65 protein-coding genes and 1 pseudogene (1 of these 66 only partly in view) are annotated in these 84245 nt (G+C 73.1%); 27 read left to right on the top strand and 39 right to left on the bottom strand.

All coding sequences use genetic code 11. From position 1 onward, the window contains the following. Window positions 1–35: 35 nt before the first annotated feature. The 4 genes and pseudogenes from ACFVGS_RS21350 to ACFVGS_RS21335 form a co-directional block, all read right to left on the bottom strand. The gene (locus ACFVGS_RS21350) at window positions 36–1322 is read right to left on the bottom strand and encodes a glutamate synthase-related protein (protein WP_385693352.1); all 1287 of its coding nucleotides are present in this window, start codon (window positions 1320–1322) and stop codon (window positions 36–38) included. After that, entirely contained in the window at window positions 1319–3799 is a 2481-nt protein-coding gene (locus ACFVGS_RS21345; RefSeq protein ID WP_385693351.1) for an amino acid--tRNA ligase-related protein, read from the bottom strand. Before ACFVGS_RS21345 ends, ACFVGS_RS21350 begins: the two co-directional genes overlap by 4 nt. 191 nt (window positions 3800–3990) lie before the next feature. Beyond that, a pseudogene (locus tag ACFVGS_RS21340) lies at window positions 3991–4452 on the bottom strand (cobalamin B12-binding domain-containing protein); the annotation flags it as partial. A 197-nt stretch (window positions 4453–4649) separates the two neighbouring features. Continuing rightward, window positions 4650–5945: a helix-turn-helix domain-containing protein gene (locus ACFVGS_RS21335; protein ID WP_385693350.1), complete on the bottom strand. Its 1296-nt coding sequence runs from the start codon at window positions 5943–5945 to the stop codon at window positions 4650–4652. Window positions 5946–6227: 282 nt separating this feature from the next. On the opposite strand from ACFVGS_RS21335, the gene ACFVGS_RS21330 reads away from it, so the two are divergent. Then, window positions 6228–6605, top strand: a complete 378-nt coding sequence (locus ACFVGS_RS21330) for a hypothetical protein (RefSeq protein WP_385693349.1) — start codon at window positions 6228–6230, stop codon at window positions 6603–6605. A gap of 96 nt (window positions 6606–6701) precedes the next feature. Here ACFVGS_RS21330 and ACFVGS_RS21325 read toward each other — a convergent pair whose 3' ends face one another. Next, window positions 6702–8264: a right-handed parallel beta-helix repeat-containing protein gene (locus ACFVGS_RS21325; RefSeq protein ID WP_385693348.1), complete on the bottom strand. Its 1563-nt coding sequence runs from the start codon at window positions 8262–8264 to the stop codon at window positions 6702–6704. Between the two features lie 338 nt (window positions 8265–8602). On the opposite strand from ACFVGS_RS21325, the gene ACFVGS_RS21320 reads away from it, so the two are divergent. Continuing rightward, window positions 8603–10072 (top strand): hypothetical protein, encoded by a 1470-nt coding sequence (locus tag ACFVGS_RS21320; RefSeq protein WP_385693347.1) that lies wholly within the window; start codon window positions 8603–8605, stop codon window positions 10070–10072. 149 nt (window positions 10073–10221) lie between these two features. Then, a complete protein-coding gene (locus ACFVGS_RS21315; protein ID WP_385693359.1) occupies window positions 10222–12024 on the top strand; it encodes a SpoIIE family protein phosphatase in 1803 nt (600 codons plus the stop codon). A 128-nt stretch (window positions 12025–12152) separates the two neighbouring features. On the opposite strand, the gene ACFVGS_RS21310 is transcribed toward ACFVGS_RS21315, so the two are convergent. After that, complete coding sequence (locus ACFVGS_RS21310) at window positions 12153–14066, bottom strand: ricin-type beta-trefoil lectin domain protein (protein ID WP_385693346.1); 1914 nt, start codon at window positions 14064–14066, stop codon at window positions 12153–12155. Between the two features lie 421 nt (window positions 14067–14487). Here ACFVGS_RS21310 and ACFVGS_RS21305 point away from each other — a divergent pair, with 421 nt between their 5' ends. Beyond that, a complete protein-coding gene (locus ACFVGS_RS21305) occupies window positions 14488–15351 on the top strand; it encodes a hypothetical protein (RefSeq protein WP_384423654.1) in 864 nt (287 codons plus the stop codon). Between the two features lie 55 nt (window positions 15352–15406). Here ACFVGS_RS21305 and ACFVGS_RS21300 read toward each other — a convergent pair whose 3' ends face one another. The 10 genes from ACFVGS_RS21300 to ACFVGS_RS21255 form a co-directional block, all read right to left on the bottom strand. After that, window positions 15407–15949, bottom strand: coding sequence for an NADPH-dependent FMN reductase (locus ACFVGS_RS21300; RefSeq protein WP_384413024.1), 543 nt, complete (start codon window positions 15947–15949; stop codon window positions 15407–15409). Further along, window positions 15946–16680: a 4'-phosphopantetheinyl transferase family protein gene (locus tag ACFVGS_RS21295; RefSeq protein WP_385693345.1), complete on the bottom strand. Its 735-nt coding sequence runs from the start codon at window positions 16678–16680 to the stop codon at window positions 15946–15948. The genes ACFVGS_RS21300 and ACFVGS_RS21295 overlap by 4 nt, the downstream gene beginning before the upstream one ends. Beyond that, entirely contained in the window at window positions 16677–17492 is an 816-nt protein-coding gene (locus ACFVGS_RS21290) for a thioesterase II family protein (protein WP_385693344.1), read from the bottom strand. Before ACFVGS_RS21290 ends, ACFVGS_RS21295 begins: the two co-directional genes overlap by 4 nt. 11 nt (window positions 17493–17503) lie before the next feature. Continuing rightward, window positions 17504–18124, bottom strand: a complete 621-nt coding sequence (locus ACFVGS_RS21285) for an NADPH-dependent FMN reductase (RefSeq protein ID WP_384413016.1) — start codon at window positions 18122–18124, stop codon at window positions 17504–17506. A 58-nt stretch (window positions 18125–18182) separates the two neighbouring features. Then, a complete protein-coding gene (locus ACFVGS_RS21280; RefSeq protein WP_384413013.1) occupies window positions 18183–19784 on the bottom strand; it encodes an MFS transporter in 1602 nt (533 codons plus the stop codon). A 68-nt stretch (window positions 19785–19852) separates the two neighbouring features. Then, window positions 19853–25222, bottom strand: coding sequence for an SDR family oxidoreductase (locus ACFVGS_RS21275; RefSeq protein WP_385693343.1), 5370 nt, complete (start codon window positions 25220–25222; stop codon window positions 19853–19855). A 21-nt stretch (window positions 25223–25243) separates the two neighbouring features. Then, window positions 25244–26821 carry an acyltransferase domain-containing protein gene (locus ACFVGS_RS21270; RefSeq protein WP_385693342.1) on the bottom strand — a complete coding sequence of 526 codons (1578 nt, stop codon included), beginning with the start codon at window positions 26819–26821 and terminating at the stop codon, window positions 25244–25246. 53 nt (window positions 26822–26874) lie between these two features. Continuing rightward, window positions 26875–28068, bottom strand: coding sequence for a cytochrome P450 (locus tag ACFVGS_RS21265; RefSeq protein WP_384413005.1), 1194 nt, complete (start codon window positions 28066–28068; stop codon window positions 26875–26877). After that, the gene (locus ACFVGS_RS21260) at window positions 28068–29783 is read right to left on the bottom strand and encodes a thioester reductase domain-containing protein (protein WP_385693341.1); all 1716 of its coding nucleotides are present in this window, start codon (window positions 29781–29783) and stop codon (window positions 28068–28070) included. The genes ACFVGS_RS21265 and ACFVGS_RS21260 overlap by 1 nt, the downstream gene beginning before the upstream one ends. Beyond that, window positions 29780–37933: an amino acid adenylation domain-containing protein gene (locus ACFVGS_RS21255; RefSeq protein ID WP_385693340.1), complete on the bottom strand. Its 8154-nt coding sequence runs from the start codon at window positions 37931–37933 to the stop codon at window positions 29780–29782. The genes ACFVGS_RS21260 and ACFVGS_RS21255 overlap by 4 nt, the downstream gene beginning before the upstream one ends. A gap of 668 nt (window positions 37934–38601) precedes the next feature. Here ACFVGS_RS21255 and rpmF point away from each other — a divergent pair. The 4 genes from rpmF to ACFVGS_RS21235 all read left to right on the top strand — a co-directional run bounded on the left by rpmF (window position 38602) and on the right by ACFVGS_RS21235 (window position 42539). Continuing rightward, window positions 38602–38772: a 50S ribosomal protein L32 gene (gene rpmF / locus ACFVGS_RS21250; protein WP_384412996.1), complete on the top strand. Its 171-nt coding sequence runs from the start codon at window positions 38602–38604 to the stop codon at window positions 38770–38772. A 6-nt stretch (window positions 38773–38778) separates the two neighbouring features. After that, window positions 38779–39939, top strand: a complete 1161-nt coding sequence (locus tag ACFVGS_RS21245; protein WP_384412993.1) for a GTP-binding protein — start codon at window positions 38779–38781, stop codon at window positions 39937–39939. Between the two features lie 317 nt (window positions 39940–40256). Beyond that, entirely contained in the window at window positions 40257–41891 is a 1635-nt protein-coding gene (locus ACFVGS_RS21240; protein WP_385693339.1) for an ABC-F family ATP-binding cassette domain-containing protein, read from the top strand. A gap of 84 nt (window positions 41892–41975) precedes the next feature. Next, window positions 41976–42539, top strand: a complete 564-nt coding sequence (locus ACFVGS_RS21235; protein WP_384412987.1) for a CGNR zinc finger domain-containing protein — start codon at window positions 41976–41978, stop codon at window positions 42537–42539. Window positions 42540–42594: 55 nt separating this feature from the next. Here the strand turns inward: ACFVGS_RS21235 and ACFVGS_RS21230 are convergent, their stop codons facing one another. Together ACFVGS_RS21230 and ACFVGS_RS21225 are read right to left on the bottom strand one after the other, a co-directional pair. Next, complete coding sequence (locus tag ACFVGS_RS21230) at window positions 42595–42786, bottom strand: hypothetical protein (RefSeq protein WP_385693338.1); 192 nt, start codon at window positions 42784–42786, stop codon at window positions 42595–42597. A gap of 69 nt (window positions 42787–42855) precedes the next feature. Further along, a complete protein-coding gene (locus ACFVGS_RS21225) occupies window positions 42856–43953 on the bottom strand; it encodes an alpha/beta fold hydrolase (protein WP_385693337.1) in 1098 nt (365 codons plus the stop codon). Window positions 43954–44140: 187 nt separating this feature from the next. On the opposite strand from ACFVGS_RS21225, the gene ACFVGS_RS21220 reads away from it, so the two are divergent. Both ACFVGS_RS21220 and ACFVGS_RS21215 read left to right on the top strand, forming a co-directional pair. Next, a complete protein-coding gene (locus tag ACFVGS_RS21220) occupies window positions 44141–45016 on the top strand; it encodes an alpha/beta fold hydrolase (RefSeq protein WP_384412978.1) in 876 nt (291 codons plus the stop codon). Window positions 45017–45067: 51 nt separating this feature from the next. Then, the gene (locus ACFVGS_RS21215; protein WP_385693336.1) at window positions 45068–46327 is read left to right on the top strand and encodes an MFS transporter; all 1260 of its coding nucleotides are present in this window, start codon (window positions 45068–45070) and stop codon (window positions 46325–46327) included. Between the two features lie 35 nt (window positions 46328–46362). On the opposite strand, the gene ACFVGS_RS21210 is transcribed toward ACFVGS_RS21215, so the two are convergent. The 4 genes from ACFVGS_RS21210 to ACFVGS_RS21195 all read right to left on the bottom strand — a co-directional run bounded on the left by ACFVGS_RS21210 (window position 46363) and on the right by ACFVGS_RS21195 (window position 52233). Beyond that, on the bottom strand, window positions 46363–47028 hold the full coding sequence (locus ACFVGS_RS21210) for an MSMEG_1061 family FMN-dependent PPOX-type flavoprotein (protein ID WP_384412973.1): 666 nt from the start codon (window positions 47026–47028) through the stop codon (window positions 46363–46365). Window positions 47029–47129: 101 nt separating this feature from the next. Beyond that, window positions 47130–48296 carry an esterase-like activity of phytase family protein gene (locus ACFVGS_RS21205; RefSeq protein ID WP_385693335.1) on the bottom strand — a complete coding sequence of 389 codons (1167 nt, stop codon included), beginning with the start codon at window positions 48294–48296 and terminating at the stop codon, window positions 47130–47132. Between the two features lie 190 nt (window positions 48297–48486). After that, complete coding sequence (gene katG, locus ACFVGS_RS21200; protein WP_385693334.1) at window positions 48487–50676, bottom strand: catalase/peroxidase HPI; 2190 nt, start codon at window positions 50674–50676, stop codon at window positions 48487–48489. 132 nt (window positions 50677–50808) lie between these two features. Then, a complete protein-coding gene (locus tag ACFVGS_RS21195) occupies window positions 50809–52233 on the bottom strand; it encodes a tetratricopeptide repeat protein (RefSeq protein WP_385693333.1) in 1425 nt (474 codons plus the stop codon). Window positions 52234–52502: 269 nt separating this feature from the next. On the opposite strand from ACFVGS_RS21195, the gene ACFVGS_RS21190 reads away from it, so the two are divergent. Continuing rightward, entirely contained in the window at window positions 52503–53030 is a 528-nt protein-coding gene (locus ACFVGS_RS21190) for an NUDIX hydrolase family protein (RefSeq protein WP_385693358.1), read from the top strand. Window positions 53031–53103: 73 nt separating this feature from the next. Here ACFVGS_RS21190 and ACFVGS_RS21185 read toward each other — a convergent pair whose 3' ends face one another. Both ACFVGS_RS21185 and ACFVGS_RS21180 read right to left on the bottom strand, forming a co-directional pair. Beyond that, window positions 53104–54729: an ADP-ribosyltransferase domain-containing protein gene (locus ACFVGS_RS21185; protein WP_385693332.1), complete on the bottom strand. Its 1626-nt coding sequence runs from the start codon at window positions 54727–54729 to the stop codon at window positions 53104–53106. 76 nt (window positions 54730–54805) lie between these two features. Further along, the gene (locus ACFVGS_RS21180) at window positions 54806–55483 is read right to left on the bottom strand and encodes a macro domain-containing protein (protein WP_384412959.1); all 678 of its coding nucleotides are present in this window, start codon (window positions 55481–55483) and stop codon (window positions 54806–54808) included. Between the two features lie 651 nt (window positions 55484–56134). Here ACFVGS_RS21180 and ACFVGS_RS21175 point away from each other — a divergent pair. From ACFVGS_RS21175 to ACFVGS_RS21165, 3 genes are all read left to right on the top strand, one after another. Further along, window positions 56135–56461, top strand: a complete 327-nt coding sequence (locus ACFVGS_RS21175) for a hypothetical protein (RefSeq protein ID WP_384412957.1) — start codon at window positions 56135–56137, stop codon at window positions 56459–56461. Further along, window positions 56458–56742: a hypothetical protein gene (locus tag ACFVGS_RS21170; protein WP_385693331.1), complete on the top strand. Its 285-nt coding sequence runs from the start codon at window positions 56458–56460 to the stop codon at window positions 56740–56742. The genes ACFVGS_RS21175 and ACFVGS_RS21170 overlap by 4 nt, the downstream gene beginning before the upstream one ends. Window positions 56743–56891: 149 nt before the next feature. Next, window positions 56892–57791 carry an oxidoreductase gene (locus tag ACFVGS_RS21165; RefSeq protein WP_385693330.1) on the top strand — a complete coding sequence of 300 codons (900 nt, stop codon included), beginning with the start codon at window positions 56892–56894 and terminating at the stop codon, window positions 57789–57791. 26 nt (window positions 57792–57817) lie between these two features. On the opposite strand, the gene ACFVGS_RS21160 is transcribed toward ACFVGS_RS21165, so the two are convergent. Beyond that, complete coding sequence (locus ACFVGS_RS21160) at window positions 57818–58153, bottom strand: DUF6223 family protein (RefSeq protein WP_385693329.1); 336 nt, start codon at window positions 58151–58153, stop codon at window positions 57818–57820. A 434-nt stretch (window positions 58154–58587) separates the two neighbouring features. Between ACFVGS_RS21160 and ACFVGS_RS21155 the strand changes: the two genes are divergently transcribed. Further along, entirely contained in the window at window positions 58588–59106 is a 519-nt protein-coding gene (locus tag ACFVGS_RS21155) for a hypothetical protein (RefSeq protein WP_385693328.1), read from the top strand. A gap of 5 nt (window positions 59107–59111) precedes the next feature. Here the strand turns inward: ACFVGS_RS21155 and ACFVGS_RS21150 are convergent, their stop codons facing one another. Further along, on the bottom strand, window positions 59112–60257 hold the full coding sequence (locus tag ACFVGS_RS21150; protein WP_385693357.1) for an RNA polymerase sigma factor: 1146 nt from the start codon (window positions 60255–60257) through the stop codon (window positions 59112–59114). An 8-nt stretch (window positions 60258–60265) separates the two neighbouring features. Then, a complete protein-coding gene (locus ACFVGS_RS21145) occupies window positions 60266–60673 on the bottom strand; it encodes a YciI family protein (RefSeq protein ID WP_385693327.1) in 408 nt (135 codons plus the stop codon). Between the two features lie 199 nt (window positions 60674–60872). Between ACFVGS_RS21145 and ACFVGS_RS21140 the strand changes: the two genes are divergently transcribed. Together ACFVGS_RS21140 and ACFVGS_RS21135 are read left to right on the top strand one after the other, a co-directional pair. Next, window positions 60873–63050 carry a DUF4139 domain-containing protein gene (locus ACFVGS_RS21140; protein WP_385693326.1) on the top strand — a complete coding sequence of 726 codons (2178 nt, stop codon included), beginning with the start codon at window positions 60873–60875 and terminating at the stop codon, window positions 63048–63050. 7 nt (window positions 63051–63057) lie between these two features. Next, window positions 63058–64665, top strand: coding sequence for a mucoidy inhibitor MuiA family protein (locus tag ACFVGS_RS21135; protein ID WP_385693325.1), 1608 nt, complete (start codon window positions 63058–63060; stop codon window positions 64663–64665). A 47-nt stretch (window positions 64666–64712) separates the two neighbouring features. On the opposite strand, the gene ACFVGS_RS21130 is transcribed toward ACFVGS_RS21135, so the two are convergent. Together ACFVGS_RS21130 and ACFVGS_RS21125 are read right to left on the bottom strand one after the other, a co-directional pair. Continuing rightward, window positions 64713–65795, bottom strand: coding sequence for a chitinase (locus tag ACFVGS_RS21130; RefSeq protein WP_385693324.1), 1083 nt, complete (start codon window positions 65793–65795; stop codon window positions 64713–64715). A 181-nt stretch (window positions 65796–65976) separates the two neighbouring features. Then, complete coding sequence (locus ACFVGS_RS21125; protein WP_385693323.1) at window positions 65977–66468, bottom strand: HIT family protein; 492 nt, start codon at window positions 66466–66468, stop codon at window positions 65977–65979. A gap of 72 nt (window positions 66469–66540) precedes the next feature. On the opposite strand from ACFVGS_RS21125, the gene ACFVGS_RS21120 reads away from it, so the two are divergent. Both ACFVGS_RS21120 and ACFVGS_RS21115 read left to right on the top strand, forming a co-directional pair. After that, on the top strand, window positions 66541–67209 hold the full coding sequence (locus ACFVGS_RS21120; protein ID WP_385693322.1) for a class I SAM-dependent methyltransferase: 669 nt from the start codon (window positions 66541–66543) through the stop codon (window positions 67207–67209). Between the two features lie 153 nt (window positions 67210–67362). Then, on the top strand, window positions 67363–67839 hold the full coding sequence (locus ACFVGS_RS21115) for an iron chaperone (RefSeq protein ID WP_385693321.1): 477 nt from the start codon (window positions 67363–67365) through the stop codon (window positions 67837–67839). A gap of 40 nt (window positions 67840–67879) precedes the next feature. Here ACFVGS_RS21115 and ACFVGS_RS21110 read toward each other — a convergent pair whose 3' ends face one another. Further along, on the bottom strand, window positions 67880–68860 hold the full coding sequence (locus ACFVGS_RS21110; protein ID WP_385693356.1) for an ATP-grasp domain-containing protein: 981 nt from the start codon (window positions 68858–68860) through the stop codon (window positions 67880–67882). A gap of 373 nt (window positions 68861–69233) precedes the next feature. Here ACFVGS_RS21110 and ACFVGS_RS21105 point away from each other — a divergent pair, with 373 nt between their 5' ends. Together ACFVGS_RS21105 and ACFVGS_RS21100 are read left to right on the top strand one after the other, a co-directional pair. After that, window positions 69234–70424: a cytochrome P450 gene (locus ACFVGS_RS21105; RefSeq protein WP_385693320.1), complete on the top strand. Its 1191-nt coding sequence runs from the start codon at window positions 69234–69236 to the stop codon at window positions 70422–70424. Between the two features lie 10 nt (window positions 70425–70434). Next, the gene (locus ACFVGS_RS21100; protein WP_384413036.1) at window positions 70435–70635 is read left to right on the top strand and encodes a ferredoxin; all 201 of its coding nucleotides are present in this window, start codon (window positions 70435–70437) and stop codon (window positions 70633–70635) included. A 14-nt stretch (window positions 70636–70649) separates the two neighbouring features. Here ACFVGS_RS21100 and ACFVGS_RS21095 read toward each other — a convergent pair whose 3' ends face one another. Continuing rightward, window positions 70650–72128: a M48 family metalloprotease gene (locus tag ACFVGS_RS21095; protein ID WP_385693319.1), complete on the bottom strand. Its 1479-nt coding sequence runs from the start codon at window positions 72126–72128 to the stop codon at window positions 70650–70652. Between the two features lie 128 nt (window positions 72129–72256). On the opposite strand from ACFVGS_RS21095, the gene ACFVGS_RS21090 reads away from it, so the two are divergent. Further along, the gene (locus ACFVGS_RS21090) at window positions 72257–72694 is read left to right on the top strand and encodes a PadR family transcriptional regulator (RefSeq protein WP_384412919.1); all 438 of its coding nucleotides are present in this window, start codon (window positions 72257–72259) and stop codon (window positions 72692–72694) included. Beyond that, window positions 72691–73281 carry an HAAS signaling domain-containing protein gene (locus tag ACFVGS_RS21085; RefSeq protein ID WP_385693318.1) on the top strand — a complete coding sequence of 197 codons (591 nt, stop codon included), beginning with the start codon at window positions 72691–72693 and terminating at the stop codon, window positions 73279–73281. Before ACFVGS_RS21090 ends, ACFVGS_RS21085 begins: the two co-directional genes overlap by 4 nt. A 93-nt stretch (window positions 73282–73374) precedes the next feature. Here ACFVGS_RS21085 and ACFVGS_RS21080 read toward each other — a convergent pair whose 3' ends face one another. Further along, window positions 73375–75258: a S8 family serine peptidase gene (locus ACFVGS_RS21080; protein ID WP_385693317.1), complete on the bottom strand. Its 1884-nt coding sequence runs from the start codon at window positions 75256–75258 to the stop codon at window positions 73375–73377. A 270-nt stretch (window positions 75259–75528) separates the two neighbouring features. Beyond that, window positions 75529–75930, bottom strand: a complete 402-nt coding sequence (locus tag ACFVGS_RS21075; protein ID WP_384412910.1) for a RidA family protein — start codon at window positions 75928–75930, stop codon at window positions 75529–75531. Between the two features lie 72 nt (window positions 75931–76002). Between ACFVGS_RS21075 and ACFVGS_RS21070 the strand changes: the two genes are divergently transcribed. Continuing rightward, window positions 76003–76911 carry a LysR family transcriptional regulator gene (locus tag ACFVGS_RS21070; protein ID WP_385693316.1) on the top strand — a complete coding sequence of 303 codons (909 nt, stop codon included), beginning with the start codon at window positions 76003–76005 and terminating at the stop codon, window positions 76909–76911. A gap of 32 nt (window positions 76912–76943) precedes the next feature. On the opposite strand, the gene ACFVGS_RS21065 is transcribed toward ACFVGS_RS21070, so the two are convergent. Together ACFVGS_RS21065 and ACFVGS_RS21060 are read right to left on the bottom strand one after the other, a co-directional pair. Continuing rightward, entirely contained in the window at window positions 76944–77597 is a 654-nt protein-coding gene (locus tag ACFVGS_RS21065) for a hypothetical protein (protein WP_385693315.1), read from the bottom strand. A 171-nt stretch (window positions 77598–77768) separates the two neighbouring features. Continuing rightward, window positions 77769–78683 (bottom strand): 4-hydroxy-tetrahydrodipicolinate synthase family protein, encoded by a 915-nt coding sequence (locus ACFVGS_RS21060; protein ID WP_384412902.1) that lies wholly within the window; start codon window positions 78681–78683, stop codon window positions 77769–77771. A gap of 71 nt (window positions 78684–78754) precedes the next feature. Between ACFVGS_RS21060 and ACFVGS_RS21055 the strand changes: the two genes are divergently transcribed. Continuing rightward, on the top strand, window positions 78755–79735 hold the full coding sequence (locus ACFVGS_RS21055) for a LysR family transcriptional regulator (RefSeq protein ID WP_385693314.1): 981 nt from the start codon (window positions 78755–78757) through the stop codon (window positions 79733–79735). Between the two features lie 5 nt (window positions 79736–79740). After that, a complete protein-coding gene (locus tag ACFVGS_RS21050) occupies window positions 79741–80076 on the top strand; it encodes a hypothetical protein (protein ID WP_384412897.1) in 336 nt (111 codons plus the stop codon). Between the two features lie 31 nt (window positions 80077–80107). Here ACFVGS_RS21050 and ACFVGS_RS21045 read toward each other — a convergent pair whose 3' ends face one another. The 3 genes from ACFVGS_RS21045 to ACFVGS_RS21035 all read right to left on the bottom strand — a co-directional run bounded on the left by ACFVGS_RS21045 (window position 80108) and on the right by ACFVGS_RS21035 (window position 82351). Next, window positions 80108–80686 (bottom strand): DinB family protein, encoded by a 579-nt coding sequence (locus tag ACFVGS_RS21045; protein WP_385693313.1) that lies wholly within the window; start codon window positions 80684–80686, stop codon window positions 80108–80110. A gap of 85 nt (window positions 80687–80771) precedes the next feature. After that, on the bottom strand, window positions 80772–81863 hold the full coding sequence (locus ACFVGS_RS21040) for an aminoglycoside phosphotransferase family protein (RefSeq protein ID WP_385693312.1): 1092 nt from the start codon (window positions 81861–81863) through the stop codon (window positions 80772–80774). 80 nt (window positions 81864–81943) lie between these two features. Then, the gene (locus ACFVGS_RS21035; RefSeq protein WP_384412888.1) at window positions 81944–82351 is read right to left on the bottom strand and encodes a DUF5997 family protein; all 408 of its coding nucleotides are present in this window, start codon (window positions 82349–82351) and stop codon (window positions 81944–81946) included. Window positions 82352–82499: 148 nt separating this feature from the next. Between ACFVGS_RS21035 and ACFVGS_RS21030 the strand changes: the two genes are divergently transcribed. Further along, a complete protein-coding gene (locus ACFVGS_RS21030; protein WP_385693355.1) occupies window positions 82500–83330 on the top strand; it encodes a LysR family substrate-binding domain-containing protein in 831 nt (276 codons plus the stop codon). Window positions 83331–83596: 266 nt separating this feature from the next. On the opposite strand, the gene ACFVGS_RS21025 is transcribed toward ACFVGS_RS21030, so the two are convergent. Then, window positions 83597–84245 carry the 3' portion of a LacI family DNA-binding transcriptional regulator gene (locus ACFVGS_RS21025; RefSeq protein WP_384412885.1) on the bottom strand. 377 nt of this gene lie beyond the right edge of the window, so the window shows 649 of its 1026 coding nt (coding positions 378–1026); its start codon lies off the right edge, out of view — the gene reads right to left on this strand; its stop codon occupies window positions 83597–83599.

The raw sequence follows: 84245 nt of genomic DNA, 5'->3' as shown, positions 1-84245 counted from the left end.
AGGGCGCCCGGGCGGGCTACGGCGAACGAAATTCGTCAGAAATTCAGAGACGATCCCCGGACGGAAATTCCGGAGAATTCAGGGGACCAGACGTCGTCCCGGTCGAGCGCGGCCGGCGTGTATTTCCCGAGCGCGCTGATCAGCATCCGGAGTTCGAGCGCAAGGCATTCCGTGAACCGGACGAGTCCGGCCTCCGGGTCCTCGGCGGTGGCGAGGAGCGCCGCCCGGCCCAGGCCCACCGCGCGGGCACCGAGCGCCAGGCTCTTCACCGCCCGGCCGCCCTCCCAGATGCGCCCGGAGACCAGCAGGCAGGGCGGCGGCCCCGCCGCGGCGAGGCGCCGCAGGCATTCCGCCAGCGGCAGGCCGACCTGGGCCGGGAACGCTCCCGGGGCCCATCCGGTGCCGCCTTCGGCGCCGTCGACCGTGACGGCGTCCGCGCCCGCCTCGGCGGCGACCCGGGCGGCCTCGGCGACGTCCCGGCCGGGGTGCAGCTTCACCCACACCCGGGCGCGGGGGAAGTTGTTGCGCATCAGCCGGATCTGCTGGCGCAGGATCTCCGCCGTGAACGTGCCGGGAGTGCTGGAGCGCAGCACCCGGCCGTCGCCGAAGACGTCGTCGATGCCGTAGCGGTCGCCGAGCCGGCCGGCGACCTCGCCGTCCAGGACGGTCATCCCGCCGAGGCCCGGCTTGGCGCCCTGCCCGGTCTTCAACTCGAAGGCGAGCCTTCCGGATTCGAGCAGCGGCAGCGCCGCCGGGTCGCTGTAGACGAGGTTCCAGACCTCGGCGTCGGCGTCCTCCGTGGACTGCTGGACGGCGACGCCGCCCCGTCCCTCGGGGAGCTCCTCCGCGTACGCGCGGAGGCGGCCGAGGAGCGCCCGGTCGGCGGCCTCGCCGAGCCGGCCGTAGCCGTTCACCGGGACGACGTTCTCCCCGATCACCATGGGCAGGCCGAGTGCTCCCGCCTGACGGCTGAGGGCGAGGCCGAGGTCGCCGCCGGCGGCCCGGGTGGAGCCGAGCGCGGACACGTACACCGGCAGCGCGGAGGTGAAACCGCCGACGCCGGTGGTCAGTTCGACGTCGCGGTAGTCGGGCTCGCGGCCGAGGTCGATCAGCCGAGCGAGCCGCTGCGGCATGAAGACGGGCGGGGTGATCCGCATCGCGTCGAGCGGGTCCCGCCCGCCGTCCGGGTACCGGTCGGCCCGGTCGGCGCCGAACAGGACACGGCCGTACTCGCCGGGCGGCGGGAAGGCCGCCGCCGCTCCGGCGCGGGCCCGCTGCCGGACCTCCTCCTCCGGGAATCCGGGCGCCGAGAGGTCGCTCACGGCGACACCACCCCGGCCAGCTTCGGGAAGGCGCTGGCCTGCCAGACGGCGTCGAGACCGGCGACGTAGCGGGTCAGCCGCTCCACGCCGATGCCGAAGCCGGCGCTGCCGGGCACGCCCTCGCGGACGAGGTCCAGGTACCAGCGGTACTTCTGCGGGTTCTCGCCGGTCTCCCGCATCCGGGTGACGATCTCCGCGTAGTCGTTGGTGCGCTGGCTCCCGCTGCACAGCTCGCCGTATCCCTCGGCGGCGATCAGGTCGAAGTTCCGCAGCAGTCCGGGCTGTTCGGGGTGCTCCCTGTCGTAGAAGCCGCGTGATCCCTTCGGGTAGTCGGTGACGAAGAACGGCCGGTCCCGCTGTGCGGAGAGCAGGGCCTCACCGGTCCAGTCGAGTTCGGCGTCCGGGCTCTGCGGGTGGCCGAGCTCCTGGAGTTCGGCCACCGCCTCGGCGTGCCGCATCCGGCCGAAGGAACCCTTGAGGAGCTCGGTGAACGCGCCGACGTCGCGGCCGAGTTCGGCGAAGTCCTTCGGAAGCTCTCGGACCACGCTCTCCACCATGTGCACGACCAGCTCCTCGACCAGCCGGACGGCGTCGTCCCGGCTCGCACCCGCCATCTCCACGTCGAGCTGGTGGAACTCGGCCAGGTGGCGACTGGTGCCCGCGGTCTCCAGCGGCTCCAGGCGGACGTTGGGAGCGACGCAGAAGATCTTGTCGAAGGCGAGCAGCGAGGCCTGCTTGTAGAGGATGGCGCTCGTCATCAGCTTGTAGCGGTGGCCGTAGAAGTCGACGTCGACCTGCTTGGAACCGCGCGAGCCGGGGTCGGTGACGGGGCCGATCACCGGCGGAAGCAGCTCGGTGAAGCCCTGCTCGCACAGGAACCCGCGGGCGGCGGCCAGGAGTCGGTGCTGGATCCGGAGCGCGCTGCGGGTGGCCGGGGCGGTCAGATGGCGGCCGGGGTCCGGGATCGGTGCGGGGGCGCTGGGCCCGTCGGTGGTCATGGCGTGGTGAGTCCCAACTCTCGTCGTGGCGTGGACGTCGTACGGGGCAGGGGTACGGGGTGCGGCGGAAGCGCCGGAGAGGGGCGGGGCGGCGGGGACCGGGAGCCGCGGGGCGATCCGCGGCGGGCTCTCCCGTGCGGCGGCGGGCAGCGGATTCCCGCGCCCGGCGGTGGGCAGCCGTTCGGTGGCGCGGGCGTCGTACGTCCGCTGGACGTGGGAGAGCGCGGAGAGCAGTCCCGCCGAGCCGAGGATCGCCGGACGCGGACCGCCGTCCGCCAGGCCGGCGATCGGCATCGATCCGACGCCGGACCAGTGCAGCCGGCCGTCGGGCCCGAGCGAGCTGCGGGCCCGGCCGGCGTTGTCGGGGTGCAGGCAGTAGGGGACGTCGAGGTAGCCGGCGGCGAAGGCGCGTACCAGCGCCCGGCCGATGTCGGCGTCGAGGTCGAGCACGGCGCCGATGAGCGCGCGGGCCTCGGCCTCGATGCCGGTGTCCCCGGCGTTCGGACCGGCGAGGCCGTGCGGGGAACGCGGCAGGCGGGCGCGCTCCGCGGCGGCGGCCGCGGCGGCCGTCTCCAGGGCCCGGACGTTCTCCTCCACGGTCGGGATCCGGTGTGCCTCGGCGGTGGTCTTGACGATCAGCCGGGCCGCGCCGGCCCGCACCGCCAGCCGGGCGGCGTCCTCGAGGAGCAGCCGGGCCCCGCCGGGCGTGCGCGGGAAGACGCCCATGTAGGCGTAGAGGACGACGTGGTGGTCGACGTCCGGCAACAGTTCGCCGGCCAGTCGCCCGAGCACCGAGAGCGCCTCCTCGTCCTGGCGCGCGTCGGCCTGCTGGGCGTAACTGAGCGAGATGCCGCGCAGCCCGTGCTGCCGGAAGAACAGCGCCTCCAGCACGCTCACCGCGATCAGCAGGCTCGGCGGGCACAGCTGGCCCATGAGGCAGCCGCCGAAGGTCTCCAGGTGCGGCCGTGCGCCGAACTCCACTGCGGAGGCGAGGAGTTCGCAGCTGCGCCGCCAGTGGGCGACCGCCTCGCGCAGCGGCGTGCGGCTGTAGGGCAGGCAGTACGAGACGGGGCCGCCCTCGGTGGCGTCCAGGCCGGCCGCGAGGAGGGCGCGGACGATGTGCTCCGGCATCGCCGAGCCGTGCCGGACCTGCACCGGGAAGCGGGCGTCCGCGACGCCTTGCAGCACGGCGCGGGTGGTGTCCGCGCAGTGGGTGGCGATCGGGTAGCCGTTGAGGCCCACGCCCTCGGCGAGCGCGCGACGGGCGGCCGCGAGGTCGCCGGTGCGGGTGTAGCTGTCGAGCGTGAGGGTGCCGACGGTGACGGCGTCCGCGTACCGGGTGGCGACGAGGCCGTCGCGCATCCGCAGCGGGTCGGCCATGCCCATCCTGGGCTGGACCACCAGGTCACCGGCCGCCCGGGCGCGGGCGACGAAGTCGCCGAAGCCAGGGCGGGCGACGCCGGCTTCGGGGCCGGTCACAGGAGTGCCCCGGCACCGGCGGACACGGCGCGTACCTCGGCGGGCGGCAGGCCGGAACCGGGGGCCGGGGAACCGGTCCCGGCGGGCGGCAGGCACGATCCGGCGGCCAGGGAGTCGGTCCTGGCAGGCGGCAGGCACGATTCGCTGGGCAGCGAGTCGGTCCCGGCGGGCAGGGAGTCGGTCCTCGCGGCCAGCGAGTCGGTCCCGCCGGGCAGGGCGTCGACGAAGGACCGGAACTCGACGACCGAGCCGCCTTCCTCGAAGACGCCGTCGAAGCCCGCCGCCAGCAGCTCCCGCTGCCGGGCGGGGTCGCCGGGGCCCGCGATCCCGAGCTTCCCGCCGATCACGGTCGCCGTACCGGCCAGCTCGGGACAGGCGCGCAGTGCGGCGATCAGTCGCAGCCCGTCGTGGAAACCGTGTCCGTTGACGCTGCTCAGCACGATCAGGTCGGGCTCGATCCGGCGGCACTCGGCGACCAGCAGCTCGTCCGGTACGCACGCGCCCAGGTTGGTGACCCGGTGCCCCAGCTCCTCGAGCAGCAGCTGGAGGAAGACCAGGTTCCAGGTGTGCGAGTCCGAGGCCATGGTCGTCACGACGACGTCCAGAACGGCCGGCTCGGCCTTTCCGTGCTGCTCCACGGCATGCTGCTCCACGGCGCAAACCTCTGTGTCGGTAGGTGGTGGGAGTCCCGGGGAGTGGCGGGCCCTCCGGGTGTCCGGCGGTCCGGCCGTCCCTCCCGTGGACAGAACGCTAGGGAGGTCACGGGCGGCGGACCGGCAGCTCGCCCGGCAGGATGCGGGCAGTATCGACCGGCGAGGGCGCAGCCCGGTCCCGGTCGCCGGCCGGGGGCTCAGCTCGCCGTCGCCAGTTCGAGGCGCGCGTGCGGCACGTGTGCGCCGGTCCCGGCGCAGAACCGCCGGAAGAGGTTGAGCACGGTGAAGCGGACCCCGTCGCGGGCCGGGACGCTGCGGATCAGCCCGTTGGCGAGGAGTTCGTGCATCGCGGCCAGGCACTCGTGCGGCGGTCGGCCGCTCAGTTCGGCGGCGTCCTCGCCCGACCAGTCCCCCGGTTCGGCCGCGAGCCGCTCCAGCAGGTCACGCTGGCCCAGCGTCAGCCGGTCCAGGGCGGCCCCGAGTGCCGCGCCGACGTCCGCCCTGCCGCCGTACCCGGCCGGCGGCGGCGCCAGATGGAACGGGCCGTCCGCGAGTCGTGCGACGAGCTGGCGCGGGGAGAGCACCGTCGACCAGCCGGCCACCAGCTCCAAGGCCCCTGGCAGTCCGTCGAGCTGACGGCAGAGCGCGGCGACGGCGGGGGCCTCGTCGACCTCCAGGCGGTAGCCGGGGCGCAGCCGGCGCAGGTGGGAGAGCAGCAGCCGGACGGCTCCCACCTCGGCGAGGGCCACCGGGTCGTGGTCGAGTTCCGGCCCGGGCGTGGGCAGCGGTGCGAGCGGGATCACCTGGCCGCCGGGCAGCGGCTGCGCGACCCTGGCCGTGATGAGGACGCGCAGGCCGGGGCAGCGCAGGAACAGTTCGTCGAGGAGGGCCGCGTCCACACCGGCGTCGGCGCCGTCCAGGACCAGCAGGGTGGGCCGCTCGCCGATCACTCCGGGGAGGTCCGCGATCGCGCGTGCGAGGTCCGCGCGGCGGACGAGTCCGGCGACGGGGAGCCGGTCGCAGTCGATCCAGCGCACGGACCAGCGGGACGCGAGGTGGAGGCGTCTCGCGACCTCCAGGACCAGCCGGGTCTTGCCGGCCCCGCCGAGGCCGGCCACCGTGATCAGCCGGTCGCCGTGGACGGCGAGGGCGTCGGCGAGCACCTCGACCTCCAGCTCCCGGCCGACGATCGCGCCACGGGCGACCGGCGGCGCGGTCGGCTCGTCGCGCGGCTCCTCGGCGAGCGCGTGCCGGCGCGCCGCCGCCTCGAAGACGGACCTGTTGGAGCCTTCCAGCCGCAGGGCGTCGGCGAGCAGACGGACCGTCTCCTGCCGGGGGCGCTGCACCCGTCCGCTCTCCATGTCCCGGATCGCCCGGACGCTCAGGGTGGCGAGATCGGCGAGGACCTGCTGGGTCAGGCCGATCCGCTCGCGCCAGATCCTGAGCAGCTCTCCGAAGCCCGCCGTCGACTGCTGCGGCCGCACACCGTCCATGCCTCGTCCACCTTTCGTGGGTTGGCCAACTACCGGGGACGGGGGCCCGGGCGCCGTACGGCACGCCGGGGGCGGCACGACCGGTGGTGACCGTCGGGCCGTTTTCCCCCTGACGCCGATGGAACACGGGAGGGCTCTACGGCCGATCAACGCCCGATCACCGCGCGTTCACGGATCCTCCACGCGTTCCCCCACAGTGTGGACGCGCGCCCTGGCGACGGGTTCGAAGGATTCCGCCGCCACCTCTGGCCGGCGGTGCGCGCGATCGGCGAATCTGGCGGCATGCTCCTGCCCCTCACCTCTGCGAGACCCGAGCTGATCGAGGTCGTCCGCATCACCGATCCTGTCCGGCACCTGACGTCCGGGGACCTGAGCGGTGACACCGTCGCGATCTGGGCCGGGGACGAGATCCGGGAGGCGCTGGACCTGATCACCGACCTGCCGGGCGACGAGCTGTACCGCTGCTTCCTGCCGGGCTGGGGAATCCGGGCTCACAGCGCCACCGACCAGCTCTTCGAGATCGCCTTCTGCTTCCGCTGTCACGGCGCGCGCGTCTGGGGACCGGACGTCACCGCCGAGCAGAGGCGACAGACCTTCGACGCCCAGAGCCCGGCCGCCCGCGAACTCCTGCGCAGGTTCCGGGCCTGCCTGCCGGACTGACCGTCGTGTCCGGCGCGGTCGAGGGCATGCGTCGGCAAGGAACGGCTCGCCGGGCGGGTAGGCCAGGCCGCAGCGGGACCCAGGACCGGACAGGCCTCAGAGCCCCGGGCCGTTGTATGCGCCGCGGTGGGGTTTCGTCGTCGTGGAGACCGGGTTCGCCCAGTAGTCCCGGCCGCCGTTGCCGCTGATCACGGAGCCGTTGTTCAGGGCCGGTGACGTGGCGCGCAGCTTGTAGCCGTCGACCGAGTGGATGGTGTCGCCGCCGGTGCCGGGGCTCACGAACCGCGGGTCGCCGACGATGCCGTTGGCCGTCGGACGCGGTACGCCCTGGAAGACGTTCCACAGCCACCGGATGCCGGCGCCGGTGGGCAGCCGGGAATCGGCGGTGCCCACCCAGATGTTGTTCTCCACGACGCTCTCCTCGGGGAGCGTGATGTCGAGTCTCCGGTCCGTGCAGTAGAAGACGTTGTTGTACATGTGCAGTGCCGAACGGCCCGCGGTGACGCTGCTCATGCGGCAGTCGTTCTCGGAGATGTTGTAGCGGATGACCTGCCTGGCGCCGCCGATCGTTCCGCAGCCGTCGCAGTCGAGGAAGAAGCCGCCGATGTTGTCGCGGCTGAAGTTGTACTGGATCGTGCAGGTGCCGGTGTTGCCCCAGTCGCAGTCGAAGGCCTGGCTGTCTGCGACCGACATCCGCGTGATGCCGTACACGGCGTTCTTCTGGATGGTCGGATCGCGGTCGCCGAGCACCCAGATGCCGGCGAAGTTGCCGCCGGAGAACGGGTAGACGCCGTTGCCGACCCCCGAGGCGTTGTTGTACTGGATCATCGGCGCGTCGGCGTAGCTGACGATGATGCCGTCACCGCCGACGTCCTTGACGACGTTGTGCTCGACCAGCACTCCCGAACCCTTGACCGCCATGGCTCCGACGCGGATCTTGAGGCCGCCGCCGCCCGTGTTGCTGATCTGGTTGTGGTGGACGTGCACGTCGTTGAGCGTGGAGTTGGTGCCGCTCGCCCCGGTGACGATGCCGGCGGACTGCACGAAGTCCTCCGTGGTCGGGCTCGTCTTGTTCGTCTGTCCGGCCACCCGGTCGACGACGAGGTGTCCGACGTCGAACCCGCGGTGCGCCGTGCCGTCGGTGGCGGAGATCCGCAGTCCGGTACGGCGGGCGAGGGAGGAGGCCGGGTTGGTCAGCCTGAGGTCGCTGATCCGCCAGTGGTCCTGGTTGGTCAGGGAGACGACGTCGGCCGCGCCGTTGCCGTCGAGCACGGGCAGCGCGCCGGTCCCGTACGCGGTGAGGGTGATGGGTGCGGTGGCGGTGCCGCTGCCGCGCGGGGCGAGCGAGCCGGTGCACGTGGTGCCGGACGCGAAGGCGAGGGTGTCGCCCGGGGCGTACGTCCTGCCGTTGGCCTGGGCGATGCTGTGGAACGGCGATGCCTGGCTGCCGTCACCCGCCACCGGGCGGGAGCAGTCCACGTAGGTCGTGCCGCCCACGGACTCGGCCGAGGGCGAGGCCGAGGCGGCGGCCGAAGCGGAGACGGAGGCCGCAGCGGAGGCGGAGGTCTCCGCGAGAGCGACGGTGCCGGTGAGGGCGAGGGCCAGGGCGAGGAGCCCCCGGCCCGTCGCCCGCCGGCCTGCGAATGGCCCGATGGTCATGACGCGACACCCTTCTGGCGGTCTGGTGTCGCCAGAAGTTAGGGCTGGCAGATGATCGAGTCAATGCACCTTTGTCGAATGATCGAGTTTCGATCAGACAGCGGGCGATCGCTCCGTACGGGAGGCCGGGGTGGCGGCGCCCCCGCGGACCTGCCCGGGTCACGCAACGTAGTCAGTTCCGGGGGTCTTTTCGCTCCGACGGCTCAGCGAGGCCGTTCCCGGATGGCGCAGCCTCGGCCGCTGCCTCCTAGTGGTGTTCAGAACGCGCTTGTCGGCGCGTTCTTGATCCAGCCACGGTGGACGCCTCACCAGGTGTCCGCGATCGGAGCACCCCTGTCATGACCCCCGAACCCTTTGACATCACAACGGCGGACGACGACGGCACGGGGGCCCGGGACACCTCTCCGGAGCCCGACGCCGTGGAGCCCCTCGCTCCGGAACCCGAGGCCGCGAAGTCCGAACCCGCGCAGCTCGAGGCGGCGGCACCCGACGCCGTGAAGTCCGACGCCGCGCAGCCCTTCGCCGCGCAGCCCGAGGTGGCGAGGCTCGAGGCCGCGCATCCCCAGCCTGCGGAGATCGTGACCCCGCAGGCCGAGCCTGCGGAGTCTGTGGCCGCGCACGGCGAAGCACCGCAGCGGGAAGCGGCGCATGCCGAAGCCGCGCACCCGGCCGCTCCTGCGGAGCCCGTGGCCGCCCAGGGCGAGCCTGCCGGGGCCGTGGCCGCGCACGGCGAAGCGCCCCAGCCCGAGGCGGCGCTGCCCGAAGCGCCGCTGCCCGAGGCGGCGCAGGCCGAAGCCGCGCAGGCCGAAGCCGCGCAGGCCGAAGCCGCGCAGACCGAAGCCGCGCACCCGGCCGCTCCTGCTCCCGCTCCGGAGTCCGACGCCCCGGAACCGGACCAGGAGCAGGACCAGGCCCAGGACCCGGACGAGGACGGCGAGGAGGCGATCCGCACGCTCCTGTGGACGGCGGCGACCGAGCGGCCGGTGCCCGAGGTCGCCGCGCTCGTCGCCCGGCTCAACGAGTCCGGCGAGCTGTCGCGACCCGCCGACCTGGCCCTGCGGGCCGCCGCCGTGTCCCGTCCGCTCGAAGAGGTGCGGCAGCTGGTCGTCCTGCTCAACGAGGCGGGGTACGACCTCCACCAGGCCGAGACCACGCTGCGCGCCGCAGCCGTGGGCAGGCCGATCGAGGACATCGTCGCCCTCGTGAACATCATCGGCGCCGACAGCAGCAGCTGGCGGGCCGTCGGCGGTGGCGAGGACCCGACACGGCCGACCCTGGAGGACGCGCGGCCCGCGGCCGCGGCCGCATCCGGGGCAGAACGCCCCCCGAAGCCGTCGCGCGGTCCGAGGACGTCGGCGCGGTCGCCGCTGGACCACGCCCTGGCGGCGGGCCCGGGCAGTCACACGTCCTCTCCGGCGCTGCGGTCGCCGCTGCGCTGGCCGGCCGCGGCCGCCCTGTTCGCGTGCGGCCTGATCCACCTGCCGACCGATGTGGAAGGCCTGCGCTCCGGTGCCAACGCCTCCCTGCTGTCGGTCGTGGTCACCCTGTTCTGCCTGGTGGCGGCCGCCTGGCTGGCCGCGCGGGACAGCGCGACCGCCTGGGCCGCCACGGCGGCGGGCACCGTCGGACTGCTCGCGGTCCACGTCCTCGCCGGCGCCCGCACGGTCGACGTGCTGCAGGGCAGTCTCGGCTCCCGGTTCGTCTGGGCACAGTCCCTGGCGGTCCTGAGTTGCGCGGCGGTGGTCGCCCTGGCGGCCCTGACGCTGTTCCGTCACACGAAGGCGACCGGCGCCGCCGACGGGACCTGACGGCCTGACGCGGCGGGCGACACCACCCGCGATCAGGCCGTGACCACGGCCGGCGGCGGATTCGATTCCGTGTGACCGGTGCGCGGGGACCTGTTCCGGTGCATGCTGTGCATCATGTGGTGTCGAGTTCCTGTCTGGAGGCCGAACGAGTGCACGGCGGCAACGGGCGACGGCGCCTGACCAGGCGCGCCTCGTCCACGCGAAGCGGCGCGGCACGCCGCCTGGCCGGGGCCCGCGGGCGGCTCGGCAGGGGCGTCGGCGGAGAGGTTCCCCTCGACAGGCTCACGACGCGCGGGCGGCTCGCCTGGCTGAATTCCGCCGCCTCGTCCATCGGCACGACCCTGGATCTGGAGCGCACCGCCGAGGAGCTGACCCGGTTCACCGTTCCCGAGTTCGCCGACGGCGCGGCGGTGGACATCCTGGAGAGCGTCCTGCGGGGCGACGAGGGCGCGCGGTGGACCGGTACGGGGATCCCTCCGATGCGGGCCACCGCGATCTCCGCCGTCGAGGAGCTGTCGTCGCTCGAGCCGACTCCCGTCGGCGAGACCTTCGTCCGCGACGAGTGGCATCACGAGACGTTGCTGCACCACTACTGCCTGCGGCAGGGCAGACCCGTGCTCGTGAGCCGCATGCGCGACGACGACTACTCCAAGGTCGCGCCGACCGAGAGCGCCGCGGCGAAGATGCGGGCCGCCGGGGTCCACAGCTATCTGGCGGTGCCGCTCATCGCCCGTGGGCTGCTGCTCGGTTCGGCCGACTTCGTACGGGGCCCCGGCTCGCCGCCGTTCACCCGCACGGACCTGGCGCTGGCGGAGCAACTGGCCTCCCAGGCCGCCGTGTTCCTCGACAACGCCCGGCTGTACGGGCGCGAGCGCGAGCGCGTGGTCTCGTTGCAGCGCACCCTGCTGCCGCGCGCGACCCCGGTGACGCACGGCCTGCGCGTGCACGCCGAGTACGCACCCACGGCGACCCATCACGGGGCGGGCGGCGACTGGTACGACGTGATGGCCCTGCCCGGAGGGCGGACGGCCCTCATGGTCGGAGACGTCATGGGCCACGGACTGCCGGCGGCGGCCACCATGGGACGCCTCCGGGCGGTCGCCCGGACCCTGATGACCCTGGACATGGCTCCGGAGCGCGTGCTGGCCCGGCTCGACCTGGCCACCCGCGACCTGGAGGACGAGCAGGTCGCCACGTTCCTCTGCGCGGTCTTCGATCCGGCGGACTCCAGCTGCACGCTGGCCCTCGCCGGGCACCTGCCCCCGCTGCTCCTCGACGGACGGGGCTCGGCCGGTTTCGTCGACGTGCCGATCGGCGCGCCGCTCGGAGCGGGAGTCATCCCGTACGACCCGGTGCGGCTGACCGTGCCGGAGGGCGGCGGTCTGGTCCTGTACACGGACGGGCTCGTGAAGTCCCGGCAGGCCGACCTGAGCGACCAGCTGGAGCTCCTGCGCGCGGCGGCGCGCGACCTCGCCCCGGAGGCCCTCGAAGGAGGCGGACTCGTGGAGCGCGCGCCGGCCGGCGCGGACCGCTTCGACGAGGCCGTGGTCCTCGCCGCGACGAGCACCCTGGAGAGCCGGGACGACCTGCGCGTATGGCAGCTGCCCCAGGACGGGCGCGCCGCGTCGGCGGCACGGCACCTGGTCAAGGAGCAGCTCGCCGCGTGGCAGCTCGGGGAACTGGCCGACGTGTGCGAACTCGTCGTCTCGGAGCTCGTCGGCAACGCGCTGCGCTACGGCAACGGGCCCGGTGCGCTGCGCCTGCTGCGGGGCGACCGTCTCGTCGTGGAGGTCTCGGACACCGGCCCCGACCTGCCCCAGATCCAGCACGCGGACGTCAGCGACGAGGGCGGCCGGGGCCTCCAGCTCGTCAACATGCTCTGCCGCCGCTGGGGTTCCTGCCGTACCGCGACCGGCAAGGTCGTCTGGGCGGAGCAGAACATGCCCGCCTGAGGAACCCGGCGGCAGGAGGGCCGGGACACGAGGTGCGTGTCCCGGCCTGCGTCCCGGTCGGACGGCTGGTGGGTGCTCGTCAGGACGCGCGCGTCGGGCAGGGCCGGCCGCTCCCCGCCCCTCCCCCGTCAGGACGGCTGGTGGGTCCACTTCTGGTTGGCGCCGCCCGTGCAGGTCCAGATCTGGGCGCGTGTGCCGTCGGCCGACGAGTTGCCCGTGACGTCCAGGCACTTGTCGGCGGCCGTGTTGACGACGTCGTGCGTCGTGGGGTTGTACGACCAGCGTTGTGCGCCGGTTCCGTTGCAGGTGTAGAGCTGCACCTTGGTGCCGTCGGCGGTGCCGCCTCCGGTGGCGTCGAGGCACTTGCCGAGGGCCCGGACGCTGCCGTCGGCGGCGAGCGTCCAGCGCTGCGCGGTGGTCCCGTTGCAGGTGTAGAGCTGGACCGGGGTGCCGTCCGCGGTGGCCGCGCCGGCCACGTCGAGGCACTTGCCGGCCAGACCCGTCAGCGGTCCGGTGGGGGCGGTGCCGCCGGGCGTGCCCGCCCAGGTGAAGGTCGCGGTGGTGCGGGCGGGCAGGGTGTACGTGAAGGACTGGCCGCCCCAGTCGACCCGGACGGACCGGGCGGAGGTGCCGCCGTTGTGGGCGATGAGCGCCTTGGATCCGTCCGGGTTGCGCCAGGCGACGTTGGGCAGGGCGGGGTCGTCGGTCGAGGCGATCCGGTACGCGCCGGGCCGGACGAACTTCGTGAGGTGGCCGGTCGTGTAGTACTCGATCGTGTAGTCGACCTGCCCGGCGCGCGCGCCGCCCTCCTGGACGGTGATCAGTCCGGTGCAGGTGCCGCAGCCGCCGTTGTGCGGACCCATGTCCTGGTTGAGGGCCAGGCTCCACTTCACCAGGCTGCTGCTCCAGTTGCGGGCGTAGGTGACGATGTCCTTCAGGTCCTCGTCGTGCTGGTTCGTGATCCAGGTGCCGCCGGAGTGCTCGGTGCTGAACTGCCGCACGGACGGGTACTGGGCGTGGACCTGGCTGCCGACGGCCGGGTCGCCGAAGTAGCCGTGCCAGGCGATCCCGCCGAAGAGGGGGTCGTCGCGCACGCCGGCGTCGCCGAGCACGGCCGCGCCGAAGTTCGCGTAGTCGCCGTAGTTCCAGTCGTGCACCAGGACCTTGGTGGTGAGGCCGGCGGCGCGGAAGGCCGGGTAGACGTGGTTCTTGGTGAACTCGACCAGGCCGGAGGGGTTCCAGCTCATGCCGGGGTAGTTCATGGCGGTGGGGTTGCCGGCCTGGCAGCAGTTCGGCTCGTTCTGGACGGACAGGTAGTCGACCTTGATCCCGGCCGCCTGGTAGCTCTGGACGTACTTCACCAGGTACTGGGCGTAGAGCGGGTAGTACTCCCACTTCAGCCAGCCCATCTGGTCCATCCGGCCGTTGTCCTTCATCCATCCCGGGGCGCTCCACGGCACGCCCTTGACCCGGAGGGCCGGGTTGAGCTGCTTGGCCTGGGCGGTCAGCAGGCGCACGTTCGTGTCGTAGCCGTTGGTCCCGAAGTCGGAGAGGTCGCAGCACGTGTCGTCGAGGGAGACGTTGCCGGGCCGGGACAGGTCGGAGGCGCCGATCGGGTTGCGGACGAAGGAGAGCCCGATGCCCTCGGTCGGCGAGAACAGCCGGCGCATGACCTGGTCGCGGGTGGCGGCGCTGACGGCCCCGCCGCGCAGGAGGTGGGCGGTGGTGTCGGTGATGGAGGCGCCGCCGCCCTCGAACTGCTGGTAGGTGGTGGCCTCGTCCACGGTGACGGTGTGGTTCGCGCTGCCGCCGGCGGGGCCGAAGGCGATCGGTGTCTGGGGGGCGAGCCCGCGTGTGACGGCGCGGCCTCCCGAGTCGGAGGTGGTGGTCAGCCACACGTCGACCCGCTCGCCGGCGGCCTGGGCGGCGCCGGATCCGGTCGCGACCAGGCCGCCGGCGAGGAGGGCGCCGGTGAGCAGGGTGGCGAGGCGGCGGGGGCGCCGCCTGCCGCGGGGCGCGGGAAACCAAGACTTGTAGTGCACCTGACAGCCTTTCGGATGGAGGGTGCCATGCCGCCACGACGGTCCGGCACGCCCGGACCGCCGTGCGTCCCGCGACACGACAAGGCTTTTTTCAAGGTGTGAAGTTATGGAGGCAACCGATGCCCGTCAAGCCCTTGCGCGTACAACTCCCGAACTCAGGCGGCGAGTTCGGCTGGACCGCGGCACCCGGTGGCGCCTGCGCGCGGCGCGCTCGGCCGAAGCCCTCGGGATCCTCCTGCTCGTGCGACCGAGCAGCACCGGACCGTGACCGCGCCAAGGGCACGACCAGGTAAGGGCGTTCGGAGCACGGCGGCCGGCGGCGGGCTCCGGGCAGGCGACCCAGGCGCCGCGGACCCCGGCCGTGACCCGACGGACAGGCCCTGCGAGCCGGGCGACGGCTCCGCCACGTAGCGTGTGTGCCATGACGGCGATATCCCCGCGCGAAGCACGGCGCTGCTACAACGCCCACCATCCCATCCACGCGGCGTACTACTTCTCGCCCGAGCACGACGAGGCCTTCGCCGGACTCGGCTTGGAGGCCGGTCCCATGGCCTATCTGGCCGGGCGTGCCGCGCCTTTCGGGGCGGTCGGCTCCGGCGTGGTCACCGCGGCCTTCTACAACTTCCACCCGGACCTCGTCGCGCGGCACCTTCCCCGCGCGTGGGACATCACCTCCCCCGCAGCCGTCCTGGAGACCCGGCTGCGGATCACGGACGCGTACCTCACCCGGCTCCTCGGGCGCGAGGCGCTGACGTCCCCCGAGATGGCGGAGGCCGCCGGGCTGGCTCTCCGGGCAGCCGAAGGGTGCCGCCGGCCCGGCCGGCCCCTGTACTCGGCCAACGCCGACCTGCCGGTGCCCGAGGCGCCTCACCTGGCCCTGTGGCACGCCGCGACACTGCTGCGCGAACACCGCGGCGACGGACACGTCGTGGCGCTCACGGCGGCCGGTCTCGACGGCCTCGAGGCCCTGGTGTCCCACACCGCCACCGGGACGAACTGGCGGCCCGGATACCTGCAGTCCGCGCGGGGCTGGTCGCCGGACGAGTGGGCGGCGGCCCGGCAGCGGCTGGTGGAACGCGGGATCCTCGACGCCGAAGGCGAGCTGACCGGCCAGGGGGCGGAGCTGCGCCGTGCCGTCGAGGCCGAGACCGACCGCCTGGACCTGGCGCCCTACGCGCACCTGGGGGCGGAGGGCACCCGGCGGCTCACGGAGCTGACCGGCGCCTTCTCCAAGGTGGTCCTCGAGAGCGGGGGACTGCCGCTCCGGGACATCGGCAAGCGCTGACACGCCGCGGCCCCTGAACGCACCGGGGAGACCGGTGCGTTCAGGGGCCGCGGGCTCACGCCTCGGAGCCCTGCTCCTTCGCCGCCCGGGCCATCGCCGCGAGCACGTCCTTCAGGGCGCCCAGGGTCGCCTCGTCGTGGACCCGCCCGTCGGCGATCTTGGCACCCGCGAGCGGGATGGGGAGCGATTCCGGGAGGACCTTCGCGCCCATCACCTCCAGGGTCTCCCTGACCCAGGCCTGGGCCCTGTCCCCGCCGGTCATCGACGGCGACGCGGTGACGACGGCGACGGGCTTGTCCACGAGTTCTCCGCCGCCGACCACCCACTCCAGGCCGTTCTTCAGGACGCCCGAGGTGCCGTGCGCGTACTCCGGGCTGGAGATGAGCACCGCGTCGGCGGACGCGAGCAGCGCGCGGAAGGCCATGACCTCGGGCGGCGGGCACTCGCTCTCCACGTCCTGGTTGAAGAACGGCAGCTCCCCCAGGCCCTCGTAGACCGTCATCGAGACCGGTGGCAGACACAGGTCGGCGACCGTGCGCACCACCGCGGTGTTGAGCGACCTGGCCCGCAGGCTCCCGGATAAGGCGACGAATTTCATCTGATTCCTTTCCTGCTTTCAAGCGTTCCCCAGCATCGCGCATGGATCGCGGGCTGTCCCGTCGTTCCCGGAAGGGCCAGCGCGGCGACCGCTTCCGTACCGACGTCGAGGTCCGTCACGGTCCAGGAGCTCGGTCCCGTTCCGGCGTCGCAGCGGACCTCGACGGTCCCGGGGCGGTCGGGGCTGACGTCGACGGCCCTCAGGTCCGTCGCGATGCCGACGCCGACCGCCTTGGTCACCGCCTCCTTGCGGACCCAGGCGCGGTGGAAGGCTCTCAGCCGCTCCCCCGGCGCACGTCCGAGGACGTACGCCGCCTCCGTCGGGGAGAGGCACTGGCCGGCCGTCTCCCGGACGTCGAGCGGGCGCAGCGCCTCGACGTCCACGCCCACCGGCCCGGACGGCGACACGGCCACCAGCGCGCACGGCCCGGAGCGGGAGAAGCTGAAGGCCGGGGACGCCGGCGGTTCGACGATCCGCGGGGGCCCGTGGCGGTCGCTGCCGCATCCCGGGCAGGGACCGCGCCCCCAGACGATCGCGGTGGGTCCGACGCCCAGGTGCTCCGCCAGCACGCGCCGCAGGGCGGCCCGACCGGCCACGAAGGAGGCCCTGTCCCGGTCCCGTATGTAGCGGTCGGCCCTGGCGCGTTCGGCGTCGTCGAGCAGGGCGAGGTCGCTCGCCGACGCCTCGGCGGGCAGCGGCACCGTCCAGACGAAGGCCTCGGCCGGGGTCATGCGAGGTGGCCCCGCGTCGTGCGGCGCGCCGCGGCGACCGCGGCGGTGATGCGCCGGGTGAGCGGCCGGCGGTGGTCCGCGAGGTAGAAGTGGCCGCCGTCGAACATGTTCAGGCCCAGGAAGCGTTCCGTACGGCCCGCCCAGGCGGCCAGGCGCTCCCGCCCGACCACGGGGTCGTCCGCACCGCCGAACGCGGAGACCGCGGTCGGCAGCGGTGCGGCGCCGGCCGTCGGCCGCCAGGTGTCGACGAGGGCGAAGTCGCTGCGGAACACCGGACCGAAGTGGCGCCACGTCGCGTCCTCGTCGAGCACCGCGTCAGGTGTGCCGCCGACCGAGCGGAGCCAGTCCCTCAGCTCGCCGTCGGTGAGCAGGTGGCGCGCGCTCGGCTGCCCCGGGTCGCGAGCGGCCTGGGGCGCGCCGCAGGCGGACAGGCCCAGCCACACGGGCAGCGGGCGTCCGTCGGCCGTCAGCCGGCGCGTCAGTTCGTAGGCGACCAGGGCGCCCATGCTGTGCCCGAAGAAGGCGAACGGCCGGTCCGTCCACGGCAGGAGCTCCCCGGCGAAGAAGGCCACCAGCTCGTCGCTGTCGTCGATCAGGGGAGCGCCGCTCAGGCGTCCCCGGCCGGGGGCGTCGAGGAGACAGACCTCCCAGTCGCCCGGGAACTCGTGCTCCCAGTCCTTGTAGAGGAGGTGCGAGCCGCCGGCGTGGTGGAACAGGAACAGCCGCAGCGCCGCCCCCGGCACGGGCCGGGGGCAGGTCACGGCTCCGTGTGCCAGCGGACGCCTGGTCGGCCGGGTGGCCAGGCGGGTCACCACGGGCGTCCTCACTTCCCCGCCGGCGCCAGGACCTCCACGCCGGCGGCCTCCCGCGCCGCCGGCGCGCGGAGGTTCATCCGGGCGAAGTCCACGACCTGCGCGGCCATGGTCGCCAGCTGGCCCCGCACGCGCGGGTCCCCGCACTCGCCGTCGGGGCCGAAGCGGGTCGTCTCGGTGTTCACCACGACGCCGAGCGGGGTGGGCCAGCCGCGCAGGGCGTGGGTCACGTCGCGGAGTGCGGCGAGCGTGGACACACCGCCCTGCCAGCCCTGGGCGACGGCGACGCTGCCGACGGCCCGCCCGCTGAAGTACGGGCGGGGGTCCTCGCGCAGCTCCTCGACATGGTCGAGGGCGTTCTTCACGAGTCCCGAGATGCTCCCGTGGTAGGCGGGGCTGGCGAGGACGAGACCGTCCGCGCCGGCTATCTCGGACACCAGTCGGAGCGCCCGCGCCGAGCGGAGCTCGTCGCGCGGGTCGTAGAGCGGCATCACGAGCTCCGCGCCGCCGATCAACGACACCTCCGCCCCCTGTCGTTCCGCTTCGGCCAGGACGGCGCGAAGGGCCCGCTCGGCTGTCGAGTCCGGCCGGGGCGAACCCCCGATCCCGACCACCTTCACGGTCTGCTGCATAGGGATTCGCCCCACTTCCTCTCGCCGGTCCTACGGGTGCTGCGTGTGAACGCCTCGGTCAGGCGGTCGCCTTCGCCGGGCTCGGCGCCACGGCCTCGCTCCGCGCGCTCTCGTGGAGGTCACGGCTGCGGATGGTGAAGAAGGCGATGGCCGCGCCCACGGCCGCCACCGCGGCGCAGACGACCATGACGTCGGCGAGGGAGTCGACGAAGACGGAGCGGGCCGCCGCCGTCACCTGGTCGAGGACGGACGCGGACACGGTGTCCGCCAGTCCCGAGGTGCCGCCGGTGGCGACCTGCTGCCCCACCGCCTCGGCCGTGCCGCCCAGCGCCGTGCCCGCGGCCGAGGAGGCGAAGTCGTCGACCACCTTGTGGTGGAAGAGCGCGCCGAAGGCGGCGACGCCGACCGCGACGCCGACCTGCTGGAAGGTCTCGCCCATGCCGGAGGCCATGCCGGCCTTCTCGGGCCGCACCACGCCGATGGTGACCGCCGCACGCGGCGGGTTGAACAGACCCATGCCGATGCCCGTGACGATCATGCTGGGCAGCATCGCCGTCCAGGAGTCGTCGGGGCCGACGAGCACCATCAGGCCCATGCCGGCCGCGATGAAGCCGATGGACAGACCGATCAGCACGCCGGGCGCCACCTTGGCGAGCAGGCCTCCGGTGACACCGGCGACGACGAAGAGGGTGAGCATCATCGGCATGAAGCGCAGACCGGTCTCCCAGGGCGAGTAGCCCAGGACGTTCTGCACGTAGGAGATCTGGAGGAAGACCGCGGCGAGGCTGGTCGCGTTGGACAGCAGCGTGGCCAGGCACACTCCGGCGAAGGTGGGCGTGCGCATCAGGGAGAGGTCGAACATGGCCCGTTCGCCGCGGACCTTCTCAATGACGACGAAGAGCACGAGCAGGACGACGCCGGCCGCGAACGCCCCGAGGATGGGCGCGCTGGTCCAGCCGGAGGACTCTCCCCGCAGGAAGCCGAGCACCAGCAGGGTGAGACCGATGCCGAAGCTCAGCATGCCGAGCCAGTCGATGCCGTGCGCGGCCGGTTCCCGCGACTCCCGCAGCCGCAGGGCGCCCACGATCAGGGCCACGGCCCCGATCGGCACGTTGATCAGGAAGATCCAGCGCCAGCTGAAGGCGTCGGTGAGGAAGCCGCCGACCAGCGGTCCGAAGGCGAGGGCGAGACCGGCGATGCCGCCGAAGAGGCCGAACGCCTTGCCCCGGTCGGCGCCGCGGTACTCGTTGCCGATCAGGGCGGGCCCGACGGAGAAGAGGACCGCGGCACCGACGCCCTGGACGCCACGGGCGACGTTGAGCGCGAGGACGCTCTGCGCCAGGCCCGCGGCCAGCGAGGACAGCGTGAAGAGGACCAGGCCCGCGTTGAAGACCCGCTTGCGGCCGAGCCGGTCGGCGAGCGAGCCGCCGGTCAGGAGGAAGGCCGCCAGCGTCAGGGTGTACGAGTCGATCACCCACTGCAGGTCGGAGAAGTCCGCCCCGAGCGAGGTCCGCAGGTCCTGCAGCGCGACGTTGACCACGGTCACGTCGAGCATCAGCATGAACATCGCGACCGAGGCCAGCGCCAGGGTCCATGCCCGGGCGCGGTCGGCCGGCGGCCCGTTCTCCGCCTGAGTGCCGACGGCTGCTTCGGCTGACATCACGTTCTCCTCGTTGCTCCGCGGCACCTGGGTGCCGCTGTTGTCGGTCTCTTGCGAACTCACCGAGGTCACACGGGCGCGCCCGTGCGGCTCGGTGCGGCCCCGGCACGCCACGTCCGTGCTCCCGGGTCGTACCGGCCCAGCTCCGCTCCCCGGATGCCGGTCACCTGGACGAGGGCGCGGCCGTCCGGTCCGACCAGGGCGCAGCGCTCCTCGCCGGACGCGGGGTCGAACCAGTGGCGGAGCACCCGTCCGTCCGGCCGGCCGGCGGCCAGGTCCACGTCGTTGGCCGGGGTGTACAGGTCCACGGAGGCCAGCTCCGTGGGCACCATCACGGGCACCTCGCCCGGCTGCCTGCCGTCGAGTACGGAGGTGCGCAGCAGGCAGTCGAGGGCGACGCTCGGCAGGAGGAAGCGGGAGTGCACACCGCCGCCCGGCGGAAGGGTGAGACGCAGCTCGGCGGAGCCGCCGTCGGCGGTCAGCCGGGGACGGCGCAGCGCGCCGAACACCCCGCTCAACTCGACCGGCGTGCCGGGCAGTTCGTACGTGTTGGGGGCGTCGTTGCCGTCGGCCGGGGCGGGCGGGCACCAGGGCCCGACGGGCAGCGTCCGGGCCAGGTGCACCACCATGCGCGAGTGCTCGCGCTCGGGTACGGGGGCGGCGGCGGGTGACGTGATCCGTACGGCGACCCGGTCGCCGTCGCGTACGGCCGAGACACACAGGGTCCGCGGCCAGCGGTGCCGGGCCGCCCGGATGAACTGGGACAGGACGACGTCGGTGATCCGCGCGGGGACCATGCCCGGGGCCAGCGCGGCCGCGGCTTCGGCCGCCATCTCCAGGATGAAGGTGCCGGGCACGGTCGGCCGGCCGTCGACCAGGTGCTCCAGGAGGTACGGGTGCTCGTCGAGGTCCACCTCGAACGTCCACGTCGCCGAGGTGCCGTCGCGCTCCGGGGAACCGGTCAGGAAGGCGCGCCGGGTGGCGGCCGGTGCCGGCGTGCGCGGCGGTTCCGGTACCCGTCGGGCCTCTTCCTCGCAGGCCGCGCGGAACCCGGGAGCCCTGCGCTGCAGGGTCGTCCAGTCCGCGTCGCCGATCCAGGTGGTGGCCAGTCCGTGGCTGCCGCGGCCGCGGAGCTCGGTGCGGAAGAACTCCCGGCCCTGGGCGTCGGTCAGCTGGCCGATCTCGCCCTGGCGGGCCAGGAAGGCACCGCTCGGGGTGTCCGCCGAGGCCATGCCGGACTCGACCCACAGCCCGGAGGCGAGGGCGACCTCGTCCGCGCCCTCGGTCGCGCGGGCGTGCGCGGCGGCGAGCAGCAGGTACTCGTTGGCCGCGCCGTAGTCGGGTTCGCCGCGCAGTCCGGTGAACGCGGAGACGGAGCTGACGCTGCACCAGAGCGCGGGGCGCCGGTTCCCGAGAGCGGCCCGCAGGTGCGCGTATCCGCGGACCTTGACGTCCCGTACCGCCCGGAAGTCGGCGAGCTTCTTGCGGGCGAGGCCGGCGGAGCGGGCCAGGCCGGCGCCGTGCACCAGCACGTCCACCCGGCCTTCCTCGGCCAGGATCTCGTCGATCACCGTGCGGACGGCCGCCTCGTCGAGGACGTCGCACTGCCGGTAGTGGACCCGCGCCGCGCCGCAGGAGCGTTCCAGCTCCTGGAGCGTGCCCGCGCGTTCGTGCTGCTGGACGGCCCGGTCGTAGCGGCGGCTGAGCGCGGCGGGCGTCTCGTCCGGGTAGCGCGTCATCAGCTCGCGCAGGGCCTCGGCCCGCGGCAGGCGGGCCAGGGCCGTCGCGGACGGGTCGGGCGCGGGGCCCGTGCCGAGCAGCCAGACGCCGCGCGGTGCGCGGTCGGCCACGAGCTCGTGCACCAGGTGGGCGGTGAGTCCGCGGGCCCCGCCGGTGGCCACGATCACCGGGTCGTCCGGCAGGCGGAGGGCGGTGTCGTCCCGCGGCGCCCCGACCGGCAGCAGCATCAGCTCGTGCCGTACGCCGCCCGTCTCGTAGGCGACCGGGATGTGGCGGTGTGCGGCCGACTCCTCGGAGAGCCGGGCCAGGCCGGACGCCGCGTCCTCGCCGTCCACGACCAGGCCGAACACCAGGCAGCCGGTCAGCTCCTGGGTCAGGCTCCGTACCAGGCCGCCGAACAGGCCGACGGCCGGGACGGGAGTCGTGCCGTCCACGGCGCCCAGCGCGAGCACCGCGAGGCAGCCGCCGTCGTCGAGTGCCGTGGCGCAGTGCTTGGCCGCCAGGAACGCCAGGTCGTGGAGGTCCAGGACGCGCTGGGGCACGTCCCGGCCGGACGTGGTGGCGCGCGATCCGGAGAGGACGACGCGGATCTGGCCGAACGACCGGCCGTCCGTGGTCAGCAGCCGCTCCAGGTCCTCCGGCTCGTCGAGGCGGACCACCGGGAACGGCAGCGTGGTGTCGCCCGGTGCGGTCCGGGGAGCGACGACCAGGCAGTCCGCCGGCATCCCGACGTCCTTCAGGGCGCCCGGCTCGTCGGTCAGCACCAGGCTTCCGGCGGGGAGCGCCGCGACGCGGGGGCGGACGTTCCGGACGGGGACGGGACGCAGCACGAGGGCGTGCCGCGCGAGGTGACCGCTCAGCGAGCCGGCGTTCTCGGCGCTGTCGGCCCGGTCGGCTGCTACAGCGGCCTCGGCGTCGGCCGGCCGCTGGGGAGTCACCACGACGGCGGGCGTGTGGTCGTCCTCGAGCGGCCTGATGACCGTCCGTTGCCGCGGGGAGTGCAGGGCGCGCAGCAGCGCCACGGCGCCCTCGGCGCCACGGTGGTTGCGTTCCCGCGGCTGCTCGTCGGCTCCGGCCTCGACACGTATGCCGGCCGTCGCGAGCCCCACCTGCCCGAGGACGGTCATGCCGTGTTCCCGGGCGACGCTCTGACGGGTCAGGAGGAAGCCGATGGCGGCTTCCGCGTTCTCCTTGCCGCCGTGGGTGGGGACGTGGTCCGTGGTGGCGTTGACGCCGATGACGAGGGCCAGGTCCATCTCGCCGTCGCGCAGGTAGCGGATGGCGGTGGCCAGGGCCGAGGTGGTGGAGTCCCGGCCGGCGTCGAGCGTCATGTTCGGCCCGTGGAGGTCGAGGCGCTGCACCACCCGGGCCGCGATGACGTTGGGCATGAGCCCCGGATAGGCGTCCTCGTTGACGGGCCGGGACAGGGCGCGCACCGCGTCGTCCAGGGTCCGGGGGGCGATGCCCGCGGGCCCGGTCAGCCTGCGGAGCAGGTCCTCGCGGTAGCAGCGCAGGTCGGACGCGAGGGCGGCGCGGGTCGGTCCGCTGTGGCCGACGAGCACGCCGGTGCGCGCGGCCAGTTCCTCGTTCTTCGCCCAGTCCCCGGCGAGGAGGTCCGCGCACCGCAGGGCCATCAGCTGGCTGCGGTCCATGGCGGCGATCGCTGAGGGCGCCAGCCGGACCTCCACGGGCGAGGGCAGGGGGTAGGTCTCGCCGAAGGACGCCGGCCAGTCGGCGGCCCCTCCGGAGAGCCAGCGGCCGACCCGCTCCTCGTCCGGGTCGCCGGGCAGGTGCGTGCCCGCGGCGACCACGACCACCGGGTCGTCCTCCGTGCTCGCCGGCCGGCCGGCGGAGTCCGTACGGCGGGCCGGAGGCCGGTCCGTGAGGACGAGGTGGCCGTTGGTGCCGCCGAAGCCCATGGCCGACACGCCGACGGTGCGCGGGCGATCGCCGGTGGCGGCCCACGGCACGTCGTCGACCGGCACGTGCACGGCCGTCGACATTCCCTCGGGGAGCTCGTCGAACTGCCGCTGCGCGGGGATGACCTCGTGCCGCATGGCGAGGAGGGCGTGGATCGCCGACACCGCTCCCGCCGCCCAGCCGGTGTGCCCGACCAGGGACTTGTTGGACGTCATGGTCCACGTCTTGTCCGGGCCCGCGCTCAGGGTCAGCGCGCTCATCTCCGTACGGTCACCGGTCGGCGTACCGGTGGCGTGCGCGACGATCCAGTCCACGTCCTCGGAGGTGACGTCGGCGGAGCGCCAGGCCCGGTCGAGGGCGATCGTCTGGCCCGCGGCGTTGGGGGCGTAGATGGCCTTGCCCCGCCCGTCGGACGATCCGCCGAAGCCTGCGACGAACCCGAGGACGGGATCGCCGTCGGCGATCGCCCTGGCGTAGGTCTTCAGGGCGAGGACCGCGGCTCCGTCGCTGAACAGCACGCCGTCGGCGCCCCGGTCCAGGGAGCGCACCCGGCCGGACCGGGAAAGGCCGCGGAGCTTGGAGAACAGCACCAGGTTCTGGGCGCTGAGGGCGAAGGCGCCGCCGCACAGGGCCACGTCCGTCTCGCCGGCGCGCAGCGCCCGGACTCCCAGGTCGACGGTGTAGAGGGAGGACGAGCAGGCGGTGTCGACCACGACGATCTCCGCCGAGTCGGGGAGGCCGGCGGCGGCCGTGCGGGCGATGCGGTACGGCAGTACGTCCTCCGGGGATCCGGAGGCCAGCGGGAACATCGTGTCGATCTCGTCCGGCACCTTCGCGCCCGCGTCGGCCAGGATCTTGCGCACCCCGGCCGAGACCAGGCTGTGCTCGAGGTGGTGGCTGCCGTCGGGGGTGAGGCCGACCGCGAACAGCTGGCGGTCGCCGGGCCGGACGGTGACCTTCTCGGTGGCGCCGAGCAGCGAGTGACGCAGCCACAGGGCCGTGTACTCCTCGCCGTCGAAGGCCCCGGACTCCAGTTCCTCCCGCAGGCGCGGGTGCGGTTCGAAGCCGGTCATGAAGCCGGACACGCGCGAGTAGGTCTTGTCCTCGGCGGTGTCGTCGGCCGACCAGAGGCCGTCGATGTCCAGCCGGTCGCCGGGCTCTGCGAAGACCGGCTCGCCGCTCGTCAGGAGCTCCCAGAACTGCTCCGGGGAACTCGCCCCCGGCAGGGCGAGTCCCATGCCCACGACGACGACCGCGTCGTCGGCGGGCGCCGTCCCTGCCGGCGGCCCGCTCACGAGCAGCGTCCTGCCGTCGACGGACGACGCGTCGTCGGACACCAGGAACCCGACGAGCTGCGCGACGCCGTCCGCCGCCGACTCGGCGTCCTCGCGCAGCACCACGGCGTTGACGCGGACGCCGTCCCGCGTCGAGGCGCCGGGATCGCGCACGAGGCCGGCCACGGCTTCCTGCGCCGGCGGGTCCGTGACCACGTGCACGATCGCACCGGGTCCCTGCGGCGTCATGAGGGCGACGGCCGCGGCCGTCGCCTCGCGGGCGTCGCGCAGTCCCTCCTCACCGGCCACGGCGTTCACGAGCGCGTGGACCGCGCCCGGCCGGCCGTCGGTCCGGTCGAGCGCCGCCCGGATGCGCGGCGCGTCGTACGCGTCGCAGGTCACGACGCGCGCACCGAGCCGGGTGAGCCGCCGGGTCACGGACGTGCCGAGTGATCCGCCGGCACCGGTGACCAGGACGGTGCGGCCGGAGAGGTCGAGGGACATGCTGGCTCCCGTTGTCGTAGATCAGCGCGCGGACGGCTGGACGGCGGTGATGAGGTCGGCCAGGTCGGCGAGGGTGGGCTGGGCGACGAACCGACCGTCGACGGCCGACTCCCCCAGACCGAAGTGCGCCGACACCTTCCCCAGCATCTCCGCGCGCTTCAGCGAATCGATCCCCAGATCCGCCTCCAGATCGGCATCACCGGTGATCACCTCCACCGGATACCCGAGCACCGACGCGTACAGCTCACGCAACTCGTCCAGCACACTCACACCGGACGCAACAGGCCCCGTCCCTACGGGAGTCGGCGTCGCTGTCACTGCCGGAGCCGGTGTCGCCCGGGCCACAGGAGCCGCGCCGCCCCGGACCTCGGCTATCAGGGCCGCCAGGTCGGCAAGGGTGGGCTGGGCGACGAAGCGGCCGTCCACCGCCGACTCCCCCAGACCGAAGTGCGCCGACACCTTCCCCAGCATCTCCGCGCGCTTCAGCGAATCGATCCCCAGATCCGCCTCCAGATCGGCATCACCGGTGATCACCTCCACCGGATACCCGAGCACCGACGCGTACAGCTCACGCAACTCGTCCAGCACACTCACACCGGACGCAACAGGCCCCGTCCCTACGGGAGTCGGCGTCGCTGCCGGAGCCGGAACGGGAGTCGCCCCGGTCTCCGGTGCCGGCGTGGCGCCGGCGCCCCGCGCCTCAGCGGTACGGGTGGTGTCGACCTCGGGCACGCTGCGCCGGACGAGTCCGGACAGCCCGGCCCGGCCGCACTCCACGAAGCGCTGCGCGCCGTCGGCGTGGAGCTCGCGCACCGCCGCCATGAACCGTACGGGAGTGGTGAGCTGCCGGACGAGCAGCGCCTTGAGGTCGGTGTCGTCCTGGAGGTATCCGCCGGCCACCGGCGAGTACACCGCTGCCCGCAGCGGGTGCTGCCGGATTCCCGTGATCGCTTCGCCGAAGGCCTCGGCGGCGACCGCGAGCATCGGGCTGTGGAAGGGGAACGGGGCGTTCAGGCGGGTTGCCTGCGCCCCCAGCGCCGCGGCGAGGCGCGCCACGACCGCGACCGCCTCGTCGGGTCCCGCCACGACCGTCTGACGCGGCGCGTTGGACACGGCGACGGCCAGTCGCCGGTCGGCGACGGCGCCCACGAGGTGTGCCGCGCGGCCCGTGGGCAGGTCCAGGGCCACCATGCCGCCCTCCGACGGGCAGTGGGCGAGGAGGGCCTCCGAGCGGTGGCACACCAGGCGCGCCCCGTCGGCCGTGCTGAAGGCGCCGGCCACCGTCAGCGCGGCGATCTCCCCCATGCTGTGCCCGACCACGACGTCCGGCGTGTGCCGGCGCCGTGCGATGCGGAAGCTGCCGACGGCCGCGGTGAACACGGCGAGCTGCAGGGCGAAGGAGTCCGAGCGCACCAGGTCCGCCGCGGAGGGACCGTCGGTGTGCGTCAGCAGGTGCGAGACGCCGCCGCGTCCGAACTCGGCCGCGATGCGGTCGGCCGTGTCGAGGACCTCCCGGACCTCGGGCGAGTCGTCACCGGCGAACAGCCCGGGGGTGTAACCCCCCTGGCCGGGCAGGAGGAAGACCGTATCCACCATCATGCGTCCTTTGCGTCCTTCGTGAAGTGAGTGACCTTGCGTGGAGACACCGGTGATCACCAGGTGACGGGCAGTCCGCGGACGCCGTAGAGCACCATGTCGTGCCGGAACGGCAGCTCCTCCAGCGGACTGCCGAGCCTGAGCGTGGGCAGCCGGTCGAAGAGGCCGGCGAACACGGTGCTGAGTTCGACGCGGGCGAGCGTCAGCCCGATGCACTTGTGGAAGCCGTGGCCGAACGCGACGTGTGCCTGCGGGTCCTTGCGGTGGATGTCGAAGGTGTCGGGCGCCTCGAAGACCGCCGCGTCGCGGTTGGCGGCGTTGATCATCACCAGGACGCCGTCCCCGGCCTTGATCTCCTGGCCGCCGACGGTGAGGTCCTCGGTGGCGGCGCGGGGCAGTCCGGCGTGGTTGATGGAGAGGTAGCGGAGCAGTTCCTCGATGGCCTGCGGGTACAGCGACGGGTCGGCCCTGAGGTCGTCGAGCTGGTCGGGGTGCTCGAGCAGGGTGGCCGTGCCCAGGCCGATCATCTGGGCCATGGTGTCGTAGCCGGAGAGCATCAGCAGGGCCGCCAGACCGACGAACTCCTCGTGGCTGATCCGGCCGGCCTCCTCCTGCGCCACGAGCCGTCCGAGCATGTCGTCGGTCGGCTGCCGCTTGCGGGCGGTGACCACCTCGTCGAAGTACGCCATGAGTTCACGGGCGGCGCCCTCGGCCTGTTCGGGCGTGCTGCTGCGGTCGAGGATCGTGTCCGTGAGGGTCACGAAGATCTTGTGGTCCTCGTACGGGACGTCGAGGAGCTCGCACATCACGGTCGCGGCCATCGGCAGGGCCAGCTGCTTCACGAGGTCGGCGCTGTTCCCGTCCCGCGTCATCTCGTCGAGCAGCGTGTCGAGGATCGCCTTCATCCTCGGCCGCTTCGCCTCCATCTGGCTGATGAGGAACTCCCGGGTCACCAGGCGGCGCAGCCGGCCGTGGTCCGGCTCGTCCTGGTTGAGGAAGAAGCCGGGCGGGATCGGGGTGTCGCCGGAGATGTAGGAGGGGTAGCCCGGGGTCTTCGGGTCCGAGCTGAACCGGGTGTCGGTGAGCACGGCGCGGGCGTCCGCGTGGCGGGTGACCACCCAGACGGCCTCGCCGCGCGGGGTCTGCACCTGGAAGACCGGCTGCTCGGCGCTGAGTTCGCGGTACTCGGGCGGCGGGTCCAGCGGGTGCCGGCGCGGCATCGGGAAGGCGGGTACGGCGGGAGCGGTCATCACGCGGTCCTCCGGGTCTGGGGGCCGGCGGTGCCGGCGGCAGGGGCGGGCAGGAAGCCCGACGAGACGAAGTAGTCGAGGTAGAGGTCGAACAGCGCCTGGTCGACCGGCCGGCACTCGATGCCCGAGCCGTCGAGTGCGGCGCGCAGGTTGTCGGTGCGGAAGTCCGGCCTGCTGCCCAGGTAGCCGACCTCCTCGGCCGGCTGGTCGGCGCCGAACAGGGGCAGGTAGACGGCGAGTTCGTTTTCCTCGCCGCGCTCCACGGCGGCGGCGAGCTCGCGGTACCAGCTCCGGTAGTCCAGGCGGCGCAGCGGGTAGCCGTAGGCCACGATCAGTTCGAAGATCTCGTTCATGCCGACGGATCCGGCGCTGGGCACGTTGAAGACGGCTTCCTCGCGGCCTCCGGAGAGCGCGGTGTGCACCACCGTTGCCGCGCAGAAGTCCACGGGCACGAGGTCGAGGAGCAGGTCGTGGTCCAGGTAGGCGCCCAGCTGGACGCAGCCCTTGATCAGGTGGTTGATGAAGGTGTCGGGCGAGCAGGCGCCGGTGGTCTGCGAGCCGGTGATGGCGCCGAGGCGGTAGACGTGTGTCGGCACCCCGCGGTCCCGGGCCTGGAGCATCAGGCTGTCGGCGACCCACTTCGACTGCCGGTAGCCGCCGACGACGTGCTCGGCCTCGGTGAGCCGGGTCTCGGCCCAGCTGCGCTGCCCTTCGTGCCCGGGGTAGACGCCGATGGTGGAGACGAAGTGGACGGCCTTGACGCGGGTGCGGCAGGCGAGCCGCAGCACCTCCAGGGCGCCGAAGACGTTGACCGGCTTGATCTTGGCGTAGGGAACGATCCAGCTGGAGATCGCCGCGTTGTGGATGATCAGTTCCACGTCGGCGGCCAGCCGGTGGTACAGCGCCTTCGTCAGTCCGAGGTAGGGGCGCCCGGTGTCGCCGGGGACGCCGACGACGCGCTGCTCGTCCCCGTCGCGCAGCAGCCCGTACTCGGCCAGGTTCCCGCGTACCCGCTCGTGTGCCTGCTCGGGTCCTTCGGCGCGCACCAGGACGTGCACGGTCGCGGACGAGCGGTCGAGCAGTTCGCGGAGCAGGAAGGCACCGGTGTATCCCGTGCCGCCGGTCAGCAGGACGGTGCGGTACGGGCCCGCCGTGGCGGGCAGGGCGCCGTCCTCGGGTACGACGTCGGCCGGCAGCACCGCGTCGGCCGCCATCGCCTCGCTCGCGACGCCCCGGGGGTTGCCGGCCCCGGTCACCGTCGGGTCCGCCTGGGAGCTGACCATCCGCGCGAGCTGGGCGACGGTGGGGTCCTCGAACATCCGGCGGAGGTCGAGGCGCACGTCGTAGACCTCACGTACCTGCGCGGTCATCTGGAGCACCGTCAGGGAGTCGCCGCCCAGGTCGAAGAAGCTGGTCTCCACCCCGACCTTCGGCAGGCCGAGCAGGTCCTGCCAGATGCGGGCGAGCTGCGTCTCCACCGGTGTGCGGGGCGCGACGTAGGCGGTCTCGGGGGTCTCCTCGGCCGTCAGCGGAGGCAGACTCTTGCGGTCCACCTTGCCGTTGGGCAGCTTCGGCAGCTCCGGCAGCACGACGAAGTGCGCCGGGACCATGGCGTCCGGGAGGTGCGTCCTGGCGTAGGCACGCAGGGAGGAGCGCAGTCCGGCCGCCCAGGCCGAGGTGAGCGGGTCGTTGGCGAGTCGTCGGGTCGTGCTCATGCCTTGTCCTCAGCGTCGTCGTGGGCAGGGACCGGACTTCCGAACGCCACGTCGAAGGTGTCCAGCCGGCCGTCCTGCGGCACCAGGACCCTGACCGGTCGTCCGAGTGCGGCGGCCAGGTCGTACATCTGCTCCGGATGGACCCCGGCCTCGTCGTCGAGGTCCCAGAGCAGCCGCTCCAGATCCCAGGCGGTGGCCGTGCCGTCGGTCTCCTCCAGCGCGCGCACGGCGGCGGTGGTCCGCAGCAGCCTGCGGTTGGGGACGCCGGTCACCAGCAGGCCCTCGGGGCCGGCGTCCAGCCGCTGCCGCAGTCCGCCGAGGCCGTCGTCGAGCGTGTTCCAGGAGAGCCGGCGCTCGGGCGTGCCGGGCGTCGTCCGGTCGCCGACCAGCAGGGTGACGTCGTAGCGGAAGAGCGAGAGCTCGTTGTCCGCCAGGCCCCGCTTCAGCTCGAAGCGGATCTCGCCGACGCCGTCGAGTCCGGCCGCGAGCTGCTGGAAGAAGGCCGGGGACAGGCACAGTTCCCGTTCCTCCTGGAGCCTGCGGGTGACCGCGGACCGGATCTCCTCGACCGTCTGGAGGGGTCCTGCCCGGTGCAGGGTCACGGCGGTCTGGAACTCGGGCAGCATCTCGACCGAGCGGACGTCGCCGACGAAGACGGCGCCTCCCGGCCGTACGGCGCGCACGGCGTCGGTGAGGACGGTGCGCAGGTAGTCGGTCCCGGGGAAGTACTGCGCCACCGAGTTGATGACCACCGTGTCCAGGCTTCCGGGCGCCAGTCGTGCCAGGTACTCGGGTCCGGACCGCTCCAGGTGCACGTGCTCGGGGAGCGGGCGCCCCAGGGAGGCGGCCGCGGCGGTGAGCGCGGCGGGCGAGACGTCGACGCCGTGGTACTCCCCCACCTGGTCGGCCAGGTTCCGGAGCACGAGGCCGACGCCGACGCCGATGTCGGCGACCGCGGTGGGACGCAGCGCGCGGATGCGTTCGACGGTGTGTCCCAGCCATTCCCGCATCTCGGGGGCGGGGATGGGATCGCCGGTGTAGCTGCTGAGCCAGCCGGCGAACTCGCTTCCGTCGTCCGCGGCGGCGTCCGGCGCCGTGCCGTCCTCCGGCCCGTCGCCGTCCGCGGCGGTGTACGCGCTCTCCCAGACCTCTCCCCACCGGCGGACGTGCGCGTCCTGCACGGAGGCGTCCGACAGGGAGTCCGCGGGGGACACGTAGGCGACGAGCTCCGTGCCGTGCGCTCCCTCGACCGCCGTGACGGCGACCGCGTCGAGCTGTGCGTGGCGCGAGAGGACGCTCTCGACCTCGTCGGGCTCGACCCGGTGGCCGAGGATCTTCACCTGCCGGTCGATCCGGCCGAGGAACTCCAGGCTGCCGTCGGCGCGCCGGCGCACCCGGTCACCGGTCCGGTAGTACCGGCCGGCGCCGTCCGCGCCGGTGACGAACCGCTCGGCGGTCAGCTCCGGTCGCCCGACGTAGCCCGCCGCGACGCCGTCGCCGCCGATCCACAGCTCGCCGGAGACGCCGACCGGCAGCGGCCGGCCGCGCCCGTCGACCACCAGCACCTCGGTGTTGGCGATCGGCCGGCCGATGGGAATGGTGTCGGCGCTCGCGTCCCGCCGCGGGTCCAGCTCGTGCACCGTGGACCAGATGGTCGTCTCGGTGGGGCCGTACATGTTGCAGATCCGCACCTCGGGCAGGGCTTCGAGCAGCCGCTGCGCGAGTCCCGAGGGGAACGCCTCGCCGCCGATCAGCAGGGCGCGCAGGCCCCGCAGGGAATCCAGGGCGGCGGGTTCCGCGGCGACCGCGGTGAACAGCGAGGGCGTGCCCTGCACGAGGGTGACCCCGTGCCGCTCGCAGAGCGCGGCGAAGGAGTGGGCGCCCTCGGCGACCTCGGTGGCGTGGGCGTCGCGCAGGCGGTCCACCCAGGTGAGGCTCTCGAGGACGGCCGGCGCCTCGACGCCGAAGTCCACCAGACACGCGATCTCGTCGACACCGGCGGCGGCGAGCGCGCGGACGAGCTCGGCGCAGCTGTCCGGGGATCCGAAGAGGCCGGAGGTCTCGAAGTACCGGTTGATCGCCATGTCGATCACGGCGTCGATCTGCTCCTCCGCGCCCATCTCCGGCAGGTCCTGCCCGGTGGAGGCGAAGAGCGTGCGCCACAGTTCGGTGGAGCTGCGGAGGTAGTTGCGGAAGGGCTCCCGCGCCTGCTGCCTGGCCTGCTCCGTGTCGTCCGACATGAAGGTGTGCACCATGACGGTGACCTGGCCGGGACCGGCGTGCCCGGCGGCTTCCCGGGCCTGCCGGTACGCCTTGATCTTCTCCGCCAGGTCGTCGGGGTTCTGGCCGAAGAGGTGGGTGAGCAGGTTCGCCCCGGACGCGCCGGCCTTCTCGAAGGTCTGCACGGTGCCGACCGAGGTGAGCCAGATCGGCGGCTCTTCCTGGACGGGCGCGGGGAAGATCCGTACGTCCACCGTTTCGCCGCTGCCGCCGACGCGCCGTACCGGCTCGCCGCGCCACAGTCTGCGGAACTCCTCCAGTTGTTCGGTCATCCGCTCCTTGCGTACGGGGAAGTTCTCCGGCCGCAGCACGAAGTCGTTGGAGTTCCAGCCCGCGGCGAACGCCAGGCCGACCCGGCCGTCCGAGAGGTTGTCGACGAGCGACCACTCCTCGGCGATGCGCACCGCGTCGTGCAGCGGGGAGACCACGCTGCCGCAGCGCAGCGCGATCCGGTCGGTGATGGTGGCCAGCGCGGCCGACATCACCGAGGGGTTCGGGTAGAGGCCGCCGAACTCGTGGAAGTGCCGCTCGGGCGTCCACACGGCCTCGAACCCGTGGGTGTCGGCGTAGCGGGCCGCGTCGAGGACGAGCTGGTAGCCCTCGCGGTGGGACTGCCCCGCGGAGGCGGCGAAGAAGAAGAGGCTGAATCCGAGGGCCCGTTCCCTGGCCTCCGTCTGCGGTACGAGGTTGCCGATGACGCGCTCTCCCGCCACGACCACCTTGGCGCCGTGGGTGAGCGGCCAGAGCAGTTCGAGGACCGAGATGTCGAAGGAGACGCTGGTGACGGCGAGCACGACGTCGTCGCCGTCGCAGCCGACCCGCTCGTCCATGCCGGCGAAGAAGTTGACGGCGTTGCGGTGCCGGAGGGCGGTGCCCTTGGGCTTGCCGGTCGAGCCGGAGGTGTAGATCACGTACGCGGTGTCGTCACCGGACACCTCGGTTCCGGGCGGTGTCACGGGCGAGCGCTCGATGCTCCTCGCGTCCGCGACGACGTCGACGACGCGGGGCGCGGTGATCCCGTCGGGCGTGCCGGGCCCCTTGACCAGGCAGCCGATGCCGGCGTCGGCGGCGATGTCGGAGAGCCGTCCGGCGGGGAACGACGGGTCCATCGGCACGTACGCGGCGCCGCTCTTGAGCACCGCGAGCAGGGCGACGACGAGGTCGATGCCGCGCCGCAGGCTCACGCCCACCAGGTCGCCCCGTCCGACGCCCTGGCCACGCAGATGGTGTGCCAGGCGGTTCGCGCGGGCGTCCAGGTCCGCGTAGCCGACCTCGTCGAAGCGGTGGGCGACGGCGATCGCGTCCGGGTGCGCCAGCACCTGCCGCTCGAACTGTCCGTGGACCGTGTCGGCGCTGTCGTACGCGACGGCGGTGTCGTTCCACGCGGCCAGCTGGGCGTGCTCGGCCGGGGCCATGAGGTCGACCGAGGTGAGCCGCTCGTCGGGCTGCCGGGCGACGGCCGTGAGGGCACGCTCGTAGTAGCCGGCGAGCCGGGAGCAGAACTCCTCGGGCAGGACCGCGAGGTCGCAGTCGAGCCAGAGCTGCAGCCGGCCCAGCTCGGGGTCGATCAGGAAGTTGACGGCCAGCGGGTAGTTGGTCTCGGCGACGCCCACCGTGACGGCCATGAGGCCGTCCGCCGACCGGTGCCGGTCCCGGTGGAAGTCCATGAAGTTGACGTAGCTGTCGAGCCGGAGCCCCTCGCCGACGTCGTGCTGCATCTGCGCGAAGGGGTAGCGGCGGTGGGCCGCGGAGCGGCGCTCGTGGTCGAAGACCCGTCGCGCGGTGTCCAGGAGGCTCGCGGAGGACAGGTCCACGCGCAGCGGGAGCGTGTTCAGGAAGACGCCGATGGTCTCGTCGCCGCCCTCCTCCTCCAGCCGGGCGTTGGCCACGACGCCGGTGAGGACCTCGTCGTCCCCGCCGACCAGGCGCAGCACGGCGAGGTGCGCGGTGGTCAGCAGCGACTTGAGCGGCAGTCCTTCGCGTCCGGCGAGGGCGCGCAGGGCCTCGGCCACCTCGCCGTCCACCGGCACGTCGTACCGGTGGTTGGCGGCCGGCCGTGCGCCGTCGGTGCCTTCCTGTCCGGTGGCACCGCGGGGCACCAGCCGGGTGGGCTCGGCGCCGCGCAGCAGTCCGGTCCAGTAGTCGCGCGTCCGCTCGTCCGCCAGGGCCTGGCGCTCGGCGGCCACGAAGTCCCGGTAGGCCGAGCGGACCGGCGGCAGGGACAGTTCCCCGCCGGCGAGGCGCGCCCGGTAGTGGTCGGCCACCTCTTCGAGCATGCGCATGTCGCTCCACCCGTCGAGGACGACGTGGTGCTCGATCACCGACAGCTCGAACGCGTCCGGGCCGCAGGGATGCGCCACGAACTTCAGCAGCGGCGCGACCTCCGGATCGAAGCGGGTGAACTTGGCCGCCTCGACCCAGTCCGTCACGGCGCGCAGCCGGGCCCAGTCGTCCAGGCCCGCGAGGTCCAGACCGGTCTCCAGCGGGATCTCGACCTGGCTGTGCACGAGCTGCAGGGGCTCGGAGTAGCGGGCCAGATCGAAGGAGCACCGCAGGGACGGGTGGCGGGCGGCGGTGTCGTCGATCGCGGCCCGCAGGGCGTCGCGGTCGAGGCGGGCCGCCACCCGGGCGCTGGTCACCACGCGGTACACCGAGGAGTCCTCGGCGTAGGCCGCGTGGTAGAGCATGCCCGCCTGCATGGCGCTGAGCGGGTAGGCGTCGTCGAGTCCGTCCGGCAGCAGCTCCCGGTCCCCCGCCGAGAGCAGCCCGAACGGACGGCGGTCGGCGGAGTCCCGCTCCTGCGACGGCCGGACGGCTCGGGCGAGTTCGCGGATCGACGGCCCGGCGAACAGGTCGGAGACGTCGAAGGTGAGGCCGCCGCGCTCGACCTCCGCGCGGACCCGGATGGCGTGCATGGAGTCGCCGCCCAGGACGAAGAACGAGTCGTCCACGCCGATCTCGTCGGTGTCCAGGACGGTGCGCCACGCCTGGTGGAGCAGCTTCTCCTCGGCGGTCTCCGGCGGCGTCAGGGCGCGGGCCGGCCGGGTTTCCGGCATCGGCAGCGCCTTGCGGTCCAGCTTGCCGTTGGACAGCAGCGGCAGGGCGTCGAGGGTGACGAAGTGCGCCGGGGTCATGTAGGCGGGCAGGCGCTCCCGCAGCCAGTCCCTCAGCTCCGCCGGTTCCGGGGCGTCGTGCTCGGGCACGAGGTGGGCGACGAGCTGGCGCTGTCCGTCGCTGCCGAGCGGCGCCGTCACCACCGCCTGCCCGACGGCCGGGTGGCCGAGCAGCGCGGACTCGATCTCGCCCGGCTCGATGCGGAATCCGTGCACCTTGACCTGGTGGTCGAGCCGGCCGCGGTAGAGGACGACGCCGTCCTCGCGGAGCACGGCCAGGTCGCCGGTCCGGTACAGCCTGCCGGGGCCGAAGGGGTTGTCGACGAAGCTCGCGGCGGTGAGTTCGGGGCGGTTGAGGTAGCCCGTGGCGACCTGGACGCCGCCGATGTGCAGCTCGCCGGCGATGCCGTGCGGCAGCGGACGGCCTTCCCGGTCCAGCACGTACAGGCTGGTGTTGGCGACGGCCCGGCCGATCGGCACCGGCCTGTGGGCGTCCTCCGGGGTGCACCGCCAGTAGGTGACGTCGATGGACGCCTCGGTCGGCCCGTAGAGGTTGTGCAGTTCGGGGCCGTCGCCGTGGAGCTCGAAGAACCGGCCCACGGTCTCGGAGCGGAGGGCCTCGCCGCTGCAGAGGACCCGGCGCAGGGCCGGCAGGTCGCGGCTCGTGGGGTCGGCGAGGAACAGGTCGAGCATCGACGGGACGAAGTGCACCGTGGTGACGCGGTGCCTGCGGATGACGTCCGCCAGCGCACGCGGGTCCCGCTGGGCGCCGGGGGCCGCCAGGTGGAGCACGGCGCCGGTGAGCAGCGGCCAGAAGAACTCCCACACCGAGACGTCGAAGGTGAACGGCGTCTTCTGCAGGACGCGGTCGTCCGCGCCGAGGCCGTACTCCTCCTGCATCCACAGGAGCCGGTTGACGACGCCGCGGTGCGGTACGGCGACGCCCTTGGGCCGGCCGGTCGAGCCCGAGGTGTAGATGACGTACGCGGTGTCCTCGGGCGTGGCGGTGCCCCGCAGCGGGCCGGACTCGGGCAGCGTGGGCAGCAGCTCGTCCACGGCGAGGACCCGGGCACCGGTGCCGGCGAGGCGCCCGGCGAGGTCCGACCGGGTCAGCACGACCCGCGCGCCGGAGTCCGCGATCTGGAACTCCACGCGAGAGTCCGGCAGTTCGGGGTCCAGCGGTACGTAGGCGGCTCCGGCCGTCATGACCGCGAGCAGCGCCACGACGAGGTCGAGCGAGCGCTCGTCGTACACGCCCACCACCTGGCCGGCAGCCACGCCGTCGGCGCGGAGGCGGGCGGCGAGCGCCCGGGACCGGCCGACGAGCTCGCGGTAGGTGAGCGAGCCGTCCTCCGTCTCGGCGGCGACGGCGTCGGGGGTCCGCGCGGCCTGCTCCTCGACGAGTTCGTGGAGGGGCCGGGTGAGGTCGAAGTCCCGTGCGTGGGCGTCGGCTTCCGCCTCCAGCAGGGAGCGCTCGGAGGCCGTCAGGACCTCGATCTCCCCGAGGGGCTGCTCGTCGCCGGCCCTGACGAGGGTGTCCAGGAAGGCGGTGAACCGGTCGCGGTGGGCGGACACGGTCGCGGCGTCGTGCAGCTCCGGGTTGGGGTCGAACGACACCAGGAGGTCCGCGCCGTCGGCGCCGCCGAAGAACTCGACGGAGAGGTCGCGTACGGGTCCCGAGGAGATCTGGCGCACCGTGCCGTCGAGGCCGCCGAAGCGCAGCCGGCCGTCGAACGACACGACGTTGACGACGACGCCCGGGGGCTCGTCGGCCGCTCCGGTCCTCCGGAGCTCCCGCTGCAGGGCCTCGCCACGGAACCGCTGGTGGGCGAGCACCTCGCTCGCCCGGGCGGAGACCTGCTGCACGAGGTCACGGAAGTGCATGTCGGAGCGCGGGGAGAGACGCAGCGGCAGGACGTTGGCGAGCATGCCCGGCGTCGTCAGCGCGGTGCGCGTGGTCCGGGCCCGTACGGGCAGGCCGATGGCGATCTCGTCCTGCTGGGTGATCCGGTGCAGGTACGCCGCCGTCGCCGCGAGGACGACGACCGACCACGGGGTGCCGTACCTGGCGGCCATCTCGTCGATCCGCTCGACCCGGGCGGGGGGCTGGAAGCGTTCGGCGGGCCGGGTCGTTCCGGCGCCCCGGTCGCTCAGGCTGATGCGGTCGGGCCACTCGCCGGCGTTCCCCAGCCAGTAGGCACGGTCGCTCTCGTGGGCCGGCGACGCCGTGTACGCGGCTTCCTCGTCGAGCAGTTCGCGCAGCGTGGCCGCGCTCTTCTCGCGGACCGGCGTCCCCTGCTCCAGCGCGGTGTAGATCTGCGCGAGCCTGCGCCAGTAGAGGACCTGGCCGTAACCGTCCAGCACGATGTGGTGGTAACGGAGGTGGAAGAGGAAGTGGTCCGGGGCCAGCCGGAGCAGGGTGTGGGTGAACAGCGGGTCTTCCGCGAGGTCGACCGGCGTGGCCAGGTCCGACCGCACCCAGTCCTCCGCGGAGCCGAACGGATCGGTCTCCGCACCGAAGTCCTTCACGTGCAGCGGGGCCTCGACATCGGCCGGCCACTGCCAGGGCGTTCCCTTTTCATCAGCAACGAACTTCACGCGTAACGCGTCGGTCTCACCGACCGCTCGCCTCACTGCCTCGGCGAGGTGCGCCTCGTTCAGCCGCCCTCGGATCTCGACGTATCCGCCGCAGTTGTGGAGGGCGCCGCCGGCATCCATCTGGTGGGCGATCCACACGTCGTGTTGCGCGGCGGACACAGGTAAGCGCCCGGCAAAACTCTTCACGAGTCACTCCGTCTTTCGGTTCCAAGAAGGCGCACGCGTCCGGCCGCCCCGGCCGCACGACGGCAGGGGGCAGGTCAGGAGTGGTGCGCACAAAGTGCTTGCAGCCAGTGGAGACAGTGGCGGCGCGGCCGTCGTCGGCGAGCCGGGAGGGCTCGCGACGGCCGCTACATACGACGTCGACTGGAGGACGCCGAACCAGGCCAGCTACGCGTGAACATAGAAATCCCCCGTACATGCCACATGGTGGCACTCCCCGTTGACCCGGCGCCCAAGACGCCGGGCTGTACGTACGTCACGCCCGCCGGAGCGCCCTCTCGAGCGGTCCCGCCGCATGACTGGTCCCCAGCCAGCCATAGTGCGCATGCCATGTCAACCCGTTGCAGTCGCGAAGCAAGGGCGATCATCAGCCGCGTTTACCCGACACCCGGGCGGACTTGGCCATTCCATGGCCGGATAGCAACCAACGAAGGGAAACCGTGGAATCCGCGCTCACCGTACGAGCACGAGCCCGCACGAGGGGTGACATTAAAGCTTGCGTCAAGCGCCGCTTCAGGCCTCTCCGGTAAGGGCGAGTTCGTAATGACTTCCGTTTTCATATAGAGTCGCCGCGATCCTGCTTCGTCGCCTGACCGGAGGTCCCGATGGCCGTTCCCAAGCGGAAGATGTCCCGCAGCAACACCCGCCACCGCCGCGCCCAGTGGAAGGCGAGCACCGCCCAGCTCGTCCCCGTCACCGTGGACGGCTCGGTGTACCTGGTGCCGCAGCGCCTGGTGAAGGCGTACGAGCGCGGCCTCATCCGCCCGGAGGGCTGAGCCCGCATGGCACCGAACGACCGGCTGCCCGTGACCGTGCTGTCCGGGTTCCTCGGGGCGGGGAAGACCACCCTGCTCAACCATGTGCTCGGCAATCGCGAGGGCCTGCGGGTCGCCGTGATCGTCAACGACATGAGCGAGGTCAACATCGACGCCGCGCTCGTCCGCGGCGGCGAGGCGGCCCTGTCCCGTACGGAGGAGCGCCTGGTCGAGATGACCAACGGGTGCATCTGCTGCACCCTGCGCGACGACCTTCTGGTGGAGGTCGAACGGCTGGCCCGCGAGGGCCGCTTCGACCACCTCCTGATCGAGTCCAGCGGCATCTCGGAACCGATGCCCGTGGCGGCCACCTTCTCCTTCCCGCGCGACGACGGCGCCACCCTCGGCGACCTGGCCCGCCTGGACACGATGGTGACCGTGGTGGACGCCGCGAACTTCCTGGCAGAACTGGACGGCGGGGACGAGCTCGTCGCGCGGGGGCTCGACCAGTACGAGGACGACGAGCGCACGGTCAGCGATCTCCTCATGGACCAGGTGGAGTTCGCGGACGTCCTCGTCCTCAACAAGCTCGACCTGGTGGACGCCGACGCCGCCCGCCGGCTGCGGGCCACGCTGTCCCGGCTCAATCCGGAGGCCCGCGTCGTCCCGGCCGTGCGGGGACAGGTCGCCCTCGAACAGGTCCTGGGCACCGGCCTGTTCGACGTCGAGCGGGCCCAGCAGGCCCCCGGCTGGGTGAAGGAGCTGAACGGCGACCACGTGCCGGAGACCGAGGAGTACGGCATCTCCTCCCTGGTCTTCCGTGCCGACCGCCCCTTCCACCCGGACCGGCTGTGGAGCTTCGTCACCCGGGACCTCGACGGCGGCGCCTTCGGGCGGATCCTGCGGTCGAAGGGTTTCTTCTGGCTCGCCAGCCGGCCCCGGGTCACCGGACTGTGGTCACAGGCCGGCGCCGTGGCCCGCTTCGAGCCGTCCGGCGCCCGGGACCCGGAGACCGCGCAGGGCCAGGAACTGGTCTTCATCGGCACCGGCCTGCGCGCCGACGACCTGCGCGCGGCCCTTGAGGCCTGCCTGCTGGCTCCTGGCGAACCGGCCCCGGCCGAGGACGACTTCCCCGCCTGGGAGACCTACGGCATCGACGACACCTGTGAACACGAACACGCGGCCTGACGCGGGCCGACGCGCTCCGGGCCGGACGGTGGTCGCAGCCACGGCACCGTCCGGCCCGGTCCAGGGCGAGCCGCGCGGCGCGGAAATTTCGGCGGGGCGGCGCCGCGGTCTGTTAGCCTCTCGACGACGTTGACCGTGTATGGAGGAGCCGCAGACGTGGTGGGTGACGACGACATCTCCGGGTGAGATCCGGACCTGACGGCCGCCGGGCGTGCTGAAGAAGCACCGCCGGGAGTGGCCCGTTCGTCGTACCCCTTTTCCGCACGTCCGCCCGGGGCGAAGCCGTCTCCGCCCCCAGCCCTCCCGAGGTCTCCTCCATGTCCGACGCCACCGTCGTCTGCTCGAACCTGTCCTTCGCCTGGCCCGACGACACCCCGGTCTTCCACGACCTGTCCTTCGCGCTGACCACCGGAAGCACCGGTCTGGTCGCCCCCAACGGCTCCGGCAAGAGCACGCTGCTCAGGCTGATCGCCGGCGAACTGCGGCCCGCCACCGGATCCTTGTCCGTCGGCGGCACGCTCGGCCACCTGCCGCAGACTCTCCCCCTGACCGGTGACGTCACCGTGGCCGAGGTGCTCGGCGTCGCCGACGTGATCCGCGCCCTGGACGCCGTCGAGTCCGGCGACGTGAGCGAGGAGCACTTCGTCACCATCGGCGACGACTGGGACGTCGAGGAGCGCACCCGCGCCCAGCTCGACCGGCTGGGCCTGGCCGGCCTCGCCCTCGACCGCCGCCTGGGCACGCTCAGCGGCGGCCAGGTCGTCCGGCTCGGCCTCGCCGCCCAGCTGCTCCGGCGCCCGGACGTGCTCCTGCTCGACGAGCCGACCAACAACCTCGACCGGGACGCCCGGCACAAGCTGTACGAGGCCCTCGGCGACTTCAAGGGCCTGCTGCTGGTGGTCGCCCACGACCGCGCCCTGCTCGACCGCATGGACGGCATCGCCGAGCTCGGCAGCTCCCGGCTGCGCTTCTACGGCGGCAACTTCACCGCCTACGAGGAGGCCGTGCGCGCCGAGCAGGAGGTCGCGGAGAAGAACGTCCGCAACGCCGAGCAGGAGCTGAAGCGGGAGAAGCGGGAGCTGCAGCAGGCCCGCGAACGCGCCGACCGCCGCGCGAGCAACGCCGCCCGCAACCTCAAGAGCGCCGGGCTGCCACGCATCTTCGCGGGGAACATGAAGCGCGGAGCCCAGGAGGCGGCGGGCCGGGCCGGCCAGATGCACGCTTCCCGGGTCGGCGAGGCCAAGGCGCGCCTCGACGAGGCGGGGCGCGCGCTGCGGGATGAGCAGCGCATCACCCTGGAACTGCCCGACACCCAGGTGCCCGCCGGTCGCGACCTCTTCCTCGGCGAGGGGATGCAGGTCCGGCACGACGGCCGGGACGTCTTCGCGGAGGGCGGGATCGACCTCTCCGTACGCGGGCCCGAGCGCATCGCCCTGACCGGCCCCAACGGCGCGGGCAAGACCACTCTGATGCGCCTGGTCACCGGCGAACTCGCGCCGCAGGACGGGAGGATCAGGCGGGGTGACGGCCGCGTCGCCTATCTCTCCCAGCGGCTGGACCTGCTGGACCCGGACCGCACGGTGGCGGAGAACTTCGCCGCGTTCGCGCCCGGGCGGCCCGAGGCGGAGCGGATGAACCTGCTCGCGCGCTTCCTGTTCCGCGGCTCCCGGGCCCACCTGCCCGTCGGCGTGCTCTCCGGCGGCGAACGGCTGCGCGCCACCCTGGCCTGCGTGCTGTGCGCCGAACCGGCCCCGCAGCTGTTGCTGCTCGACGAACCGACCAACAACCTCGACCTGGTCAGCGTGGGCCAGCTGGAGAGCGCGCTCGACTCCTATCGAGGCGCGTTCCTCGTGGTCAGTCACGACGAGCGGTTCCTCGCCGAGATCGGGGTGAACCGCTGGCTGCGGCTGGCCGACGGAACGCTCGAGGAGACGGCGGCCCCTGCGGTGTGAGTCGCCGGTCCAGCGGGTTGCGGTGGAGGGGCGCAGCGGTGACGAGCCTTGTGCCCCTCAGGGGTCACCTGTCAAGATGGTGATGTGAATCTTGACCATGTCTTCGTGTGCGGACACCCGGCGCTCGACTTCGCGGCCACTCTGCGCGCCCGGCGTTCGACCCGCTTCGAGATGTTCGTCTCGCCGGACCGGCTCAACGCCTGGTACCTGGAGTCCGGACTCGTGGACACGATCACGCCCGGCGCGGAGGACGACGTCCGGGAGGCGGTCACGCTGCGCGAGGCCGTCTACCAGCTCGTGACCGACCGCCGTCTCGGCGAGGACTTCGACCGGCAGGCGCTCGCGGTGCTGAACGCCGCGGCGCGGCGGACCCCGGCGACCCCGCAGCTCACGATGGGGGGCCGGCACACCGACGCGACGCCCGCGCAGGCCCTGGCCACCGTGGCCCGGCAGGCCGTCGAGCTGCTCAGCGGCCCGGACGTCCCGCTCATGAAGGAGTGCGGCAACCCCGAGTGCACGCGCGTCTACATCGACCGCTCGCGCGGCATGCGGCGGCAGTGGTGCGGCATGGAGTCCTGCGGCAACAAGATCAAGGCCGCGGCCTACCGCGCGCGCAAGAAGACGGCGCCGGCCGCGGCCGGGAAGTGACCCGGCCGGCGGAACCGACGCCGCGAGACGGGACCGGCGGCTGACCGCCGGTCGCCTACAGTCCCAGGTCGAGGGCGAGGCAGGAGAAGAACTTCCACGAGCCCTCGGGGTCGTACGAGGCGGCGGCCCCACGGGTGCCCGCCACCTCTTCGGTCGTGTCCTCGGCGCGGATGCGCTCGGGGAGCCTGCCGTACCGTGCGTGCCGCGCCGCCGCGGCGGCCGAATCGGTCATGCGTTCCTGGTCCATGCCCGTACTCCTCGTCATCGGTGTTCTTCCGCTCCGTCGGCGTCGCTCCGACGAGCGGAAGACTGGTGGTCAGAGACGGTCGGCGTCGGCGACGGCCTGCGCGAAGACGGCCGGCGCCTCCTGCGGCAGGTTGTGGCCGATGCCCGCGATGGTGCGGTGTTCGTACGGGCCGGTGAAGTGGTGGCGGTAGCCGGCGCCGTCACCGGGCGCGGTGAAGGGATCGAGGGCCGGGTCGAGGGTGATGGTGGGCACCCCGACGGGCGGCCGCGCGGCGAGCCGCTCCTCGTAACGGCCGTATCGGCGGTCGCCCTCGACCAGGCCGATGCGCCAGCGGTAGTTGTGGAGCACGACGGCGGCGTAGTCGGGGTTCCTGACCGCCTGGGCGGTGCGCTGGAAGGTGGCCTCGTCGAAGTCCCAGCCGGGCGAGACGAGGGTCCACACGTAGCGGCACAGGGCGATGCGCTCGTCGACGTCCTCCATCGCCCGCTTGCCGCGCTCGGTGGCGAAGTACCACTGGTACCACCAGGTGCGCTCGACGGCCGGGGCCGCGGGCATCCGCTGCGCCTCGCGGTCGGTGACGAGGTATCCGCCGGTCGAGACGAGCGCCCTGACCCGTTCGGGCCACAGGGCCGCGATGACGTCGGCGGTCCGTGAGCCCCAGTCGAAGCCGGCGAGCACCGCCTTGTCGATCCCGAGGGCGTCCATCAGGGCGACGACGTCGAGCGCGACGGCGGACTGCTCGGCCGTGCGGGGCGTCCGGCGGGACAGGAACCGCGTGCTGCCGTGGCCGCGCAGATACGGAACGATCACGCGGTACCCGAGGTCGGCGAGCAGCGGGGCGACGTCGACGTAACTGTGGATGTCGTACGGCCAGCCGTGCAGGCACAGGACGACCGGGCCGTGCGCCGGGCCGGCCTCGGCGTAACCGACGTCGAGGACCCCCGCCCTGACCTGCTTGAGGGCGGGGAAAGCGGTGTGGCCGCCGGAGGTGCCGCTCACGACGGACAGGCGTCCCGCACCGGAGGCTCCGGCCACGCCCGATGCGCCCGCTCCGGCGGACGCGCCGGCCTGCAGGCCGGCCGCCGTGGACTGCAGGCCGGCCAGCGAGACCGCGGCCGCGCCGGTTCCGAGGCCGACGGCCTTGCCGAACGTACGCCTGTTGATCATGACGAACCCCTCCGTGACGCGCTTCCGGTGACCGGCCCGCAGCCGGCTGGTGGCACGACGACTCTCACCCCTCATCGCGTCACCTGTCAAACCGGTGACGAATATTCGTCACCACCTTGACTGGTGACGCGCCGGCATGTCACTTTTACGTCCCGTCAGAAGTCGCCACGGCTGGAAGGGACGTGTCATGGAAACCACGGGGAACATCAACGGGAGCCGCAAGCGGCGCGCGACCGGCACGATCGCGACGGTCACGGCAGCACTCGCGCTCGCCGCCTTCGCCCTCGCCGGCACCGCCGACGGAGCGTCCCAGGGCATCGGTGGAGCGGCCCCGCACGCCGGCGGACACGTCAGGCCGACCATCGTCCTGGAACACGGTGCCTTCGCCGACGGCTCCAGCTGGAACGGCGTCGTGGCGGAACTGCGCGCCGACGGCTACCCGGTCGTCGCCGCCGCCAACCCGCTGCGCGGCCCCGCCGCCGACGCCGCCGCCCTGCGCACCGTCCTCGACCACGTAAAGGGCCCCAAGATCCTCGTCGGCCACTCCTACGGCGGCAGCGTCATCAGCCAGGCCGCCCTCGACGACCCGCAGGTCAAGGGCCTTGTCTACGTGGCCGCGTTCCTCCCGGCGCCCGGGGAGACCGCCTTGGAGCTCACCGGCAGGTACCCCGGCTCCACCCTCCCCGACGCCCTCGACCCGGTCACCTACCGGCAGGCCGACGGGACCACCGCCACCGACCTCTACATCCGACAGGACACGTTCCGGCACCAGTTCGCCGCCGACGTCCCCGCCGGCCAGGCGGCACTGATGGCCGCGGCGCAGCGCCCCATCGCCCGGGCGGCGCTGGAGGAGAAGGCCACCGGCGCCGCCTGGAAGACCAAGCCCTCCTGGGCCGTCGTCACGACCCAGGACCTCAACATCCCCGCCGCCGCCCAGCGCTTCATGGCCAGGCGCGCCCATGCCCGCACCACCGAGGTGGCGGCCTCCCACTCCGTCGCCGTCTCCCACCCCCGCCTCGTCGCCGACGTCATCGAACGCGCCGCCCGCGCCACCGCCGGCTGACCGGGGCGCCGAGCGCTGAGGGCGGGAAACGGCGTTGATAGCCTGCTCGGCATGATCGGGGAGGGCTCCAGACACCGCATGTCCCGCCTGTTGTCGCCGGACGGTCCGCAGCGCGCTCTCATCGTCGCGAGCTTCGTCAGCCGGGTGGGCAACGGGCTGTTCAACACCGCCGCGGTGCTCTACTTCACGCTGGTCGTGCACCTGCCCGCCGCACAGGTCGGAGTCGGTCTCACGATCGCCGGTCTGACGGGGCTGACGGCCGGTATACCGGCGGGGAATCTCGCCGACCGCTACGGGCCCCGCACGGTCTGGCTGACGTCCCTCGCGCTGCAGGCCGCGACGATGGCCGCGTTCGTCCTCATCGACAGCTGGGCCACGTTCACGCTCGTCGCCACCCTGGACCGGCTGGCGGCAGCGGCGAGCGGCGCCGCGGGCGGTGCGCTCATCGCCCGCGCCGGCGGCGAACGCCCGGCCGCGTTCAGGGCGAAGCTCCGCACGTTCGTCAACCTCGGCGTGGTCCTGGGCACCGTCGGCGCCGCCTTCGCCATCGCCGTCGACACCCGCTCGGCGTACACCGCGCTCATCCTCGCCAACGCCGCCAGCTTCGCCTGCGCGGGCCTGATCGCCCTGATCGGCGTGCCGGACTACCGTCCCCTGCCCCGGCCCGCCGAGCACCGCAGTTGGTCCGTCCTGGCCGACCGGCCGTACGTCTCCTTCGTCGCGCTCTACGGAGCCATGGGACTGCAGTACCAGACTGTCTCCCTGCTGCTGCCGATCTGGCTCTCCGCCCACACCGACGCGCCCCGCTGGACCGTGGCGGCGGTCTACGCGGTCAACAGCGGGGTGTGCGTGCTGCTGCAGAGCAGGATCGGCTCCCGGGTGGAGACACCGCGCCAGGGCGGCCGGGCGTTCCGCGTCGCCGGGTTGCTCTTCCTCGTCAGCTGCCCCTTGATGGCCCTGACGGCGGACGTTCCGGCCTGGGTCGCGCCCGGGCTGGCCGTCCTCGCGGTCTGCGTGCACAGCCTCGGAGAGGTATGGGAGTCCTCGGCCGGCTTCGCGCTCGGTTTCGGTCTCGCCCCGGACCACGCGCAGGGGCAGTACCAGGGCTTCCTCGGCATCGGCTTCGACGCCGGACAGGCCCTGGCCCCGGTGATCCTCACCACGGCGGTCCTCGGCCTCGGGCACACGGGCTGGCTGCTGCTCGGCGTGTTCTTCGCGGCACTGGGGGCGGCGGGCCCCTTGGTGGCCGCCTGGGGCGAGCGAACCCGCCGTACGCCCCAGGACACGGCGCTCGCCGCGCACGGCCGGTAGGGCGAAGCCCCACCCCGGGCCGTGCGCTCCGGGGGTCATTCGTAGCGGTGCAGCAGGGATTCCCGCTCGTGCTCTCGGATCTGCTCCAGCGTCAGGCCGGGGATGCCCAGGTGCGCGAGGGTGATGGCGGCGGAGCTCGGTACGGCGTCGGCGGGGAGCCACTCCTCGGGCTTCCAGGCGCTGCCGCGCAGGAAGGCCTTCGGGCAGTGCTGGTAGACGTCCGTCGCCTCGACCACGATCGCGCTGCGCGGGGGCTTGCCGACCGGCGTGAGCTGCTCCAGCAGACGGGGATCGGTGGAGACACAGGCCCGGCCGTTCACGCGGAGCGTGGATCCCTGGCCGGGGACGAGGAAGATCAGGCCGGCCTGGCCCGTCTCCATGATGTTGCGGATGCTGTCGAGGCGCCGGTTCCCGGTGGCGTCCGGGATGGCCAGGGTGAATTCGTCCAGTACGGAGACGAATCCGGCCGGACCGCCGCGCGGGGTCACGTCGCAGCTTCCGTCGGCGCCCGTGCTGGCGATGAACAGGAGCGAGGAGCGGGCGACGAAGGCGCGGGCGACGTCGTGCAGGCGGTCCACCGCCTTGCGCAACGCCAGGTCGCCGGGCTGCTCGTAGATCTCGCGCAGCCGGGCCGTGTCGCGTACGGCTTCGGACTGCAGGGCTTCGAATATGCGGCTGGTCGGCCGCGACGTGGTCGTCACGTACCGGCAACCTAGCCGATGGTGGATCTTGGGGGAACGGGTGGGGGCTCCGTGCGGGACCGCGCCGAGTCCCCGTGGAGTCGGCGCGGCCGGAGGGGCGGTCAGCGGATGGCGAGGGCGACGATCTGGGTGACCTCCTCGTCCGAGAAGTTGTCGTCGCTGACCAGGATCAGCGACCGCTCACCGGACGGGAGTTCCGGCCCCCACGTCATGCCTTCGGTGTTCTGGATGCTCGAGAGACCCAGGGTGTCCAGGTCCACGACGAGCTTCTTGCTCATCGGCACGACGGGCTGTCCGGCGAGGGAGTCCGTCGCCCGCACGTCGGTCGCGCCGCGCGTGGTGGCGTCGTACACGCGGATCTTGTAGCCCGCGCCGGCGACCCAGGTGCGTTCCAGGACGAGGTAGCGGTCGGGGTCGTCGGGGAACGCGAGGAGGGACGGGACTCCGGTGTCCGGGCCCCAGGGGCTGTTCGGGTCGGACGCGGCGAAGATCTTCTCGATGGGGTACGCGAACTGTCCGAGCACCTCGCCGCCGCGGGCCTGCTTCGTCACCCGGACGAGCGCGCCGTGCTCCAGGTCGGGCACCGGACCGTCCTGGATCAGCGGACCCTCGACCGCGCTCGTGACGACCTTGCCGCGGGCGCCGAAGGTGATCGCCTCGACCGCCTGGTTCCGGCGCGGCCCGCGCTCCTCCAGCGTGACCTCGTAGTTCGGCGGGAGCCGCAGCTGACCGAGGTAGGCACCGGTGCCGGAGGCGAACTGGACGGACGGCTGGATGACCGGCGCGCTCGCCGCCGTGGGCCGGTCGCCCTCCTGCGCCCACCAGTAGTGGCAGCTGCGCGGATCGACCCGGATCTCCTCCGGATCGACGGCCTTGCCGTCGCCGGCCGACGGGGACGGGTACACCGCGCCGTCCGCCTGGCGGAACGGGTGGGTACCGGTGAAGTCGACGGAGTGCACGCCGTCGGCGTCCACGTCCAGCCGGGCGGTGTAGAAGCGGGCGGGCTGCAGGTACGAGCGGTCGTCGCTGATGAACACGTACTCGCCGGTGCACCGGTTGTGGTCGACCCCGGAGAAGCCGCCGACCGTCGTTCCCTGGAAGTCGAGCTTGTGCGGAACGATCTTTTCGCCGAGCAGGCGGGCCTGCGCGGCGCGCTGCGACTGCCCGTCGGCGCCGCCCGGTTGGGCGGCCGCGGCCGCGGCGGGGGCCAGCGTCGAGGTCAGGAGCAGGGCTGCGGCGCACACGCGGCGCGTCAGAGAAGATCTCATGCGGATGATCTTGGCCCAGGCCACCCCGGCGCCGCAGTCACCCATCCGGGTGTCGCTGCCGGCATCCCGCGAACGGGCCGGCCCCGACCGTCTCCCTTCCTCACCGCAGGGCGTGACGCGGCGTCACCACCGCCCCACAGGGTGATGGTGACGCCGGACGGTCGCGGTGAGGCAGGATCGCCTCGGCCGCTCAGCGCAGGTCGAAACGGTCGAGGTTCATCACCTTGTTCCACGCCGCCACGAAGTCGCGCACGAACTTCTCGTCGGCGTCGCGGGCGGCGTAGACCTCGGCGATGGCCCGCAGTTGGGAGTGCGAGCCGAAGACGAGGTCGACGGCGGTCGCCGTCCACTTCACCTCGCCCGTCGCCCGGTCCCGTCCTTCGAAGACGTTCTCCTCCGACTCCGACGCCTTCCACTCCGTGCCCATGTCGAGCAGGTTGGAGAAGAAGTCCGTGGTCAGCACCTCCGGACGCCGGGTGAAGACGCCGTGCGAGGAACCCCGGAAGCCGGCGTTCAGGGCCCGCATGCCGCCGACCAGGACCGTCATCTCGGGCGCGGTCAGCGTCAGCAGGTTCGCGCGGTCGAGCAGCAGGGTCTCCGGCGACAGCTTCTCGCCGGCCCGCAGATAGTTGCGGAATCCGTCCGCCCGCGGTTCGAGCACGGCGAACGCCTCCACGTCCGTCTGCTCCTGCGAGGCGTCGGTGCGCCCCGGCGCGAACGGGACCGTGACGGCGTGGCCGGCGTTCCGCGCGGCCCGCTCGACCGCGGCGCAGCCGCCCAGGACGATCAGGTCGGCGAGCGAGATCTTCTTGCCGCCGGTCTGGGCGGCGTCGAAGTCACGCTTGATCTCGTCCAGTCGCCGTACCGTCTCGGCCACCTCGGGCAGGTCGTTGGACTGCCAGTCCTTCTGCGGCGCCAGCCGGATCCGTGCCCCGTTGGCCCCGCCGCGCTTGTCGGTGCCGCGGAAGCTGGCCGCCGCCGCCCAGGCCGTGGTGACCAGCTGCGGAATGCTCAGGCCGGAGTCGAGGATCCGGTCCTTCAGAGCGGCGATGTCCTCGTCCGCGACGAGTTCGTGATCCACCGCGGGGACGGGGTCCTGCCACAGCTGCGGCTCGGGAACCCACGGTCCGAGGTAGCGGGACACCGGACCCATGTCGCGGTGGAGCAGCTTGTACCAGGCCTTGGCGAAGGCCTCGGCGAGCTGGTCCGGGTTCTCGTGGAAGCGCCGGGAGATCGGCGCGTAGACGGGGTCCTGCCGCAGCGCGAGGTCCGTCGTCAGCATCATCGGGGCGTGCCGCTTGGACGGGTCGTGGGCGTCCGGCACGGTGTCCTGCGCCGCGGGGTCGGTGGGCTTCCACTGGTGTGCGCCGGCGGGACTGCTGGTCAGCTCCCACTCGTACCGGAAGAGGTTGTCCAGGTAGCCGTTGTCCCACTTCGTCGGCTCGTTGGTCCACGCTCCTTCGAGCCCGCTGGTGAGGGTGTCGGCGCCGCTGCCGCTGCCGTGGGTGTTGCGCCAGCCGAGGCCCTGCTGCTCGAGGGGGGCGGCCTCCGGTTCGGGGCCGAGGTACGAGGGGTCGACAGCGCCGTGGCACTTGCCGAAGGTGTGGCCGCCGACGATGAGGGCGACGGTCTCCTCGTCGTTCATGGCCATGCGTCCGAAGGTCTCCCGGATGTCGCGGGCGGCGGCCAGCGGGTCGGGGTTGCCGTTGGGGCCCTCCGGGTTGACGTAGATCAGGCCCATCTGCACGGCGCCGAACGGCTTGGCGAGTTCACGGTCGCCGCTGTAGCGCTCGTCGCCGAGCCAGGTGTCCTCGGGGCCCCAGAAGATCTCCTCGGGCTCCCAGATGTCCTCGCGCCCGAAGGCGAAGCCGAAGGTCCTGAACCCCATGGACTCCATGGCGCAGTTGCCGGCGAACACCAGGAGGTCGGCCCAGGAGATCTTGCGGCCGTACTTCTGCTTGACCGGCCACAGCAGCCGGCGTGCCTTGTCCAGGCTGGCGTTGTCCGGCCAGCTGTTGAGCGGCGCGAAGCGCTGGGCGCCGCTGCCGCCGCCGCCCCGGCCGTCCTCGATGCGGTACGTGCCGGCGGCGTGCCAGCTCATCCGGATGAACAGCGGTCCGTAGTGGCCGTAGTCCGCGGGCCACCAGTCCTGCGACTTCGTCATCAGCTCGATGACGTCCCGCTTCAGGGCGTCGACGTCGAGGGTGGCGAACTCCGCCGCGTAGTCGAAGTCCGGGTCCATCGGATTGGGCCCGGCCGCGTGCTGTTCCAGCACCTGGAGGTCCAGTTGGCCGGGCCACCAGTCCCGGTTCGTCCTGGGGCGGGTCGACGTCGGGGTGGGTGAGGGAACTGCTGGGTTTTCGCTCTCGCTGCCGGACACGTCCGCCCCTTCTTCCTTGCACGGTTCTTTTCAGGCTTTTCGCCCGTATCGTTCCGCACCGTGGTCCGCACGGCGGGAAGAACACGCCGTCGGGCGAGGGGTACGGATCCGCCGTGGTGACACGGCGGACGGTCAGAACCGGTCGGACACGAGGTCTCCGGACCGGCCCAGCCGGCCGGCCCGGTCGCGGGCGGCGGCGGCCCGGGCGGCGTCGCCCAGCGCCTCCGCCAGGCGGGCCGTGCTCAGCCAGTTGTACGGGCTGTGCGGGCGCAGCGCGGTCCGCTCGCTGATCAGGACGCGTGCCATGTCGTGCCGCCCCGACCTCAGGGCCGCGTCGAGGAGGGTCTTCTGGAGGGCGTCCCGCTGGGCGTGGCTGCCTCCGATCTCGTGGAGTCGCCGGCGCAGCGGCCACAGCAGTTCCACGACCGTGCCGTGGTCTCCGGCCGCGTGCGCGACGAGTGCCTCGCACACCGGCAGGCCGACCTCCGCGGTCATCGCGCGGTTGGTGACGGTCTCCGCTCCGGGCTCGGCCAGCCAGCGCCGGCGGCCGGCGATCAGCCGCTCCGCCTCCGCGACCCGGCCGGCGCCCACGTAGGACATCACCGCGTGCACGTCGTTGAACGCGTAGAACGGAGGGTCGGCCCGTGCGGACCAGGCGTCCGCGAGCGCCTCCCACCGGCGGGTCTGATCGGAACCCGCGAGATGGAACCGCCAGAGCATGGCCGCCGCGTCGAGGAGTTCCATCGCGAGGCCCCGGGACTCCTCGTTGTGCAGTGCCGCGTCGTAGATGCCGAGCGCCGTGTCTTTGCGGCCCGCCTCCAGGGCGTAGAGCGCGTAGTGCCACCAGTTGTGCACCGTGAGGAAGTTGCCCTCGGACCAGTCACCGGTGCGGGCGTCGAGATAGGCGATGCCCTCGGCGAAGCGGCCCTGCATCTCGTACGTGTGCACGACGGCGTGGATGGCCCACACGTCATGGCGGTTCCGCTCGACCGCGGCCGATCCCGTCTCTCGGGCGTGCGCGTAGTGCCCGGCCTCCTCCAGCCCGAAGGCGTACATGCCCAGGAGCGGGCCGCGATGGGGGTCGTCCTCCTCCCACGCGGACAGTGCGCCGCCGATCCTGTCCCGCAGGCGCAGGGCGTCACCGGTGAGGAAGTCGAGCTGGTGCCCGACGAAGAGCGCGAGCGCGTCCCGCGGGTAGGCGACGCTCAGCTCCTCCAGGAGCGCGCTGCCCCGCCGCAGGTCGCCCGCCAGGAGACTTCCGGCGGCGGCCGTGTGCAGTCGCTCCCGAGGGCCGAGCCCGGTCATGTCGAGGCCGGAGGCGAACGCGTCGAAGCGCCGCCGCGCCGCCGCCGCGCCGGCCGGCTCCGTGCCCAGCACGCCCAGATAGGCCGCGAACGCCTGCGCCACCGGTGCGGCGGGGGCGGTCTCGAGGAGGTCGTCGACGGCCGCGGCCACCTCGGGCCGGAAGAAGAGCAGCGCTTCCACGGCACGGTCCAGGTGCCCGACCGCCTCCGCTGTGCCGTTGTACAAGTCGTGACCGTACCGGTCGGTCGCCAACGCTGATCACCTCGTCACGAGAGCCTTACGGGAGCGATGCCTGAGGGCGGGCGCGCCGCTACGGCGGACGCCCTCCCTCCCATGGAGCCAGCAACAGGCGACGGGGCACAGTCCCTGAACAGGTGATGCCGCCGGAGAGCGGGATGACGCCGCCGGCACCTGTCGGCCGAGGAGGTCCGGCGAACATGTCTCCCGACCGTCACCCGGTTGACAGGCGGACGACCCGAGCCAAAGACCTTCTCGGAAAGTATGATCAGGCGATGTCTGACATGACCGAGACCACGCCTGGCTGGCTGAGCGTCGACGAGCTGAACGCCGCCAGGGGGCAGATGCCGATCCTGTACGTCGAAGCCGTGCCGGTACGGGTGGACGACAGCGGCGAAGTCAGCAGCATCGGACTGCTCCTGCGGATCGGTGCTGACGGAACGATCAGCCGGACGCTGGTGTCCGGCCGGGTCATGCACCACGAGCGGGTGCGCGACGCGCTGCTGCGTCATCTGGAGAAGGACCTCGGCCCGGTCGCCCTGCCCCGTATCCCGGCGTCGCTCCAGCCGTTCACGGTCGCCGAGTACTTCCCCACCGCGGGCATCACGCCCTTCCACGACCCGCGCCAGCACGCCGTGTCCCTCGCGTACATCGTGCCGGTCACCGGCGACTGCCGCCCGCGGCAGGACGCGCTGGACCTCGTCTGGGTCAGTCCTCAGGAGGCCGCCTCCGCGGCCTTGCAGAACGAGATGCCGGGCGGTCACGGCGTCCTCCTGAAGCAGGCGCTCGCGCATGTCGGTCACGTCTACTGAGCGCGTCGCCGCTCGCCCTCGCGGCTGAGTCGCCACCGCGGTGTCAGGACACCGCGGTGCGGCGACCACGGCGTCAGGAGACCAGACGGGCCTCCTCCACTTCGGTGAGCCTGACCGTGCACAGGCCGCCGCGCTCGGTCTTCACGTCCGTCACCTTGAGCTGGGTGCCGGGCGCGAGGATGTACTCCTCCTCGCCGGTGAAGGCGGAGAAGCTGCGGATGCCGACGGCGCGCGCCGGTGTCACCTCGAAGAGGGTCCGCCTGCCGCGGCTGCCGAGGAAGGCGCGGGCCACGTCGGGCTCGGAGGTGCAGGAGGACACGCCCCACCAGGTGACCGTGCGGCCGACCGGGTACTGGCTGCGCAGGTCCAGCGAGACGCCGCGCCACAAGGGCCGGGTGTGGACGGGGAGGTTCGAGACCGCCGAGAACAGCAGGCGCAGGTACGGGAGGTAGGGCAGCACCTTGGTGCGGTCCGGGGCGCGCAGGACGGCGTTGATGTCGCGGTAGAAGCCGGACTCGCAGGTGTAGAGGTAGAGCGCGGCGATGGCGTCCGCGGACAGGCCGCCGGCGGCCGAGTCGGCCGACTCGTCGGCGCGCCGCTTGCCGAACTCGCGGGACCGGTCGATGTGGCGGCCGAGTCCGGTCAGCACCTTGGTCACCGGGGCGACGGCGTCCTCGAAGGCCATCAGCGGGGTGTCGAAGACCCCGGTGACGGCGGGCAGGACGAGTCCCTCGTCCTTGACGCTGGTGAGCCGCTCCAGATAGAGCTGGTGCAGTTCCATGGTCGACGTGATGAACGCGCCCATGCGGCTCGCGACCTCGCGGTCGGCGCCGCCTGCCCGCTGCTCGTTCCACCCCTTGCTCGGCAGCCAGTCGATCCCGTCGGCGCCCAGCGAGGCGAGGGCCTCGTTGACGGTGGCGAAGTGGTCGCCTTCGCAGAAGAGGTCGCCCTGCGCCGCCGGGTTGGCGTGGTCGATGTGCCTGACCTCGACGTCCGGGTACTTCTGCTGGAGGCGCAGGACGATCTTCTTCAGGTTGCGCGCGTGGGCGCCCCACCAGGCGAAGACGACGCCGCGGTCCTCCTCGTCGGCGTCCTGCTTGGCCTTGAGGATCTCCTCGACGATCCGTTCGGCGACGGGCCGCCAGAACACGGTGTGCCGGTCGGTGCCCATCGCGCCGTCGGCGCTGGCGGTGAGCGAGGCGTTGAGGAGCAGGACGCCCTGCGTGAGCATCGCCTGGAACCACTCGGGCGGCTGGACCGTGTCGCGCTCCTTCAGCAGGGCGCGGACGTCGGCGACCGGCGTCTTCTTGGCCATGCCGTACTTCCACATCGCCGCCGCCTTGATGATGCAGCGGATGCTGACCACCCTGCCGAACTGGCTGTCCTTCCAGTCGTTGAAGGTGTTGTCGAACATGGCGATGCCGGTGGCGCTCTCCGGCCGCGGGTACGGGTTCTGGCCGAAGACGACGACCTTCCACTTGTGCGGCGGGTGGGGCTTGAGCGCCTGGAAGGTCAGCTCCCGGACGGGGACGACCTGGGGGCTGCGGTTCCGGCCGATGAACTCGGCCGCGCCCGGCTGCGCCTCGATGACGGGCTTCAGGAGCGGAAGCCAGGCCTCCCCGCCGCCGGTGAAGAGCTCGGTGAGGCCCAGCGGGTCGTTCGGGTCGGGCTGGGCCGGCGTGGTGGTGGCGTCGGTCATGGAGGAAGGACTCCCGGTGGTCGTACCTGAATGAGGAAGGTGGGGATGGCCGGGCGGCAGGCCGGGCCCGGCCGGGTCAGCGGCGAAAGGAATGCCCTTTCGGCGGCACGATGCGCACCCGCTGCGTGGGCGGCGCGCTCTCGATGCCGGCGAGCTGCGCGGTGATGGTGGTGCGCAGCTCGTCGTCGTCCTCGAACCAGTGGTCGTGGAAGAGCGTGTAGCCGGTCCACATCAGGTTGGCGCAGACCCGGGCCGGAACCCGGCCGGTCCGGGCGCCCATGCCGACCAGCGCCACCGACCGGATGCTGCCCGGCGCCCGGCGGTTCTGCCGGTGGACGGCCTGGAAGGCCGCGGCGCACGCCAGGGCCACGTTCAGCGTGTCCCGCACGTTCTGCGAGGACTGCTCCATCGTCGGCGTCGAGATCAGGTACCGCGGGGTGGTCGCCCCGGACGGGACGCAGACCGCGCTGCCGACCGGGAGCCTCCCGGCGAACCTGTCGCGGATCGCCCGCTGCACGCGCAGCTGGATGCCCGCCCCGAGGTGCCGCTTGATGACGGCGTCGACTCCGCCGTCCATCCGGCCAAGGGAATTGGTCGGGGTGACCCAGGCGTCGACGTCCTCGTCGAGGATCGAGCCACGGCGGATCTCCATGCCCGGGGTGTCGGCGAACGCCGCCCGCCAGGCCTCCACCACGCCCTCGTTGACGTCGGTCAGCACGACCCTGAGCGTGGTCCCCATACGGCTGTCAGTCATCGTCCACCCCTCCCGGGAAACGGTCTCTCCAACTCCTCCGACGCTAGTGGTGACCACTGACAACGCCGGTGGCGGAAGGGAGCGATGACCTGCCGTCAGCCTGCCGGGCCGTCGGGTTCCGGGCCGGCGCGGGGCGGGTGGGGGCCGGAGGGTGGCCCCGGGCACGCGACGTGGATACCGAAGCGCCCGGGGCCCCCTCTCGGCCGGGCGGCGCAAGGGGGAATTGCGCCGCCGGCCGTACTCGCGGCGCGTGCCGGGAACGCGACATCGTGGCGTTGTCCGCACCGGCTGCGGCCCGCGAATTCCCAGCGCGCCGCCGTCTCCCGCCCGTCGTCCCCCCCGGGCCGACAGGCACCGGGCCCCAGCCCCAGGTCGGGCGCTACGTGTCCGGCAGCGCCCCCCGCCGGCGGCGGAGGTCGGACACTGAGCACCACTCTCCAGGGGTGACGGGAGGCGCGTGGTTTCTGCGCTCCGATTCTCACCGGTGTCACGCCCGCATTCCACGTAAAGGAACTGCAGAGAATTGCCGGCCGCGCCGGGTTGGCCGTCACCACTCGTGGCCGGTCCGTGGACACGGAGGGTGCTCGACCCCTCCCGCGCGGGGGCCTGTCGCCCGTACCGTAGGAGCCGTACGAGCCGAGGAGGCACAGCATGAGCGCGTCGCCGCCGCACGAGCCGGGTTCCGCCGACGTCAGTCCGTACCGCATCACGGCCGGTCAAGGGCCGCAGACCCTCGCCGAGCTCCGCGCGGAGCTCGCCGGCATCGATCCCGTCGAACTGGCCGCTTTCGACGCCCGGCTGGGTGCCGCCCGCTTCGGGCGCGAACACGAGGCGGTCATCACCGAGGCGCGGCATCTCGTCGCGCTGCGCACCCGGCCCGAAGTGCGGCAGGCGATCCGGGCGTCGCTGGCCGGGGAGACGGAGCTGATGACTGTCGAGGACCTGTTCGCCGAGCTCGACAAGGGCACCGCCCCGTGACCCGCTGGGCCGTCGAGATCCCCCGCAGGCTCTACCACGAGATCGCGCGCCTCTCCCCCGGCGGGCGTCGCGCGCTGCACGACGCCCTCGCCGCTCTGGCCGAGGACCCGCGCCCCGCCGAGTCCCGGACCGAGCCGGTACGGTCCGCGGAACTCCGCCGGGTCGCGACGGCGCCGGCCTCCGACAACGGCATGACCATCACGCTGCTGTACCGCGTCCACGAGCCCGCCCCGGGCAGGCCGGGGCGCGTCGAGATCATCTTCCTCGTCGCCGGCCCCTGAGCGGCACCGCCCCTCCGTAAGGAGGAACGTGCGGTGGCGCCTTGGGGTTCCCCGCTCTGATGTGACGTTCCTCCACGGCTCCATGTCTTTCCGTCACGGCCGCCGCCCGCGCATACTCCAGGCCCCAACGATTGGAGCTGAGGGCACAGATGACGTCGGGTACGGTCTCCGCGGCAGCCTCGGGCACATGGCGGCTCGGTGATCTCACGGTCAACCGGATCGGGTTCGGCGCCATGCGCCTCACCGGCAGCGCCGCCTTCCACGAAGGCGTCCCCCGCGACCGCGGTCAGTCGATCGCCGTCCTGCGCCGCGCCGTCGAGCTCGGTGTGAACCACGTGGACACCGCCGCTTTCTACTTCTCCCGGCTGCGCTCCGCCAACGAGCTGATCAACGCGGCTCTGGCGCCGTACGCGGACGACCTCGTCATCGCCACCAAGGTCGGACCGACCCGCGACGCGTCCGGCGAATGGGTCGCATCGGCGCGGCCCGAGCAGTTGCGCGGACAGGTCGAGGAGAACCTGCGCCAGCTCGGCCGTGACCACCTCGACGTGGTGAACCTGCGCATCATGGGCCAGACATCCGTCAGCGAGCACTTCGGGGCCCTCGCCGAACTGCGCGAGGCCGGACTCGTCCGGCACCTCGGCATCTCCAACGCCCGGCCCGAGCACCTGGCCCAGGCACGGGCGATCGCACCGGTGGTGTGCGTGCAGAACGCCTTCGGGATCGGCTCGCGGAGCGGGAGGGAGATGCTCGCGGCGTGCGCGGAGCACGGCATCGCGTTCGTGCCCTTCTTCTCCATCGCCGGACAGGGGCGCGAGGCCGGTGCCGTCCAGGCGGAGCACGACGAGGTCCTCGCCGTCGCCGACGCGCACGGCGCCTCGCCGGCGCAGGTACGGATCGCGTGGAGCCTGCGCCAGGGCGCCCATGTGCTGGCCATCCCCGGGACGGGCAACCCGGACCACCTCGCCGCCAACGTGGCGGCCGGCGCCATCCGGCTGACGGAGCAGGAGGTCCGGCTCCTCGACTCGGTCGGCGGCGCCGCTTCCTGACGCGGCGGCCCGGTGCCGTGCGCCGGTCAGCCCGTACGCCGGGCGGCGGCGCGGGCGCGGGACAGCGCCCGGCCGCCGAGGGCCGTGGCGAGGAGGCCCACGACGAGGGCGACGTAGGCGCCGCCCAGGCCGTTTCCGGTGCCGAGGCCGCCACCGGCGGTGGCCGCGACCAGTCCGCCGAGGACGAGGCTGACGACGCCCGCCACGATGGCCGGCACGGCGCCGGGACGGCGGGCCGGGCGCGTCAGGGCACGCCACGCGATGATCACGCCGACGAGGCCGATGACCGCGCCCACGGAGGAACCGACGCGTCCGAGGCTGAAGGTGTAGACGCTCGCGGCGAGCAGCTGGTCGGTGGCCATGGGGCGCTCCTTCTCGTACGGCTGCCGGGCACGGGAATGCGCTCGGCTGGTGCCGATCGTGCCCGCCGGGCCCGTCGCCGGTCGTCCGGCAGGCGCAGACACTTCGCGCTGCCGCGACTGCGGCAGGTGCGGCGCGGATACCGCGGCCGCGGTAGTCCGCCGCTGCTCCCTCAGGTGGATGCGCCTCGGCCGGCGGCCGGTCAGCCTGGCGCACGACGACGGGAGAGGTGGGCGCGCGACGGCGGGCGCGCGACTCATCCTTCACGCATCCGCACTCATCCCCCGTCTGAGTATCCGCACCGACGCGGGCCTCGGCGCGCGGCTCCTACGCTCCTGGTCATGATCTTCGTACGGGGCGATCGCCCGACCTCCGCCCGCGTGACCCTGTGGTTCCTCTGCGGCCTGCTCGTCGTGGGCGCGGGCATCGCCGGTGAGTGGCTGTGGAACGGAACCCCGTACCCGCGGCCGATCCCGACCGGGTCGCCGCACGGCTCAAGGCCCAGGCGCAGCGGGTGTACGCCGAGGCGGCGCTGCCCGGGGAGGCCGATCCGTACTCCCGTGTGGAGACGGGCACCTGCTACTACCGCGGGCTGCGGTCCTTCGCCCACATCGACCAGGGGCGCCGCGACGTGCGCAGCTTCGAGCTGTCCTGGCAGGTCAGCGGCGTGGCGGAAGGCACCGCCCGTGCCGCGCAGGAGCGGACCCGCCGCCGCCTGGAGCGCGACGGCTGGAAGCTCACGAGCGAGGACATCTCCGACCGTGGATTCCGGTTCGAGCACCCGGGGACCGGCGACAAGGTGGACGTGGACTGGTACGAGCCCACGGGGACCTACGTCATGAGCACGTACGCCCCCTGCGGCGAGCTTCCGGACGGCTTCGACGCGTACCACTGGCCGGCGGCGGACTGGGCGCCCCGGAAGCAGCGCACCGGCACCGGGGTCGCTTCGGAGTGACTCCGTCAGCTCCGGAGACGGGCGTTGAGGCGCGCCGCCTGCCGGGTGAGGTGGTCGCGCTCGGCGAGGTTCGTGGCCTTGCCGGCCGCGTCGGCGTAGAGCCGGGCCGCCGTCGCCAGGTCGCCGTCGCGCTCGTGGAGGTACGCCGCGACCGCCGCGTACCGGGGCAGTGAGCCGTCGAGTTCCGCGAGCGCCGCCAGGCCCGCCCGCGGCCCGTCCGCCTCACCGACGGCCACCGCGCGGTTGAGCCGCACGACCGGGCTGTCGGTCAGGCCGAGGAGTTCGTCGTACCACTCGACGATCTGCACCCAGTCGGTCTCCTGGGCGGTGGGCGCGTCGGCGTGGAGCGCGGCGATGGCGGCCTGGGCCTGGAACTCGCCGAGCCTGTCGCGGGCCAGGGCCGCCTGCAGGACCTCGACGCCCTCGGTGATCGACGCGGTGTCCCACCGGCTCCGGTCCTGCTGGGCGAGCGGCACCAGGCTGCCGTCGGGCGCGGTCCGGGTGGCGCGCCGGGCGTGGTGGAGCAGCATGAGGGCGAGCAGCCCGGACACCTCGGGGTGGTCGACGGCGGCGGCGAGCTGCCGGGTGAGCCGGATGGCCTCGGCAGCGAGGTCGACGTCGCCGGAGTAGCCCTCGTTGAAGACCAGGTAGAGGACGCGCAGCACGGTGGCCACGTCGCCGGGCGTGTCCAGTCGTACGCCGGAGACGGTGCGCTTGGCGCGGCTGATGCGCTGGGCCATGGTGGCCTCGGGCACCAGGTAGGCCTGGGCGATCTGGCGGGTGGTCAGCCCGCCGACGGCGCGCAGCGTGAGGGCGACGGCGGACGAGGCCGTCAGGGACGGGTGTGCGCAGAGGAAGTAGAGCCGGAGCGTGTCGTCCGCGGCGGGCACGGGTCCGGGTGCCGGCTCCTCGGTGAGGAGGTCCTCGCGGCGGCGTCGGGCGGTGTCGGCGCGGGTCGCGTCGAGGAACCTGCGCCACGCGACGGTGACCAGCCAGCCCTTGGGATCCCGTGGCGGTTCGGCCGGCCAGACGCGGAGCGCCTCGACGAGTGCGTCCTGGACGGCGTCCTCGGCCGCCGCGAAGTCTGCTCCGCGGCGGACGAGGATCCCGAGCACGCCGGGCGTGAGGCTCCTGAGCAGGGCCTCGTTCATCGGGGAGGTCACTCCGTGATGGTGGGCGGCGCGGAGAGGAAGGGGCGCAGCTCCAGCCACTCGTGGATCGGCCGGCCGCCGGCCCCGGGGGCGGCCGACAGCTCCCCGGCCAGCTCGACGGCGCGCTCGTAGCTGTCGACGTCGATCACCATCCAGCCGGCGATGAGGTCCTTGGTCTCGGCGAACGGGCCGTCGGTGACCGGCGGGCGCCCTTCGCCGTCGTAGCGGACGAAGGTGCCCTCGGGTGCGAGCGCCTGGCCGTCGACGTACTCACCGGTCTTCTCGAGCCGGGCGGCGAAGTCGTGCATGTACTGCATGTGTGCCGAGATCTCCTCGGGCGTCCACTGGTCCATGGGCACGTCGTTGACCGGGGCCGGGGCGCCGCGGTAGTGCTTCAGGAGCAGGTACTTGGCCATGGCGTTCTCCTCGTGCTGGTGCGACCCATTGTGGTCGCGTTCACCCCGGGGACGGAGCCGGACCCGCGTTCTCGACATCGGCGCACGGATTTCTTTCGACTTCTTTCCTCGGCGTTCTTGTTGTCGGTCCCGGCCCGTAGGCTTCGCCCACGAAGACCAGGACGAGTACGGGCACGGGCACGGCACAGCGCAGGGGGGCATGGTGGCGGGGGCGGACCAGAGGTGGGAGTCGGTTCTCGACGGGGTCGTGGTGTACGCGCAGGGGGCGCTGTGCACGCGACGGGCGCGGGGCGTCGTGCCGTCGGACGGGCGGGTTCGGGTGACGGGACTGCCGCGGACCGTGGACGCGGGTTCCCTGCGGGCCCGGGTGCTCGGCGGTTCGGGCGTACGCGTCACCGAGGCGCGGATCGAGACCGAGGCCGAGCCGGCCGACGACGGCGACCGGGACGCGCTGCTGCGCGAGGTCGAGCGACTGCGCGAGGAATGCGCCGCGGCGCGGGCGCGCCGGCAGCGACAGCTGGTGCTGATCGACGAGGTCGCGGCCCTGCGTCCGGTGCCGCCGCCGCGCAGGCGGGACGACCCGCCGCACCGGGCCACGCCGGTCGAGGCGTGGCTGGAACTCGCCGGGTTCGTCGACGAGCGGCTCACCGGGCTGCACACGCGCCTCGCCGAGCTCGACCTGGAGCTGCGGGACGTGGAGCACGAGCTGTCCGTCGCCGAGGACAGGTTCGGCCGGGCCTCCACCGCCCGGCCGTCCGCGCGCGTGGCCACCACCGTGTGCGCGGTCGTCACGCTCGACGGCGCGCCCGGCGAGGACGGCGGCGTCGTGGAGCTGGAGCTGGAGTACGGCGTGGCCGGCGCTGTCTGGGTGCCCGCGTACCGGCTGTCCTGTCGCCGGCAGGACGGCGACGGGCAGCTGGTGCTGCGCGCCTCGGTCGCCCAGCGCACCGGTGAGGACTGGACCGGGGTGCGGGTCGCGCTGGCGACCGCCGATCTGCGCCGCCGTACCGATCTGCCGCGCCTCGGCTCGCTCCGGATCGGGCGGAGTCAGCCCGCGCCCGCGCCCGCGGGCTGGCGCGAGCCTCCGCCGGGGCTCGCCGATCTGTTCACGTCGTACGACGCCCAGGCCGGGCGGCTGCGCCGACCGCGCACGGCCGCCGGGTCCGCCGCAGCGGCGGCGGGGCCGAGGGTCGTCGGGGCCTCCCCCGCTCCCGTACCACCCCCACCGATGCCTCCACCGTCGATGCCGGCGCCGGTACCGGTACCGCAGGCTCCCGGGGCGGCGTACGGCGCGTCGCCCGAGGTCATGCGCGGTGCGCCCCGCGGCCGGGCGGCGGCACCCGCTGCCGCGCCGGCGTTCGCGCCGGCGCCGATAATGCCCGCCGCCCCCGGCATGGCCGGTCCGCCGCCGCCTCCGACGGGAGGGTCGGTCCTGGCAGGAGCGGCGCCGGCGCAGTCCGCGCCCGCGGAGCCGGTGTCCGGTCCGCCGCGGCCGAGCGGTGACGAACTCGACTACGCCGCCCTCGTGCTGTGCGGCCCGGACGAGAAGGGCGAGCGCCGGGGGCGGCTGTTCCCCGGCGGCCCGTCCGACGCGGTGGCGGACCAGCACCGGCGCCGTGCCGAGACGGTCGGCGCGCTGCCGCTGCCCCGGCACGCCGTGCGGCCACGGGAGTCGGCCGGTTCCTTCGACCACCGCTTCGACGCGGCCGCCCGCGCCGACATCCCGTCGGACGGCACCTGGCACACCGTCACCGTCGGCGAGGTCGCCGTCGGTCTGCGCACCGAGTACCTCACCGTGCCGTCCGTGGAGCAGACCGTCTACGCGACGCTGGTGCTGTCCAACACGTCCGGTCAGGCGCTGCTCGCGGGTCCCGTGGAGGTCAGCGTCGACGGCGAGTTCCTGCTGACCACCGGGCTGCCGACGCTCGCCCCGGGCGCGGTACGGCGCGTGGGTCTCGGGCCGGCCGAGGGCGTCCGGGTCACCCGGCGCACGAACCTGCACGAGTCGACGGCGGGTCTGCGCGGCGGCACGACCGTGCTCGACCACCGGGTCCACGTCGAGCTGGCGAACACGCTGGCCCGGCCCGTCACCGTCGAGGTGCGCGAGCGGGTGCCGGTCACCTCCGAGGCGGACGTCAGGATCGAGGAGCGGGCCGACTGGACGGCTCCGGAGGACGGTGCCGGAAGGACGGACGACTCCGGGCGGCCGCAGGAGTCGCCGGGTTCCCCGGGGCCGGAGGGGGCGGAGCACCACGCCGCCGGCACCCGCGTCTGGCGGGTCGCGCTGCCCGCCGGCGGCACCGCCGTCCTCGACGGCGGCTACGAGATCCGCATCCCGGCCGGCAAGGCCCTGGTCGACGGCAACCGCAGGAGCTGACACACCCATGACCACGGCCCCGAAGAACACCCCGGCCCCGGCCGACGCGGTCTCCGAGCCACCGGCGGCCCCGCCGGTCGCGCTTCCCGTCACCTCCGTCACCTGTCTGGAGGACCGGGCCCACGTCGAGCGCACCGCCGTGCTCGACCTGGAGGCGGGCGTGCGGCGGCTGCGGCTCGGACCGGTCGGCGCGCCGGCCGTCGACCGCACGCTGCACGCCGAGCTGACGGCGGATCATCCGGTGAACGTGCTCGACGTGCGGATCGTCCGCAGCCGGCAGCCGTCCACGCCCGGTCCTTCCGCCGACGACTCCGCGCTGCGCGCACGCGTCCACGCCCTGGAGGAGGAGCGCTCCGACGGGGAGCGGCGCCGGGACCGGCTGAAGGCCCGGCTCGACCTGCTCGGCCGGCTCGCCGCCGACCTGCTGCGGGAGATCGGCGAGGGCGCCGGGACGGGTGAGACCGACACGACGCGCTGGGCCCGCGAACTCGACCGGGTGGACGCGGAACGCGACACGTACGGCGAGGAACTGCGGGCCCTGGAGGCCCGGCTGGCGACGCTCGCCACGGAACTCGCCGAGACCGAGCAGGCCTTGTACGGGTCGGAGGAAGAGCACGCCGAGCTGGTCGGCCATGTCGAGCTGACGGTGGAGTCCGCCGTCGCCGGTCCGGCGCGGCTGCGTCTCGGGCATCTCACCCCGTGCGCGCTGTGGCGGCCCGCCTACCGCGCAGTGCTCGACGGGGACTCGCTGACGCTGGAGACCGAGGCCGTGGTGTGGCAGCGCACCGGCGAGGACTGGTCGGACGTGCGGCTGACGCTGTCGACCGCCAGGTCGTCGCTGGCCACCGATCCGCCGCGGCTGACCGAGGACCGGCTGACGCTCAAGGACCGCTCGGCGGAGGAGCGCCGGACGATCGCGGTCGAGCTGCGCGAGGAGGAGACCTCCGCGCTCGGTCCGCTGCCCGTGCTCGGGCTGCCGGGCGTGGACGACGGCGGCGAGGCGCGGGTGCTGACCGCCCCGGTGCCGGTGCGCGTCCCGAGTGACGGCCGCGCGCACCGGGTGCCGCTGTCGGCGTTCACCACCTCGGTGCGCAGCGAATACGCGTGCTCGCCCGAGCTGTCGCCGCTGGTCACGCAGGTGGCGCGGTTCGACAACGGGTCGGGGCACGCGCTGCTCGCGGGGCCGGTGGACCTGATCCGCGGCGGCGGCTTCGTCGGACGCGGCACGCTGGACTTCACGGCTCCGGGCGCGCCCGTCGAGCTGGCCTTCGGCAGCCGGGACGACCTCCGGGTGGTCCGCAGGACCGAGGAGACCCGCGACACCACGGGGCTCGCCCAGCGGACCGTGGTCACCCGCACCGTCCGGCTCCATCTGTCGCGCTTCTCCGCTCCCGGCGAGCAGGGCGAGCGCGTGGTCGTCGTCCGGGAGCGGATACCCGTCTCGGAGGTGTCGGCGGTCCAGGTACGGCTCCGCAAGGAGGCCTCCTCCCCCGCGCCCGACGCCCTCGACGCGGACGGCATCGTCCGCTGGGACGTGGCGCTCCCGCCGGGCGGCCGACGCACGGTCACGCTGGTCTACGAGGTCTCCGCGAAGGGCTCGGTGGTCGGCATCTGAACGCGACGGGCGGGCGCCGGCGACTCGCCGTCGCCCGCCACGGAAGGTCAACGGCCCTGAAGGGACTTGACGTTGTCGCCGAAGGTCCAGTTCTTCGAGCCGTCCCAGTTGGCGGACCAGGTCATCAGGCCCTTGAGGGCGCCGGCGTAGCGGGTCCAGGCCTGGGCCACGGCTGACGGGGCCATGTAGCCGCCGCCCGCCCCCGGCTGGGCGGGGAGGCCGGGTACCTGCTTGTCGTACGGGACGCGGATCGTGGTGCCCTGGACGACCAGGCCGCGGTTGAGGCAGTCGGTCTGGGCGACGAAGCCGGTGACGGTGCCGGCGGAGTAGGAGTCGCCGGAGCAGCCGTACATGCTGCCGTTGTAGTACTGCATGTTGAGCCACCACAGGCGGCCGTTGTCGGCGTACTTCTTGACGATCGGGAGGTAGGCGCCCCAGATCGAGCCGTAGGCGACGCTGCCGCCGGTGACGTACGCCGTCTCCGGGGCCATCGTCAGGCCGAAGCCGGCGGGCATGCGGGCGAGGACGCCGTCGATGATGTGCACGAGATTCGCCTGCGAGGCGGACAGGGTGCCGATGCTGCCGCTGCCGACGAGGCCGGTCTCGATGTCGATGTCGATGCCGTCGAAGTTGTACGTCTTCAGGATCGGCACGATCGTCTCGATGAAGCGGTCGGCGACGGCCCGGGAGCTGAGGTCGATGCCGGCGGCGGCGCCGCCGACGGACAGCAGGACGGTGGCTCCGGCCGCCTTGGCCCGGCACATCTCGGCGGGGGTGGGGACGCGGACGGTGCTGTCCATGCCGTCCTCCCAGAGCACCGTGCCGTCGGAGCGGATGACGGGGAAGGCGGCGTTGATCACGTTGTAGCCGTGGGCGGCGAAGCGCGGGTCGTCGATGGGCGCCCAGCCGAAGGGCGGGTGGACGCCGTTGGCGGCGCCGTCCCAGTTCTCCCAGTAGCCCTGGAGCACCTTTCCGGCGGGCCTGGGCTTGAGGGCACAGGTCTCCGCGACGGTCCCGGCGGGCCGGCTGCCAGTGCCGGCAGCGACGGCCGGAACCGCGAGGGCGGTGACGCCGGCGAGCAGGGTGGCGAGCCCCGCTCCGAGGGCGTGGGCGATCCGATGACCTGGCATGCGTGCTCCTTGGGACGTGGGGGGATGGTCCTGAGCAATGGCGAGCGCGGGGCCGGAGGCGGGGCGTGTGGTGCGACCCCTCGACCTCGACCGTAGATTGGTCCAGACCAAGCGTCAACACCACGGAGTCTGGGCGACGCTGACGGTATGTCGGCCAGCCACGCTCAGCATGTCCGCCGTGTCAGTCGGTGGGGACGAGCCGGTCCAGTTCGTGGCCGATCGCCTTGCGGAGGTCGTCGTGGCGCGCTCCGAGGCGGAAGGGCTCGGCAGTCCAGTGGTCGCGCGGGTAGAGCCACACCGGCATGTTCACGAGCTCGGGCGGCTCCCAGGAGTAGCGGGGCCAGATGTGGGCGTGCAGGAACGGGTCCTTGTTGCCGAGGATCTCGAGGTTGACGCGGCGGAAGGCCGGATCCTGACTGCCGCAGGCACGTTCGACGGCCTCGGCGAAGCGGTCCAGGTCGTCGAGGTACGCGCGGCGCCTGGACCTCGGCAGATCCGAGAGTCGCTCGACGTCGGGTTCGTCCACGAGGAGGACCGAGTAGCCAGGCAGGAACTGGACGTCGCCGATCACGGCGAAGCTCGCGTCGAGCCGTCGTATCACTGTCGGGTTCTCGCCACGGAGCGCGGCTCCGATGCGGTCGGTACGCCAGTCGGCGTGTGTTGCGTCAGCCATGCCGCGAACCTATCTGTCGCGCCCTATCGTGAGGCGTGAGGTGCGAGGCGGCGGCCGAGGAGGGTGGAGATCATGAACGGACCGAGCAGCGGGTCCGCCGGGTCCCGGTCCCATCCGGTCTTCGCGCGCGTCTACGCCAAGGTCGCCGGACCCGCCCTCGACAGGGCCGGGGCCGCCGAGCACCGTCGACGGCTGCTGGCCGGGCTCACGGGTGACGTCGTCGAGGTCGGGGCCGGGAACGGGCTGAACTTCGGCCACTACCCGCCAGGCGTACGACGCGTGCTCGCCGTCGAGCCGGAACCCCGGCTCCGCGCGCTGGCCCGCGAAGCCGCCCGCACGGCACCGGTGCCGGTGGAGGTCACCGCCGGGATCGCCGAGGACCTGGCCGCGCCGGACGCCTCGTACGACGCGGCGGTCGTCTGCCTCACCCTGTGCTCGGTGACCGATCCAGGTGCCGCGCTCTCCGAGCTCCGGCGCGTGCTGCGGCCCGGCGGCGAACTCCGTTTCTTCGAGCACGTGCGGGCCGAGTCGCCCGGCATGCGCCGCGTCCAGCGCGTCCTCGACGCCACGGTCTGGCCCCGGCTGGCGGGCGGCTGCCACACCGGACGCGACACGCGCGCGGCGATCACGGCCGCGGGCTTCTCCCTCGCCTCGATCGACACCTTCTCGTTCCCCGAGACCCGCGTCCCCTCGCCGGCCGCGACGCACATCCTCGGCACCGCGGTACGCCTCCCCGACTGACCCGCCACCTGGATCCAGACCCGGATCCGCGTCGTCGTCCCTGGTTCTCCGGATCCGATCAGTTTCGGAGAAGCCTCCGGCCGCATGTGATCCCTAGCATGGAGATCAGCCAACAAGAGCTCGAACAGACAGCGCACAAGGAGTAGTTCAGCCATGACCGCGAAGAAGACCACCCGCAGCACCAAGACGACCGACGCCGACACCGACGGGTTCACCGCCGAGGAGCGCAGCGCGATGAAGGCCCGCGCCAAGGAGGTGCGGGCGGCCTCGCGCGCCGGTTCGGCCGCCGACAAGGCGGCCGCGGCGGAGGCCGAGGTCGTCGCCAAGATCGCCGAAATGCCGGAGGCGGACCGCGTCCTCGGCGAGAAGGTCCACGCCCTGGTCAAGGCCACCACGCCGGAGCTCGCGCCGAGACTCTGGTACGGCATGCCCGCCTACGCCAAGGACGGCAAGGTGCTCTGCTTTTTCAAGCCGGCGTCGAAGTTCAAGGCCCGGTACGCCACCCTGGGCTTCAGCGACGTCGCCGGCCTGGACGACGGCGTCATGTGGCCGACCGAGTTCGCCCTCACGGGCCTCGGCCCGGCCGTCGAGGAGCGGATCGCCACGCTCCTCAAGACCGCGGCGAACTGATCCCGATCACGCCACCGGCGCGCCGCGGACCGGATCCGGGTCACTGCTCAGGACCGGGCCCCCCGGAATCGACGCCGGTGCCGGCTTCGGTGCCGGCCTCTGTGCCGGCTTCGGTGCGGGCCTCGGCGTCGGCTTCGCTGCCGGCTGCGGCGCCGCTGTCCAGCAGGGCGGCGAACAGGCTCGTCGCCTCCGCGCCTCGGGGCAGGTCGCTGACCTGGCCGTCGCCGACCTCCACGACCTGCCAGGTGCCGGTGCCGGCGAGGCGGGCCAGGTCGGTGGTGACGAAGCGGCAGCCGAGTGCACGGACCAGCGGTCGTACGGCCGACAGGTCGGGGGCGGGTCGGACCAGTGGCGTGTCCGGGTGCGGGCCGACGAGGACCGGCCGACCGTCGAGCCACCAGACCCGGGCCTCCTCGGCGCGGCCGTCGGCATCGCGCACGTACCGCTCGAAGCGGCGCAGCACCACCCCGCCCGCCAGGAACTCGCCCTGCAGCTCGACGAACCGCCCGACCACCCGTCGCAGGCCGGCGGTGTCGGCGAGGTCGGGCACGAAACAGGCCCGCGCCCATTCGTGCTTGCGGGACTTCACGTAGTCCTTGACCACGGCCGGGCCCCGCCCGCCGAGTCCGGCGGCCGCCGCCGCAAGCGCCGCGTCCTGCGGCATCCCCGTGCCCGGGATCCAGGTGCTCGGCGGCGTGAGGCCGGCGAAGGTCGCGTACCAGCCGGGCAGCTCATGGGCGCGGGCGTAGTCACGGGACGGAGTGAGCAGCGTGCGGCCGCGCTCGGCGAGCGCCGCCTCCATCGCCGCGTACGCCGTCCGGGGCAGCATCCAGCCCCGGTACCAGAGCGGTTCCGGTCCGGCCGGGACCCGCCGTACCGCCTCCCGTGCGTCTCCGGCGAGCAGCGCGTCGTGGTCGACGACCGCGTACCCGCCACCGAGGTCCTCGGCCTGCCGCGCCTCCCCCGCGTAGTGCGGGTCGGGGCGGCGCGGGCGCAGCGGATCGGACGGGAGGACGAGCATCGTGCGCCCGTCCGAGCGGGGTTGCTCGAAGGACTCCGAGCGGGACTGCGAGAGGGACTCCGCGCGGGGGTGCGAGAGGGGCTGGGCGAGAGGCTCTGACATGGGCCGAAGCGTAGGGCGGCGGCGTCCTGGCCGAAACGGGTTTCCGCCCCGCCGACGGAGTTACCCGTTCCGGTGGTTTGGCCGAACTACATGTAGACCGGATAGATGCCTGAGGCATGTAGTGGAGGGGTCAGCCGTCTTCGGAACCCGGTGACCGACGACCGACCACCGACGACCGAGACCGAGACCGATGAGCGGCCGACCCATGACCGGTGACAGCCGGCCCCTGACCGACGACCGACCACCGACCACCGCCGTCTGTGAGGCCCCCATGACCGAAGTCGTGGCCTTCCCCCAGAACCGTACGTGCCCCTACCACCCGCCCACCGCCTACGACCCGCTCCGCGACGAACGCCCGCTGTCCCGTGTGACCCTGTGGGACGGACGGCAGGTGTGGTTCGTCTCCGGCCACCAGGCCGCCCGTGCGCTCCTCGCCGACCAGCGGCTCTCCACCGACTCCACCCATCCCGCCTTCCCGATCCCGACGGAGCGCGCCGCCGGCGTGCGCAGGCGGCGCCGGGCCGCGCTGCTGGGATGGGACGACCCCGAGCACAACACCCAGCGGCGGATGCTGATCCCGAGCTTCACCGTCAAACGCATCGAGGGTCTGCGGCCGCGCATCCAGGCGACCGTGGACCGGCTCATCGACGACATGGAGGCGGCGGGACCACCGGCCGAGCTGGTGAGCGCGTTCGCGCTGCCCGTGCCCTCGATCGTCATCTGCGACCTCCTCGGCGTGCCGTACGAGGACCACGACTTCTTCGAGGAGCAGTCCCGGCGGCTGCTGCGCGGACCGACGAGCGAGGACACCGAGGACGCGCTGGCGCGGCTCGAGGACTATCTCGGCGACCTGATCGACGGCAAGCGCGGCAGACAGGGCGAGGGCGTGCTCGACGACCTCGTCGCCCGGCAGCTGCGGGACGGGACGCCCGACCGCGAGGAGCTGGTGCAGCTGGCGAGCATCCTGCTGATCGCGGGGCACGAGACCACGGCGAACATGATCTCCCTGGGCACCTACACGCTGCTGCGTCACCCCGAGCGCCTCGCGGAGCTGCGCGCCGATCCGGGGATCCTGCCGGAGGCGGTCGAGGAGCTGCTGCGGTTCCTGTCGATCGCGGACGGGATGCTGCGGGTCGCGCGCGAGGACGTCGAGGTCGGCGGGGTGGTGATCCGCGCGGGCGAGGGCGTGGTGTTCTCGACCTCGCTGATCAACCGTGACGCCGGGACCTACGCCGATCCGGACAGCCTGGACTGGGTGCGCTCGGCGCGGCACCATCTGGCGTTCGGCTACGGGATCCACCAGTGCCTGGGGCAGAACCTGGCCCGCGCGGAGCTGGAGATCGCGCTCGGGACGCTGCTGCGCAGGCTGCCGGGGCTGCGGCTCGCGGCACCCGCCGAGGAGATCCCGTTCAAGCCCGGGGACACGATCCAGGGGATGCTCGAACTCCCCGTGACGTGGTGAGGGACCGATGATGCGCATCTCCATCGACACGGACGTCTGCATCGGCGCCGGCCAGTGTGCCCTGGTCTCCCCCGACATCTTCACCCAGGACGACGACGGCTTCGGCACGGTCGTCGCGGGCCGTGAGAACGGCGCGGGCGGCCCGCTGGTCCGCGAGGCCGCCCGCGCCTGTCCCGTACGTGCCATCACCGTGGAGGAGGTGACGGCGTAGGCCGTGGTGGGTGATCAGACGGCGCCGTCGCGCAGGAGCAGCCGGGCCACGGTCCGGGCCGGCTGCTCCAGCTCGGTCTCCACGGCGGCGGCCCGCTCCCGACCGAGCTCGAGACCCGGCTCCTGCGCTGCCGTCCGGGCGATGTGACGGATCCGCAGGTGGGTGGGCGGGTGGGTGGCGTCGACGCAGTGACCTCGCCGTGCGGCGACGCGCCGCAGGCGCTCGTACTCGTGGGCGGGAACGCGACGGACCTCGGCCGCGACGCGCTCCCACAGGACGTCGGCCGCCTCTTCGCGCCGCCCCGCCGGGGTGTCGCGGCGGGCCGGGCCGCCGGTCCGCGTGCGGGTGGCGACGACTTCGCGGCGCAGCGCCGTCTCGGCGCTCCTCGCCGCGAGGAGCCGTTCCATCATGCCGACCGCGGCATCGCGTCCGGCGAGACGGGCGGCGGCACCGTCGGCGAGGTACTCGGCACGCTGCGAGTTCCGCAGGGTCGCCTGGTCCAGGAGCAGGATCAGGCCGTACACGCCCCAGCGCGGGAGCGCGGTGAGCAGGTTGGAGAACGTGTCCAGGAGGGAGCGGCCCCCGCTCGGCAGGAGCATGTACAGCCAGGTGGTGAGGGAGTTCAACGCGCTGCTGACCAGGAGGGAGTGCCGGGTGTCGCCGTGCGCGTAGTGGCCGAACTCGTGGCCGAGGAGCGCGACCCGCTCCTGCGGGGTGAGGACGGCCCACAGGCTCATCCCGAGGTGCAGCAGACGGCGTCGGCGGATGCCGTACGTGGTGACGCCGGCGTTCATGTCCGCGTCGAGCGCCACGACGTCGACGCCCCTGGTCCCCACCGCCGCGGCGATGTCGTCGAGGAGAGCGAAGAGCCGGGGTGCGTCGGCCCGTTCGAGCAGGGGCAGTTCTGCCTCGTGCTTGTCGAGGCGGCCGAACCGGGGGCGCAGGAGGACGGCGAGCGCGAGCAGCAGCACACCGATGACGGGCTGGGCGCCTTCGCCCCAGCCCGCGATCAGGAACCACAGGCCCAGGACCGCGACGACGAGCGTGAGCGCGTGGACGGCCAGGGCCAGGACCGTCGCCAGCACGCCGGCGGCGCCCGGCCGGGGCGGCGCGCCGGAACCGGACGCCGGCTCCTGCGCGAGGTCGGCGAAGAGCTGCTCGCCGTACCGCTGTGCCATGGCCCGCCGCAGCCGCTCGACGCGGTCGGGTTCCGGATCGGGACGGGGATCACCGTCGGCCGGGTCGACGTTCCAGTCGCAGGCGGCGCACCAGGTGACGAAGCGCGGATCGGCGGGGACGGGTTCGCCGCACGCGGGGCAGGCCTCGGTCCCCCACCCTTGCCCGGCTTCCGGCGCGGCCGGGTCGACGTCGGCCGCGTCGCCATCGGCCGGGTCGATGTCGGCCGTGTCGCCATCGGCCGGGTCGATGTCGGCCGTGTCGCCGGCGACCAGGTCGACCGCCTCCGTGACCCCCTGCGGAATCCCGCTTCTCATCCCCATCCCTCGTTTCCCGCCCCTTGTTGCTCTGCATGTGAGAGCGCGCACCCTACCGGTCCGGTCCCGCTGCGCCCCACCGGGTTTCTCCTTGTCGTGGGGCCCACGGGCGAGCTATCTTGCATTACATGGTTCCTGGTGAAGCAATGAACGAGGTGGGGGGCAAGGTCCCCAGCCAGCTCCGCAAGGGCGTACTGGAGCACTGCGTTCTTGCGCTGCTCAGGGACGGGCCGAGGTACGGAGTGGAGCTGCTCGGCGAGCTGTCGGCGGTCAGCGTGATGACCACCAGCCAGGGCACGATCTATCCGCTGCTCTCGCGGCTGCGCCGCGAGGGGCTCGTCGACACAGAACTGCGCGAGTCACCGAGCGGTCCGCCCCGCCGCTACTACACGCTCACCGCCGTCGGGCGTGCGGCACTCGCCGAGTTCACACGGGCCTGGCCGCTCTTCCGGGACGCGGTCGACCACTTCCTGGACGACTCCCCGAAAACCGCCGCCCCACCGGCCACCACGGCCCCACGGACCACTACCGCTTCTCAGAACGACTCTCAGGGGGAACCCGCATGAACACGACCGACCACCCGAGCGTCGTCGCCTACCTCGACGCCGTGGCCCGCGAGACGGCCGAACTGCCCGCCGAGCGCCGCGCCGAACTGCTGGCGGACCTGCGCGAGCACATCGAGGTCAGCGGCGCCGGCACCGAGGAACGGCTCCGCGAGGTCCTCGCCGAACTGGGCGAGCCGCGCACCGTCGCGGCCTCAGCGCTCGCCGAGGAGCCGTACCCGGCCGTGACCGCCGCATCCGTCACCTCCGCCGTGCCGGTCACGTCCGCCGAGCCGGCGCGCCCCGCCCGCTCCCGGCTGACCGTCGCCCTGCTCGCCTCGGCCGGCCTGGTCTTCCTCCTCAGCCCACCGCTGGGCGGCGTGGTCCTGCTCGCCGGTCTGGTGCTGCTCTGGGGATCGCCGTCCTGGTCGACCCGTCACAAGCTGGTGGGCACGGCCACTTCGGCGGCCGTGCCCCTCGCGGTCCTCGCCGGCTCCGTGCTGCTCGTCGGCGGCAGGCTGGGCCCGATGGAGCTGCTGGTCCTCGTGTGCGTCTCCGTCGCCCTCCCCGCCGTCGGCGCCCGGACCCTGCTGCGGGCGCTGCGCGCCTGAGGCCCTCGTGGACGGTCACCGACCGCGTTCCGGCGCGAACGAGCCCCCGGGAGGTTTCTCCCGGGGGCTCGGCGCCGCTGTGAGCGGAGGGGATCAGAAGGTGAGGTTCCAGGCGTCGATGCGGCCCGTGTCCTGGCTCGCGATGTCCTGGACGCGCAGCTTCCACGTCCCGTTGGCCGTCTCGGCGGAGGCGTTGACCGTGTAGGTCTTCAGCACGTTGTCCGTGCTGTCGCTGTTGGCGAAGTCCTCCAGCGGGTACACCGTGCCGTCCGGCGCGACGAGCGAGAGCACGAGGTCGCCGCGGTAGGTGTGCTTGATGTCGACGCCGACCTTGAGGGTCGCCGGGGCGTTGCCGGTCACGCCGGTGACGGTGATGGCGCTCTCGACGGTCGCGTTGTCCGTGATGGCGACGTCGGTGAGGTTCTCGAAGTACGGGCCGGTGGGCGGCTGGGTCGTACCGCTGACCGCCTTCAGGGCGTCGGCCTGACCCTCGCCGAAGAAGCCGTTCTTCGTCGTGGTGCCGGTGCAACGGCTGTCGGACGGGCAGGCCTTGTCGGTGGCCTGGGTGGCGAGGGCGTTACGGATGTCCGCCGGGGTGAACGTCGGGTTGGTGCTCGCGATGAGCGCGGCCACGCCGGTCACGTGCGGCGAGGCCATCGACGTGCCGCTCATGGAGCCGTACTTGCCGCCGGGCAGCGTCGAGTAGACGCCGGTCGCGCCGTCGCCGCCGGGGGCGGTGATGTCGATGACGCCGTTGCCGAAGTTGGAGTACGAGGCCTTCGCGCCGCCGCTGGCCTGCGCGGAGACCGTCACGACGCCCGGGAGCTCGGTCGGGATGTCGATGCAGGCGTTGGTGATGGTGCGGGTGACCGGCGTGGAGTCGTTGGGGGACTCGCTGTCGGTCGTCTTGTTGGCCAGGTCGTAGTTGGAGTTGCCGGCCGCGGCGACCTGGAGCGAGCCCTTCGACTCGGCGTAGGCCTGGGCGCGGCGCACGCCCTCGATGATGGCGGCCTGGTCGACGTTGTCCGGGCAGTTGAACTGCCACGGGTCCGTGTAGTAGCTGTTGTTGGTGACCTTGAAGCCGTGGTCACCCGCCCACATGAAGCCGCAGATGGTGTTCTCCGCGAAGAACAGGCTGCTGGTGGGCTCGGCGATGCGCACGGAGGAGATCTTCACGCCGGGAGCGACGCCGATGACGCCCTTGCCGTTCTTGGCCGCGGCGACGGTGCCGGCGACGTGCGTGCCGTGGGTGCCGACGTCACGCCAGGCGCCGGCGCGGGTGTCCGCCTTGCCGTAGGCGCAGGAGACGGAGTCGGCGGCGTTGAAGTTCGGCGCGATGTCCTGGTGCTGGTCGTCGACGCCGGTGTCCAGGACGCCGACCTTGACGGTGGCGGAGCCGGTGGTGACGGCCCAGGCCTGGTCGGCCTTGATCTGGGTCATGTCCCAGCGGTTGGACTCGGTCAGCGTCGTGGTCGCCTGCGAGGGGTTGGCGGGCAGCGCCGGGTTGTACGCGTCGGCGGGCACGTCGGAGGTACGGGTCGCGCCGACCTGCTGGACGCCGGTGACGCCGCGCATCGTGGCGGCGAAGGAGGCGGAGGTGGAGTGCGCGACGATGACGCCGATGGCGTCGTACGAGGCGAAGACGGTGCCGCCGTTGGAGGCGACGGCCGTGCGTACGGCGGTGGTGTCACCGGGCGTCGTGATGACGAGGTACGCGCGGGTGCCGGCGGCCCAGGCTGCCGTGCCGGCCGCCGAGGCGGCGGAGGTCCGGGAAGACTCGGCGGCCTTCGCGCCGGTGGTGGCCTGGGTGCGGGCGCCGGTGGCGGCCCGCCCGTCGGCCTGGGCGGTGCCCTGCGGCTCGATGCCGTTCACGGCCCGGCCGTCGGCCTGGGCGGGGGCGGCGACGGCCACGGTGGCGCCGACGACGACGGCGATCGCGACCGGGAGTCTCAGCCGACTCGATATGTGGGAAAACAATGCGTCCTCCGATGACCCGGAGGCGCGGGTGGCGCCGACCGGGCCCTGTGTTGTGTGGGGTGGACGCAAGATCCCAGGAGAGCGGAGCGGAGGAAAGGGTTCTGCCCGGCATATCCCTTTCCGTTACCCATTGTTGATCTGACGGCACGCCATTGTCCGGGATCAACGAGAACGGTCGGGACATTCCGGCCACCGTGCGCGGGAGCTGGGAGAACCCGCTCGGCCCGGCGGTCGGTCACGGCACGGAACCGCCGGTGGGGGCGGAGCGGATCAGGCGGGTCGTGACGCGGCGGCCCGCCGCGCGTACACCTCGATCTCGATCTTCATGCGGGGGTCGGAGAGACCGCACATCAGCATCGTGGCGGCCGGCCGCACGTCGCCGAAACAGCGGCGCAGGACGGGCCAGCAGGGCTCGAAGTCCTCGCGGTCGGGCAGGAGGTAGCGCACCCGCACCACGTCGGCGAAGGTGCATTCCGCCTCGGCCAGGGCGGCCCCGATGTTGCGCAGGCACTGCTCGGCCTGCTCCACCACGTCGTCGGAGATCGTCATGGTGGTGTAGTCGAAACCGGTCGTCCCGGACACGTGTACCCAGTCGCCGTCCACCACGGCGCGGGCGTAGCCGATCTGCTCCTCGAAGGTCGAGCCGCTGAGGATCGCACGTCTCTCTGTCATGCGCCGAACGCTAGGCGGCCTGCACCGATACGTCTAATACACACAAGTGGATGGACTGATATCCCTGGGCGTATGGAGCGCCCCGACATCCCTCTCCCGCAGCTGCACGCCTTCGTCGTGCTCGCCGACGAACTGCACTTCGGCCACGCGGCCGCCCGCCTGGGCATCGCGCAGCCCCCGCTGAGCCAGCAGATCCGCCGTCTGGAGGACAAGGTCGGCCATGCGTTGTTCCGCCGCGAACCGGGCCGCGTCACGCTCACCCCCGCCGGCCGCGAACTGCTGCCGGCCGCGCGGCGGGTGCTGGGCGAGCTCGTGGACGGCCTGGCGGCGGCCCGGGCCGTGGGCAGCGGCCGGGCGGGACGGCTGCGGATCGGCTTCTCCGCCTCCGTCGCGCTGACGGTCCTGCCCGGCCTTCTCCGCACCTTCCGGGAACGGTTCCCCGACGCCGACCTCGACATCCGCGAGATGACCACCGCGCCGCAGATCGCCGCCCTGCACGACAAGACCATCGACATCGGCCTGCTGCGTGAGCCTCCCGCGACGGAGGAGGACCTCGGCTTCAGGACCGTACTCACCGAGCCCTTCGTCGCGGTGCTGCCGGCCGCCCATCCCCTGGCCGCCCAACGGGCCGTGCGGCTGGAGCAGTTGGCGGACTCCCCCTTCGTACTGCCGCCCCACGACGTCGGACCGCAGCTGCACGACAAGATCACCGGCCTCTGTGCCGCCGCCGGCTTCACACCGCGGATCGCCCAGCGGGCGGTGGAGTGGCAGACCGTGTGCGCGCTCGTGGAGACCGGTCTCGGTGTCTCCCTGGCCCCGGCGAGCATCCGCCGCCTCCGCCTCAGGAACGTCGCCTTCCGCCGCATCACCCCCGCCACCGCCCGCACACGCGTCGCCGTCGCCTGGCGCAACCACGACCGCAACCCCCTGGTCGCCCACCTCCTGACCACCGTCAGCCCCGACGCGCCGGACGGGGCGTAGGCGCGGCCTGGGCGGTCGTGCTGCGGGGTCTGTCAGGCCTTGGTCGTGCAGATCACGTCGTACGGCCTGCCGATGGCCAGGGTCAGCCGCATCGGCTCGGTCGTGCCGGAGGGGCACTGTTTCTCGTCCTTCACGAGATCGAGCACCCTGAAGCCGCTGCCCGTCGCGGACGCGCACGGGACCTCCTGGGCCGTGTCCGTGACGCAGTCGCCCTTGACGAGCTGGCCGCCTCCGGCGCCCGCGTCACCGGGATGGTCGCCCGAGAGGTTGCGGCCGCAGACGGTCTTGCTGGGGATGCCGCCGTTCTTGGCGCCGCCGGAACCGAAGGAGATCTTGACCTGGATGATCAGGTCGGTGCCCGCCGGGCACTGGATGGCGTCCGGGAGGATGCTGGCCTCCTTCACCTCCAGGGCCTTGAACGTGGCGCCCGAGTCGTCGCAGTCCAGGGCCCGGTAGCCGTCGGGCGCGTCCTCGGGGTCGGGGCCGCCGCAGTCCCCGACGTTCCAGGAGGAGGCCTTCTCGCCCGCGGAGGACGAGGAGGAGGACGACGAGGAGGACGAGCCGGTGTCGTCGAAGACCTTCGAGGCGCCGTAGGCCAGACCGAGGATCACCGCGAGGATCACCAGGGTCGGGAGGCAGCCTCCCTGACGGCGGCCGGATGGCGGGGTCGTGCCGTGCGTGGCCATGGCGCTCCTTCCGGTCCGGGCGTGGGCCCGGGCCGAGGGACGGAGGGACGGGGAAACGGAGGGATGGAGTAACGGAGGGACGGGCGACCGTCGTTCGGCCATGGGGACGCGGTGTGTCCATGGCACGGTTCCGGTTCCGATCCGATTCCGGATCACCTGCGGCCCCGTCGGTCAGCCGGTCGCCTCCGCCGCGGTCAGGGTGTCGAGTTCCTTCAGGGCAGCCGTCACCGACTGCTCGGAGGCCGGGAGCAGCGGCAGGCGCACGTCAGGGGTCGGGATGCGGCCCTGGGCGTGCAGGACGCCCTTGACGACGGCCGGGTTGGGCTCGGCGAAGAGCAGCGCGGAGAGCCGGGCCAGCCGGTGGCCGAGGGTCCGGGCCCGTGCGACGTCACCGCCGTTCCAGGCCTCGACGAGCGCCGCAAAACGGTCGGTGGCCAGGTGCGCGGAGGCGAGGATGCCGCCCGCGGCACCGAGGGCGAGCAGCGGCGAGGTGAAGACGTCGTCACCGGCCAGCACGGCGAAGCCGTCGGGCAGGTCGCCGAGGAGGGCGACGGTGTCCTGGTCGACGCCGCCGACGGCGTACTTGACTCCGATCACTCCGGGGACGGCGGCGAGCGCCCGCAGGGTGGCGGCGTCGAGCGGCCGGCCCGTGCGGTACGGGATGTGATAGACGATCAGCGGAACGGCGCTTGCTGCGGCGAGGGCCGTGAAGTGGGCGACCACGCCGTCCGGCGAAGGCCGGACGAAGGCCGGGACGATCACCAGCGCGGCGCGCACCTCGGGCCATCGGTTCAGGCCCGCGAGTTCCCGTGCGGCCTGCGCGGTGGCGCCGCTGCCCGCGCCGACGACGAGCGGCGCGCCGTGTCGCCGGCAGACCCGCGCGCAGGTGTCGACGACGGCCTCGCGCTCCTCCGGATCGAGCGCGCCGACCTCTCCGGTGGTGCCGAGCGCGACGAGTCCGGCGGCGCCGCCGTCGAGCGCGGAGTCCGCGAGGGCCTCCAGGGCGACGAGGTCGGGCCGTCCGTCGGGGCCGAACGGGGTGACGAGGGGAACGTAGATGCCGTGCGGAGTGAAGTCCTGTGCCATGCCTTCGAGACTGGCGCCAGTAAACCCACAGGTCCAGTTCGCGTTTCCGATGCGAACCGTAAGCTGTACTGATGCTCGACGTACGACGACTGCGCCTGCTGCGCGAACTGGCCCTGCGCGGCACCATCGCCGCCGTCGCCGAGGCCCTGACCTTCACTCCCTCGGCGGTCTCGCAGCAGCTCGCGACGCTGGAGCGGGAGGCCGGCGTGGCCCTCCTCGAACGCTCGGGGCGCGGCGTACGACTGACTCCCGCCGCCGAGAACCTGGTGCGGCACGCGGAAGCGGTGCTCGAACGCCTGGAGCAGGCGGCGGCCGAACTCGCCGAGGCACGGCACGGTCCGGCCGGCCCGCTGCGGATCGGCGCCTTCCCCACGGCGAGCCGTGCGATCGTGCCGGAGGCGCTCGTACGCCTCGCGGTCCGGCATCCGGCGCTCGAACCGATGGTCTCCGAGACCGACCCGGCGGCGGTGGCCCATGCCCTGCGCGCGGGCGACCTGGACGTGGCGCTGATCCACGACTACGACCTGGTGCCCTCACCCCTGGAGCCGGGGCTCGCGGCCGAGGAACTGTGCGAGGAGGAGATGTACCTGGCGTCGGCCGCCGCAGGCCCCGACGCACGGGACCCGGGCGTCCGGCCGGACCTGCCGGGCGGTCTCGACCCGCAGAGTGCGCGGCTCGACGGGCTCGACGGGCTCGCGCGCTGGCAGGACGCACCCTGGATCATGCCGGGGCCCGACACCCTCTGCCGTGCGGTGACCGAACAGGTCTGCAGGGCCGCCGGGTTCGTGCCGCGGGTCCGGCACCAGGTGGACGAGTTCGCGACCGTCCTGGCCTTCGTCGCCGCCGGTCAAGGCGTCGCGGTGGTCCCGCAGTTGGGCGCGACGGACCCGCCGCCCGGGGTGTGCCTCACCGCGCTCCCGGTGATCCGCCGGACCCGGATCGCCTTCCGCAGCGGCGCGGGGCCGCACCCGGCGGTCGCGGCACTGGCCCGCGCGCTGCGGGAGTCCGTACCGGCAGGGCTCGGCGGGCGGCCGGGCCCTGGTGCAGGATGATCCGCATGCGCCTGAACCGACGCCCACAGGACAAGTACCGTTGGATCAAAGGCCCCTTGGAGGGCGTTCTCGACGGCGACCGGCGAGCCTGCGCCGACTGTGGAACGTCGATCCGCGCGTACCAGTACCGGCAGCACCCGCCCGAGTCCGGCTCGTACGAGCGGTGCATCGGCTTCGCGTGGTGCCCCGCCTGCCGCCTCTTCGCCGCGAACGTGGTGTTCGTCCCGCGCAGGCGGGTGCTCGTCGACCGCCTTGCGGGCCTTCCCGCCGAGCGGCGGGAGGCGCTGCTGCGCAAGGAGGCCGAACTGGTCGCCCATCTCGACCGGAACTGGCACCGGTAGTGCCAGGAGGGCGGGAGGGCAGAGGCCGGGGTCACTGACCCACGCGGCCGTCGATCCGTTCCCTCAGCAGGTCCGCGTGGCCGCAGTGCCGCGCGTACTCCGCGATCTGGGCCACCACGATGTCGCGGAGCTGCGCGTCCCCGGCGGGCCGGGCGCCGAGGTCGCCGAAGCCGGCGAGGAACCGGTCGGTCAGCTCGCATTCGGCGCGCCACCGGCTCCACGCCTCCGCCACGACCTCCGGGTCGGCGACCGCACCGTTCCAGTCGGCGTCCCGGTCCTCGGCGGTGCGGTAGATCCGTGGCAGGTCCTCGCCGGCCATCCGGCGAAGGTGCCGCTCGTCCTCGGCCAGGTGACGCAGCAGACCGAGCAGGGACATCGTGGACGGCGGCACCGAGCGCCGGGCCATCTGCTCCGCGTCCAGGCCCGCGCACTTCATCTCGAACGTGAGCCGGAAGTAGCGCAGACCGTCGGCCAGCGTGCCGCGTTCGCCGACGATCTCGTCCTCGGTCTCGCGCGGGTCGTCGTCCGGGTCGACCCACATGTCGGGTTCGACGACCGACGGCGTCCAGCGGGTCACTCTTGCTTCGTCGGTGTTCTTGACTGCGTCCATGCGCGCATCCTCGCGGGCTCTGCCCTCGTCCGCCATCGGATATCGCAGGGCAGGGCAACCGGCAGCACGGGAAAACCGGATGAGGTCAGAGGAGGTCAGGTGCGGCGAACAGTTCCTCGACCCAGTACGCGCTCGCCTCGTGGCAGTCCGCGGCCGGTGTGCCGGGAAAGAGGCGGAACCATGAAACGGCGCGCGACAGCGCGGCGAGCCTCACGGCGAGGGTCGCGGCGCGGCGCAGTTCCGGGAGCGGCACGCCCAGGTCGGTCCACGGCTCCAGGTACGCGTCCCGGACGGCGGTCACGGTCTCGGGGCCGTACCGTTCGCGGACGTCCCGCGCGGGCACGAGGAGACTGGCGAAGGGATGCGCGACGGCCGCGTCGCCCCAGTCGAAGAAGGTGAAGCGGCCCGCGCCGGGGGCGAGGACCTGGCCGTCGTGCAGGTCGCAGTGGTCGAGCGAGTCGGGGACGCCGATCGCGTCGAGTTCCTCGCACCACTGGAGCAGGAGCGGACGCCGGGCGCGCAGGGAGTCCCGGGTCTCTGGCGCGAAGGTCGGGTTGGTCCCGACGAGGCCGTCGAAGATCTCCGGCAGGTGCCGGGTACGGGCGCTGGGCACGCCGAGTTCCGTCATGCGGTCGGCGTACGGGGTGAGGGCGCGCTGCATCCGCGCGTACTGCCCGACTGCCGTGAGCCAGTCCCCCAGGTCCGCGTCGCCGCGGTCGAGCACGCCGCGAAGGAGCGGGCCGCCGTCCGGCAGGAGGCACCAGCCGCGCTCCGCGTCGACCGCGAGCGGCGCCATGACGTGTTCGGGAACCCAGTCGGCGAGCGCACCGCCGAGAGCGGCCTCGAAACCGGCGGCCGGGGCGCTCGCCTTGAACCAGAAGGCGTCACGGTCGGCCGGGCCGGTGCGGAAGCGGACGAGGATCGACCAGGGCCGGACCCGCACCTCGCGGGGCCCGGTCTCCCGCAGGCCGTGCCGGGCAAGCCCTCGCTCCGCCCAGCCCAGAGCGGTCCCGCGCCAGTCGGGGTCCTCCCAGGGCGTGACCGCGTCGCCGAAACGACCACGGTCGACCGTCGTCGTCGGCCCGGTCTGGTGGTCGATCCGGGTCGCGGCCTCGGCCTCAGCCCGGGTCTCGGCCCCGATCTCGGTCTTGGTGTCGGTCTCGGCCTCATTCCGCATCCGGTGATTGCACCACTGGGGGCGGAGCGGCCGCACGCGAATTCAGGCCGGTGGCCGGCTCGGGACCGTACCGCGCAGGATCAGTCGCGCTCGCGCTCGGCCGCGCGGGCCGCCTTCTCCGCTCGCATCTCCTTGATGCGGACGTTCTCCTTGCGGACGTCGGCCTGGGTGGCGCGCTCCTTCTGGAGCCACTCCGGGTTCTCGGCCTTCAGCGCCTCGATCTGCTCGGTGGTGAGGGCGTCGGTGACGCCGCCGCGGGCGAGGCCGGAGATGGAGACGCCCAGCTTGGCCGCCACGACGGGGCGCGGGTGCGGGCCGTTGCGGCGCAGCTCGCGCAGCCACTCCGGCGGGTCGGTCTGGAGGGCGTTCAGTTCGGCGCGGGAGACGGAACCCTCGCGGAAATCGGCGGGGGTGGCGTCGAGGTAGACGCCCAGCTTCTTCGCCGCGGTGGCGGGCTTCATGGACTGGGCGTTCTGGTGCTGCGTCATGGTGACAAGAATATCGGGCGGGCACGCGGTCGCCGACCACGACCGGTAATCTGGCCTGGTGACAGGCTCGGACGCACCCCTCTCCCCCGCCCCCGACCACGACCCCGCGGCCGCTACGGATCCCGCCCCCGACCTCGGTTCGGCGCCCGTGACGGCGCCGTCGCCGTCGTTCCGGCTGGCGTACGTGCCCGGCGTGACGCCCGGCAAGTGGGTGCGGATCTGGAACGAGCGGCAGCCCGACGTTCCGCTCGTACTGACCCAGGTGACGGCGGCGGACGCGGAGGCGACGCTGCGGGAGCACGGCGCCGACGCCGCCCTGCTGCGCCTGCCCGTGGACCGTACGGTGTTCAGCGCCATCCCCCTGTACACCGAGACCACCGTGGTCGTGTGCCCCAAGGACCACGTGGTGGCGGCCGCCGACGAGGTGACCGTCGACGACATCGCGGACGAGATCGTGCTGCATCCGCTCGACGACAGCCTGGACTGGGAGCGCCCGCCGGGGCAGCCCGCGTTCGAGCGGCCCGCGACGACGGCGGACGCGATCGAACTGGTGGCGGCCGGGATCGGGCTGCTGATCGTGCCGCAGTCGCTGGCCCGCCTCCACCACCGCAGGGACCTGACCTACCGGACGATCACGGACACGCCGCAGTCGCAGGTCGCGCTGTCCTGGCCGGAGGAGGCCACCACCGATCTGGTGGAGGACTTCATCGGGATCGTGCGCGGGCGGACCGTGAACAGTTCGCGCGGGCGGAGACCCGACGAGAAGTCGTCGCAGGAAGCGAAGGCCGACCGGGCCGGGAAGCCGAAGAGCCGGCAGCAGAGTCAGCAGCCCCGGCAAGGTCAGAAGCAGGGGCAGAAGCAGGGCCAGAAGGCCGGCCAGAAGCGGCAGGCCGCCGGCGGCGGCTCGCGCAGGGCCGGCGGCGGCGCGCCAAAGAGCTCGCGCTCCGGTGGCTCCGGGAAGCCGCGCCGCCGAGGCTGAGGGGCTGGCTTCCTGAGACCGGAGCGAGGTCATCCGGCGGCTCGGGCCGACGACGCTGTGCCCGGCGGACGGTGTGTCCGGCGGCGCCGTGCCCGGTGGGCGGTGTGTCCGGCGGGCGGTGTATACGCCGGCGCCCTGCCCGGCGGACGCCGTGCCCGGCGAGCGGTGTGTACGCCGGCGCCCTGCCCGGCGAGCGGTGTGTACGCCGGCGCCGTGCCCGGCGGACGGTGTGTCCGGTGCACCGGCGGCCCCGCGTTTCCGGTGCCTCAGGCGGAGTCGCGGCGTACCAGCTCGGTCGGCAGGATCACCGTCGCCGGTTCCTCGCCCGCTATCCGGGCGAGGAGGGTGCGGACCATCTCGGCGCTGATGCGGTCCCAGGGCTGGCGGATCGTGGTGAGCGCGGGGCGGGAGGAGAGGGCGGCCGGGGAGTCGTCGAAGCCGCCGACGGCGACGTCGTCCGGCACGCGCCGGCCGGCCCGGTCCAGGGTGTCGAGGACGGCCAGGGCCATCAGGTCGGAGGCGACGAAGACGGCGTCGAGGTCCGGGGCACGGTCGAGGAGCTGCCGGGCGGCCGCCTCTGCGCCGGCGCGGCTGTAGTCGCCGGTGGCGACGAGGGCCTCGTCGTAGGGAAGTCCGCACTCGGCGAGGGTCTCGCGGTAGCCGGCGAGGCGCTCGACGCCGCCGGGGGTGTCGAGCGGGCCGGTGACGGTGGCGATCCGGCGGCGCCCGGTCCCGTAGAGGTGGCGCACCATGTCGCGGGCTCCGTCGCGGTCGTCGGCGGCGACGTAACCGATCTTGGCGGTCTGGCCGAGCGGTTTGCCGCAGGCGACGACGGGGACGCCGGCGGTGTTGAGGTGGTCGACGAGCGGGTCGCCGGAGTGGCTGGAGACCAGGAGGACGCCGTCGACGTGGCCG

The organism is Streptomyces sp. NPDC127114 (genome assembly GCF_042677525.1).
Classification (GTDB): Bacteria; Actinomycetota; Actinomycetes; order Streptomycetales; family Streptomycetaceae; genus Streptomyces.
This window is presented reverse-complemented; position numbering and strand designations above follow the sequence as displayed.

Bases quoted from the DNA above. Each gene is read 5' to 3' on its own strand.
- ACFVGS_RS21335 (WP_385693350.1), bottom strand. From the start codon at position 5,945: ATGGACGGTGTGCGGCCGCAGCAGTCGACGGCGGGCTTCGGAGAGCTG.
- ACFVGS_RS21330 (WP_385693349.1), top strand. From the start codon at position 6,228: ATGCTCCTGCCCCTCACCTCTGCGAGACCCGAGCTGATCGAGGTCGTC.
- ACFVGS_RS21325 (WP_385693348.1), bottom strand. From the start codon at position 8,264: ATGACCATCGGGCCATTCGCAGGCCGGCGGGCGACGGGCCGGGGGCTC.
- ACFVGS_RS21320 (WP_385693347.1), top strand. From the start codon at position 8,603: ATGACCCCCGAACCCTTTGACATCACAACGGCGGACGACGACGGCACG.
- ACFVGS_RS21305 (WP_384423654.1), top strand. From the start codon at position 14,488: ATGACGGCGATATCCCCGCGCGAAGCACGGCGCTGCTACAACGCCCAC.
- ACFVGS_RS21300 (WP_384413024.1), bottom strand. From the start codon at position 15,949: ATGAAATTCGTCGCCTTATCCGGGAGCCTGCGGGCCAGGTCGCTCAAC.
- ACFVGS_RS21295 (WP_385693345.1), bottom strand. From the start codon at position 16,680: ATGACCCCGGCCGAGGCCTTCGTCTGGACGGTGCCGCTGCCCGCCGAG.
- ACFVGS_RS21285 (WP_384413016.1), bottom strand. From the start codon at position 18,124: ATGCAGCAGACCGTGAAGGTGGTCGGGATCGGGGGTTCGCCCCGGCCG.
- ACFVGS_RS21280 (WP_384413013.1), bottom strand. From the start codon at position 19,784: ATGTCAGCCGAAGCAGCCGTCGGCACTCAGGCGGAGAACGGGCCGCCG.
- ACFVGS_RS21275 (WP_385693343.1), bottom strand. From the start codon at position 25,222: ATGTCCCTCGACCTCTCCGGCCGCACCGTCCTGGTCACCGGTGCCGGC.
- ACFVGS_RS21270 (WP_385693342.1), bottom strand. From the start codon at position 26,821: ATGATGGTGGATACGGTCTTCCTCCTGCCCGGCCAGGGGGGTTACACC.
- ACFVGS_RS21265 (WP_384413005.1), bottom strand. From the start codon at position 28,068: ATGACCGCTCCCGCCGTACCCGCCTTCCCGATGCCGCGCCGGCACCCG.
- ACFVGS_RS21260 (WP_385693341.1), bottom strand. From the start codon at position 29,783: ATGAGCACGACCCGACGACTCGCCAACGACCCGCTCACCTCGGCCTGG.
- rpmF (WP_384412996.1), top strand. From the start codon at position 38,602: ATGGCCGTTCCCAAGCGGAAGATGTCCCGCAGCAACACCCGCCACCGC.
- ACFVGS_RS21245 (WP_384412993.1), top strand. From the start codon at position 38,779: ATGGCACCGAACGACCGGCTGCCCGTGACCGTGCTGTCCGGGTTCCTC.
- ACFVGS_RS21240 (WP_385693339.1), top strand. From the start codon at position 40,257: ATGTCCGACGCCACCGTCGTCTGCTCGAACCTGTCCTTCGCCTGGCCC.
- ACFVGS_RS21230 (WP_385693338.1), bottom strand. From the start codon at position 42,786: ATGGACCAGGAACGCATGACCGATTCGGCCGCCGCGGCGGCGCGGCAC.
- ACFVGS_RS21225 (WP_385693337.1), bottom strand. From the start codon at position 43,953: ATGATCAACAGGCGTACGTTCGGCAAGGCCGTCGGCCTCGGAACCGGC.
- ACFVGS_RS21220 (WP_384412978.1), top strand. From the start codon at position 44,141: ATGGAAACCACGGGGAACATCAACGGGAGCCGCAAGCGGCGCGCGACC.
- ACFVGS_RS21215 (WP_385693336.1), top strand. From the start codon at position 45,068: ATGATCGGGGAGGGCTCCAGACACCGCATGTCCCGCCTGTTGTCGCCG.
- ACFVGS_RS21205 (WP_385693335.1), bottom strand. From the start codon at position 48,296: ATGAGATCTTCTCTGACGCGCCGCGTGTGCGCCGCAGCCCTGCTCCTG.
- ACFVGS_RS21190 (WP_385693358.1), top strand. From the start codon at position 52,503: ATGACCGAGACCACGCCTGGCTGGCTGAGCGTCGACGAGCTGAACGCC.
- ACFVGS_RS21185 (WP_385693332.1), bottom strand. From the start codon at position 54,729: ATGACCGACGCCACCACCACGCCGGCCCAGCCCGACCCGAACGACCCG.
- ACFVGS_RS21180 (WP_384412959.1), bottom strand. From the start codon at position 55,483: ATGACTGACAGCCGTATGGGGACCACGCTCAGGGTCGTGCTGACCGAC.
- ACFVGS_RS21175 (WP_384412957.1), top strand. From the start codon at position 56,135: ATGAGCGCGTCGCCGCCGCACGAGCCGGGTTCCGCCGACGTCAGTCCG.
- ACFVGS_RS21165 (WP_385693330.1), top strand. From the start codon at position 56,892: ATGACGTCGGGTACGGTCTCCGCGGCAGCCTCGGGCACATGGCGGCTC.
- ACFVGS_RS21160 (WP_385693329.1), bottom strand. From the start codon at position 58,153: ATGGCCACCGACCAGCTGCTCGCCGCGAGCGTCTACACCTTCAGCCTC.
- ACFVGS_RS21150 (WP_385693357.1), bottom strand. From the start codon at position 60,257: ATGAACGAGGCCCTGCTCAGGAGCCTCACGCCCGGCGTGCTCGGGATC.
- ACFVGS_RS21145 (WP_385693327.1), bottom strand. From the start codon at position 60,673: ATGGCCAAGTACCTGCTCCTGAAGCACTACCGCGGCGCCCCGGCCCCG.
- ACFVGS_RS21140 (WP_385693326.1), top strand. From the start codon at position 60,873: ATGGTGGCGGGGGCGGACCAGAGGTGGGAGTCGGTTCTCGACGGGGTC.
- ACFVGS_RS21135 (WP_385693325.1), top strand. From the start codon at position 63,058: ATGACCACGGCCCCGAAGAACACCCCGGCCCCGGCCGACGCGGTCTCC.
- ACFVGS_RS21130 (WP_385693324.1), bottom strand. From the start codon at position 65,795: ATGCCAGGTCATCGGATCGCCCACGCCCTCGGAGCGGGGCTCGCCACC.
- ACFVGS_RS21125 (WP_385693323.1), bottom strand. From the start codon at position 66,468: ATGGCTGACGCAACACACGCCGACTGGCGTACCGACCGCATCGGAGCC.
- ACFVGS_RS21120 (WP_385693322.1), top strand. From the start codon at position 66,541: ATGAACGGACCGAGCAGCGGGTCCGCCGGGTCCCGGTCCCATCCGGTC.
- ACFVGS_RS21115 (WP_385693321.1), top strand. From the start codon at position 67,363: ATGACCGCGAAGAAGACCACCCGCAGCACCAAGACGACCGACGCCGAC.
- ACFVGS_RS21110 (WP_385693356.1), bottom strand. From the start codon at position 68,860: ATGCTCGTCCTCCCGTCCGATCCGCTGCGCCCGCGCCGCCCCGACCCG.
- ACFVGS_RS21105 (WP_385693320.1), top strand. From the start codon at position 69,234: ATGACCGAAGTCGTGGCCTTCCCCCAGAACCGTACGTGCCCCTACCAC.
- ACFVGS_RS21100 (WP_384413036.1), top strand. From the start codon at position 70,435: ATGCGCATCTCCATCGACACGGACGTCTGCATCGGCGCCGGCCAGTGT.
- ACFVGS_RS21095 (WP_385693319.1), bottom strand. From the start codon at position 72,128: ATGAGAAGCGGGATTCCGCAGGGGGTCACGGAGGCGGTCGACCTGGTC.
- ACFVGS_RS21090 (WP_384412919.1), top strand. From the start codon at position 72,257: ATGGTTCCTGGTGAAGCAATGAACGAGGTGGGGGGCAAGGTCCCCAGC.
- ACFVGS_RS21085 (WP_385693318.1), top strand. From the start codon at position 72,691: ATGAACACGACCGACCACCCGAGCGTCGTCGCCTACCTCGACGCCGTG.
- ACFVGS_RS21075 (WP_384412910.1), bottom strand. From the start codon at position 75,930: ATGACAGAGAGACGTGCGATCCTCAGCGGCTCGACCTTCGAGGAGCAG.
- ACFVGS_RS21070 (WP_385693316.1), top strand. From the start codon at position 76,003: ATGGAGCGCCCCGACATCCCTCTCCCGCAGCTGCACGCCTTCGTCGTG.
- ACFVGS_RS21065 (WP_385693315.1), bottom strand. From the start codon at position 77,597: ATGGCCACGCACGGCACGACCCCGCCATCCGGCCGCCGTCAGGGAGGC.
- ACFVGS_RS21060 (WP_384412902.1), bottom strand. From the start codon at position 78,683: ATGGCACAGGACTTCACTCCGCACGGCATCTACGTTCCCCTCGTCACC.
- ACFVGS_RS21055 (WP_385693314.1), top strand. From the start codon at position 78,755: ATGCTCGACGTACGACGACTGCGCCTGCTGCGCGAACTGGCCCTGCGC.
- ACFVGS_RS21050 (WP_384412897.1), top strand. From the start codon at position 79,741: ATGCGCCTGAACCGACGCCCACAGGACAAGTACCGTTGGATCAAAGGC.
- ACFVGS_RS21045 (WP_385693313.1), bottom strand. From the start codon at position 80,686: ATGGACGCAGTCAAGAACACCGACGAAGCAAGAGTGACCCGCTGGACG.
- ACFVGS_RS21040 (WP_385693312.1), bottom strand. From the start codon at position 81,863: ATGCGGAATGAGGCCGAGACCGACACCAAGACCGAGATCGGGGCCGAG.
- ACFVGS_RS21035 (WP_384412888.1), bottom strand. From the start codon at position 82,351: ATGACGCAGCACCAGAACGCCCAGTCCATGAAGCCCGCCACCGCGGCG.